Origin of the sequence: Roseococcus suduntuyensis (genome assembly GCF_014196305.1) — a bacterium.
GTDB lineage: Bacteria > Pseudomonadota > Alphaproteobacteria > Acetobacterales > Acetobacteraceae > Roseococcus > Roseococcus suduntuyensis.
Genome location: NZ_JACIDJ010000005.1, coordinates 52,920 through 163,846, shown reverse-complemented (window position 1 = coordinate 163,846; position 110,927 = coordinate 52,920). Strand labels below are relative to the sequence as shown.

General features: G+C 70.8%; 108 protein-coding genes (2 of these 108 cut by a window edge). 48 read left to right on the top strand and 60 right to left on the bottom strand.

The genetic code is table 11. The features are described from left to right. The 7 genes in view from GGQ83_RS14535 to GGQ83_RS14505 are tightly spaced (at most 56 nt apart) and all read right to left on the bottom strand, a layout consistent with a single transcriptional unit that may run on beyond the window. Window positions 1-1,252, bottom strand: partial view of a peptidylprolyl isomerase gene (locus GGQ83_RS14535; protein ID WP_184385255.1) — the 5' portion only. It extends 98 nt beyond the left edge of the window; only the first 1,252 of its 1,350 coding nucleotides appear in the window; it begins with the start codon at window positions 1,250-1,252; its stop codon lies off the left edge, out of view. 56 nt (window positions 1,253-1,308) lie between these two features. Continuing rightward, on the bottom strand, window positions 1,309-3,711 hold the full coding sequence (locus GGQ83_RS14530; protein ID WP_242535113.1) for an LPS-assembly protein LptD: 2,403 nt from the start codon (window positions 3,709-3,711) through the stop codon (window positions 1,309-1,311). A gap of 1 nt (window position 3,712) precedes the next feature. Further along, a complete protein-coding gene (gene lptG / locus GGQ83_RS14525; RefSeq protein ID WP_184385253.1) occupies window positions 3,713-4,837 on the bottom strand; it encodes an LPS export ABC transporter permease LptG in 1,125 nt (374 codons plus the stop codon). Between the two features lie 13 nt (window positions 4,838-4,850). After that, a complete protein-coding gene (lptF, locus tag GGQ83_RS14520; RefSeq protein WP_184385251.1) occupies window positions 4,851-5,981 on the bottom strand; it encodes an LPS export ABC transporter permease LptF in 1,131 nt (376 codons plus the stop codon). Between the two features lie 33 nt (window positions 5,982-6,014). Further along, entirely contained in the window at window positions 6,015-7,448 is a 1,434-nt protein-coding gene (locus tag GGQ83_RS14515; protein WP_184385249.1) for an FAD-binding oxidoreductase, read from the bottom strand. 4 nt (window positions 7,449-7,452) lie between these two features. After that, entirely contained in the window at window positions 7,453-8,052 is a 600-nt protein-coding gene (locus tag GGQ83_RS14510; protein WP_184385247.1) for a cysteine dioxygenase family protein, read from the bottom strand. 5 nt (window positions 8,053-8,057) lie between these two features. After that, window positions 8,058-9,209, bottom strand: coding sequence for an amidohydrolase (locus GGQ83_RS14505; protein ID WP_184385245.1), 1,152 nt, complete (start codon window positions 9,207-9,209; stop codon window positions 8,058-8,060). Window positions 9,210-9,479: 270 nt separating this feature from the next. Between GGQ83_RS14505 and GGQ83_RS14500 the strand changes: the two genes are divergently transcribed. Next, window positions 9,480-10,355, top strand: coding sequence for a helix-turn-helix domain-containing protein (locus GGQ83_RS14500; RefSeq protein WP_184385243.1), 876 nt, complete (start codon window positions 9,480-9,482; stop codon window positions 10,353-10,355). Between the two features lie 112 nt (window positions 10,356-10,467). Here the strand turns inward: GGQ83_RS14500 and GGQ83_RS14495 are convergent, their stop codons facing one another. Then, window positions 10,468-11,352 carry a metal ABC transporter permease gene (locus GGQ83_RS14495; protein WP_184385241.1) on the bottom strand — a complete coding sequence of 295 codons (885 nt, stop codon included), beginning with the start codon at window positions 11,350-11,352 and terminating at the stop codon, window positions 10,468-10,470. 4 nt (window positions 11,353-11,356) lie between these two features. Continuing rightward, window positions 11,357-12,085: a metal ABC transporter ATP-binding protein gene (locus tag GGQ83_RS14490; RefSeq protein ID WP_184385239.1), complete on the bottom strand. Its 729-nt coding sequence runs from the start codon at window positions 12,083-12,085 to the stop codon at window positions 11,357-11,359. A 179-nt stretch (window positions 12,086-12,264) separates the two neighbouring features. Here GGQ83_RS14490 and GGQ83_RS14485 point away from each other — a divergent pair, with 179 nt between their 5' ends. After that, on the top strand, window positions 12,265-13,533 hold the full coding sequence (locus tag GGQ83_RS14485) for a DUF445 domain-containing protein (RefSeq protein ID WP_242535112.1): 1,269 nt from the start codon (window positions 12,265-12,267) through the stop codon (window positions 13,531-13,533). Window positions 13,534-13,559: 26 nt separating this feature from the next. Continuing rightward, window positions 13,560-13,979 carry a MaoC/PaaZ C-terminal domain-containing protein gene (locus tag GGQ83_RS14480; protein ID WP_184385236.1) on the top strand — a complete coding sequence of 140 codons (420 nt, stop codon included), beginning with the start codon at window positions 13,560-13,562 and terminating at the stop codon, window positions 13,977-13,979. A gap of 62 nt (window positions 13,980-14,041) precedes the next feature. Here the strand turns inward: GGQ83_RS14480 and fusA are convergent, their stop codons facing one another. The 8 genes from fusA to GGQ83_RS14440 form a co-directional block, all read right to left on the bottom strand. Further along, window positions 14,042-16,123: an elongation factor G gene (fusA, locus tag GGQ83_RS14475; protein WP_184385235.1), complete on the bottom strand. Its 2,082-nt coding sequence runs from the start codon at window positions 16,121-16,123 to the stop codon at window positions 14,042-14,044. A gap of 130 nt (window positions 16,124-16,253) precedes the next feature. Beyond that, on the bottom strand, window positions 16,254-17,408 hold the full coding sequence (locus GGQ83_RS14470; RefSeq protein WP_184385233.1) for an iron-containing alcohol dehydrogenase: 1,155 nt from the start codon (window positions 17,406-17,408) through the stop codon (window positions 16,254-16,256). A gap of 5 nt (window positions 17,409-17,413) precedes the next feature. Next, window positions 17,414-18,409, bottom strand: coding sequence for a Bug family tripartite tricarboxylate transporter substrate binding protein (locus tag GGQ83_RS14465; protein ID WP_184385231.1), 996 nt, complete (start codon window positions 18,407-18,409; stop codon window positions 17,414-17,416). A gap of 137 nt (window positions 18,410-18,546) precedes the next feature. Further along, window positions 18,547-19,749: a pyridoxal phosphate-dependent aminotransferase gene (locus tag GGQ83_RS14460; protein ID WP_184385229.1), complete on the bottom strand. Its 1,203-nt coding sequence runs from the start codon at window positions 19,747-19,749 to the stop codon at window positions 18,547-18,549. Window positions 19,750-19,829: 80 nt separating this feature from the next. After that, the gene (locus tag GGQ83_RS14455) at window positions 19,830-20,633 is read right to left on the bottom strand and encodes an ABC transporter permease (RefSeq protein WP_184385227.1); all 804 of its coding nucleotides are present in this window, start codon (window positions 20,631-20,633) and stop codon (window positions 19,830-19,832) included. Beyond that, window positions 20,630-21,463: an ABC transporter permease gene (locus GGQ83_RS14450; RefSeq protein ID WP_184385225.1), complete on the bottom strand. Its 834-nt coding sequence runs from the start codon at window positions 21,461-21,463 to the stop codon at window positions 20,630-20,632. Before GGQ83_RS14450 ends, GGQ83_RS14455 begins: the two co-directional genes overlap by 4 nt. After that, on the bottom strand, window positions 21,460-22,437 hold the full coding sequence (locus GGQ83_RS14445) for an ABC transporter ATP-binding protein (RefSeq protein ID WP_311728269.1): 978 nt from the start codon (window positions 22,435-22,437) through the stop codon (window positions 21,460-21,462). Before GGQ83_RS14445 ends, GGQ83_RS14450 begins: the two co-directional genes overlap by 4 nt. A 22-nt stretch (window positions 22,438-22,459) precedes the next feature. Next, window positions 22,460-23,563 (bottom strand): extracellular solute-binding protein, encoded by a 1,104-nt coding sequence (locus tag GGQ83_RS14440; protein ID WP_184385223.1) that lies wholly within the window; start codon window positions 23,561-23,563, stop codon window positions 22,460-22,462. Window positions 23,564-23,763: 200 nt separating this feature from the next. On the opposite strand from GGQ83_RS14440, the gene GGQ83_RS14435 reads away from it, so the two are divergent. The 10 genes from GGQ83_RS14435 (at window position 23,764) to GGQ83_RS20325 (ending at window position 32,560) form a co-directional block, all read left to right on the top strand. Next, a complete protein-coding gene (locus GGQ83_RS14435; protein ID WP_184385221.1) occupies window positions 23,764-24,420 on the top strand; it encodes a hypothetical protein in 657 nt (218 codons plus the stop codon). Between the two features lie 49 nt (window positions 24,421-24,469). Then, a complete protein-coding gene (locus GGQ83_RS14430; RefSeq protein WP_184385219.1) occupies window positions 24,470-26,866 on the top strand; it encodes a glycosyl hydrolase family 28-related protein in 2,397 nt (798 codons plus the stop codon). Between the two features lie 33 nt (window positions 26,867-26,899). Next, window positions 26,900-27,214 (top strand): hypothetical protein, encoded by a 315-nt coding sequence (locus tag GGQ83_RS14425; RefSeq protein ID WP_184385217.1) that lies wholly within the window; start codon window positions 26,900-26,902, stop codon window positions 27,212-27,214. 52 nt (window positions 27,215-27,266) lie between these two features. Beyond that, the gene (locus GGQ83_RS14420) at window positions 27,267-27,641 is read left to right on the top strand and encodes a phage tail fiber protein (protein ID WP_184385215.1); all 375 of its coding nucleotides are present in this window, start codon (window positions 27,267-27,269) and stop codon (window positions 27,639-27,641) included. A 149-nt stretch (window positions 27,642-27,790) separates the two neighbouring features. Continuing rightward, window positions 27,791-28,537 carry a Crp/Fnr family transcriptional regulator gene (locus GGQ83_RS14415; protein WP_184385214.1) on the top strand — a complete coding sequence of 249 codons (747 nt, stop codon included), beginning with the start codon at window positions 27,791-27,793 and terminating at the stop codon, window positions 28,535-28,537. Window positions 28,538-28,750: 213 nt separating this feature from the next. Continuing rightward, window positions 28,751-29,779, top strand: a complete 1,029-nt coding sequence (gene trpD / locus GGQ83_RS14410) for an anthranilate phosphoribosyltransferase (protein ID WP_184385212.1) — start codon at window positions 28,751-28,753, stop codon at window positions 29,777-29,779. A gap of 5 nt (window positions 29,780-29,784) precedes the next feature. Further along, the gene (trpC, locus tag GGQ83_RS14405; protein ID WP_184385210.1) at window positions 29,785-30,591 is read left to right on the top strand and encodes an indole-3-glycerol phosphate synthase TrpC; all 807 of its coding nucleotides are present in this window, start codon (window positions 29,785-29,787) and stop codon (window positions 30,589-30,591) included. Window positions 30,592-30,600: 9 nt separating this feature from the next. Continuing rightward, window positions 30,601-31,080 carry a cyclic pyranopterin monophosphate synthase MoaC gene (gene moaC, locus GGQ83_RS14400; RefSeq protein ID WP_184385208.1) on the top strand — a complete coding sequence of 160 codons (480 nt, stop codon included), beginning with the start codon at window positions 30,601-30,603 and terminating at the stop codon, window positions 31,078-31,080. Next, the gene (locus tag GGQ83_RS14395; RefSeq protein ID WP_184385206.1) at window positions 31,077-32,285 is read left to right on the top strand and encodes a molybdopterin molybdotransferase MoeA; all 1,209 of its coding nucleotides are present in this window, start codon (window positions 31,077-31,079) and stop codon (window positions 32,283-32,285) included. Before moaC ends, GGQ83_RS14395 begins: the two co-directional genes overlap by 4 nt. After that, window positions 32,282-32,560, top strand: a complete 279-nt coding sequence (locus GGQ83_RS20325) for a hypothetical protein (RefSeq protein ID WP_184385204.1) — start codon at window positions 32,282-32,284, stop codon at window positions 32,558-32,560. The genes GGQ83_RS14395 and GGQ83_RS20325 overlap by 4 nt, the downstream gene beginning before the upstream one ends. Here the strand turns inward: GGQ83_RS20325 and GGQ83_RS14385 are convergent. After that, window positions 32,538-33,248: an alpha/beta fold hydrolase gene (locus GGQ83_RS14385; protein WP_184385202.1), complete on the bottom strand. Its 711-nt coding sequence runs from the start codon at window positions 33,246-33,248 to the stop codon at window positions 32,538-32,540. The genes GGQ83_RS20325 and GGQ83_RS14385 overlap by 23 nt on opposite strands. Before the next feature lie 514 nt (window positions 33,249-33,762). On the opposite strand from GGQ83_RS14385, the gene GGQ83_RS14380 reads away from it, so the two are divergent. Beyond that, window positions 33,763-35,430 carry a DEAD/DEAH box helicase gene (locus tag GGQ83_RS14380; protein ID WP_242535123.1) on the top strand — a complete coding sequence of 556 codons (1,668 nt, stop codon included), beginning with the start codon at window positions 33,763-33,765 and terminating at the stop codon, window positions 35,428-35,430. An 18-nt stretch (window positions 35,431-35,448) separates the two neighbouring features. On the opposite strand, the gene GGQ83_RS14375 is transcribed toward GGQ83_RS14380, so the two are convergent. Further along, entirely contained in the window at window positions 35,449-36,432 is a 984-nt protein-coding gene (locus tag GGQ83_RS14375) for a serine hydrolase (RefSeq protein ID WP_184385198.1), read from the bottom strand. A 167-nt stretch (window positions 36,433-36,599) separates the two neighbouring features. Here GGQ83_RS14375 and GGQ83_RS14370 point away from each other — a divergent pair, with 167 nt between their 5' ends. The 3 genes from GGQ83_RS14370 (at window position 36,600) to GGQ83_RS14360 (ending at window position 40,261) form a co-directional block, all read left to right on the top strand. Beyond that, a complete protein-coding gene (locus tag GGQ83_RS14370) occupies window positions 36,600-37,802 on the top strand; it encodes an acyl-CoA dehydrogenase (protein ID WP_184385196.1) in 1,203 nt (400 codons plus the stop codon). A gap of 224 nt (window positions 37,803-38,026) precedes the next feature. Beyond that, the gene (locus GGQ83_RS14365; RefSeq protein WP_311728261.1) at window positions 38,027-39,280 is read left to right on the top strand and encodes a class I SAM-dependent RNA methyltransferase; all 1,254 of its coding nucleotides are present in this window, start codon (window positions 38,027-38,029) and stop codon (window positions 39,278-39,280) included. 36 nt (window positions 39,281-39,316) lie between these two features. Then, window positions 39,317-40,261, top strand: a complete 945-nt coding sequence (locus GGQ83_RS14360) for an N-carbamoyl-D-amino-acid hydrolase (RefSeq protein ID WP_184385194.1) — start codon at window positions 39,317-39,319, stop codon at window positions 40,259-40,261. A 33-nt stretch (window positions 40,262-40,294) separates the two neighbouring features. On the opposite strand, the gene rodA is transcribed toward GGQ83_RS14360, so the two are convergent. The 6 genes from rodA to GGQ83_RS14330 all read right to left on the bottom strand — a co-directional run bounded on the left by rodA (window position 40,295) and on the right by GGQ83_RS14330 (window position 47,708). Then, on the bottom strand, window positions 40,295-41,446 hold the full coding sequence (gene rodA, locus GGQ83_RS14355) for a rod shape-determining protein RodA (protein WP_184385191.1): 1,152 nt from the start codon (window positions 41,444-41,446) through the stop codon (window positions 40,295-40,297). After that, window positions 41,443-43,362 (bottom strand): penicillin-binding protein 2, encoded by a 1,920-nt coding sequence (mrdA, locus tag GGQ83_RS14350; protein ID WP_242535111.1) that lies wholly within the window; start codon window positions 43,360-43,362, stop codon window positions 41,443-41,445. Before mrdA ends, rodA begins: the two co-directional genes overlap by 4 nt. Next, window positions 43,359-43,862, bottom strand: coding sequence for a rod shape-determining protein MreD (locus tag GGQ83_RS14345; RefSeq protein WP_242535110.1), 504 nt, complete (start codon window positions 43,860-43,862; stop codon window positions 43,359-43,361). Before GGQ83_RS14345 ends, mrdA begins: the two co-directional genes overlap by 4 nt. Before the next feature lie 44 nt (window positions 43,863-43,906). Then, window positions 43,907-44,770: a rod shape-determining protein MreC gene (gene mreC, locus GGQ83_RS14340; RefSeq protein WP_184385187.1), complete on the bottom strand. Its 864-nt coding sequence runs from the start codon at window positions 44,768-44,770 to the stop codon at window positions 43,907-43,909. A 31-nt stretch (window positions 44,771-44,801) separates the two neighbouring features. After that, on the bottom strand, window positions 44,802-45,845 hold the full coding sequence (locus tag GGQ83_RS14335; protein ID WP_184385185.1) for a rod shape-determining protein: 1,044 nt from the start codon (window positions 45,843-45,845) through the stop codon (window positions 44,802-44,804). 282 nt (window positions 45,846-46,127) lie between these two features. After that, entirely contained in the window at window positions 46,128-47,708 is a 1,581-nt protein-coding gene (locus GGQ83_RS14330) for a 2-isopropylmalate synthase (RefSeq protein WP_184385183.1), read from the bottom strand. A gap of 394 nt (window positions 47,709-48,102) precedes the next feature. Between GGQ83_RS14330 and GGQ83_RS20425 the strand changes: the two genes are divergently transcribed. Together GGQ83_RS20425 and GGQ83_RS20420 are read left to right on the top strand one after the other, a co-directional pair. After that, the gene (locus GGQ83_RS20425) at window positions 48,103-48,669 is read left to right on the top strand and encodes a Bug family tripartite tricarboxylate transporter substrate binding protein (RefSeq protein ID WP_184385181.1); all 567 of its coding nucleotides are present in this window, start codon (window positions 48,103-48,105) and stop codon (window positions 48,667-48,669) included. 9 nt (window positions 48,670-48,678) lie between these two features. Continuing rightward, on the top strand, window positions 48,679-48,894 hold the full coding sequence (locus GGQ83_RS20420) for a tripartite tricarboxylate transporter substrate-binding protein (RefSeq protein ID WP_184385179.1): 216 nt from the start codon (window positions 48,679-48,681) through the stop codon (window positions 48,892-48,894). Window positions 48,895-48,904: 10 nt separating this feature from the next. On the opposite strand, the gene puuE is transcribed toward GGQ83_RS20420, so the two are convergent. After that, window positions 48,905-49,822: an allantoinase PuuE gene (gene puuE / locus GGQ83_RS14315; protein WP_184385177.1), complete on the bottom strand. Its 918-nt coding sequence runs from the start codon at window positions 49,820-49,822 to the stop codon at window positions 48,905-48,907. Window positions 49,823-49,931: 109 nt separating this feature from the next. On the opposite strand from puuE, the gene GGQ83_RS14310 reads away from it, so the two are divergent. Further along, complete coding sequence (locus GGQ83_RS14310) at window positions 49,932-50,447, top strand: OmpA family protein (protein WP_184385175.1); 516 nt, start codon at window positions 49,932-49,934, stop codon at window positions 50,445-50,447. 24 nt (window positions 50,448-50,471) lie between these two features. On the opposite strand, the gene GGQ83_RS14305 is transcribed toward GGQ83_RS14310, so the two are convergent. From GGQ83_RS14305 to GGQ83_RS14275, 7 genes are all read right to left on the bottom strand, one after another. Further along, on the bottom strand, window positions 50,472-51,404 hold the full coding sequence (locus tag GGQ83_RS14305) for a 2-hydroxyacid dehydrogenase (RefSeq protein WP_184385173.1): 933 nt from the start codon (window positions 51,402-51,404) through the stop codon (window positions 50,472-50,474). After that, window positions 51,405-51,854 (bottom strand): hypothetical protein, encoded by a 450-nt coding sequence (locus GGQ83_RS14300; protein ID WP_184385171.1) that lies wholly within the window; start codon window positions 51,852-51,854, stop codon window positions 51,405-51,407. Next, entirely contained in the window at window positions 51,841-53,457 is a 1,617-nt protein-coding gene (locus GGQ83_RS14295; RefSeq protein WP_311728255.1) for an ABC transporter ATP-binding protein, read from the bottom strand. The genes GGQ83_RS14300 and GGQ83_RS14295 overlap by 14 nt, the downstream gene beginning before the upstream one ends. A 168-nt stretch (window positions 53,458-53,625) precedes the next feature. Continuing rightward, the gene (locus tag GGQ83_RS14290; protein WP_184385167.1) at window positions 53,626-54,660 is read right to left on the bottom strand and encodes an ABC transporter permease; all 1,035 of its coding nucleotides are present in this window, start codon (window positions 54,658-54,660) and stop codon (window positions 53,626-53,628) included. Beyond that, the gene (locus GGQ83_RS14285; RefSeq protein WP_184385165.1) at window positions 54,657-55,388 is read right to left on the bottom strand and encodes a DUF3891 family protein; all 732 of its coding nucleotides are present in this window, start codon (window positions 55,386-55,388) and stop codon (window positions 54,657-54,659) included. Before GGQ83_RS14285 ends, GGQ83_RS14290 begins: the two co-directional genes overlap by 4 nt. Before the next feature lie 3 nt (window positions 55,389-55,391). Beyond that, window positions 55,392-56,510: a microcin C ABC transporter permease YejB gene (locus GGQ83_RS14280; protein ID WP_184385163.1), complete on the bottom strand. Its 1,119-nt coding sequence runs from the start codon at window positions 56,508-56,510 to the stop codon at window positions 55,392-55,394. Window position 56,511: 1 nt separating this feature from the next. Beyond that, the gene (locus GGQ83_RS14275; RefSeq protein ID WP_184385161.1) at window positions 56,512-58,338 is read right to left on the bottom strand and encodes an extracellular solute-binding protein; all 1,827 of its coding nucleotides are present in this window, start codon (window positions 58,336-58,338) and stop codon (window positions 56,512-56,514) included. A 90-nt stretch (window positions 58,339-58,428) separates the two neighbouring features. Between GGQ83_RS14275 and pdxA the strand changes: the two genes are divergently transcribed. From pdxA to GGQ83_RS14260, 3 genes are all read left to right on the top strand, one after another. After that, window positions 58,429-59,400: a 4-hydroxythreonine-4-phosphate dehydrogenase PdxA gene (gene pdxA, locus GGQ83_RS14270; protein WP_184385159.1), complete on the top strand. Its 972-nt coding sequence runs from the start codon at window positions 58,429-58,431 to the stop codon at window positions 59,398-59,400. Then, entirely contained in the window at window positions 59,397-60,134 is a 738-nt protein-coding gene (locus GGQ83_RS14265) for a pyridoxine 5'-phosphate synthase (RefSeq protein ID WP_184385157.1), read from the top strand. The genes pdxA and GGQ83_RS14265 overlap by 4 nt, the downstream gene beginning before the upstream one ends. A 245-nt stretch (window positions 60,135-60,379) precedes the next feature. Continuing rightward, window positions 60,380-60,526, top strand: coding sequence for a hypothetical protein (locus tag GGQ83_RS14260; protein WP_184385155.1), 147 nt, complete (start codon window positions 60,380-60,382; stop codon window positions 60,524-60,526). Window positions 60,527-60,588: 62 nt separating this feature from the next. Here the strand turns inward: GGQ83_RS14260 and GGQ83_RS14255 are convergent, their stop codons facing one another. After that, on the bottom strand, window positions 60,589-60,930 hold the full coding sequence (locus GGQ83_RS14255; protein ID WP_184385153.1) for a hypothetical protein: 342 nt from the start codon (window positions 60,928-60,930) through the stop codon (window positions 60,589-60,591). 761 nt (window positions 60,931-61,691) lie between these two features. On the opposite strand from GGQ83_RS14255, the gene sdhC reads away from it, so the two are divergent. The 6 genes from sdhC to GGQ83_RS14225 all read left to right on the top strand — a co-directional run bounded on the left by sdhC (window position 61,692) and on the right by GGQ83_RS14225 (window position 66,959). Beyond that, a complete protein-coding gene (sdhC, locus tag GGQ83_RS14250) occupies window positions 61,692-62,129 on the top strand; it encodes a succinate dehydrogenase, cytochrome b556 subunit (protein ID WP_184385151.1) in 438 nt (145 codons plus the stop codon). A gap of 20 nt (window positions 62,130-62,149) precedes the next feature. Beyond that, window positions 62,150-62,539: a succinate dehydrogenase, hydrophobic membrane anchor protein gene (sdhD, locus tag GGQ83_RS14245; RefSeq protein ID WP_311728249.1), complete on the top strand. Its 390-nt coding sequence runs from the start codon at window positions 62,150-62,152 to the stop codon at window positions 62,537-62,539. Between the two features lie 99 nt (window positions 62,540-62,638). Continuing rightward, complete coding sequence (gene sdhA / locus GGQ83_RS14240) at window positions 62,639-64,450, top strand: succinate dehydrogenase flavoprotein subunit (protein ID WP_184385147.1); 1,812 nt, start codon at window positions 62,639-62,641, stop codon at window positions 64,448-64,450. A 12-nt stretch (window positions 64,451-64,462) separates the two neighbouring features. After that, window positions 64,463-65,245 (top strand): succinate dehydrogenase iron-sulfur subunit, encoded by a 783-nt coding sequence (locus GGQ83_RS14235; protein ID WP_184385145.1) that lies wholly within the window; start codon window positions 64,463-64,465, stop codon window positions 65,243-65,245. 45 nt (window positions 65,246-65,290) lie between these two features. Next, entirely contained in the window at window positions 65,291-65,707 is a 417-nt protein-coding gene (locus tag GGQ83_RS14230; protein ID WP_184385143.1) for a DUF1489 family protein, read from the top strand. 88 nt (window positions 65,708-65,795) lie between these two features. After that, window positions 65,796-66,959: a cation:proton antiporter gene (locus GGQ83_RS14225; protein ID WP_184385141.1), complete on the top strand. Its 1,164-nt coding sequence runs from the start codon at window positions 65,796-65,798 to the stop codon at window positions 66,957-66,959. Window positions 66,960-66,990: 31 nt separating this feature from the next. Here GGQ83_RS14225 and GGQ83_RS14220 read toward each other — a convergent pair whose 3' ends face one another. The 4 genes from GGQ83_RS14220 to GGQ83_RS14205 form a co-directional block, all read right to left on the bottom strand. Beyond that, window positions 66,991-67,998, bottom strand: a complete 1,008-nt coding sequence (locus GGQ83_RS14220) for an aspartate-semialdehyde dehydrogenase (RefSeq protein WP_184385138.1) — start codon at window positions 67,996-67,998, stop codon at window positions 66,991-66,993. An 85-nt stretch (window positions 67,999-68,083) separates the two neighbouring features. Next, entirely contained in the window at window positions 68,084-68,311 is a 228-nt protein-coding gene (locus tag GGQ83_RS14215; protein ID WP_184385136.1) for a hypothetical protein, read from the bottom strand. Window positions 68,312-68,313: 2 nt separating this feature from the next. Then, a complete protein-coding gene (odhB, locus tag GGQ83_RS14210) occupies window positions 68,314-69,567 on the bottom strand; it encodes a 2-oxoglutarate dehydrogenase complex dihydrolipoyllysine-residue succinyltransferase (protein WP_184385135.1) in 1,254 nt (417 codons plus the stop codon). A gap of 89 nt (window positions 69,568-69,656) precedes the next feature. Next, window positions 69,657-72,533 carry a 2-oxoglutarate dehydrogenase E1 component gene (locus tag GGQ83_RS14205; protein ID WP_184385133.1) on the bottom strand — a complete coding sequence of 959 codons (2,877 nt, stop codon included), beginning with the start codon at window positions 72,531-72,533 and terminating at the stop codon, window positions 69,657-69,659. Window positions 72,534-72,714: 181 nt separating this feature from the next. Between GGQ83_RS14205 and GGQ83_RS14200 the strand changes: the two genes are divergently transcribed. Both GGQ83_RS14200 and GGQ83_RS14195 read left to right on the top strand, forming a co-directional pair. Next, window positions 72,715-72,918: a hypothetical protein gene (locus tag GGQ83_RS14200; RefSeq protein ID WP_184385131.1), complete on the top strand. Its 204-nt coding sequence runs from the start codon at window positions 72,715-72,717 to the stop codon at window positions 72,916-72,918. Next, window positions 72,915-73,199 carry a type II toxin-antitoxin system RelE/ParE family toxin gene (locus tag GGQ83_RS14195; RefSeq protein ID WP_184385129.1) on the top strand — a complete coding sequence of 95 codons (285 nt, stop codon included), beginning with the start codon at window positions 72,915-72,917 and terminating at the stop codon, window positions 73,197-73,199. The genes GGQ83_RS14200 and GGQ83_RS14195 overlap by 4 nt, the downstream gene beginning before the upstream one ends. Before the next feature lie 4 nt (window positions 73,200-73,203). Here the strand turns inward: GGQ83_RS14195 and GGQ83_RS14190 are convergent, their stop codons facing one another. From GGQ83_RS14190 to zapE, 7 genes are all read right to left on the bottom strand, one after another. Continuing rightward, entirely contained in the window at window positions 73,204-73,932 is a 729-nt protein-coding gene (locus tag GGQ83_RS14190; protein ID WP_184385127.1) for a hypothetical protein, read from the bottom strand. A gap of 92 nt (window positions 73,933-74,024) precedes the next feature. Next, window positions 74,025-74,921 carry a succinate--CoA ligase subunit alpha gene (gene sucD / locus GGQ83_RS14185; RefSeq protein WP_184385125.1) on the bottom strand — a complete coding sequence of 299 codons (897 nt, stop codon included), beginning with the start codon at window positions 74,919-74,921 and terminating at the stop codon, window positions 74,025-74,027. Between the two features lie 3 nt (window positions 74,922-74,924). After that, entirely contained in the window at window positions 74,925-76,118 is a 1,194-nt protein-coding gene (gene sucC, locus GGQ83_RS14180; protein WP_184385122.1) for an ADP-forming succinate--CoA ligase subunit beta, read from the bottom strand. Window positions 76,119-76,134: 16 nt separating this feature from the next. Then, window positions 76,135-76,872: a metallophosphoesterase family protein gene (locus GGQ83_RS14175; protein ID WP_184385120.1), complete on the bottom strand. Its 738-nt coding sequence runs from the start codon at window positions 76,870-76,872 to the stop codon at window positions 76,135-76,137. A 9-nt stretch (window positions 76,873-76,881) separates the two neighbouring features. Beyond that, on the bottom strand, window positions 76,882-77,835 hold the full coding sequence (gene mdh, locus GGQ83_RS14170) for a malate dehydrogenase (protein WP_184385118.1): 954 nt from the start codon (window positions 77,833-77,835) through the stop codon (window positions 76,882-76,884). Window positions 77,836-77,926: 91 nt separating this feature from the next. After that, complete coding sequence (locus GGQ83_RS14165; protein WP_184385116.1) at window positions 77,927-78,454, bottom strand: hypothetical protein; 528 nt, start codon at window positions 78,452-78,454, stop codon at window positions 77,927-77,929. Window positions 78,455-78,537: 83 nt separating this feature from the next. Further along, a complete protein-coding gene (gene zapE, locus GGQ83_RS14160; protein WP_184385114.1) occupies window positions 78,538-79,707 on the bottom strand; it encodes a cell division protein ZapE in 1,170 nt (389 codons plus the stop codon). Window positions 79,708-79,884: 177 nt separating this feature from the next. Between zapE and GGQ83_RS14155 the strand changes: the two genes are divergently transcribed. From GGQ83_RS14155 to GGQ83_RS14135, 5 genes are all read left to right on the top strand, one after another. Then, the gene (locus GGQ83_RS14155; protein WP_184385112.1) at window positions 79,885-80,916 is read left to right on the top strand and encodes an aspartate-semialdehyde dehydrogenase; all 1,032 of its coding nucleotides are present in this window, start codon (window positions 79,885-79,887) and stop codon (window positions 80,914-80,916) included. A gap of 79 nt (window positions 80,917-80,995) precedes the next feature. Further along, complete coding sequence (locus tag GGQ83_RS14150; RefSeq protein ID WP_184385110.1) at window positions 80,996-82,360, top strand: hypothetical protein; 1,365 nt, start codon at window positions 80,996-80,998, stop codon at window positions 82,358-82,360. Then, window positions 82,357-82,959, top strand: coding sequence for a hypothetical protein (locus GGQ83_RS14145; protein WP_184385108.1), 603 nt, complete (start codon window positions 82,357-82,359; stop codon window positions 82,957-82,959). Before GGQ83_RS14150 ends, GGQ83_RS14145 begins: the two co-directional genes overlap by 4 nt. Further along, entirely contained in the window at window positions 82,956-83,912 is a 957-nt protein-coding gene (locus GGQ83_RS14140; protein WP_184385106.1) for a peptidoglycan-binding protein, read from the top strand. The genes GGQ83_RS14145 and GGQ83_RS14140 overlap by 4 nt, the downstream gene beginning before the upstream one ends. A 248-nt stretch (window positions 83,913-84,160) precedes the next feature. Continuing rightward, window positions 84,161-85,096, top strand: coding sequence for a LysR family transcriptional regulator (locus tag GGQ83_RS14135; RefSeq protein WP_184385105.1), 936 nt, complete (start codon window positions 84,161-84,163; stop codon window positions 85,094-85,096). A 214-nt stretch (window positions 85,097-85,310) separates the two neighbouring features. Here GGQ83_RS14135 and GGQ83_RS14130 read toward each other — a convergent pair whose 3' ends face one another. The 7 genes from GGQ83_RS14130 to GGQ83_RS20320 all read right to left on the bottom strand — a co-directional run bounded on the left by GGQ83_RS14130 (window position 85,311) and on the right by GGQ83_RS20320 (window position 92,873). Next, complete coding sequence (locus tag GGQ83_RS14130) at window positions 85,311-85,649, bottom strand: hypothetical protein (RefSeq protein ID WP_184385103.1); 339 nt, start codon at window positions 85,647-85,649, stop codon at window positions 85,311-85,313. Between the two features lie 141 nt (window positions 85,650-85,790). Beyond that, window positions 85,791-86,309: an NADH-quinone oxidoreductase subunit B family protein gene (locus tag GGQ83_RS14125; RefSeq protein ID WP_184385101.1), complete on the bottom strand. Its 519-nt coding sequence runs from the start codon at window positions 86,307-86,309 to the stop codon at window positions 85,791-85,793. Next, on the bottom strand, window positions 86,309-87,802 hold the full coding sequence (locus GGQ83_RS14120; RefSeq protein WP_184385099.1) for a hydrogenase large subunit: 1,494 nt from the start codon (window positions 87,800-87,802) through the stop codon (window positions 86,309-86,311). Before GGQ83_RS14120 ends, GGQ83_RS14125 begins: the two co-directional genes overlap by 1 nt. After that, window positions 87,799-89,226 (bottom strand): hydrogenase 4 subunit F, encoded by a 1,428-nt coding sequence (locus GGQ83_RS14115; RefSeq protein ID WP_184385098.1) that lies wholly within the window; start codon window positions 89,224-89,226, stop codon window positions 87,799-87,801. Before GGQ83_RS14115 ends, GGQ83_RS14120 begins: the two co-directional genes overlap by 4 nt. Then, on the bottom strand, window positions 89,223-89,894 hold the full coding sequence (locus tag GGQ83_RS14110) for a hydrogenase-4 component E (RefSeq protein WP_184385096.1): 672 nt from the start codon (window positions 89,892-89,894) through the stop codon (window positions 89,223-89,225). The genes GGQ83_RS14115 and GGQ83_RS14110 overlap by 4 nt, the downstream gene beginning before the upstream one ends. Before the next feature lie 22 nt (window positions 89,895-89,916). After that, window positions 89,917-90,879 carry a respiratory chain complex I subunit 1 family protein gene (locus GGQ83_RS14105; protein ID WP_311728235.1) on the bottom strand — a complete coding sequence of 321 codons (963 nt, stop codon included), beginning with the start codon at window positions 90,877-90,879 and terminating at the stop codon, window positions 89,917-89,919. After that, window positions 90,876-92,873, bottom strand: coding sequence for a proton-conducting transporter transmembrane domain-containing protein (locus GGQ83_RS20320; RefSeq protein WP_184385094.1), 1,998 nt, complete (start codon window positions 92,871-92,873; stop codon window positions 90,876-90,878). Before GGQ83_RS20320 ends, GGQ83_RS14105 begins: the two co-directional genes overlap by 4 nt. Before the next feature lie 134 nt (window positions 92,874-93,007). Here GGQ83_RS20320 and GGQ83_RS14095 point away from each other — a divergent pair, with 134 nt between their 5' ends. Both GGQ83_RS14095 and GGQ83_RS14090 read left to right on the top strand, forming a co-directional pair. Continuing rightward, entirely contained in the window at window positions 93,008-93,556 is a 549-nt protein-coding gene (locus GGQ83_RS14095) for a TRAP transporter small permease subunit (protein ID WP_184385092.1), read from the top strand. A 13-nt stretch (window positions 93,557-93,569) separates the two neighbouring features. Then, a complete protein-coding gene (locus tag GGQ83_RS14090; protein ID WP_184385090.1) occupies window positions 93,570-94,982 on the top strand; it encodes a TRAP transporter large permease in 1,413 nt (470 codons plus the stop codon). Window positions 94,983-95,208: 226 nt separating this feature from the next. Here the strand turns inward: GGQ83_RS14090 and GGQ83_RS14085 are convergent, their stop codons facing one another. Beyond that, the gene (locus GGQ83_RS14085; RefSeq protein WP_184385088.1) at window positions 95,209-96,039 is read right to left on the bottom strand and encodes an aldo/keto reductase; all 831 of its coding nucleotides are present in this window, start codon (window positions 96,037-96,039) and stop codon (window positions 95,209-95,211) included. A 35-nt stretch (window positions 96,040-96,074) separates the two neighbouring features. Here GGQ83_RS14085 and GGQ83_RS14080 point away from each other — a divergent pair, with 35 nt between their 5' ends. The 4 genes from GGQ83_RS14080 to GGQ83_RS14065 all read left to right on the top strand — a co-directional run bounded on the left by GGQ83_RS14080 (window position 96,075) and on the right by GGQ83_RS14065 (window position 98,775). Then, a complete protein-coding gene (locus GGQ83_RS14080) occupies window positions 96,075-96,686 on the top strand; it encodes a hypothetical protein (RefSeq protein WP_184385086.1) in 612 nt (203 codons plus the stop codon). Then, window positions 96,683-97,207 (top strand): sigma-70 family RNA polymerase sigma factor, encoded by a 525-nt coding sequence (locus GGQ83_RS14075; RefSeq protein ID WP_311728231.1) that lies wholly within the window; start codon window positions 96,683-96,685, stop codon window positions 97,205-97,207. The genes GGQ83_RS14080 and GGQ83_RS14075 overlap by 4 nt, the downstream gene beginning before the upstream one ends. Then, the gene (locus tag GGQ83_RS14070) at window positions 97,204-97,881 is read left to right on the top strand and encodes an anti-sigma factor (protein WP_184385084.1); all 678 of its coding nucleotides are present in this window, start codon (window positions 97,204-97,206) and stop codon (window positions 97,879-97,881) included. Before GGQ83_RS14075 ends, GGQ83_RS14070 begins: the two co-directional genes overlap by 4 nt. 99 nt (window positions 97,882-97,980) lie before the next feature. Continuing rightward, window positions 97,981-98,775: a DUF4394 domain-containing protein gene (locus GGQ83_RS14065; RefSeq protein WP_184385082.1), complete on the top strand. Its 795-nt coding sequence runs from the start codon at window positions 97,981-97,983 to the stop codon at window positions 98,773-98,775. Window positions 98,776-99,080: 305 nt separating this feature from the next. Here the strand turns inward: GGQ83_RS14065 and GGQ83_RS14060 are convergent, their stop codons facing one another. The 4 genes from GGQ83_RS14060 to GGQ83_RS14045 form a co-directional block, all read right to left on the bottom strand. Further along, window positions 99,081-100,010: a BKACE family enzyme gene (locus tag GGQ83_RS14060; protein WP_184385080.1), complete on the bottom strand. Its 930-nt coding sequence runs from the start codon at window positions 100,008-100,010 to the stop codon at window positions 99,081-99,083. Between the two features lie 63 nt (window positions 100,011-100,073). Continuing rightward, window positions 100,074-101,384, bottom strand: a complete 1,311-nt coding sequence (locus tag GGQ83_RS14055) for an ABC transporter permease (protein WP_242535109.1) — start codon at window positions 101,382-101,384, stop codon at window positions 100,074-100,076. Then, entirely contained in the window at window positions 101,381-102,106 is a 726-nt protein-coding gene (locus tag GGQ83_RS14050) for an ABC transporter ATP-binding protein (RefSeq protein ID WP_207018181.1), read from the bottom strand. The genes GGQ83_RS14055 and GGQ83_RS14050 overlap by 4 nt, the downstream gene beginning before the upstream one ends. After that, entirely contained in the window at window positions 102,103-103,695 is a 1,593-nt protein-coding gene (locus GGQ83_RS14045) for an efflux RND transporter periplasmic adaptor subunit (RefSeq protein ID WP_184385077.1), read from the bottom strand. The genes GGQ83_RS14050 and GGQ83_RS14045 overlap by 4 nt, the downstream gene beginning before the upstream one ends. Window positions 103,696-103,758: 63 nt before the next feature. On the opposite strand from GGQ83_RS14045, the gene GGQ83_RS14040 reads away from it, so the two are divergent. The 5 genes from GGQ83_RS14040 (at window position 103,759) to GGQ83_RS14020 (ending at window position 107,342) form a co-directional block, all read left to right on the top strand. Beyond that, window positions 103,759-104,691, top strand: coding sequence for a 2-dehydropantoate 2-reductase (locus GGQ83_RS14040; RefSeq protein WP_184385075.1), 933 nt, complete (start codon window positions 103,759-103,761; stop codon window positions 104,689-104,691). A gap of 102 nt (window positions 104,692-104,793) precedes the next feature. Next, the gene (locus GGQ83_RS14035) at window positions 104,794-105,258 is read left to right on the top strand and encodes a MarR family winged helix-turn-helix transcriptional regulator (protein WP_184385073.1); all 465 of its coding nucleotides are present in this window, start codon (window positions 104,794-104,796) and stop codon (window positions 105,256-105,258) included. A 133-nt stretch (window positions 105,259-105,391) separates the two neighbouring features. After that, entirely contained in the window at window positions 105,392-106,339 is a 948-nt protein-coding gene (gene hslO, locus GGQ83_RS14030) for an Hsp33 family molecular chaperone HslO (RefSeq protein WP_184385539.1), read from the top strand. Next, window positions 106,336-106,953 carry a hypothetical protein gene (locus tag GGQ83_RS14025; protein WP_184385071.1) on the top strand — a complete coding sequence of 206 codons (618 nt, stop codon included), beginning with the start codon at window positions 106,336-106,338 and terminating at the stop codon, window positions 106,951-106,953. The genes hslO and GGQ83_RS14025 overlap by 4 nt, the downstream gene beginning before the upstream one ends. Beyond that, the gene (locus tag GGQ83_RS14020; protein WP_184385069.1) at window positions 106,950-107,342 is read left to right on the top strand and encodes a RidA family protein; all 393 of its coding nucleotides are present in this window, start codon (window positions 106,950-106,952) and stop codon (window positions 107,340-107,342) included. The genes GGQ83_RS14025 and GGQ83_RS14020 overlap by 4 nt, the downstream gene beginning before the upstream one ends. Here GGQ83_RS14020 and GGQ83_RS14015 read toward each other — a convergent pair. From GGQ83_RS14015 to GGQ83_RS14005, 3 genes are all read right to left on the bottom strand, one after another. Continuing rightward, entirely contained in the window at window positions 107,329-108,552 is a 1,224-nt protein-coding gene (locus GGQ83_RS14015) for an MFS transporter (RefSeq protein ID WP_184385067.1), read from the bottom strand. The two genes, GGQ83_RS14020 and GGQ83_RS14015, sit on opposite strands and share 14 nt — an antisense overlap. A 150-nt stretch (window positions 108,553-108,702) precedes the next feature. After that, window positions 108,703-110,211 (bottom strand): tripartite tricarboxylate transporter permease, encoded by a 1,509-nt coding sequence (locus GGQ83_RS14010; RefSeq protein WP_184385065.1) that lies wholly within the window; start codon window positions 110,209-110,211, stop codon window positions 108,703-108,705. After that, complete coding sequence (locus GGQ83_RS14005; protein ID WP_311728219.1) at window positions 110,211-110,621, bottom strand: tripartite tricarboxylate transporter TctB family protein; 411 nt, start codon at window positions 110,619-110,621, stop codon at window positions 110,211-110,213. The genes GGQ83_RS14010 and GGQ83_RS14005 overlap by 1 nt, the downstream gene beginning before the upstream one ends. A gap of 301 nt (window positions 110,622-110,922) precedes the next feature. On the opposite strand from GGQ83_RS14005, the gene GGQ83_RS14000 reads away from it, so the two are divergent. Beyond that, window positions 110,923-110,927, top strand: the 5' end (the start) of a protein-coding gene (locus tag GGQ83_RS14000; RefSeq protein ID WP_184385061.1) for an NADH:flavin oxidoreductase/NADH oxidase. It continues 1,108 nt past the right edge of the window; 5 of the gene's 1,113 nt are visible here — the first part of the coding sequence; the start codon lies at window positions 110,923-110,925; its stop codon lies off the right edge, out of view.

Sequence of the window (110,927 nt, the reverse complement as noted above, 5' to 3'; positions counted from 1 at the left end):
TCTCGGGGGTGAACTGCTCCTCCTCCTGGCGCTCGCGGCCGCAGACCATCAGCAGCAGGATGCCATCGGGGGCGATCAGGGGCTCGCTGAAACGGCCGATGGGCAGGGAGGCCAGCACCTGGCGCAGCGGGGGCGGGTTCACGCCTTCGAGGCGAATGGCGCCCGGGTCCAGCGGACGGTCGCTGGTGCGGGGCAGCGCCTCGGCCGCCGCGCAGCCGCGCGTGGCACCCTGGAGGCGCTGCGCACGGTCGAGGGTGGCCCGCTGCTGGTCGGTGGGGTTGTTCGGGTCCAGCCGCTCGGCGAAGGGCAGGAAGATCTGCCGCAGCGACACCATGGTGGAGACCTGGGCCGCCTGCCCCGCCTCGCGCCGGGCGCGCAGCGTCACGATCTGGAAGCCGCCGGCCACGCGCACCGGGTTGCTGATGGCGCCGGGCGGCATCTGGGTGACGATCTCAGCCACCTCCGGGTCCAGCCGCTCGGGCACCACCCAGCCCAGGTCACCGCCCTGCAGCGCCGACTGCGCCTGGCTGAACTGCGTGGCGACCACCGGGAAGGGCGAGCCGCGGCGGAGCTGGTTGATGATCTCCTGCACGAAGCGCTGGGTCTCGGCCTCCACATCCGGGTTCTCGACCGGGATGAAGATCTCGGCGACCAGGAATTCGGGCACGCCCGTGCGGGCGCGGCGGGCGGCGATGAGCTCCGCCACCTCGGCGTCGGAGACCTGGGCCTGGTCGCCCAGCCCCTGGCGCAGCAGGCGCCCCCAGCCGATCTGCACGCGGATCTGGTCGTAGAGAACGCGCGGCTGCACGCCCATGCGCTGCAACTGCGCCACCAGCGCTCCCGCCGGCAGGTTGTTGCGGCGCTCGATGTCGGTGATGGATTCCAGGATGTCCTGGTCGCTCACCGGGATGCCGCGGCGCTGCACCTCCTGCATCCGCAGGCGCTCATCGATCAGCAGGCGGAGCATCTGCGGCTCCAGCCGGGTGATGGCCTCCTGCCCGCCGGCCATGCCGATGTTGAGCGCGAAGAGGCGCGCGCGGGAGGCGACCTCCATCTGCGTCACCACATCGCCGTTCACCACGGCCAGGATGCGGTTCATGTTGCCGGGCGCCGCCTGGGCGGCGGGCGCGCGCTGGGCGGCGGTGGGGCTGGCCACCACCCCCAGGGCGAGGGCGGCACCCAGGCCGAGGGCGGCCATCCGGGCGGGGCCCCAGCGGAGGAAGTTGGGGCGGGGTGTCGGTGTGCGGCGCATGTCGGCTGCCGTCATAGAGCGGTTTCGCCCCCGGTGGAAAGCACCGCCCGCCCCGGTCACAGCGCGCGCAGGCTGAAGTCACCCACGGTCTTGAAGGCGATGCGGAACAACAGCGTGGTGTTGCCGCGATACGGGTCGTTGGTGATCGGGTTGAAGCCCAGGCGGCGCTGGAATTGCGCCTGGATGATGCAGCACTCATCCTCATAGCCCGCGGTGCCCAGCAGCCAGGCAGGGCGCTCGGTCCGCAGGTCAAGCTGCATGGACCCGTTGGCGCGCCAGACGCCGCCCGCCCGGGTGCGGTATTCCGCGCCGAGCCCAAAGCCCACCTCGCGCCGCCCGGGGTCGTTCGCGAAGAAGGCCTGGGGCGGCTGGTCGAAGTAGCTGGTCGTCAGGACCACATTGTCCAGCACCCCGATGCGGCCGAGCGACGTGGCCAGCACCGCGTCGCTGGCCCGATTGCGGCCGCTGCGGCCATCGAGCCGCGTGCGGCCCATCACCTCGAACCAGGGCACGGGCGCGAAGGCGGCGCGGCCCACCCAATCGGATTCGCGGCGCTCCAGCCCCGAATTGGCGGGGAAGATGTTGCTGTCGTGGAAGCGGAAGGAACGGCCGGCGAGGCCCTCAACCCGGCCGCCATTGGGGAAGAGCCAGGAGGCGCGCAGCGCCGCGTCCACGCGCGTGCCTCCCTCCTGCCGGTCCCGCCCGGTGAAGCGGTTGAGCTGGAAGAGGTTCGCGTCGGTGAACTCGAAATCCACGCTGTCCTCATTGGGAAAGCGCGTCTGGCGGCCGGTGGCGGGGCCGGTGACGACCTGGACCCGCGGCTCCAGCAATTGCTGGCCCCAGATGCCCACGGGCCGCACCAGCGGCATCCGCCAGTCGAGGGCCAGGCGGAGATTGGCGTCGCCGCGCGTGCCATTGGCGTCGGGCAGCAGCCCCGGCGCGTTCTGCTGGCCATCGGCATGATAGGCGCGCAGGTCGGTCTGGGCGCGGATGGTCCAGATATCGCCCTGGGGCCCGAGCATCGGCCGTTCCCAGGCCAGGCGGCTGGCCAGGCGCTGGGTGGCGCTGCCCACCGGCCGCGTGAGCGAAAGCGCGCCCATGTCGAGCGTGAGGTGCCCGCCCAGCACCGTCTGGCGCGGGGCGTATTCATAGAAGGCGTTGGGCGCCACCACCGGCAGCAGGCGCGTATCCTCGAGCGTCCGCAGTCCCTGGTAGGCGCGGGCGTCGATGCGCGCATAATGCTCGGTGCGCCAGAAGCCCTCGGCATAGACCTGGCTGACCAGCACCCGCTGCACGCCGAGGCGGTAGGTGCGCAGATAGCCCTCGCTGCTGGCGCGGTTGATGTCGAAGCCCACGCGCCAGTTCTCGGTCACATGGAACCGGCCCCGGGCCGCGACATGGCCCGCCACCTGCTCATCCTGCGTCTGGCCGAACTCGCTGAGGCGCCGCAGCGTGTCGCGCCGCAGATAGCCGATGGAGCCCTGAAGGTTCACCTCGCCATTGTTGAAGCGGCGGCGATACAGCAGGTCGAGGTTGGGCAGCACCTCGCTGCCCTGCGTCAGGGTGGCCGTGAGGTCCTGCTGCCCGTCAATCGCCCAGAAATACGGCAGGGCCGCGAAGGCGCCGAGGAAGCGGGTGTAGCCGAAGGAGGGGAACAGGAACCCGGAGGAACGGGGCGTCTGCGGGTCCGGATGCGAGAAGAAGGGCGTGTAGAGCACCGGCACGCCCCCCACCTCGACCACCGCGTCGCGGTAGGAGATGCGCTCGCTCCGGCGGTCCTGCGTGGCGACGCGGGCGCGCAGCTGCCAGAGCGGCGGGCGCGTGGGGTCCGTCTCGCAGAGGTTGCAGGCGGAATAGACCACGCGTGCGAGGTCCGTGACCTCCCCGCCGCTGCGCCGGGCGCCCGTGGCGGCCATACGGGCGTTCTGCACCAGCCGCGCGCGGATTTCGCGCAGCACGCCGTCGCGGAACTGGTCGGCCAGCTCGGCTTCCTCGGCGTAGAAGACCTGCCCATCGGCCTCCAGAAGCTGGACATTGCCGCGCAGGATGGTCACGCCCGTGTTGCGGTCGTGGATGAAGGTGTCGGCGCGGACGAAACGCTCGCCCTGCCAGGCCTCGACGCGGCCGCGGGCGGTCACGACGCCGGTCTGCTGGTTGAACTCCACCTCGTCGGCGGTGAAGACCACCGGCGCGTCCTGGTCCACCCGCAGGCCGGGAATGCCCGGCGTGCCAGTGGCGGAGGCAGTGGGGGAGGCGGTGGGCGTGCCAAGGGGCGAGGCGGTGGGCGGTGGCGCGCTTTGCTGCGCCTGGCCCGTGGTGGCCAGCATGGCGAAGAGCGCGAGCGCCAGCGTGCCCCCGGCGCGGCGCAGCGCCTGGCGCCAGGCGCCCTGGGCCCGTCGCCGGTCGCGGCGCGAGGCAAAGCGCGGCAGATGGCTGCTCACCCGCGGTGGTTGTGCCATGTCAGCCTTCCTCCAGGTGCAGAAGCAGCGCCAGCGCCAACAGAAGGCCGGTCGCGGTGGGGGCCCAGGCGGCGAGCCAGACGGGAAGCGATCCCGCCTCGCCGAATTCCCCGGTCACACGGTCGAGGACATAGAGGGCGAAGCCCGCCGCGACGCCGGTCGCGATCGCGGCCGCCGCCCCCCCCTGGCGCGAATGCCGCATGGAGAAGCCGGCCGCCAGAAGCGCCATCGCCACCGCCAGGAAAGGCGTGCTCAGCAGCGAATGGAGTTGCAGCCGGTGCCGCAGCGCCGAGAAGCCGGACTGTTCCAGCAACTCGATGAAGCCCGGCAGCGCCCAGAAGGAAAGCGTGTCGGGCGAGGCCACGCTGTCCTCGATGCGGTCCGGCGTCAGGATGGTGGGCAGGGTGATGCTCGGGTGCTGGCTGGGCAGGGGCCGTCCCATCTGGAACTGCGTGACCTCCTCCAACTGCCAGTTTCCGCCCATCAGGCGCGCCCTCGGCGCCTCCAGGCGCTGCAAGGGCTGGTCCTGGCGGGAGAGCCGCCAGACCGTCACCTCGGTCATGACGAAATCGGCTCGGTCGGTGCCGAGCAGCCGAGCGGGACGGCCGGTCAGGATGGCGACCCCCCCGGGCTCGATCCCCGCATCGGACTGGCGCAGCCACAGCCGCCCGCCGGCCAGCGCCGTCACCCCGCCGCCCGCCCTCAGGAAGGAGGCATCCAGCCGCTCCGCCCGCGCCAGCATGGCCGAGGAGAGTGGCGAGATGGCGGTGATGGCCGTGATGCCGGTCAGCAGCGCGACGGCGGTGGGCCCGGCCAGGAAGGCGAAGGCAGAGATGCCCGCGGCCCGCGCCACGATCAGCTCCGAACCCCGGGCCAGACGCCAGAAGGCCAGCATGCCCCCCAGCAGGATGGCAAAAGGCAGAAGCTGCATCGCGATGAAGGGCATGCGAAGGGCGGCGATGGTGGCGACGATGCCGAAATGGGCCTCGGGCCGCCCGGCCGCCCGGCGCAGCAGTTCCACGAAGTCGAACAACGAGACCAGCAAGGTCAGCGCCACCAGCAGGATCAGCGCCGCGGCGAGGAAGCGTCGCGCGATATAGAAGGTAAAGGTGTAGGCCGGCGTCATGCCCCGCCCCCGCTCAGCGCGCCCATGACCGCAACCTCCCGCCCAGGCCGGGCATGCCCGCGATGATCCACGCCGAGACCAGCCCGGGCAGGATGGCATGCAGCCAAACCAGCGGCAGCAGCGAATTCTGCCGCGCGGCCGCGCTGCCCAGCGTGAGGCCCACCGCCAGCAGCGCCACCATGACCCCGCAGCCGATAAAGAGCCGGAACCCGCCACCGAAGCGCCGGAACTCCCCCGTCAGCGCCACGGCCAGCGCCAGCAGCGCGAGGCCGATGGCCGTCAGCGGATTGGCCAGGCGCTGGTGCGCCTCCGCCCGGTAGCGGCGGCGGTCACGCTCGGAGACGTCGTCATCGGGGTCCAGCAGCTCCATCAGGCTGCGTTCATGGGCGTTGCGGAAGCGGTCACCCTCCACCCGGCTGGTGCGGGCGAGGTCGAGGCTGTTCTCCGCGAAGGAAAGGGTCGTCAGGCGCGGGCGGGTGACGCCATCGGCGCCCCGCACCTGCTCCACCTGCTGCCGCTGCCCATTGATGAGGGTGACGCGCGGCCCCTGGGGGGTAGAGGTCAGCCGACCCGTCTCCGCGATGATGGTGACAGGCACCCCCTGCTCGCGCGTGTCATGCACCAGGATGCCGTAGAGGTTGTTGGCCCCGTCTCGGGCGCGGGCATAGACCATCAGGTCGCCGCCCAGCTGACTGAACACGCCATCCTGCAGCAGCAGACCGGCCATCTGGTTGCGGATCTCGAACTGCCATTCCCGGAAGGCCTGCTGCGCCAGCGGCGTGAGCCAGAGGTTCAGCAGATAGCACAGCAGCATGGCCCCCGTGGCCACCGCCATGGCGGGACGGGAGAGCTGCCAGTTGGACAGACCGGCGGCGCGCATCACCACCAGCTCGCGGTCACCCGCCAGGCGCACATAGGTGAACAGCACCACCACGAAGGTCGTGATGGGCAGGATCAGCCCGAAGAAGCCCGGCAGCAGCAGGCCCGTCAGTTCCAGGAAGACCCAGAAGGACAGGCCGCGGTCCAGCACCAGCTCGATGAACCGCAATGACTGCGTGAGCCACACCAGCGCGGCGAGGCCCACGGTCACGGCGAACAGGGTCAGCGCCAGCTGGCGGACGATGTAGCGGTCAATGCGCCTCATGCCCGGATGGTCTACCAGCGGAAGGCGCCGCGGTCATCCGCCGGGAAGGACCTTCCCCGGATTCATGATGCCCCGCGGGTCCAGCGCCGCCTTGATGGCGCGCATGGCGGCGAGTTCGGCGCCGCCGCGCCATTCCTCCATCATGTCGGTCTTGAGGCGGCCCACCCCGTGCTCGGCGCTGAAACTGCCGCCCAGGTCGCGCACGATGGCGTTCACGCAGTCCATGATGTCGTGCGAGCGGGCCAGGAAGGCGGAAGGCTCCATGCCCTCGGGCTGGACGAGGTTCATGTGGATGTTGCCATCGCCCAGATGGCCGAAGGGGACAGGGCGGCTGCCCGGGATCATCTCCCGCAGCGCCTCGGAACAGCGGCGGATCATCTCCGGCACATGCGAGACGGGCACGGAGACATCATTCTTCACATTCGCGCCGGTGCGCTTCTGGGCTTCCGGGTGTTCCTCGCGCAGGCGCCAGAGGGAAGCCCGCTGGGCCTCGGATTCGGCGAGGATGGCGTCCTCGATCTCGCCCTCGATGAGCGCCGCCTCCAGCACCGTCTCGGCCAGGGTGCGCAGGCCCGCCCCTTCCCGACTCGCGGTCAGGTCCACCAGCACATAGTGGTTCACGGGGTTGGAGAGCGGCAGCGCGGTGCCCTCGATGGTGGCGAACACCATCCCCATGCCCGTGCCGGACATGTATTCGAAGGCCCGCACCGCGCCCTCATCGGCCGCGCGGAAGCGGCGGAACAGGGACAGGGCCGCATCCTCGCTCGGCACGGCGCAGAGGGCGGTGACGGTCTCGCGCGGCGCCGGGAACAGCCGCAGCACGGCCGCCGTGATGATGCCCAGCGTGCCCTCCGCGCCCACGAAGAGGTGGCGCAGCGCGTAGCCGGTGTTGTCCTTCCTGAGGCGCCGCAGGCCGTGGATGATGCCCCCATCGGGCAGCACCACCTCCAGCCCCAGCATCAACTCCCGCGCATTGCCATAGCGCACCGTGGTGTTGCCGCCGGCATTGGTGGAGAGCAGCCCGCCGATCATGGCCGAGCCCTCGGCACCCAGGCTGAGTGGGAAAAGGCAGCCATGCTCCGCCGCCACCTCCTGCGCGCGGGTCAGGACGAGGCCGGCCTCGACCGTCATGGTCATGTCGAGCGCGTCCACTTCGCGCACCCGGTTCATCCGGGCGAGACTCAGGATCACCTGGCCGGGCCGGGATTCCGGGGTGGCGCCGCCCACCATGGAGGTGTTGCCCCCCTGCGGAATGATGGCGATGCCATGCTTGGCGCAGAGCGCGACACAGGCCGAGACCTCCTCCGTGCTGGCCGGGCGCAGCAGGGCCATGGCCTCGCCGGTGTAGAGGCCGCGCCAGTCGGAGAGGTAAGGTGCGAGGTCCTCGGGCGCCGTCAGCAGCCCGGCAGGGCCCAGGATGGCGCGCAGCGCGTCGAGCGGGGACAGGGCGTGCAGGTCGTCGGGCATGGTGTCAGCTCATCACGGCCGGCTCGGCCGAACGGTCCCACAGGTTCGGCACCACCGTGTTGGTGTAGCCCGAGATGAAGGGCTTGGCCTCACTGGTCTCGGGGTCGAAGGTGTGGCGGGAGATGGCGCCGATGTTGCCGCCATAGACATGGATGGAGATCGAGGCGCTGTCGGTCAGCGCGTTCGTGACCCAGTGCGCGTCATCCTCCCCGCTGCCAACGCCAACCACTTCGCCGGGGGAAAGGTGGTCCACCTGCCCCGCGCGCATGGGCTGCCCCGGCACCGGATGCATGGTGGTGCTGACCTCGGCCCCCCACAGCATGCCGACCAGCCCCCAGACCTTGTGGTTGTGAACGGGCGTGCGCTGGCCGATGCCCCACACGAAGCTGACCACCGAGAAGCGCTCGAGCGGATCGCAATGCAGCAGGTACTGGCGGTAGGTGGGGCCGGGCTTGGCCAAATCCTCCGGCAGCCAGTCGTCATGGGCGATCAGGGATTTGAGCAGGGCGCCGCCCTCCTCAAGCCACTCGGCCTCGGAGGGAGAGCGGTCCGCCAGCCGGGTCATGGACTGGACGAAATTCCGCAGGCGATGGATGCCGGGCATGGGCGTCAGCCCTCCGTGAGCGCGCGCTTCGCCACGGTCGCCAAGTAGTTGGCGACGGTGGGGATGATGGCGTCGTTGAAGTCATAGGCGGGGTGGTGCAGCTCGCGGCCATTGTCGGCCGGGCCATTGCCGATCCAGACGAAGGCGCCGGGCACCTCCTTCAGGAACCAGGCGAAATCCTCGCCGGTCATGGCGGGCGCCATATCGCGGCGAATGGCGGTGACGCTGGCGGCGGCGGCCGCGGCCGTCTCGGCCTCGGCCGGGTGGTTGATGGTGACGGGCACGCCGCGGCGGAACATCACCTCGCAGGACAGGCCATAGGTGGCGGCGATGCCCTGGCCGATCTCGCGCATGCGGGCCTCGATCAGGTCGCCCACCGCCTCGTCCAGCCAGCGGGCGGTGCCGCGGATCAGGGCGCGGGCGGGCACCTGGTTGGTGGCGGTGCCGCCCTCGGCCACGGTGATGCTCACCACGCCCGACTTCACCGGGTCCACCGCGCGCGAGACGATGGATTGCAGAGCCACGATGGCGTGGCCCATGCCCAGCACCGGGTCGCGCGTCATGTGCGGCAGGGCGGCGTGGCCGGCATGGCCGTCGAAGACCAGCTCGAAGCGCGCACCGGCCGCCATGACGGGGCCGGGATGGATGGCGACGGTGCCCGCCTCCAGCCCCGGCCAATTGTGCCAGCCGAAGATGCGTTCCATCGGGAAGCGCTGGAACAGCCCGTCCTGGATCATGGAGCGCGCGCCCCCGCCCCCTTCCTCGGCCGGCTGGAAGACGAGGCGGATGGTGCCGCTCCAGCCCGTGTCCTGGTGCAGCAGGGCCGCTGTGGCCAGCAGCGAGGCGGTGTGGCCATCATGCCCGCAGGCGTGCATCACGCCGGGCTTGCGGCTGCGCCAGGGCAGTGTCTCGTCGAGTTCCTGGATGGGCAGGGCGTCCATGTCGGCGCGCAGCCCGACCGAGCGGTTGCCGCCGGCCCGGCGCAGGGTGGCGACCACGCCATGCCCGCCCACGCCCGTCTCGATCTCCGTGACACCTATGGCGCGGAGCTGTTCGACGACGAAGGCGGCGGCCTCGCCCTCGTCGAGCGTCAAGCCGGGGTTGGCGTGGAGATGCCGCCGCCAGGCCGTGGCGGCTTCGTGCAGCGAAGCGTTCATGGGAGAAAGCTTAGAGCAGATCGCCGGCGGCTGAAATCTGCCCAGGCGGCAAAGCGGGGCCGCCGCGCCACATACCATTTTTGAGGCATTCTTGCTGAAACGGCATTTTCTCTCGCCAACTTCGATGCTATCTTAAAAGGAATACCGACCCTGGGTTGAAAAATGGTGCGCCGCAGCGCCCATGGATGTCCGGATCGGGAGTATCGGCACGGTCTCGCCCCTCCGGATGGGCGCGCCCCCGGACGGCATCAGGACGAGGCACAGGCGGGAATGAAGTTCGCGGATATCGGACAGCAATTGCGGGCCTATCGCATGGAATCCGGCATGCGCGCCGAGGAGATCGCAGCGCGCCTCGGTGTCTCCCGCGCCGCGCTCTACCGCTATGAGAAGGGCGAGGTCATCAAGCTGGAGACCATCCGCCGGCTGGCGGAGTTGCTGAAGGTCTCGCCGCTGTCGCTGCTGGGCATCGGTATCGAGTATTTCGCCCGCCCCGGCGCCTTCCAGGAACGTCTGCGTGGCCTGGAGGAACAGGCCGACCAGATGCTGCTGGTGGGCGAGGCCTACAGCCTGCCCATCACGGGCGAGGCCTTCGACGGCGCGCTGGCCGAGGCCTGGACCCAGGCCATCCCCGCCGGCGCCGATCGCCTGGTGCAGATCGCGGCGGTGGAGCAGTCGCTCGCCACGCTGGCCGCCCGCAAGCGGGCCTATGCCCAGAAGCGGCCCAACCTGACGGCGGTGCTGAGCGAGTCGGCACTGTTGCGCTTCCTGGAGGAGGGTGTGGCCCCCGGCCTGCATGTGCCCGAGGCCACCCGCACCCGCTGCCGCGAGGCCGCCCGTCATGAGGCCGAGAACCTCGCCCGCCTAATGGAGAACGTGCCCATCGGCCTGCAGATCGGCCTCGCCACCGGTACCCCGCCCAGCGGGTCCTTCCTGGTGCTGCGCGGCCGGGACCGCGCGCATGTCGTCACCGCCCCCATCGCGGCCGACACCCCGCCCGCCGCCATCGCGGGCGTGGCCGGCATCACCGCGGCGGAAGAGGGCGTGGCCGTCCACCAGCGGGTGGCGGAGGCCATGTGGCGCGACGCCATGAAGGGCGCCGCGGCCGCCGAGCGCGTGCGGGAATTGCTGGCGCGCAGCCGGGGGTAGGCTTTCTTCGTCTAGAGCATGCTGCGTTCACATGCGTTCACGCCGCCTGCTCCAGTCATCGTTGAGAGCGGGATTCAGCGTTTTCGGTGATTCCACCTCCACGCATCCCGCTCTAGCCCTCGAGATGCCGGCGCGGCCACCACCGCGCCGCCAGCCCCTCGACCGGGCCGAACACCAGCGACAGTGCCCAGAGGGCGGCCGCCGCCAGCACGATGGCCGGCCCGCTGGGCACATCGGCATGGAAGGAGAGCAGCAGCCCGGACAGGGTCGCCGCCAGCGCCACCCCGACCGAGACCAGCACCATGGTCCCCACGCCCCGCGCCCAATGCCGGGCGGCGATGGCCGGCAGCATCATCAGCCCCACCGCCATCAGCGTGCCCACCGCCTGGAAGGCCGCCACCAGGCTGACCACCACCAGCGCCATCAGCCCCAGATGCCAGGCGCTGCCGCGCACACCGACGGCGCGCGCGAAGGAGGGGTCGAAGCATTCCAGCACCAGCGGCCGCCAGGCCACGGCCAGGAACAGGAGAGTGGCGCTGGCCGCGCCGCCCATCATCAGCAGCGCCAGGTCATCCACGCCCAGCACCGAGCCGAAGAGAATATGCGTGAGTTCCACCGAGGAGCCACGCCAGGAGATCATCACCACCCCCACCGCCAGGGCTGCGAGGTAGAGGGCCGCCAACGCCGCATCCTCACGCCCGCCCGTGGCGCGGGAAATGGCCCCCGCCCCGATGGCGATGCCCAGGCCCGCCACCAGCCCACCCAGCGCCATGGCCGGCACCGAGAGCCCCGCCAGCAGGAACCCCAGCGCGACGCCGGGCAGGATGCCATGGGCCAGCACATCGCCCGTCAGGCTCATGCGACGCAGCATGAGGAAGACGCCGAGCGGGGGTGCGGAAAGCGAGAGCGCCACGCAGCCTACCAGGGCTCGGCGCAAGAAACCGAATTCGACGAAGGGACCGACGAGGCCCTCCCAAATGGGGCCCTCCCAGATCATGGGCTCAGGCGGCGCGGGCGCAGGGAGCGGCGTCGTCCGCCCAGGCTTCGGCCATCATCCGCGCGCGCAGGCGGTTCTGGGCGGAGAGAACTTCCTCGGTCGGGCCGCAGGCCACCACCTCCCGCGCCAGGAGCAGGGTGGTGGGGAATTCGCGGCGGACGAGGTCGAGGTCATGCAGCACGGCCAGGATACTGCGGCCCTCCCCATGCCAGCGGCGCACCACCTCCAGCAGGTCGGCCGCGGTGCGGGCGTCCAGCGCGTTGAAAGGCTCGTCCAGCAGGATGACGGGCGCGTCCTGCAGCAGCAGCCGCGCGAAGAGCACGCGCTGGAACTGCCCGGCCGAGAGGCTGCCCACCGGCCGCTTCTCAAAGCCCGACAGCCCGACAGCGGCCAGCGCATCGGCCACGCGGCCAGGGTTGGCGATGGGGCGGAAGGCCCCGGCCTCGCTCCACAAACCCAGCAGCACAGCATCGCGGCAGGAAAGCGGGAAGCTGCGGTCCAGCGCCGAGGCCTGGGGCAGCAGGGCCACCTGGCCCGCGCCCTCGATCCCGCCCTCGGACGGCGCATGCAGCCCGGCCACGGCGTGCAGCAGCGAGGATTTGCCGGCCCCATTGGGGCCCACCAGTGCCATCTTCTGCCCCGGCGCGAGGCGGAAGCTGACATGATGCACCGCCGGGTGGCGGCCATGCGCCACCGTCAGGTTCCGGACGGCCAGTTCCTGAACGGCCCTCATGGCCGCATCGCCCAGAAGATCGCGCCCCACAACAGGGCCAGCAGCGCGCCCACCCAAATCAGACGGGGGGCGATGCCGGTGGCGAGGTCAAGCGGGTTGGGCGGGAAGCGCATCACGTTATCTCATAACAGCGTGGGGCCCCGTCGCCAATGCGCCCCGCGCCGGACTATCCTGCGTCCATGGCATCCCCTGACGACGAGCTGCGCCGCGCCCTTGCCCGGCATCGGGCTTTCGCGACCCTCCTGCTGGTCCTGATGGCCGTGCTGATGGTGCTGGCCTACCAGTTCCCGGCCGGCTTCTGGCCGGATTTGCTGGCGGCCTCGGCCAAGGCGGGCGTGGTGGGGGGGCTGGCCGACTGGTTCGCCGTCACCGCCCTGTTCCGCCGGCCCATGGGTCTGCCCATCCCGCACACCGCCATCATCCCCCGCCAGAAGGACCGGCTGGGCCGGTCGCTCGGCAACTTCGTGGCCAACAACGTCTTCACCGAGGCGGAGGTGAAGCGGCTGATCGCGCGTCTGGATGTTGCGGGCATCATCGGCACCTTCCTGGCCAATCCCGCCCACACCCGCCCCGCCGCCCAGGCCCTGGCCGACGCCCTGCCCCGGCTGCTGGACACGCTGGAGGATGGGCGCGCGCGGCGGCTGCTCATGCGGCTGGTGCCGCGCGTGGCGGGTGGGCCCGGGGGTGCCGCGCTGGTCGCCCGCGCGCTGCGGGCGCTGATCGCGGGCGGACAGCACCAGGCGGTGTTCGACCTGGCGCTCGGCCAGATGAAGGTGCTGCTGGAGGCCAAGCATGACGACCTGCGCGAGGCCATCAAGCGCCGCGTGCGCGACCAGGGCGGCGCCGTGGTGGGCTGGGCCGCCGGCGCCTATGTGGCCGACCGCGTGCTGGCCGCCGTGAACGCCGAACTCCAGCGCATCGAGCCCGGCGATTCCGACCTGCGCGCCGCCTTCGAGGCCTGGCTGGAGACCGAGATCACCCGGCTGGAGACCGAGCCCGAGCGCGCGGCCGCCCTAGGCGCCGCCATCCGCCGCGGCCTCGCGCACCCCACCGTCACGGAATGGCTCGCCGATGTCTGGCGGCGCCTGCGCGAGGCGCTGGTGGCCGATGCCCACAACCCCAACGGCCGCACGGTGGCGTTGATCGAGGCCTCCTTCGCCAATGCCGGCAATTTCCTGGCCGAGGACCCGGTGGCGCGCGCCCGCCTCAACGCCGCCATCGAGACCACCTTCGCGAGCCTGGTGCCGACCGCCCAGGACCGGCTCTCCGCCTTCATCGCCCAGGTCGTGGCCGGCTGGGACAGCCGCGAGGTCAGCGACAAGATCGAACTGCGCGTGGGCAAGGACCTGCAATACATTCGCATCAACGGCACGCTGGTGGGCTTCCTGGTGGGGGCCGTCCTCTATCTGCTGATCCACTGGCTGAACGAAGGGAGGGTCGCGCATTGAACACGCCGCTGGACTCATTCGATGAATTGTTACCCGGGCAGCGCTTCGACTATGGCAGCTTCCGGCTGAGCGAGGCCGAAATCATCACCTATGCGCGCGACTTCGACCCCCAGCCCTTCCACACCGACCCCGAGGCGGCGCGCGCCGCACCCCTGTTCGGCGGGCTGGTGGCGTCCGGCCTGCACACCATGGGCATGTGCTTCGGCATGATCATGCGCAGCGGGATCTGGACGCGAATCAGCCTGGGCGGGTCAGGCATTGATACCAAATGGCCCGCGCCGCTCCGCCCCGATGAGGAAGTGGCGGTGGCGTCCGTGGTGGAGAGCGTGAAGGCATCCCGCTCGCGCCCCGAGATGGGCGTGGCCATGGTCCGGCACCTTGGCACCCGCGTGGCGGATGGCGTGGTGGTCATCGACATGCTGGGGACGCATTTCCTGAAACGCTGACAAGCGAAAAGGGCCGGAGGTTTCCCCCCGGCCCTTTCCCCTTCCGGCGCTGCCCGCTGGTGTCAGCCGGCGGCCTTCATGATCTCGTCCGCCACGTTGCGCGGCACGGGGTCGTAGTGGTGGAACTGCATGGAGAAGGACGCACGGCCCTTCGTCATGCCGCGCAGGTTGGAGATGTAGCCGAACATCTCCTTCAGCGGCACATGCGCCCGCACGATGACCGAGGTGCCGGCCATGTCCTGCGACTGGATCACGCCGCGGCGGCGGTTCAGGTCGCCCACCACGTCGCCCACATGGTCCTGCGGGGTGGTGACCTCCACGTCCATGATCGGCTCCAGGATCACCGGGCCGGCCTTCTTCATGCCTTCGCGGAAGCAGGCCTTGGCGGCGATTTCGAACGCGAGCGCCGAAGAGTCGACGTCGTGGTACTTGCCGTCCGTCAGGGTGAACTTGAAGTCCACCGTCGGGAAGCCGGCCAGCACGCCCGTGTCGGCCTGGACCTTGATGCCCTTGTCCACCGCCGGGATGTATTCCTTCGGCACCGAACCGCCGACCACGGCGTTGACGAACTCGATGCCCTCGTTCCGCTCCTTCGGCTCGAAGGTGATCTTCACCTCGGCGTACTGGCCCGAACCACCCGACTGCTTCTTGTGGGTGTAGACCTCGGTGTGCGGCTTGGTGATGGTCTCGCGATAGGCCACCTGCGGCGCGCCGATGTCGCACTCCACGCCGTATTCGCGGCGCAGGCGGTCCACGATGATCTCGAGGTGCAGCTCGCCCATGCCCGACAGGATGGTCTGGCCGGTTTCCTGGTCGGTCTTGAGGCGCAGGCTGGGGTCCTCGCCCGCCAGCTTCTGCAGGCCGAGCGTCATCTTCTCGACCGCTTCCTTGGTCTTGGGCTCGACCGAGATGTCGATCACGGGCACGGGGAAGGCCATGCGCTCCAGCACCACCGGGTCCTCGGCGGAGGCCAGGGTGTCACCGGTGCCGGTGTCCTTCAGGCCCACGAAGGCCGCGATGTCGCCCGCGATGACTTCCTTGATTTCCTCGCGCTTGTCGGCGTGCATCTGGAACATGCGGCCGATGCGCTCGCGGTGGCCCTTGGTCGTGTTCATGACCATGTCGCCCTGCCGCAGCACGCCCGAATAGACGCGCACGAAGGTCAGGTTGCCGTACTTGTCGTTGATGATCTTGAAGGCGAGGCCGGCGAAGGGGCCGTCTTCCTTCACCGGGATGATGCGGCGCTCGGCCGTCTCGTCCTGGCCTTCCTCGGGGGCGACCTTGATGCCCTCGACGTCCACCGGGCTCGGCAGGTAGTCGATCACGGCGTCGAGCAGGGGCTGCACGCCCTTGTTCTTGAAGGCGGAGCCGCACAGCACGGGGCGGAATTCGCCGCTCACGGTGCCCTTCTTGATGCAGCGCTTCAGCGTCTCGACCGAGACATCGCCCTTGTCGAAATACTCTTCCATCGCCGTCTCGTCGATGCCGACGGCGGTGTCGAGCAGGAGCTGGCGGTACTCGGCCACCTTGTCGGCCATGTCGGCGGGGATCGGCGCCTCGTGGTACTTGGCGCCGAGCTCGTCGCCTTCCCACACCAGGGCCTTCATCTCGACCAGGTCCACCACGCCCTTCAGCGTGTCCTCGATCCCGATGGGCAGCTGCAGGGCGATCCAGTTGATGCCGAGCTTCTCGGTCAGCGTCGCCGCGGCCTTGTAGAAATCGGCGCCGGTGCGGTCGAGCTTGTTGATGAAGATGATGCGCGGCACGTTGTAGCGGTCCGCCAGGCGCCAGTTCGTCTCGGACTGCGGCTGCACCCCGGCCACGCCCTCGATGATGAAGATGGCGCCGTCGAGCACGCGCAGCGACCGGTTCACCTCGATGTTGAAGTCGATGTGGCCCGGGGTGTCGATGATGTTGATGCGGTTGTCGTTCCACATCGCCGTCACGGCCGCCGAAGTGATCGTGATGCCGCGCTCACGCTCCTGCGCCATGTAGTCGGTGGTCGTGTTGCCGTCATGGACCTCGCCGATCTTGTGGCTCTTTCCCGTGTAGTACAGGATGCGCTCGGTCGTGGTCGTCTTGCCGGCGTCAATATGCGCCGTGATCCCGATGTTCCGGATCTTTTCGAGAGCGGTGTGTGCCACTGCGGGCCTCCATGCGGCAAAAGCAGGACAACGCCCATCGAGGGGCGCCGCCTGCTCTTCTGAATCGTGGGCAGAGATCTATACGGAGCGGGACATGCACCTTCCCGCCCTTTTTTGCAACCCTCGGCGGCTACAGGGCAAGGCGCAGGATCGCCGCGACATCCTCGGGCCCGCCCACCGTCCGGGGGTTGGTTGCGATGGGCGGGTCGCCCAGCCAGCGCCCGGCCAGGTCCGGGATGTCATCGGCCGTGATGCCCACCTCGCCCAGCGTCACGGGCAGGCCAAGCCCCTTGATGAAGCCGCGCAGCGCCGCATGGCAGGGCCCGCCGCCGAACAACCCCGCCAATTCCTCCTGGCGCACACCGTTCACCGCCTCGTTCCACTGCATCACGGCGGGCAGCATCAGGCAGGAGGTGACGCCATGCGGCACGCCGCGCGCCCCGCCCAGGATGTAGCCGATGCCATGGCTCGCCCCCACCGGCACCCCGGCCCAGCCGCCCATCACCGACATCCAGGCCGCCTGCTGGCAGAGGGCGCGGGCCGCGCGGTCGTTCGGGTCCCGCGCCACGGCGGGCAGGCCCTCGGCCAGCATGCGCAGCGCCTGCCAGGAGACGGCGTCCGAGAAGGGTTGGGGGGCGGCCGAACACCAGCGCTCCGCCCCATGGTCCACCGCGCGGATGCCTGAGGAGAGGAACAGCTCCGCCGGCGTCTCCATCACCGCCTCGGGGTCCAGGATGACGCTGCGCGGCACCATCCAGGCTTCCAGCAGCCGGTATTTGCGGCCGGCCGCCGTGTCGGTCACACCCGCATGGGGCGCGAATTCCGCGGCCGAGAGGGTGGTGGGCACGGCCACGATGCGGGGTCTCGGGGGCGCCCCCTCCCATGCGCCGGGATGCGCGGCGCGGCCGGCCGCCGCCCCCGTCACATCGGCCACGGCACGGAAGCCCCGCCACACGCCCTGGCAGGCCACCTTGCTGCCATCCACCACCGAACCACCGCCCACCGCCACCACCAGGTCGGCGTCGGTCTCGACCAGCAGGGCGGTCAGCGACAGCACGTCCTCGATGGGGCTGTGGGCGCGCATCCGGGCGAAGGTCCCGGCCAGCGCCGGGCCGATGGCGCGGCGGGCCTCGGCCACGATGCGGCTGTCCGCCAGCGAACGGGTGGTGACCAGCACGACGCGGCGCGCGTCCGTGATCTCGGGCGGAAGCGCCTCGGAGAGCGGCGCGCCGTGGCGCACCCGTTCCTGCGCGGGCCAGCGATGGATGCCGGGGGTGATGGCCATGGCGCTCAATCCACCCGCGCGCCGGCGGCGCGGACCACCTCGGCCCAGAAGGGGATTTCCTCGGCGATGAAGGCGTCGAAGGCGGCGGGCGATTCTGAGGCCAGGCCCTGCAGCCCCTCCCGCGCCAGGCGCTCCCGCACGCCCGGGTCGGCGGTGATGCGGCGCGCCGCCTCGAAGACGCGCTGGCGAATGGGCTCGGGCAGGCCGGCCGGCGCCCAGAGCCCCCACCAGCCGCCGATGTTCAACCCGGGCAGCCCGGCCGTGCCGGTGCCGGGGATGCCCTCGATGACCGGCGAGGCCTCGCGCGTGGTCAGCGAAAGCGCCCGCAGCTGGCCACCCCGCACCGGCGGCAGCGCCACGGGCGGCGTGCCGATCAGCAGCTCCACATCGCCCGAGAGCACGGCCTGGAGCGAGGGGGCGCCGCCGCGGAAGGGCACATGTGTCAGGTTGATGTTGGCGGCCTTCGCCAGCATGACGCCCGCCAGGTGCGAGGGCGTGCCATTGCCGGGTGTCGCGTAGTTCCACCGCCCCGGCTCCGCCCGCACCCGCTCGATCAATTGCGCCAGCGTCGTGATGCCAAGCTGCGGCCGCACGGCAAGGATGGTGGGCAGGTCGGTCAGCCGCGTGATGGCGGTGAAGTCGCGCACCGGGTGGAACGGGATGCGGGCATAGAGGGCCGGGTTCACCGCATGGCTGAAATTGCCGCCGAGCAGCAGGGTGTGGCCATCAGGCTCGGCCCGCGCCACGGCCTCGGAGGCGATGTTGGAACCGGCACCAGGGCGGTTGTCCACCACCACGGCCTGGCCCAGCGCCTCGCGCAGCGGCTCGCTGAGGGTGCGGGCGATGAAGTCGCCAGAGCCGCCGGGCGGGAAGCCGACCACGAGGCGGACGGGCCGCGTGGGCGACCAGGACTGGGCGCGGGCAAGGCCCGGGGCGGCAAGATTGGGGGCGGCGAGCAGCGCGGCACCGGCGGCGCCGAGGGCGCGGCGGGGGATGGGCATGGACGTTCCTCCGAGGGGCTTCTTGGCCGGGGAACACGCCCCGGCCTGGGAAGCTTCGGCCAGGGGCCCTGCCCGCGCAACCCGCGCGGAGAATGGGATGCGGCGGCATGACCCGCCGCATCCAGGTCAGCGCTGCTTTACTTCAGCCCCTTGCAGAAGCGCTGGATGCGCGTGCAGGCCTCGACCAGCGTCGCGTCATCGGTCGCGTAGCTGATGCGGAAATGGCCGGGGAACATGAAGGCCGAACCGTGGACGGCGGCAACACCCTCTTCCTCCAGCAGCGCCTCCACGAAATCGGCGTCGGTCTCGAGCTTGCGCCCGCCGGCCGAGGTCTTGCCCAGGCAGCCATGGACCGAGGGGAAGACGTAGAAGGCGCCCTCGGGCTTGGCACAGCGCAGGCCCGGCGCCTGGTTCAGCATGTCCACCACCAGGTTGCGGCGGCGCTGGAACACCTCGCCCATGCTGGCCACGCTGTCCTGCGGGCCGTCCAGCGCCTCGATGGCCGCGGCCTGGCTGACGCTGCTGGTGTTCGACGTGCTCTGCCCCTGCAGCTTGTCCATGGCCTTGATGAGGGCGACCGGCGCGCCTGCGAAGCCGATGCGCCAGCCCGTCATGGCATAGCCCTTGGAGCAGCCATTCATGGTGATGGTGCGGTCGCGCAGGCGGGGTTCCACCTCCACGATGGTGGCGGGCTTGAAGCCGTCGAAGGCCAGCTTCTCGTAGATGTCGTCGGTGAAAATCCACACATCCGGGTGGCGCAGCAGCACGTCGGTCAGCTTCTTCAGCTCCTCCGCGCTATAGGCCGCACCTGTCGGGTTGCAGGGGTTGTTGATGATCAGCCACTTGGTCTTGGGCGTGATGGCGGCTTCCAGCTGCTCGGCCGACATCTTGAAGCCGGAATTCTGCCCGCAGGGGACGAAGACGGGCGTGCCCTCGGCGAGTGCGACGATGTCCGGATAGCTCACCCAGCAGGGGGTGGGGATGATGGCCTCGTCCCCCGGGTTGATGGTGGCCAGCAGGGCGTTGAAGATCACCTGCTTGCCGCCGGTGGTGACGATGATCTCCTCCGGAGCATACTCGATGCCGCTGTCGCGCTTGAACTTGCGCGCGACCGCCTGCCGCAGCTGCATGGTGCCGGCCACATCGGTGTACTTCGTCTCGCCCCGCTGGATGGCGGCGATGGCCGCGTCCTTGATGTTCTGGGGGGTGTCGAAATCGGGCTCGCCCACCGAGAGGCTGATCACATCCTTGCCGGCGGCCTTCAGCGCGCGCGCCTTGCCGGTGATGGTGATGGTCTGGGAGGGCGAGATGCGGTCGAGCCGATCGGCGGTGAGGTTCATGTCCGTCCAAGTCCTGGCGTGGGGCTGATTCACGGTTTTGGCGTGCCCGCCAAAGCCGATCAGGCTCCAGGACGCGGACCCTATTCCCGTGACGAAGGGGTTTCAACCCGCGCCCGCCACCTGGCTGCCAAGGCATAGACCAGCAGCAGCGCCCCCGCCGCGCCCAGCAGCAGCGTGGCCAGCGCATTGGCCTCGGGCGTCAGGCCCAGGCGCAACGCGGAGAAGAGATGGACCGGCAGGGTGGTGGCGCCGGGGCCGGAGACGAAGCTCGCCAGCACCACATCATCCAGCGAGAGGGTGAAGGCCAGCCCCCAGCCCGCCAGCAGCGAGGGCATGATCAGCGGCAGGGTGATGGTGCGAAACACGGTGAACGGCCCCGCGCCCAGATCCGCCGCCGCCTCCTCCAGCCGCGGGTCGAGCGCCGCCAGCCGCGCCTGCACCAGCACCGCCACGAAGGCCATGCCCAACGCCGAATGCGCGAGCCAGACGGTCATGGCCCCGCGCTGCGCCGGCCAGCCCGTCAGCCCCTGCAGGCCCACGATGAGCATCAGGAAGGAAAGACCCATCACCACCTCGGGCAGCACCAGCGGCGCACCGGCCAGGGCGCCGAACAGCGGGCGCCCGCGAAACGGCCCATGCCGCGCCAGCACCCAGCCGAGCACCAGGCCCAGCAATGTGGCCAGCGTCGCCGCCGCGGCCGCGATCCGGAGCGACAGCCAGGCGGCCTCCAGCAGCCGCTCATTGCCGGCCAGGGCCCGGAACCAGCGGAGGGACAAACCGCCCCAGATGTAGGGCGTGCGACCATCCGAAAAGGCATAGGCCACCATCAGCGCGATGGGCGCCCAGAGGAAGAACAGGCCGAGACAGAGGGCCGCGCGCTTCATCGCGCCGCCAGCCGCTGGAAGGCGGCCACGGGCAGCAGCAGCAGGGCCAGCAGCGCGGTGGCCAAGGCGGCCGCCGCTGGCCAGTCCAGCGTCTGGAAAAACTCCTGCCAGATGGCGCGCCCCACCAGCAGCGCCTCCGGCCCGCCCAGCAGTTCGGGGATCACCACCTCGCCCACGGCCGGGATGAAGACCAGCAGAAAGGCCGCGGCCAGGGCGGGCGCGGCGAGCGGCAGGGTGATGGTGAACAACACCCGCCAGCGCCCGGCGCCGAGGTCGGCGGCCGCCTCCTCCAGCGTCAGGTCGCGCCGCGCGAGGCTGGCATAGAGGGGCAGCACGGCGAAGGGCAGGTAGGCATGGACCATGCCCAGGATCATGGCGCCCTCGGTGTGGAGGAGGCGCAGCGGCGCCTCGATCAGGCCGAGCTTCATCAGCATGGTGTTCACCCAGCCGGAATCCCGCAGCAGCCCCACCCAGGCCGAGACCCGCAGCAGGAAGCCCGTCCAGAAGGGCAGCAGCACGAGCGCGAGCCAGGTGAATTGCCGCGCGGGCGGGGCGGCGGCGATGCCCATGGCCATGCCGAAGCCCAGCACCAGGCAGAGCGTCGCCGTGATGAAGGCGAGCCGCAACGATTGCCACAGCGCATCGCGGTAGTAGGGGTCGCTGAGAACAAGGCCCCATGCCTCCAGGCTGCCCTGCCAGCCCGAGGCACTCCAGGGCGGAATGACGGGCGGCACGCCGGAGGTGGCGGTGCCGAAGCCCATGCCCAGCACGATCAGCAAGGGCGCGGCCACCAGCACCCCCAGCGCCAGCCAGCCCGCCGCGCGCGTCATGCCGAGAGCGGCGCCAGGGCGGACGCCTCCCATGCCAGTGCCACGCGCTGGCCCGGTTCGGGCGTGGCCTGGCCGGCAACCAGCACCACGCGCAGTGACAGCCCGCCCGGCGCGCGCGCCAGGACCAGCGTGTCGGCGCCGCGGAAGGCGACCTCCTCCACCATGGCCTCGGTGCCGTTGCGGGTGGGGACGGTGGGCCGCAGGGCGATGCGCTCGGGCCGCAGCGCATAGGCGGGCGCGGGTGTGGCGGCGTCGAGCGGCACGGGGCCATCCGCCTCCAGGATGTTCGCGGCGCCCAGGAAGCGCGCCACCGCCCGCGTGGCCGGGCGTTCATACAGCGCGCGCGGCGTGTCGAACTGGGCGATGCGCCCGGTATCGAGCAGCGCCACGCGGTCGGCCAGGGCCAGGGCCTCCGCCTGGTCATGCGTCACCATCACGAAGCTGGCGCCGGTGCGGCGTTGCAGGGCGCGCAGTTCGAGCCCGGTGCGCTCGCGCAGGCCGGCGTCCAGCGCGGCCAGGGGTTCGTCCAGCAGCACCAAGGCGGGGCGGCGGGCCAGGGCGCGGGCCAGGGCCACGCGCTGCTGCTGCCCGCCCGAAAGCTGGGAGGGCCGACGCCGCTCCAGCCCCTCCAGCCGCAGGAGCCCGACCAGCTCGGCCACGCGCGCGGCGATGTCGCGCCCGCCCATGCCCGCGCGGCGCAGCCCGTAGGCGATGTTCGCCGCCACATCCATGTGCGGAAACAGCGCGTAGGACTGGAACATCATCGCCACATCGCGCGCCTGGGGCGGCAGGGCGGTGATGTCCTTGCCCTCCAGAAGGATGCGCCCGGCATCGGGCCGGTCGAAGCCCGCCACCAGCCGCAGCAGCGTGGACTTGCCCGAGCCCGAGCCGCCCAGCAGCGCCACGAATTCCCCCGCCCCCACCTCGAGGCTGAGCGCATCCAGCGCCACCGCCGCGCCGAAGCGGCGGGTCACGTCCTCCAGGCGCAGCAGGGCGTCAGCGCCCGGCGCGGAAGCGAGCCCAGACGCGGGCGCGGGCGCGTTCGCCCGCCGCGGCGGGGGTGCCGGCCACGAAGCTGTCGGCCAGCGTGGCGGTGTCGGGATAGACGGAGCTGTCCTCGCGGATCTCGGCCGCCAGCAGGGGCAGGCTGCCTGGCACCGCGTTGGGATAGCCCACCTGGGTGGTGATGGCGGCCATCACGTCGGGCTGCAGCACGAAGTTGATGAAGGCGTGGGCGGCCTCGGGGTTTGGCGCGTCGGCCGGGATCGCCATCACGTCGAACCAGAGCTGGGCGCCCTCGCGCGGGGCGACATAGGTGATGGTGTGCCCGCGGTTGGCCTCCGCCGCGCGGCCCGCGGCCTGGATCACATCGCCCGAGAAGGCGAAGGCCAGGCAGATCTCGCCCGCCGCCAGCGCCTCCAGCAGCGCGGGCGGCGAGGGGATGGAGCGCAGGTAGGGGCGGATGGCGAGAAGCGCGCGCTGCGCGGCCTCCAGCTCGGCCGGCGCCACGCTGTCGGGGCTGAAGCCCAGGTGCCGCAGCACGCTGGGCAGCACGTCGCCCGCACTGTCCATCACCGCGATGCCGCAGGGGGCGATGCGGCGCGCATGCCGCGGGTCGAGCAGCAGGGCAAGGCTGTCCAGCGGCGCGTCGGGGGCCAGTGCGCGGATGCGCTCGGCATTCATGCCCAGCCCGATGCTGCCCCAGAGGTAGATCAGCCCGTGCCGGTTGCCCGGGTCCACATTGGCCACGCGCGCCATCAGCGCGGGGTCGAGGTTCGCCGCGTTGGGGATGCGCGCCATGTCGAGCGGCCGCAGCGCGCCCGCACGCAGCAGGCGGGCAAAAGTGGGCTCGGCGGTGGGGACGATGACGTCATAGCCCGAGCGGCCCGCGGACAACTTTCCTTCCAACGCTTCCAGCGTGTCAAAGACATCGTAGCGCACGCGAATGCCGGTCTCGGCGGTGAAACGCTCGATCACGGCGGGGTCGATGTAGTCGGTCCAGTTGTAGACGTTCACCACCTGTTGCTGGGCGGGGGCCTGCGCGCCGGGAAGCGCGGCTATGGCCAGGGCGGCGACGGCGGCAAGGAGGATGCGGCGCATGGACCATGTCTCCGGCAGGGGCGCCCTCGCTCATGCAACAAGGGATGGGCGGCGTCCATACCTGAATATATTCCTTGACTGCGACAGGAATTCATTCTATTTCGGCCAGGCCAAGGGGCGAATTGCGCCCGCATGGCATCCCCCATTCCCCGCCCGACGCCCCAGCACCGCGCCCCCCGCGCGGGAGGAGATGCACGTCCATGCCCTTCGCGCCCACCGCCCTCACCCCCGTCTTCCAGTCGCAGAGCTTCAGCCTGTGGCACTACCGCAGCACCGACACGCGCGACCAGATCACGACCGTGGGCTACTTCGCCCCCGCCCGCACGCAGCTTCGCGTGGGCGACGTCATCATCGCCCAGGCCTCGGACGCGCTCTCCATCCTGCCGGTCCGCAGCAACGCCGTCATCGGGACGGGCGTGAACCTCGACGGCGCGGTGGCGCCGATCGCCCTGACGCGCACCGTCGCCAAGTCCTTCCAGTTCGTGCAGCAGGCGAGCGCGGTGGTCACCACCATCATCCTGGCACCCCTGCTGGCGGGGCTGATCGCGGGCACCTCCATCCCGGTCTCGGCGCAGGTGGTGGGGCCCATCAGCCAGGTGGTCGTCTCGATCCGTGACGCGCAGGGGCAGCTTGTCCCCCCCGCGCAACTGGTGGACGTGTCGCAGGGCTTCGCCACCACCACCCTGCCCACGCCGCCCGTCGGCACCGGCTACCGGCTTCGTGTCGAGGACGCCGGCGACAGCGGCGTGGCCGCCATCTCCTCCAGCTTCAACATCCTGCCCGACCTGCGGCTGATCCTCACCGAGGGCGGCGTGAAGCTGCTGCAGGAGGACAGGTCGGCCATCGCCCAGGGCTGAGCCACCGCCGCCGCCCTTCCCCCAAGCGCCCCAGCCCGGACGGAGCCCCATGCCCGACCTCAAGATCAGTGAGCTGCCCGCAGCCACGACCCTCACCGACGCGGATATCACCGCGCTCGTCCAGCCCAGTCCCAACACCACCCGCCGCGCCAGCATGGGCCAGCTTCGCCGCCAGCTGCTGACCGACCGCGGCGTGGACGTGCGCGACTTCGGCGCGGTGGGCAACGGCGTCGCCAACGACGCCCCCGCCATCCAGGCCGCCATCAACGCGCTCGGCAGCGCGGGCGGCGTGGTGAACCTCGGTGCGCGCACCTATCGCCTCGCCTCGGCGATCGTCGTGAACGCCGGCGCCATTCGCCTGGTGGGACAGGGCTTCAACGAGGGCGGCAGCCCGGGCGCGGGCACCTGGCTCACGGTGGACCAGACGAACTTCACGCCCTTCACCTTCAGCGCGACGGCCGCGCGTGGCTCGGCCGTCGTGAACCTCGCCGTGCGCCAGACGCACGGCGCGACGCAGGACGCCTCCTGGGCCCCCACCGCCTATGACTGGTTCTTCCGCGTCGAGAACTGCCTGGGCGGCGTGGACTTCGACAACATCCTGCTCTCGGGCATCAACCGCGGCATCTTCATCCGCAATTCCGGACGCGCCGACCTGCGGCGCGTCCGGGGCCAGGTCTTCACCGCCGGCATCGAGATCGACGAATCCTTCGACACCGCGCGGTTGATGAACATCCACTTCTGGCCCTTCTGGTCGGCGAACGTCAACGTCGTGCGCTGGCAGCAGAACAATGGCGATGCGATGATCTTCCGCCGCGTGGACGGCATCTTCATCGACCAGTCCTTCGTCCTCGGCTACCGGACGATGTTCCGCTTCTCCAGCTCGGCCGCGGGCTTCACGCAGAAATTCTCGATCGGCCAGGCCTATGCGGACTTCGTGCGCCACGGCGTGCTGGTCGAGGCCGCGGGCACCGACGGGCAGATCGACAGCATGACCGTGCAGTGCGAGCTCTTCAACGCGAGCGGCGCGCCGCTGCCCGGCTCGGTCGGCATCATGCTCAATGCCAATTCGAGCCGCATCCAGATCGCCAACCTGCGCGTGGACGACGCGGAGGACAACGCGATCCGCCTGGAGCAGCACTCCAACCGCCTCGACATCGGCGCGCTGCGCGTCGTGAACTTCAACCTGCGCGCCAATGGCGCCTCGGCCATCCACCTGGTGAACGCCGCGACCGGCGTGCCCAACCGCGTGAATCTCGGCAGCAATCCGCTGCTCCAGACGGCGGTCATGGGCCCCTTGTTCAACGCCGGAAGCAATGGCTCGGTCGGTGTGCTCGGGCCCGCGGGCGAAACCGCGAGACCGGGCATCGCAGTGGGCGAGGCAGGCACGGGTCTCTCGATGCCCACACCAGGCGTGGTCGCGGTGAGCACGGCGGGCGTCGAGGTGCTCAGAGCGGACGGGACATCGGTCAGCCTTGGCGCCGCCCCCGGAAGCCATGGCCTGGAGGTCCTGACGCCCAGCGGCAGCATCAACCGCATGCAGGCGCAGGGCGGGCCGACCGGAACGCCGGGGCGCGTCGGATGGATCGCGTCCGGCGCGGACGCGAACATCGATGTCGTCGTGGGCCAGGCCAAGGGCAGTGGCGCCCTGTTGGCGCAGTTTCCGGACGGGACCAACACGGGCGGCAATGCGCGGGGTGCACAAGCCGTGGACCTGCAGGTTTCCCGGGCGGCCAACACGCAGGTGGCATCCGGAGACAACAGCACGATCAGTGGCGGCGCCAGATGCACCGCATCGGGCACCAATTCGGTGGTGGCCGGCGGTGTATCCAATTCCGCCACGGGGCCTCATTCGACCGTTTCGGGAGGCAGCGCCAACCTTGCTTCCGGGGGGGGCGCATGGGTGCCGGGCGGCGAGCGCGCGAGCACGCGAAACGTTGCATGGCGAGGCGCCTGGGCGGCCGGGCGCTTCTCAACCGATGGCGATGCGCAAGCGGGCGAATTCGTCCTGCGCCAGCTCACCACCGATGCCACGCCGGCGCGTGCCACGTCCAGCGCTCTGGCCGCCACCGGGATCAATACGGTCAACCTGCCGAACAATGGCACCTATCGCATCAAGGCCCTGGTGGTCGCGCAGCAGACCGGGGGCAGCGCCGGCACTGTGGGCGACTGTGCCTCATGGGAGGTCAACCTCCTGATCAAGCGCGGCGCCAACGCGGCAGCCACGTCCTTCGTGGCTGGCCAAACCACGACGACCGCGCCCGCGCTGGCTTCCATCGTGGCGGGAACACCCTTCGCGCCCGGATTGCGCGACGCGGGGGCGGCCAACTGGCGGCTGACGGTGGCTGCCGACACCAGCTTCGGCGCCCCGGATTTCACCGTCACCGGCGAGGCGAACAAGACCATCCGCTGGGTGGCGCGGATCATGAGCGCCGAGGTCAGCGTCTGACACCACCCGTTCCCCCCCCCACAGGAGAATCTCATGGCCCTGCTTCAACCCATCGAACTGCCGCAGACCGGTGTCACGGCCTCATATTGGCGCATCACCCATATCCAGATGGACTGCGGCGCGCGCATCACGGAGGCGCAGCTGCACGGCTACCTGGACGAAGCCGCCCGCCGCGCCGGGCGCGCGCCGTTGCACCATATCCCCTTCCGCTTCGAGGCGGATGCCCTGCCCGACCACTTCACCATCGCGGTGGCGGATCTCTATCGCGCCATCCGCGAGGCGCCAGGCGAGCTGGACGCGACGGGCAAGCCGCTGCCGTCGCGCTTCCATGACGCGGCGGACGCCTGAGCGCCGCACTCCCCCCCACTTCTTCCAACCTCCCGCATGAGGATCTCCACATATGAGCTCGCTGACCGACCACGGCCGCAACATCCTCGCCCGTGCCCTCTGCGGCCGCCTGCCCGTCCTGCCCAACCAGGTGTTCCTGGCGCTGGGCAGCGGCGGCAGCGTGGCCGCCGGGCTGGCGGGTGAGCCGGTGGGCAATGGCTACGCCCGCCAGCGCGTCACCTTCACCGGTACCGGCAACCAGCAGAATGCCGAGCTGGTGCGCTTCACCTTCACCGGCGCGGCCGGCACCTTCACCCATGTGGGGCTGTTCGACGCCTCCTCGGGCGGCAATGCGCTGACCTGGTCGCCGCTTGCGCAGAACGTGACCGTGGGCGGGCCGGGTACGGTCACCATCAACCCGGGCGGCCTGACCATGACCGGCAGCTGAGCCCAGGCGTGGGGCGCCGCGCCGACCTTTCGGGGTGGGGCGGCGCCCCAGCCATGCCAATTCTTGTTGACAGCCCGCGCATTCACTCAGGTTGAAACTCAGGTAAGCTTTGACTTATGATAGGCTCCCGGTCAGGGAGGCCGTTTTTCGTGAATCCATTGGACTCAGCGCGCTGGTCGGGAAGCGAACCTCGCACCCAGGACCCCTGCCTCGGCTGCGCCAGCAAGCGCTTCGGCATCTGTCATCCGCTCGACACCTCGGCACTGGATGAGATCTCCCACGACAGCGACCGCCACTGCCTGCCAGCCAAGAGCGTGCTGTTCCGCGAGGGTGATGCCGCCACGCGCAGCTACAGCGTGCTGGAGGGCACCGTGAAGCTCAGCCGGCTGCTGCCGGACGGGCGCCAGCAGGTGGTGGGCTTCCGCTTCCGCGGCGACCTGGTGGGCTACACCGCGGGCCCCAACTACCCCTTCGACGCCGAGTTGCTGACCCCCGGCCAGTTCTGCCGCATCGAACGCGGGAAACTCGACACCCTGCTGCGCCGCTATCCGCTGATGGAACGCCGCGTGCTGGACATGTGCCTGGGCGAACTGGCGGCCACGCAGGAACACCTGGTCACCGTCGCCCGCCGCTCGGCGGAATCGCGCGTGGCGGCCTTCCTGCTCGGCCTGTCGGAAGCGCATCGCCGCCGCGGCCTCGCCCAGCCGGAATTGCCCATGCCCATGACCCGGGGCGACATCGGCGACTTCCTGGGCCTGACACTCGAAACTGTCAGCCGAACCTTTACGGCCTTCAAGCGCGCCGGCTGGATCGCCGAGCCGGGCGGGCAGAAGCTGCGCATCCTGGACATGGGCATGCTGCAATCGCTCGCCGCCGGAGAGATGGCGGACATCTAACACCGCCCCCTTGCCTTGACCCCCATCCCTTGACCCCCATCCCTTGACCCCCATCCCTTGACCCCCATCCCTTGACCCTCTGGCCCCGCCCGCGCGATGAACCGGGCGCGGGGGCACGCCAGCATGGCCGGCGGCCATGATGCGGCGAATGGGCGGAGGACAGGCTTTCATGCACGACCCATCGGCGGGCCAAGCTGCCAGGAACACGCGGCCATGAACGGGCTCAAGCCCGTGCTGGCGCGCCTGGCCGAAGGTGCGCGCCTCGCGGAATCCGAGGCCGAGGCCGCCTTCGGCGTCATCATGGCCGGCGAAGCGACACCCGCGCAGATCGCGGGCATGCTCATGGCCATGCGCGTGCGCGGCGAGACGGTGGCGGAGCTGACCGGCGCCGTGCGCGCCATGCGCGCCCACATGATCCCGGTCGAAGTCCCGCCCGATGCCATCGATGTGGTGGGCACGGGCGGCGATGCCTCGGGCAGCCTGAACATCTCCACCGCCAGCGCCATCGTCGTTGCCGGCTGCGGCGTGCCGGTGGCCAAGCATGGCAACCGGGCGCTCTCCTCGAAATCGGGCGCGGCCGATGCGCTGGCGGCGTTGGGCGTGAACCTGGACGTGCCCCTGCCCCGCCTGCCGCGCGTGCTGGCCGAGGCGGGCATCTGCTTCCTGCTGGCCCCCCGCCACCATGCGGCACTTCGCCATGCCGGCGGCGCGCGGGCGGAGCTGGGCACGCGGACCATCTTCAACCTGCTGGGGCCGCTGGCCAATCCGGGCCGGGTGAAGCGCCAGATGACGGGCGCCTTCAGCACCACCTGGCTGCGCCCCATGGCCGAGGCCCTGGCACGGCTCGGCACCGAGCGCGCCTGGGTGGTGCATGGCCAGGGCCTGGATGAGATCGCGCTTTCCGGCCCCACCCAGGTGGTCGAGCTGGACCACGGCCATTTCCGCGAGTTCAGCGTGAGCCCCGCCGATGCCGGCCTGGACGAAGCGCCCCCCGAGGCGCTCCGCGGCGGCGACCCGGCCGAAAACGCGGCGGCACTCCGCGCCGTGCTGGAAGGGGCGCCAGGCGCCTATCGCGACGTGGTGCGCCTCAATGCGGGGGCGGCCCTTGTCGTGGCGGGCCGGGCGGCCGATCTTCGGGAGGGCGCGGCAATGGCCGCCGCCTGCCTGGACGAAGGCCGCGCGCGTGCGACACTGGACCGCCTCATCCGCGCCACCGCCCCCACCGAACCCGAGTTGGCCTGAGCATCATGGACACGAACTCCACGCCTGACGTCCTCATCCGCATCCTGGCCGACAAGGCGGAGGAGGTGGCCGCCCGCATGGCCGACACCTCCATGGCCGAGATGGAGCGCGCCGCCCGCCACGCCGAGCCGCCGCGCGACTTCGTGGGCGCGCTGTGCGCCGCCGTGGCCGAGGGCCGCACGGGGCTGATCGCGGAAGTGAAGCGTGCCTCGCCCTCGGGCGGGCTGATCCGCGACCCCTTCGAGCCCGCCGAACTCGCCCAGGCCTATGCCGAGGCGGGTGCCTCCTGCCTGTCCGTACTGACCGACGGGCCGCATTTCCAGGGCAGCCCCGCCCATCTCAAGGCCGCCCGCGCCGCCTGCTCCCTGCCGGTGCTGCGGAAGGACTTCATGATCCATCCCTTCCAGGTGCATGAGGCGCGCGCCATGGGGGCGGATGCCATCCTGCTCATCATGGCCGCGCTGACCGACGAGATGGCGGTCGAGCTGGAAGCCCTCGCCCATTCGCTGGACATGGCCGTGCTGGTCGAGGTGCATGACGCGCCGGAACTGGAACGCGCGCTGGGCCTGCGCACACGGCTGATCGGCGTGAACAACCGCAACCTGCGGACCCTGGTGACCGACCTCGGCACCAGCGAGACGCTGATCCCCATGATCCCGCCCGACCGCATCCCCGTGGCGGAATCCGGCATCCGCACCGCCGCCGATGTGAAACGCATGGCCGCCGCCGGCGCCAACTGCATCCTGGTGGGCGAACACCTGATGCGCCAGCCCGACGTCACGGCCGCCACGCGCGCCCTGATCGGCCCCTGAGGAAGCGCGATGAGCGGCCTCACCCATTTCGACGCGGCGGGCCAGGCCGCCATGGTGGATGTCTCGGCCAAGGCCGAGACGGCCCGCGTGGCCCGTGCCCGCGCCCGGATCGTCATGCGGCCGGAGACGCTGGCGCTGATCCAGGAAGGCCGCGCCGGCAAGGGCGATGTGCTGGGCGTGGCGCGCGTGGCCGGCATCATGGCCGCCAAGCGCACCCATGAACTCATTCCGCTCTGCCACCCGCTGCTCATCAGCAAGGTGGCGGTGGAGTTCGACCTCCAGCCGCCCGACGCCATCGAGGTGGAGGCCATGGTCTCGCTGACCGGCCGCACCGGCGTCGAGATGGAGGCGCTGACGGCGGCCTCCATCGCCGCCCTCACCATCTACGACATGGTGAAGGCCGTGGACCGCGGCATGCGGATCGAGGCGCTGCGAGTCGTCCACAAGGAGGGGGGAAAGTCCGGTCTCTTCACCGAGGACAAGGCGTGATCCCCGTTGCCGAAGCCCGGGCGCGCATCCTGGCGGGTGTGACCCCCGTCGCGGCCGAGACGGTGGCGCTGACCGAGGCCTGGGGCCGCGTGCTGGCCGCGCCCGCCCTTTCCCGCGTGACCCAGCCCCCGGCCGATCTCTCCGCCATGGATGGCTATGCCGTGCGCGCCGCCGAGGCCAATGCCGGCCAGGCGCTGCGCGTGGTGGGCCAGGCCCCCGCCGGCCAACCCTACGGCGCCGTGCTGAACCCCGGCGAGGCCGTCCGCATCTTCACCGGCGCCTACATCCCCGAGGGCGCCGACGGCATCCTGTTGCAGGAGGATGCGCGCGCCGAGGCAGGCGAGGTCACCGCCACCGACCATGTCACCCCTGGCCGCTGGGTGCGCCGGCGTGGCCTGGATTTCACCGAGGGCGACACCCTACTGCCCGCCGGCCTGCGGCTGACGGCGCGCGATGTGGGCCTCGCCGCCGCCGGCAACCACGCCTTCCTGACGGTGCGCCGCCGCCCGCGCATCGGCATCCTCGCCACCGGCGACGAGATCATGCTGCCCGGCGAGCCGCCGCGCCCGGCCAGCATCTATTCCTCCAACAGCTTCGCCATCGCCGCCATGGTGCGCTCGGCGGGCGGCGAGCCCTCCATCCTGCCCGTCGCCCCCGATGACCGCGCGGCCATCGCGGCCCTGGTGGAGAGTGCGGCGGGCCTCGACGTGCTGGTGACCAGCGGCGGCGCCAGCGTGGGCGAGCACGACCTGGTGCGCGAGGTGCTGGAGGGCGCGGGCTTCTCGCTCGACTTCTGGCGGATCGCCATGCGGCCGGGCAAACCGCTTTTCCATGGGCGGCGCCCCGGCGGGCCGGCGGTGCTGGGGCTGCCCGGCAATCCCGTTTCGGCCTTTGTCTGCGGGGTGCTCTTCCTCCTGCCGCTGCTGGCGGCCTTGCAGGGGCGCGCGAGCTTCGCCCTGCCCGTGCAGCGCTACCGCCTGGGCGTGGACCTGCCCGCCAACGACCAGCGCGAGGACTACCTGCGCGCGGCGCTGCGCCCCGGCGCGGATGGCGCGCCCGAGGCCCACCCCGCCGCGCGCCAGGACAGTTCCATGCTGCGGGTGCTGGCCGACGCGCAGGCTCTCGTCATCCGCGCGCCCCACGCCCCCGCCCTGCCCCGCGGCGCCGAGGTGGAGGCGATCCCGCTCGACGCGCTCGGGCTGTGAGGCTCGCGCTGGCGCTGGCCCTGCTGCTGGCCGCCGCCCCCGCCGAGGCCCAGCGCCGCCAGCCGAGTGCCGCCGCCCTGGAAGCCGCCCGCGCCTTCCTCTGCCCCAATGGCGGAACGCCCCAGCGCGGCGGCCGCTGCCGCCCCGGCCAGGATGCGCGGGGTTGGGACCGCGGCCTGCCGGCCCCCAGCCGCGCCCAGCAACCCTGCCCGCCCGGCACGCGCCCGCAGACGGCGCGGGCCCAGACGGATGTCACCCGCTGCGTGCCGGAGTGAGCCAATCCCGCAGGGCCTGACCGGCGGCGTCGGGCACCTCCATGGTGGGCAGATGGCCGGAGCCCGCGAAGCGCACGAGTTTCGCCCCTGGGATCATCGCCGCCATCTCGTCATGCAGTTCGGGCGGTGTCAGCGCATCCTCCGCGCCGCAGGCAACCAGGGTGGGCACCCGGATGCCCGCCAAATCCGGCAGTGAATCCGGCCGGTGCATGATGGCGTTCTGCTGGCGCAGGAAGGCCTCGCTGCCCACGCGCTCGGCCATGTCCATCACCTCCTGCGCGAGCGGCGTGCCCTGGCGCGAGGGATGGATCAGCATCGGCAGCAGGCGCGGCGTCACCCCCTTGAACTGCCCCTGGCGACTGAGGCTGAGCAACCCGCGCCGCCGTTCCGTCTGTTCTGGCGTGTCGGCGCGGGCGGAGGTGTCCAGCAGCGCCAGGTGCGTCACGCGCGTCGGCGCCTGGCGCATGATCTCCAGCGCCACATAGCCCCCCATGGAGAGGCCAGCGACCGCGAAATGCGGCGCGTCGTTCACCAGCGCCAGCGCATCCCGCGCCATGCCGGCCAGGTTGTCGGAACGCGTGAGGTCCGCGATGCGCGGTTCCACCATGTCCGCGAGGGGGGGCAGCGCGTCGCGCCACAGCCGCGCATCACAGAGCAATCCGGGCAGGAGAAGCAGGGGAAGGGCCATGGAAGGGGCATAAATCCGTGGCCCCACGCACGCAATCCACGCGTTTGCGGTTGCGTTCCGCCCCATCCGGGCGCATATGCAGGGCGTTGCAGCAGAGGGCGGTACCCGCCCGGACCGCGGCGCGCGCCCGCCCCTTGGCCGGAAATCCCGACGCTCGGGGGTGCGCCGCGCGGTTTACGTGGCGCAGGATGCCAGAGACTTGAACGAACCGACCCCGCGCGCGGCCGACACGGCCGCCGAGACGGACCAGAACAACGCCCCGACGCAGGACGCCGTGACGCAGGACGCCGTGACGACGGTGGCGGCGCAAGTCGCCCCCAAGTCTGAAGCGTGGGCGCCTGAAGCGTCGGCGCCTGAAGCGTCGGCGCCCGAAGAGCACGCGCCCGTGGAGGTCGCGGCCGAAGCCGCCGCGCCTGATGGGGCACCGCCTGAGGGGGCACAGCCTGAGGCGGCACCGCCAGAGGCCGCACCGCCCGAGGCCACCCCCGCCGAGGTTGCAGCCGCGGAGCCGGCGATGGCCGAAGCCGCCCCGCTGCTGACCACCGCGGGCGAGCAGGCCGTGGCCGAGGAGGCCCCCGCCCCCGAGGAACCCGTCGCCCCGCGCACGACCTTCGCCGATATCGGCCTGTCGGAGGCCATCCTCCGCGCCGTCAGCGAATCCGGCTACATTCACCCCACGCCCATCCAGGAACAGGCCATCCCCATCGTCCTGATGGGCCGTGACGTGCTGGGCTGCGCCCAGACCGGCACCGGCAAGACGGCCAGCTTCACCCTGCCGATGATGGACATCCTTGCCGGCAGCCGCGCCAAGGCGCGCATGCCGCGCAGCCTGATCCTGGAGCCCACGCGCGAACTGGCGCTCCAGGTGGCCGAGCAATTCGTCAAATACGGCAAGTATCTGAACCTGAACCATGCGCTGCTCATCGGCGGCGAAAGCATGAACGACCAGCGCGACGTGCTCGACAAGGGCGTGGACGTGCTGATCGCCACACCGGGCCGCCTGCTGGACCTGTTCGACCGCGGCCGCATCCTGATGGCCGATTGCAAGCTGCTGGTCATTGATGAGGCCGACCGCATGCTGGACATGGGGTTCATCCCCGATGTCGAGCGCATCGTGCAGATCATCCCGCGCCTGCGGCAGACGCTGTTCTTCTCCGCGACCATGGCGCCCGAGATCCGGCGCCTCGCCGATGCCTTCCTGTCCAACCCCAAGGAGATCACGGTCAGCCGGCCCGCCACGGTCGCGACCACGATCACCACGGGCATCGTCTATGTGCAGCCGCGCGACAAGCGCGAGGCACTGCGCCGGCTGATCCGGCGCGAGCAGGTGCAGAACGCCCTGATCTTCTGCAATCGCAAGATCGAGGTGGACATCCTCTACAAGTCGCTGAAGCGGCACGGCTTCTCGGTCGGCGCCCTGCATGGCGACATGGACCAGTCGGCCCGCTTCGCCACGCTTTCCGCCTTCAAGGCCAACGAGATCCGCCTGCTGGTGTGCTCGGACGTGGCGGCGCGCGGGTTGGACATCGGCGGGCTGTCGCACGTCTTCAACTTCGACGTGCCCTTCCACTCCGAGGACTACGTCCACCGCATCGGCCGCACCGGACGCGCGGGGCGCGAGGGCCATGCCTACAGCATCGCCACCGCCGATGACGGCAAGCTCGTCACCGCCATCGAGAAGCTGACGGGCGCGCCCATCCCGCGCCTGGAGGTGGAGGGTCTCGACCCCGTCACCGATGAGGAACTGGCCGAGGCCGCGACGCGCAAGCGCGGCCGGCCGGGCTCCTCTTCCTCCTCCTCCCCGCGCTCCGACAGCCGTGGCGGCGACCGTGGCCGTGGGTCCCGCGACCGTGGCCCTCGGCGCGATTCCGCCCCCCGCCCCGCCCGCGAGGAAGCCCCTCGCGCCGAGCCCCCCCCGCGCGAGGAAGCCCCCCGTCCGCCCCGCCGCAGCGAAAGCGATCGTGGCCGGCGCGACGAAAGCTCCCGCCCGCCGCGCGATGAAGCGCCCCGGATGCGCGACGACCGGCCCCGCCGCGACGACCGCGGCGATCGTGGCCGCGACCGCGACGATATGGGCCCCGCCGTGCGTGGCTTCGGCGACAGCGTGCCGGCCTTCATGCTCATTCCCATCCCGCGCCCCAAGCGCGAGACGAATGAGCGCGACGCCGACGCCGCCGCCTGAGGCCCCCGGGCCGGCCGTTCAGCCGATCCTGGCGGCCACCGCCGCCAGCAGCGCACGCAGCCGCGTGACCACGGACTCCATGGTGCGCGGCACCGTCTCCGGCCCGCCCGGCCAGTTCAGCGCGAAGCCGAAGCTGGCCGCGATGTCGCGCACACGCATCTGCGCGCCCAACGCCAGGGCGTTCTCGTCATTCCAGACGATGCTGCCGCCCTTGCCATAGGCGGCCGTGTGCGGCGGCACCACCATCGGCAGGATGGTGGCCGTGGCCGAAATGCGCTGGAACTCCTTCAGGCTCTCCTCTCGCGCGAAGAGTCCGCCCGACAGCACGAAGCGATACCACGCGGCCAGCGCCTCGGGCGGGGCGATCATGCTTTCGTGTTCGTTCATCACCAGGCGCGGCGGCTGCGGCAAGGCACCCGCCATGGCGGCCTGCACGCCCGCCCAGCCCAGATCCTGGCCCGGCGCCGCGCCTGCGAGATAGGAGACCATGCGGCGCGTGGAGCCCGCCACCTGCACGCCGCGCAGCCCCGCGCGCGTGATCACGTCGCGCACCGCCGCCACGCCCACGCGCTTCATGGCCATGTCGGTCGCGGTGTTGTCGCTGTGGGCGATCATCGCCTCCAGCACGAAGCGCGCGGCCATGGTGCCGCGCAGCCCCTCCAGCACGCTGCTGCTGGGGGCGCGCACCTCATCTTCCACGGCCAGCGGCTCCTCGAGGCTCGCCTCGCCGCGCTCCACCGCCAGGAGGTAGGCCGCGAGGATGAAGCTCTTGGTCGCGCTGCCGACGAAGAGCGGCCGGGCCCCCTCATGCGCCAGGTGCCAGGCGCCGGTAGGGGCATCCACCGTCACCCGCACGCCGACCCGCCCGCCCAGCGGTGCCGCCAACCCGACCAGCGCCTCCATGGCCGCGCGCGATGCCGCATCCGTCTGCTGCGCCACGGCCGAAGCGGGGATGAGGGCGGGCGCGGCCAGCCAGGCCTGCCGGCGTGAAAGTTGCGGCATGGGGCGTTCCTCCTGCTTTGGCATCAGCTTGGCGGCAAAGCTTTCCCCGCGCCAAGCGCGGAATATGCCCGCCTGCGTCGCTTCACCCTGCACAAGCGCGGCCTGGCCGTGGTAAGCCCACGTCACCGCGCGGGCCATCCATCGCCCGGCCGCTGAAGGAAGAAGCCATGAACGTCGTCACCTCGCCCGGCAAGAGCAAGACCGCCCCCTTCACCTGGGAGGACGCTTTCCTGCTCGAAGAACAGCTGACGGAAGACGAGCGCATGATCCGCGATGCGGCGCGCGCCTTCTGCCAGGACCGCCTGATGCCCGGCGTGCTGATGGCCAACCGGCACGAGACCTTCGACCGCTCCATCATGAACGCCTTCGGCGAGCAGGGCTTCCTGGGCGCGACCCTGGAGGGCTATGGCTGCGCCGGCGTCTCCTACGTCGCCTATGGCCTGATGGCGCGTGAGGTCGAACGCGTGGACAGCGGCTATCGCTCCGCCTTCTCCGTGCAGTCCTCGCTCGTGATGTTCCCCATCCATGCCTATGGCAGCGAGGCGCAGAAGCAGAAGTTCCTGCCCAAGCTGCGCACCGGCGAATGGGTGGGCTGCTTCGGCCTGACCGAACCCGATGCGGGCTCCGACCCCAACTCCATGCGGACCCGTGCGAAGCGCGTGGATGGTGGCTGGCTGGTGTCCGGCTCCAAGACCTGGATCACGAACTCGCCCATCTCCGATGTCTGCCTGGTCTGGGCCAAGGATGACGAGGGCACGCTGGGCGGCTTCCTGCTGGAGCGCGGCATGAAGGGCCTGACCACGCCCAAGATCGAGGGCAAGTTCTCGCTGCGCCCCAGCATCACCGGCATGATCATGATGGACGAGGTCTTCGTCCCCGATGAGAACCGCCTGCCGGGTGCCCGTTCCTTCGCCGCGCCCTTCTCCTGCCTGAACCGCGCGCGCTACGGCATCGCCTGGGGCGTGCTGGGTGCCGCCGAATTCTGCATGCACGCCGCGCGCGACTACACGCTGAACCGCAAGATGTTCGGCCGCCCGCTGGCCCAGACCCAGCTGATCCAGAAGAAGCTGGCGGACATGGAGACCGAGATCACCCTCGGCCTGCAGGCCTGCCTGCGCGTCGGCCGCCTCTTCGACGAGGGCAAGGCCGCGCCGGAGATGATCTCCCTCATCAAGCGCAACAACTGCGGCAAGGCGCTCGACATCGCGCGCATGAGCCGCGACATGCACGGCGGCAACGGGATCGTGGACGAGTACCACGTCATCCGCCACGTCATGAACCTGGAGACGGTGAACACCTATGAGGGCACGCATGACGTGCATGCCCTCATCCTGGGGCGCGCCATCACCGGGCTGAACGCCTTCGGCTGATCCCCAACACGCCGCTGCGCGTCGTGCCGGGGGCCCCCCTCACCACCCCAACACGTCGCTGCGCGCCGTGCCGGGGGCCCCGGCTTGGCGCTTTGTCCTGGTAGCGGGGTTCCGCCTGGCGAGGCAAAGCCTCGCCAGGACACCGGGGGGCGGATGAGATCGCGGGCGTCCCTTGCGCCCGCCGCTTCGACCTGCCCTAAGGGCTGTTTCGCCCGGAGGGCGCCGTGACCGAGCTTTCCATCACCACCATGGGCGCCCAGGGCGACGGCATCGCGCCGCTGCCTGAGGGCGGCCATGCCTTCGTCCCGTACACCTTGCCCGGCGAGCGGGTGGAGGCCTATCTCGGCACGCCGCGCCAGGGTGCGGTGCCCGGCTCGGCCCTCTCCATCCTGTCCGCCAGCCCGGAGCGCGTTCCGGCACCCTGCGTGCATTTCGGCCGCTGCGGCAGCTGCGCCGTGCAACACTGGGCCGATGCACCCTATGCCGCCTGGAAGCGCGGGCGCCTGGTCGCCGCGCTGGAGTCCGCGGGCTTTGCGGCCCCCCTGGTGCATGACCTGGCGCGCACGCCCCCGGGCGCCCGCCGCCGCGCCGATCTGGGGCTGGAGCGGCTGGCCGATGGGCGCGTCACCATCGGCTTCCACACCCGCGGCAGCCACGAGCTGATCCCGCTGACCGAATGCCCGGTGCTGCAACCCGCCCTGGTGGCGCTGCTGCCACCTCTGGCGGAGACGCTGCGCAGCCTCTCCGCCCTGAAGCGGCTGGGGGCCGTGGTGGTGAACATGCTGGACAGCGGGCCGGACCTGCTGATGCGCACCGACGCGCCGCTGACCATGCCCGACCGGCAGCGCCTGGCCGCCTTCGCCGCCACCCACCGCATCCCGCGCATCGCCTGGTCCACCAAGGGCGCCAACGAGGTGGCGGCGCAGCACGAGCCGGTGCGGCACCACCTCTCGGGCCTGGCCATCACGCCCCCGGCCGGGGCCTTCCTTCAGGCCAGCCGCGAGGGCGAGGCCGCCATCATTGCCGCCGTCCTGGCCGGGCTGCCGGCCAAGCTGTCCAAGCGGGCGCGGCTGCTGGATCTCTACGCCGGCATCGGCACGCTCTCCCTGCCGCTGGCCGCGCATGGGGTGGTGCAGGCCTATGAGGGCGATGGCGCGGCGGTCACCGCACTCGCCGGCGCGCATCCGCGCGTGACAGCGACACGGCGCGACCTCGCCCGCCAGCCGCTGCTGCCGGCCGAGCTGAAATCCTACGCCGTGGTGGTGCTGGACCCGCCCTTCAACGGCGCGCCCGAGCAGGTGGCGCAGATCGCGCGCGGCACGGTGCCGCATGTGATCTATGTCTCCTGCAACCCGGCCGCCCTGGCGCGGGACGGCGCCACGCTGCGCGCGGCGGGCTTCGCGCTGCGGGAAGCGACGCCGGTGGACCAGTTCCTGTGGTCGCCGCATCTGGAAAGCGTTGCGGTGTTCGCGCGGTAGCTTGCCAGGGACCGCCCGCGGCGGGATGTTGCGCCCATGCCCCGTATCCTCACGCTCGCCGGCGCGCAGACCGGCCCCATCCAGCGCGCCGACAGCCGCCGTCACACGCTCGACCGCCTCATCGCCCTGCTGGAGGACGCCGCCCGCCAGGGCGCGCAAATGGTCGTCTTCCCGGAACTGGCGCTGACCACCTTCTTCCCGCGCTGGTTCATCCCGAACACGCAGGAGCTCGACACCTGGTTCGAGCGCGCCATGCCCAACCCCAACTGCCAGGCGCTGTTCGACCGCGCGCGGGAGCTGCGGGTGGGCTTCTACCTGGGTTACGCAGAGCTGACCGAGGACGGCCATCGCTTCAACACCGCCATCACCGTGGGCCCGGATGGCGAGATCCTGGGCAAGTACCGCAAGGTCCACCTGCCCGGCAGCGTGGAGCCCCGCGAGGGCAGCCGCTTCCAGCAACTGGAGAAGCGCTATTTCGAGTATGGCGACATGGGCTTCCCCGCCTTCCGCGGCCCCGCCGAATGGCACCGCCCCGTCATGGGCATGCTGATCTGCAATGACCGCCGCTGGCCGGAGGCCTGGCGCTGCTACGGCCTGCAGGGCGTGGAACTGATGGTGATGGGCTACAACTCCGCGGCCTATGACCCCAATGGCGGCAGCACCGAGAACGAGGACATCCGCACCTTCCACTCCACCCTGGCCGCGCAGTCCAACGCCTACATGAACGCGACCTGGGCGGTGAGCGTCGCCAAGGCCGGCAACGAGGATGGCTCGGGTCTCATCGGCGGGTCCGTCATCGTGAACCCGGACGGGGTGGTGGTGGCCCAGGCGAAGACGCTGGGCGACGAGGTGGTGGTGGCCGAATGCGACCTCGAGGCCTGCCTCCAGGGCAAGGAGAAGATGTTCAACTTCGCCGCCCATCGCCGCCCGGAGCACTACAAGCGCATCGTGGAGCAGGTTGGCGCCGAACCCCCGGCTTGATCCGCGCGAAACGGCCCTCGGCGCCGCCGGGGGTCAATCGCGCGCGACGCCGAACTCCAGGTCCCGGTGGACCCAGACACTGAGCAACAATCCGAAGCCCAGCATGGTGGTCAGCATGGCACTCCCGCCATGGCTGATCAGCGGCAGCGGCACGCCCCCCACGGGGATGCCGCCCGTCACCATGGCCACATTCACGAAGACATAAAGGAACCAGTTGGCGCCCAGTCCCAGCGCCAGCAGCCGGCCGAACTGGTGCTTGCAGCGCAGCGCCACCAGCACGCAGAAGGCCACCACCAGCAGCAGCAGGGCCAGCGTGACCAGCGCGCCAACCAGGCCGAATTCCTCGGCGATCATGGTGAAGATGAAGTCCGTTTCCTTCTCGGGCAGGAAGTTCAGGTGGCCCTGCGTGCCTTGGAGAAATCCTTTTCCCCAGATGCCGCCCGATCCCAGCGCGATCTTGGACTGGATGATGTTGTAGCCCGCCCCCAGCGGGTCGCTCTCCGGGTCGAGGAAGGTGGTGATGCGCGCCCGCTGGTAGTCGCGAAGGTTGGCGTAGAGGATGGGTGCCGCGGCCGCCATCAGCCCCAGCACGCCCGCGAATTTCCACCAGCGCACGCCCGCCGCCCAGAACATGACGCCGCCCAGCGCCAGCACGATCAATGACGTGCCGAGGTTGGGCTGCTTGAAGATCAGCCCCACCGGGACGAGCACAAGCAGCAGTGGCGGCAGCAGGAAGAAGGGGTTGCCCATGCGCTCCCAGCTCGCCCGGTGGAAATAGGCGGCCAGCATCAGCACCAGCATGATCTTCATCAGCTCGGAGGGCTGCAATTGCAGCGGGCCGATCGCGATCCAGCGCTGCGCCCCACCTCCCACCTGCCCATGCAGCGCCACCAGCACCAGCAGCCCCAGCGCCGCCGCATAGCCAAGCCAGGCCAGCCGCGCGAATAGCCGCACATCCACCAGCGCGAGGCACAGCACCATCACCAGGCAGAAGCCGAAGCGCAGCCCGTGGCGGTTGGCGTAGAGATCGGGGTCGCCCCCGCCCGCCGAATACAGCGCCACATACCCCACCCCCGCCACGGCGCAGAGCAGCAGGACGAACAGCCAGGGGATCCGCCACAGCTTCTGGAACACGCCCACGCCACGGTCGCGCGTGAGAAGCCGGCGCTCGAAGACCGCGCTCATGGCTCGCGCCTCTGCGCCACGCGGGGCGGGATGGGCTGGCGGAAGCGGTTGAAGGTCTCGACCAGGACATCGCGCGCCAAGGGGGCCGCGGTGCCGGAGCCGGAGGTGCCATGCTCCACCACCACGCTGACCGCATAGCGCGGGTTGTCATGCGGCGCGTAGCCGACGAAGAGCGCGTGCGGGCGCCATTCGCGCGGCACGTTCTGGACGTTGAAGCCGCGCTCCCGCTGCTCGCGCGTCACGCGGCGGACCTGGGTGGTGCCGGTCTTGCCCGACATCTGGCCAAAGCCCTGCATGTTGCGGGAGGCATAGGCGGTGCCGCCCTGCTCGTTCATCACAGACCACATGGCATCGCGCATCAGGCGCAGGTTGCGGTCCTGGATGCCGAGGCTGGGCCAATCCTCCGGCCGCCGTCCAGGGATGGGCCGGCCACCCACGGCGCGCGTCAGGTGCGGCTGGATGGCGCGCCCGGAGGCCAGCCGCGCGGTCATCACGGCCAGCGACAGCGGCGTGAGCTGATAGAAGCCCTGGCCGATACCGTGCACCACCGTGTCGCCCACCGACCAGGCGCGGCCGCGCGCCTCCTGCCAGGCGCGGCTGGGCATGAGGCCCGGGCGCGCGCCCGGCAGCTCGATGTCGAGGTCCACCCCCATGCCGAAGCGCCGGGCCATGGCCGTGATGCGGTCCATGCCGATGCGCCGCGCGATCTCGTAGTAATAGACGTCACAGGAGACCTTCAGCGAGGTCCGCAAATCCACGCCCCCGTGGCCATTGCGGTTCCAGCAATGGAAGCGCGTGTTGCCGAGGTCGAGATGGCCCGGGCAATGGATGCGCTCGCCCGGCGTCACCAGCCGCGCCTCCAGCGCCGCCAGGGCCACCATCATCTTGAAGGTGGAGCCGGGCGCGTAGAGCCCGTTCGTCGTCTTGTTGATGAGCGGCGTGGAGCGGCCCGAGGTCCATTGCCGCCACTGTGCGCCCGAGACGCCGGAGTTGAAGATGTTGGGGTCGAAGGAGGGCTGGCTCGCCATGGCCAGCACCTCGCCATTGGTGGCGTCCAGCACGACGACCGAGGTGCCCTCCTCGATCTTGCCGCGCACGGCCTTCTGGAGTTCCACATCAATGGTCAGCTCCACGTCGGAGCCGGGCACGCCCTCGCGCCGGTCCATCTCGCGGATGATGCGGCCGACGGCATTGACCTCAAGCTGCACGGCCCCCGCGCGGCCGCGCAGGGTGGTGTCGTGGAAACGCTCGACGCCCGCGCGGCCCACGCGGATGCCGGGCAGTTGCAGCAGCGGGTCGCCATCCAGGTCGGCCTCGCTGGGGGGGGCGACATAGCCCACCACATGGGCCAGGTGCTCGGCCTCGGGGTAGATACGGCTGGTGCCGACATCGATCACGATGCCGGGCAGGTCGGGCGCGTTCACCTCGATGCGCGCCATCTCCTCCCATTCCAGGAATTCGCGCACGGTGACGGGCACGAAGCGGCGGCGGCGGCGCACGTCGCGGGTGATGCGCGCGCGGTCGGCCTCGCTCAGCGGCACGATGCGGCTGAAGGTTTCCAGCGTGGCGGCGACATCGGTGGTGTGCTCGGCCACCAGAAGGGCACGCCAGTTCAGGCGGTTGCCCGCCACCACCTCGCCATTGCGGTCGAAGATGCGGCCGCGGGGCGGCGAGAGCAGCCGGGCGGAGCGTCGGTTCTCCTCGGCCAACGTGGCGAAGCGCTCGCCCTGGTCCACCTGCAGCGTGTGCAGCCGCCAGCCCAGGAAGCCGAAGGCGCCGAGCTGCACGCCCCCCAGCAGCAGGGCGCGGCGGGTGAAGACGGTGCGGCGCAGCTCCTCCTCGCGCTTCACGCCGCGCATGGAGAAATTGGCGATGCCGCCCTTCTCGCGCCGGCGCAGGATGCGGGGCCATTTCATCGCAGCGCGTCCTCCGCCCGCTGCATGGCCATGTGCATGCGCGACAGCACGAAGGCCAGCGCCGGGTAACCACCCGCCATGATGCCGAACAGCGCGAGCCCCGGCACGAAGGGCGGCCGCTGCCAGCCCAGCAACGCCTGGAACAGCCAGCCCAGCAGCATCGCGCCCGCCGCCACGGCGCAGAAGGCGAGCCAGCCCCAGAGGAAGGAGGCCCGCGCCAGCCATGTGCGCCCCCGCAACGCCACCCCATGCACCAGCAGCAGGATCAGCCCGCCGCTGCCCAACGGGGTGAAGCCCAGCAGGTCCTGCAACAGGCCCAGCGCGAAGACGATGGGCGGCGGCATGGCGCCGGGGCGGAACACCGTCCAGAAGAAGACGCTGGGCACCGCCACCGCCACCACCAGGCCCGGCACGCCCACCGGCACCGCCGCCATGACGAGCAGGAACACGGTGAAGGCCGCGGGAAACACCGCCCGCGCGCCGGAATCGAGCTGACGCATCAGCCCCATAGGTGGCGCGGGGCGCCCCTTCCTGGCCATGGGCCTCAGCGCCGACCGCGCGGCTCGGGCCGGGCCACCGCCTCGGGGGGGAGGATGCCGGCCAGGCCGAAGTCGAAGAGGCGCAGCACGTCCAGCCGTTCGAGCTGGGCGAAGAGTTCCACCTCCGCGGCCCCGCCCGCCGTGCGGCGGACCACGCCCACCGGCAGGCCGGCCGGGAAGGCGCCGGCCTCGGCCGAGGTCACCACCCGGTCGCCATCGCGGGGCTGCACGCCCTCGGGCCAATGCTGCAGGCGCGGACGGGCGGTGTTGCCGCCCACCATCATGGCGCGTGCGCGGGAGCCCTCGATGATGACCGGCACGCGGCTGTTGATGTCGGTGGCCAACAGCACCCGGGCCGATCGCGCGCCGACCTCCGTGACGCGCCCCACGAAGCCACGCTCGTCCAGCGCCACCTGGCCCTTGCGGATATCGTGCTGCGGGCCGGTGGCCAGCAGCACGGCGCGGGCATAGGTGCCGCCGCCATCGGCCACCACGCGGGCGGTGCGGAATTGCGGCGTGGGGTCCGGAATCCAGGAAAGCTGGCGGCGCAGCAGGGCGTTCTCGGCCTCCAGCGCCAGGGCCGCGGCCTGCCAGCGGCGCAGCCGGTCATTTTCCTCGGTGAGGCGGGCGTTCTCGCTGCGGAGATACCAGAGCGACTGGACCTCCTCGACGCCCTGGCGCACCGCCGTGACGGGCTCCTGCACGGCGGCCCAGATGGGGGTCAGCGCATCGGCCAGCACCATGCGGGCGCGCTCCACAAGCAGCGCGTCGGCGCGGCCCAGCAGCATGGTGCCGAAGGCGACGGCGATGAGAACCGGCAAGGAGAGCCGGGCCAGCGCCTGCCGCAAAGGGATGCTCAGACGGATCAAGTCCCCCCCGGGTTCCGCACATCACTCCACTTCAATACATCGAACTCAGCACCTGGCGAAGCCGCTTCAGCTCCTCCAGGGCGCGCCCCGTGCCCAGCGCGACGCAGGAGAGGGGCTCCTCTGCCACCACGACAGGCAGGCCTGTCGCATCGCGCAGCACTTCGTCCAGACGGTAGAGCAGCGCGCCGCCCCCGGTCAGGACGATGCCCTTGTCCACGATGTCGGCGGCGAGTTCGGGCGGCGTGTTCTCCAGCGCCACCTTCACCGCGTCCACGATCTGCGTCACCGGCTCGTTCAGCGCCAAGGCGATTTCGCGCTGGGTCACGACCACCTCGCGCGGGACGCCGTTCATCAGGTCGCGGCCCTTCACCTCGGTCATGGGGCCGTCCTCACCGTCCAGCGGGGGGGCGGCGGCGCCGATCTCCATCTTGATCCGCTCGGCCGAGCTTTCGCCCACCAGCAGGTTGAAGGTGCGGCGGATGTAGCTGATGACCGCCTCGTCCATCTTGTCGCCGCCCACGCGAACGCTGCGGGCATAGACGATGCCGCCCAGCGAGATGACCGCCACCTCCGTCGTGCCGCCGCCGATGTCCACGACCATGGAGCCCGAGGGCTCCGTCACCGGCAGGCCGGCGCCGATGGCGGCCGCCATGGGCTCCTCGATCAGCAGCACCTTGCGGGCGCCGGCGCTCTCGGCGCTTTCCTGGATGGCCCGGCGCTCCACCGCCGTGCTGCCGGAAGGCACGCAGACGATGATCATGGGCGAGGTGAAGCTGCGCCGGTTGTGCACCTTGCGGATGAAGTGCTTGATCATCTCCTCCGCCACCTCGAAATCGGCGATGACGCCGTCGCGCAAGGGGCGGATGGCCGCGATGTTGCCCGGGGTGCGGCCCAGCATCTGCTTGGCTTCCTCGCCCACCGCCAGCACCTGCTTGCGGCCGCGATGGTCGGAGATCGCCACCACCGAGGGTTCATTCAGCACGATGCCCCGCCCCTTCACATAGACCAGCGTATTGGCCGTGCCGAGGTCGATGGCCATGTCGGCGGAGAGGAAGCCGAACAGGCGTGCAAACATGGGGTGCGACCTTCCTGGGGGAAACCGGGGGGAGGCGCGATGCCTAGCGGCTTGGCCCCGGCAGGGCAAGACGGCCCCACGGGCAGGGTGCGCCTGCACCGTCAAGGCCGCGCCCGCAATCTCATCCGCCCCCCGGTGCCCTTGCGAGGCTTTGCCTCGCAAGGCGGAGCCAAGCTGGCAGGACGGGCGCCAAGCCGGGGCCCCCGGCACGACGCGAAGCGGCGTGCTGGGGAGTGTCGAGGCCCCCACGAAAGCGCCAAGGGCGATTTCGTGGGGCGCGCGCTATGCGCGCAACACTGCCGGCGGCTCCGTCCGCTCGCGCTTCACCAGCAGCTTGTTCAGCGCATGCACATAGGCGCGGGCGGAGGCCACGATGGTGCAGGTGTCCGCCCCCTGCCCGTCCACCAGCTTGCCCTTCTCCTCGAAGCGCACGGTGACGCGCGCCTGGGCGTCGGTGCCGCCGGTGACCGACTGCACGGCGTAGAGCTTCAGGTTGACCTCGTGCGGGTAGGCCTGGCGCAGCGCGTTGAAGGTGGCATCCACCGCGCCATCGCCGATGGCCATGCCATCCCGCCGCTCGCCATCCACCTCCAGAGTGATGGTGGCCATGGGCTTGGTGCCCATGCCGGTGGAGACGTTCAGCCCGGTCAGGCGGATGGTCTCGTTGGTGCGGCCCACCTCGTCATCCACCAGGGCGGCGATGTCCTCGTCGTAGACGACCTTCTTGCGGTCCGCCAAGTCCTTGAAGCGCTTGAAGGCGTCGTTCAGCTGGTTGTCGCCGATCTCATAGCCCAGGCTCTTCAGCCGGTCGCGGAAGGCGGCGCGGCCGGAATGCTTGCCGAGCACCAGGGAATTGGTGGTCCAGCCCACGGATTCGGGCGTCATGATCTCGTAGGTCGAGGCATCCTTCAGAACGCCATCCTGGTGGATGCCGCTCTCATGCGCGAAGGCGTTGCGGCCCACGATGGCCTTGTTGGGCTGCACGTCGAAGCCCGTGGTGGCCGCCAGCAGCTTGGACACCTTCAGCAGCTTGGTGGTGACGATGCTGTTGGTGGTGGGAATGGCGTCGTGGCGCGTCCGCAGCGCCATCACGGCCTCCTCCAGGGACGCATTGCCCGCCCGCTCGCCGATGCCGTTGATGGTGCATTCCACCTGCCGCGCGCCCGCGCGGATGGCGGCCAGGGTGTTGGCGACCGCCAGCCCCAGGTCATTGTGGTTGTGGGTGGAGAAGATGACCCCATCCGCGCCCGGCACCCGTTCGCGCAGCATGTTGAAGATGAAGGCCATGTCTTCCGGCACGGCGTAGCCCACCGTGTCGGGGATGTTGATGGTGGTCGCACCCGCCTTGATGGCGGCCTCCACGCAGCGGCACAGGAATTCATGCTCGGTGCGGGTGCCGTCCTCGGCGGACCATTCCACGTCATCCGTGTGCTGGCGGGCCAGGGACACGCTGGCCGTCACCAGTTCCAGCACCGCCTCGGGCTCCATCCGCAGCTTCACCCGCATATGCAGCGGCGAGGTGGAGACGAAGGTGTGGATGCGGCGGCGGGCGGCGGGCTTGATGGCCTCGGCCGCGCGCAGGATGTCGGCCGAGGAGGTGCGGGCCAGGCCGCAGACCACCGGTCCCTCCTTGGCGAAGCGCTTGGCGATGGCCTCCACGCTCTCGAAATCGCCCATGGAGGCGATGGGGAAGCCCGCCTCCATCACATCCACGCCGAGATCGGCCAGGGCCTCGGCCATACGCAGCTTCTCATCCAGGTTCATGGAAAAGCCGGGCGATTGCTCGCCATCGCGCAGGGTCGTGTCGAAGATGATGATGCGGTCTTCGGCCAGGGTGCCGAAGGAGGGGTGGTTGATGGCCATGTGACGTCTCGCTTCGTTTCGTTCCGACATGCGGCATCTTCGCCGCCGGGGCTACCCCCTGAGCGACACCGGCGCGCAGCCGGGCATCACGCTCAGGGGCGCGTAAGTCGAAGGAGAAGGAGCGAAAGGGCGCGCAATGAAGGGCCGACCTGAGGCCGACTGGTGGAGTTCGCGAAGGGCGTCGCAGCGCGCATGTATAAAGGCTAGCCCGGGCGGGCGCAGGAAATCAAGCGCTCCGCGCCGTCCTGCTTCCGCCCCCGCGACGCGCAGGATAGCCTTCCGGAAAATCCGGATAAAACACAGGCGTCGCACTTTTCTCGCGCTTGCCGCGCTGCTGCTGGCCGTGCCCGCGGCCGCGCAGGACTGGAACCCCGAACGGCCGGTGCGCATTATCATGCCTTTCCCGCCCGGGGGCGCCAATGCCAATATCGGCATGGACTTGGCGGCGCGCGCGGCGCCCGATGGCTATACCCTCGGCGCCTGCACGATCGGCAATTGCGCCATCAACGCCAGCATCTATGCCCGCATGCCCTATGACATCTCGTGCGACCTTGTGCCGGTCTTCTGGTCGGGCAGCGTGATGAACGTGCTAGTTGTGCGGCCCGACCACCCGGCGCAGGATTTTCCCCAGTTCCTGGCCTGGGCGCGGCACCAGGGCACGGCGGTGAACTTCTCCTCCTCCGGCTTCGGCAGCTCCAACCACCTGTTGCCGGAGCTGCTGAACTTCCGCCTCGGCCTGCAGCTGACCCATGTTCCCTTCCGCGGCGGCGCGCCAGGGATGCAGGCGGTGATGCAGGGCGCCACCCAGATGAAATTCGAGAATGTCCCCACCCTCATCGGCACGATCCGCGGCGGACAGCTGCGCCCCCTGGTGATCAACGGGCGCGAGCGCGACCCGCAGCTGCCCGACGTGCCCACGCTGGCGGAAGTCGGCGTGGCGGATGCGGTGGCCGAGCCCTGATTCGGCTATATGGCCCCGCGCGGCACGCCCGCGCATATCGTGGCGCGGCTGAACGCCTTGCTGAACGAGGCCAATGCCGACCCCGCCGTGCAGGAGCGGCTGCGCACCCTGGGCGCCCGCCCCGAGGGCGGCCCGCCCGAACGCCTCGCCGCCCATGTGCAGAGTGAGGTCGCCCGCTGGCGCACGGTGGTCGAGGCGAACCGGATCGAGCGCATCTCCGACTGAGGCGCCCGCCTCAGCCCGGCGGGTGCGTGGCCCACCAGTGGCGCGCGATGTCCTCGCGGCGCGCCACCCAGACATCGCCGCAGGCCACGACATGATCGAGGAAGCGGGCCAGCGCGGCCGCGCGGCCTGGCCGCCCCACCAGGCGGCAATGCAGCCCCACGCTCATCATCCGCCCGCCCTCGGCGCGCAGCATGTCGCAGGCATCGCGCAGGTGGCGCTCGAACCCGTCCGGGTCGCCGAAGCCCGGCGGCACGGCGAACTTCATGTCGTTGTTGTCGAGCGTGTAGGGCATGACGAGATGCGGCTTGTCCGCCACCTGCACATAATGCGGCAGGTCGTCGTCATAGGCGTCGCTGTCGTAGAGGAAGCCGCCATGCTCGGCCACGAGGCGGCGCGTGTTGGGGGACATGCGGCCCGTGTACCAGCCCACGGGGCGGCGGCCGGTCAGGCGCTCGATCGTCTCGACGCAGCGGGCGATGTCGGCGCGCTCCTCGGCCTCCGGCATGCCGTGATAGTCGATCCAGCGATAGGCGTGGCTTGCCACCTCATGGCCCTGCTCGGCGAAGGCGCGGGCGGCCGTCGGGTTGAGTTCCAGGGCGCGGCCCACGCCATAGACCGTCAACTTCAGGCCGCGCGCCGCGAAAAGCCGCAGGATGCGCCAGACGCCGGCGCGCGCCCCATAGTCGAACTGGCTCTCCACGCCGCGGTTGCGGGCGCCCAGCGTGGGGGCGCCGCCGGGCACCTCATGCAGATAGGCCTCGCTGCCCGCATCGCCGTTCAGCACGGTGTTCTCGCCGCCCTCCTCGTAATTCAGCACGAAGGAGAGGGCGAGGCGGGCACCTCCTGGCCATTTCGGGTCGGGCGGGTTGGGGCCATAGCCCAGGAAGTCGCGCGGGGAGCCGGTGCCGTCGTCGAGGATCTGCGTCATGCCCACAAGGATTTCCGGCCGGACTGGGCGCGGTCAAGCGGAATGGGTGCCGTGACAGCGCGGCGCGATGCCGGCAAGACTGCGCGCCACCCTGTCCAGGAGAGATTCGATGGCCCATCTGAGGTTCGCCGGCACCGCCGCCCTGCTAGGCCTGCTGGCCGCCTGCGCCGAGCCGTCCAGCAACACGCGCTTCCCGGCACCCACCCTGTCGGGCCAGGCCGCGCCCACCGCGGCGGCCCCCACCGCGGCTAGCCCGGCCCCGGCGCCCGCCGCCACGCCCGCCCCCAACGCGCCACATGGCAGCGAGCGCGCCTTCGTGGTGTTCTTCGAGGAATGGTCCGCGGCGCTCTCGGAACCCGCCCAGGCGGGGCTGAACCGCGTGGCCCAGATGGCGCTGGCCGAACCGGGCGTGGGCGTGCTGGTGCTGGGCTATACCGGCCCGCGCGGCAGCGAGGAAGCCAATGCCCTGCTGGCCCGGCTGCGCGCCCGCCAGGTGGCGGATGCGCTGATCGAGAAGGGAATCGCGGCCTCGCGTATTCGCATCCTCTCGCGCGGGCCCATTCCGGGCTTCGAGAGCCTGGAAAGCCGGCGCGTGGAGGTGCGGATCGACGACGGGCGACGGTAAGCGGCCGCCCGGCCCCGTACGCGCTTAGTAACCCGCGGTAAAGTCCACCAGGTTGATCAGCGGGCGCCCCTCGCGCGCCCGCTGCAAATTCTCCACCACCTGCGGCGCGGCGCTCGACGGGATGGTGATGCTGGCGGCATGCGGCCAGACCAGCACCTTGGGGTGGGTCCAGAAGCGGTGATCGGCCGGCAGGGGCTCGGGCTCGAACACATCGAGCGCGGCGCCGGCGACATGGCCCGAATCCAGCGCCGCCAGAAGGTCCTCCGCGACCACATGCCCGCCGCGCGCGGCGTTGATGAGGAAGGCGCCCTTGGGCAGAAGGGCAAGGGTGCGCGCATTGATCACGCCACGTGTGTCGGGCGTCAGCGGCAGCAGGCAGACCAGGATGTCCGTCTTGGCCAGCATGGCGTCCAGCCCGTCGGCGCCATGGAAGGTCTCGATGCCGTCCAGGCTGCGCGGGCTGCGCGTCCAGCCCATCACCGGGAATTCCAGCGCGCGGAGGATCCGCGCCGTGGCCCCGCCCAGCTCGCCCAGTCCCAGGATGCCGACGCGGCGCTTGTGCGTGTCGGGCGCGGGCAGCTCGTTCCAGACGCGGGCGGCCTGCTGTTCGCGGTATTCCAGGTCCTGCCGGTGGAAGCGCAGCACGTTCAGCAGCACCCACTCGGCCATGCCCTGGGTCAGCCGCGCATCTTTCAGCCGCGCCACGGGAATGCCCGGCGGCGGCCCCGGCGGGCGCAGCAGGTGGTCCACGCCCGCACCCATCGAGACGATGAGCTTCAGGTTCGGATAGCGCCGCAGCTCCGCCATGTCGTGCTGCGTCCAGCAGACGGCGGCCTCGATTCCTGCCGGGTCGCCCACATCGGGAAAGAGGCGGATGTCGAGGCTGGGGTCCACGGCCAGCAGCGCGTCGCGCCAATCCTCCATGGTCGCGGCTTTGGTGGAGAGCAGGATGGCCATTCAGGACCCCTCATGGAAAGAGCGCACATAACCCCGCCAGTCGTCACGCTTGCGGGCAAGGCGCTCTGTGCCATCGGGCATGCGCGCGAACAAGGTGATGGTGCCGCGCGCCCATTGCGCGTCGAAGTTGCGTGGGTCCGCCAGGACATGTGCCGTGGTGCGGTCCATCACCGCGTCGCGGATCGCGGGCCGCACGCGGAACCACCACCAGGCGCAGCCCGCCAGCAGCAGCGCGCCGCCCAGCCAGCGATGGATCACCACCGCCGCCGCGAAGGAGGTGAGCAGGATGGCGGCGGCGGGCAGGATGTTCTCCGAATGCGAATAGACCGGGGTGCCGGGCGTGTTCATCTTGCGGATGAGCACGCCGAGCGTGACCTTCTTCTCATCCAGCAGGCGGCGGAGTTCCTGGAGTTCCCGCCCCTCCCACGGATGCGGGTCAGCCCCGGACATCGGCGGTGGCTTCGGCCCGAAGTTCGAAGGCGGCGGCCATCAAGGCCCGTGTGTAGGGCTGTTGCGGGTTCTGGGTCAGCGCCTCGGCCTCGCCCGTCTCCACGATCTTGCCGTTCCGCATGACGATGATCCGATGCGCCATGGCACGCACCACGCGCAGGTCGTGGCTGATGAACAGGTAGGCCAGGCGGTGCTTCGCCTGCAGCCCGCGCAGCAGCTCCACCACCTGCGCCTGCACGCTGACATCCAGCGCGGAGGTCGGCTCGTCCAGCACGAGCAGCCGTGGCTTCAGCACCAGCGCGCGCGCGATGGCGATGCGCTGGCGCTGGCCGCCGCTGAACTCGTGCGGGTAGCGTTCGGCGCTGGCGGGGTCGAGGCCCACCTCCTCCAGCGCGGCCGCCACGCGGGACGCACGTTCGGCGGCCGTCATGCCGGGTTCATGGACGGAAAGCCCCTCGCCCACGATCTCCGCGGCACTCATGCGCGGCGAGAGCGAGCCATAGGGGTCCTGGAAGACGATCTGCATGCGCGCGCGCAAGGGCCGCAACTCCCCGCGCGAGAGGTTCTGGATCTCGCGTCCCTGGAAGCGGATGACGCCCTCGCTGGCTTCGAGCCGCAGCAGCGCGAGGCCGAGCGTGGTCTTGCCCGAGCCGCTCTCGCCCACCAGGCCCAGCGTCTCCCCCTCGCGCACGGCCATGTCCACGCCGTCCACCGCCTTCACATGGGCCACGGTGCGGTGCAGGAAGCCGCGCCTGATGGGGAAGTGGACGCGCACATCCTCGCCGTGCAGGATTTCCGCGGCGCCCTCCGCCACGGGAGCAGGCCGGCCGCGCGGTTCGGTTGCCAGCAGCATCTGCGTGTAGGGGTGCTGCGGGTTGGCGAAGACCTCGGCCACAAGACCCTGCTCCACCACCCGGCCATCCTTCATCACCACCACGCGGTCGGCGTGGCGCTTCACGATGGTGAGGTCATGCGTGATGAGCAGCAGGGCCATCCGCATCTCGCGCTTCAGCTTGGCCAGCAGTTCCAGGATCTGCGCCTGGATCGTGACGTCGAGCGCGGTGGTGGGTTCGTCCGCGATCAGCAGCCGCGGGTCGTTGGCCAGCGCCGCCGCGATCATCACGCGCTGGCGCTGCCCGCCCGAGAGCTGGTGCGGATAGGCCGCGATGCGTTCCTCGGCCTGGGGGAGGCCCGCGCGCTGGAGCTTCGCGATGACCTCCGCGCGCAGGGCGTCGCCGCGCAGGGGGCGATGGAGCGTGATGGCCTCGCTCACCTGCCGGCCGATGCTGTGCAGCGGATTGAGCGAGGTCATCGGCTCCTGGAACACCATGCCGGCCACCCCGCCGCGCAGCCGCTGCATCTGGGCTTCCGTGGCGGCCGTCACGTCGGTGCCATCCAGCGTGATGCGGCCCTCGGGGTTGGAGCCGGTGGCCGCCAGCAGCCGCAGGATGGACAATGCCGTCACCGACTTGCCGCTGCCGGATTCGCCGACGATGGCGAGCGTCTCGCCCGCATGCAACGCGAAGGAGACACCCTCCACCACCCGCTTGCCGCGAAAGGCGACGGAGAGGTTCTCGACGGAGAGGAGAGGGGCTTCAGCCACCGGACACGCCTTCCAAGAATCCGGCCGCAAGACGGCCGGCGCCGCCCGACCGACCATGCGGCTGGCGCAACAGCCGCGTGGCGAAAGCCAAGCGCGCGGAGCGCGCGCCCGGCGCCGGGTCCCATCGCGGCACGCCGCGATGGGTGCCCGTCTGAAGGCGAACATAAATCATCTTCCGCCACCCGGCAGCTTGCGCGGATCGAAGGCGTCCCGCACCGCCTCGCCGATGAAGATCAGCAGCGTCAGCACGCCGCCCAGCACGAAGAAGCCCGTGAAGGCGAGCCATGGCGCCTGCAAATTGTTCTTCCCCTGTTGCAGCAATTCGCCCAGCGAGGGCGAGCCGGGCGGAAGGCCGAAGCCCAGGAAGTCGAGGCTCGCCAGCACGGTGACGCTGCCGGACAGGATGAAGGGCAGGAAGGTCAGCGTGGCCACCATCGCGTTGGGCAGGATGTGCTGGAACATGAGCCGCCCGTCCGAAACGCCCAAGGCCCGCGCCGCGCGCACATAGTCGAGGTTGCGCCCGCGCAGGAATTCCGCGCGCACCACGCCCACGAGCCCCATCCAGGAAAACACCAGCAGGAAGATCAGCAGCGACCAGAAGGAAGGTTCGATCACGCTGGCCAGGATGATGAGCAGGAAAAGCTGCGGCATGCCCGACCAGATCTCGATGAAGCGTTGGAACAGCAGATCCGTCCAGCCGCCGTAATAGCCCTGCACCGCCCCCGCCGCGATGCCGATGATGGAGGCCGCGATGGTCAGCGTGAAGCCGAACAGCACCGAGATGCGAAAGCCGTAGATCACCCGTGCCACCACATCCCGCGCCTGGTCGTCCGTGCCGAGCCAGTTGGAGGCGCTGGGCGGCGAGGGCGCAGGGGTGGGCAGGTTCCGCACCAGCGTCGCGTGGCTGTAGGGGATGGGCGGCCAGATCACCCAGCCGCCCCGCTCGCGGATGTCGTCGGTCAGCACCGGGTCCTGCCAGTCGGCCGCGGTGGGGAAGCCGTCGGGGATGATGTCGCTCTCCGCGTATTCCACCAGGACGGGGAAGAAGTTGTTGCCTTCCATCCGCACGAAGAGCGGCCGGTCATTGGCGATGACCTCGGCGAAGAGCGTCACGATGAAGAGGATGCCGAAGATCCACAGCGAGATCATGCCGCGCCGGTTCGCGCGGAAATTGGCCAGGCGGCGGCGGGTGATGGGCGTCATGCGGCGGGCGTGAGACGGAAGGAGAGTGCCACGCGCGGCGCCGAAGCCAGCCCCGCCTGCATGGCGGCCGCATTGGCGAAGCGGGCGGGCAGGCGGCGCGCCTCGGTGGTCAGCGTGATCTCGGCGGGCTTGAGCGGCCAAGGGTCGAGTGTGGCGGTGAAGGGGCCGGTGCGGGTCATCTGCACGCCCGCGCAATCGAAGCGGTCCTGCCCCCAGCAGAGGCCCAGCGCCACGGCATCGGCGAAGGCCACCTTCTGTTGCTGCGGCCGCACCTGTTCCTCGGTGACGCCCAGCTCCGCCATGATCTGCGCGGCCCAGGCGGGGGTGCGCGCCACATAGCCCTCCATGGCGGCGAGGCCGGCCGGCGTCGGCGCCATGCGGTTGTGCAGGATGTTCATGCCGTAGATGTGCCGCCCGTGCAGCAGCACCAGCAAGCCCACCCAGCCGCCCCAGTTGGCCAATGCGGCGCGCACGCCCGCCTCCCACATCGGCACATGCTCGTCGCCCGCGAGGGCGTTGAACTGGCGCGGCAGGCCGGTCGCCTCGTCGAATTCGGGCGCGGCCTCCCAGGGCATCCAGGGGCAGTCATGCTGGGCGGCGGCGAGGCACACCGCCTCGAAAGGCTCGGGCGGCTCGGCCAGGGCGCGGGCCAATTGGCCGGAGAGCAGCGCATGGGCCGGCTGCGGCGTGGCGATCACGCTGCCATCGGGCTGGGTCCAGAGGATCACGCGCTATCTCCTCGCCTCGAAGTCGATGCGCGGGTCCACCAGCGTGTAGGTGAAATCGCTCACGATCTGCAGGATCAGCCCCAGCAGGGTGAAGATGTAGAGGGTGCCGAACATCACCGGGTAGTCGCGCCGCAACGCCGCCTCGAAGCCCAGCAGGCCAAGCCCGTCCAGCGAGAAGATGATCTCGACCAGCAGCGCCCCCGTGAACAGGATGCCGATGAAGGCCGCCGGGAAGCCCGCGATGATGATGAGCATGGCGTTGCGGAACACGTGCCCGTAGAGCACGCGGCTTTCCTCCGCCCCCTTGGCGCGCGCGGTCAGCACATATTGCTTGTTGATCTCCTCCAGGAAGGAGTTCTTGGTCAGCATGGTCAGCCCCGCGAAGCCGCCGATCACCAGCGTCAGCGTGGGCAGGAAGATGTGCCAGGCATAGTCCAGCCCCCGCTGCCAGAAGGGCCAGTCGGCGGCACCCGGCGAGGCCAGGCCACGCAGCGGGAACCACTGGAAGAAGCTGCCGCCCGCGAAGAGCACCACCAGCATGACCGCGAACAGGAAGCCCGGGATGGCGTAGCCCACCAGCACCACGCCCGAGGTCCAGAGGTCGAAGCGCGTCCCGTCCCGCACCGCCTTTCGGATGCCGAGCGGGATAGACACCAGGTAGATGATCAGCGTGGACCATAGCCCGAGCGAGATGGAGACTGGCAGCTTCTCGATCACGAGGTCCCAGACCGAGCGGTCCTGGAACAGGGATCGCCCCAGGTCGAAGCGCAGATAGCCCCCCAGCATGGTGAGGAAGCGCTCATGCGCGGGCTTGTCGAAGCCGAAGGCGCGCTCGATCTCGGCCACCACCGCGGGGTCCAGCCCGCGCGCGCCGCGATAGGTGCCGACCGGCCCGCCCTCGCCACCACCGCCCGTGCCGAAGGCGCTGGGCTGGGCGGTGCGGACCTCGCCGCCGCCCTCGCCCGTCAGGCGGCCGAGCGTCTGCCCCTCGCCGCGCAGCTCCGCCAGCATCTGCTCCACGGGGCCGCCGGGGGCGAACTGCACCACGGCGAAGTTGATGAGGATGATGCCGAACAGCGTCGGCACCACCAGCAACAGGCGGCGAAGGAGATAGGCGCCCAACTCAGCCCCGCCGTGCGGCGGTCAGCGCGGCGTCGCGCGCCGGGTCAATCCACCAGCTGTCGAAGCCGAGCCCGTAGCGCGGGTTGCGCTCCGGCCGGCCGAAGCGGTCCCAGAAGGCCACCCAGAAGCGGCGGTTGTGCCATTGCGGGATGACGAAGTGGTGGTGCAGCAGCACGCGGTCGAGCGCCCGGGTGCGATGGATCAGCTCCTCGCGGTCGGGCGCGTTGATGAGCAGTTCCACCAGCTCATCCACCACGGGGTCGCAGATGCCGGCGACGTTCTGGCTGCCGTTCTCGCGCGCCTTCTCGCAGGTCCAGTAGTCGCGCTGTTCGTTGCCGGGGCTGAGGCTCTGGCCCATCACGTCCACCGTCATGTCGAAGTCGAAGGCGTCGGTGCGGACCTGGTATTGCGCGGGGTCCACGGTGCGGACCCGCGCCTCGATGCCCAGGCGCTGCAGCCATTGCACATAGGGCAGGGCCACGCGCTCGAAGGAAGCCCCGTTCAGCAGGATCTCGAAGCTGAAGCCCTGGCCCTGGGGATTCACCATGCGGCGGTTGCGCACCTCCCACCCGGCCTCGCGCATCAGGGTCAGCGCGCGGCGCAGCCCGTCGCGGTTGTTGCCGCTGCCATCGGTGACGGGCAGGCGATACTCTGTGGTGAAGACGCTCTCCGGCACGCGGCCGCGGTAGCGTTCCAGGATTTCCAGCTCCCGCCCCTCGGGCAGGCCGGAGGAGGCGAGTTCGGAATTGGAGAAGAAGCTGGTGGTCCGCGCGTAGAGCCCGTTGAAGATGTTCGCGTTCAGCCATTCATAGTCGAACACGGTCATCAGCGCCTCGCGCACCCGCGCGTCCTGGAAGAGCGGGCGGCGGAGGTTCATCACGAAGGCCTGCATGCCGGTGGGCAGCTCGTGCCGGATCTCGTCGCGGATCACGAGGCCGCGCCGCATGGCCGGGAAGTCGTAGCCCGTGGCCCAGTTGCGCGCGATGTTCTCGGTGCGGAAGTCGATCTGGCCCGCCTTGAAGGCCTCGAAGGCCACCGTGGCGTCGCGGAAGTATTCATAGCGCATCACGTCGAAATTCTCGGTGCCGCGCTTGGTGTTGAGGTTCGCGGACCACGCATCGGGCACGCGCGCATAGGTGATGCTGCGGCCTGAATCGAAGCTCTCCACACGATAGCTACCGGAGCCGAGCGGCGCCTCCTGCAAGGGCCGCGCGAAATCCCGCCCTTCCCAGAAATGCTTCGGCAGCACGTAGATCTGGCCGAGGATGAGGGCCAGTTCCCGGTTCTCGTTGCTGCGGAAGCGGAAGGTGACGCGGCGCGGGCTTTCGGCCACCGCCTCCGCCACATCGCCCCAATAGGAGCGGAAGAAGGGGCGGCCCTGGGCACGCAGCGTCTGGAAGCTGAACACCACGTCCTCGGCCGTGATGGGGCGGCCGTCATGCCAACGCGCGCCCTCGCGCAGCTCGAAGGAGACGCCCATGCGGTCGGCCGGGATTTCGATGGTCTCGGCCAGGTGGGCGTATTCCGTGCTGGCCTCGTCCGAGGAGGTGGCAAGCAGCTGGTCGTAGAGGTTGATCAGCCCCACCGCCGGCGTGCCGCGCAGGATGAAGGGGTTCAGGCTGTCGAAGCTGCCCAGCGCCGTCAGTGTCACCTGCCCGCCCTTGGGCGCGTCCGGGTTCACCCAGGGCCAATGCGGGAAATCCGCCGGCAAGGCGGGCTCTCCCAGGAGCGAGAGGGCATGGGTGCGGATGGGCCCCTGCTGGGCCATCGCCCGCCCGGAGAAGGCGACGAGGCCAAAGCCGGCGGCGAAGAGGTCACGGCGCTTCATGCCCACAGGATGGGGGCGCGGGCCGCGCAGAACAACCGCCTGTTCGCGCCCCGGATACCGGCGCCCTCCAATCTGCGGTAAACCGGCGCCATGCTGGCACTTACCATGGGCGAACCGGCCGGGATCGGCCCCGAGATCACCGCCCGCGCCTGGGCGGCGCTGCGGCAGGGTGGGCCGGAATTCCTCTTCCTGGGCGATGCCGACCTGATCCGGGGTGTACCGGTGGCGCGCGTGGACAGCCCCGAATCGGCGCGCGCGGCCTTTCCCCAGGCCCTGCCCGTGCTGCACCGCCCCCTGCCCGTCCCCGCCACGCCGGGCCACCCCCAGGCCGCGACCGCGCCGGCCGTGCTGGCCGCGATCGAGGAGGCGGTGGCGCTGGCCCGCGCGGGCCGGGTCGGCGGCGTGGTGACCAACCCCATCCAGAAATCCGTGCTGACGGCGGCCGGCTTCCCACATCCCGGCCACACCGAGTTCCTGGGCGAATTGGCCGGCACCGGCGTGCCCCCCGTCATGATGCTGGCCTGCCCACAGCTGCGCGTGGTGCCGGTAACGGTGCATGAGCCGCTGGCACGGGCCATCGCGCGCCTCACCCCCGAACTCATCGTGGAACATGCGCGGATCGCCCATGCCGGGCTGCGGAGGGATTTCGGGATCGCGTCCCCCCGCCTCGCCGTGGCGGGGCTCAACCCCCATGCGGGCGAGGCCGGCACGCTCGGCCATGAGGACCATGCCATCGTGGCGCCGGCCGTCGCCCTGCTCCGCGCCGAGGGCATCGAGGCCACCGGCCCCCACCCGCCCGACACCCTGTTCACCGCCAAGTCCCGCCCCAGCTATGACGCGGCGATCTGCCTCTACCACGACCAGGCGCTGATCCCGATCAAGACGCTGGACATGGATGGAGGGGTGAACGTGACGCTCGGGCTTTCCATCATCCGCACCAGCCCGGACCATGGCACCGCGCTCGACATCGCGGGGCGCGGGATCGCCAGCCCGGACAGCCTGATCGCCGCGCTGCGCCTCGCCGCGCAACTCGCACACCACCGCAGGACCCACGCCGCATGAGGCTTTCCGTCAACATTGACCATGTGGCCACGCTGCGGAATGCGCGGGGCGGACATCTCCCCTGCCCGGTCGCGGCCGCGCAGCTCTGCGTGGCGGCCGGCGCCGATGGCATCACCTTCCATATGCGCGAGGACCGGCGGCACATCCGCGACCAGGATGTGCGCCGCCTGCATGCCGAGGTCACCACGCGCCTGAACTTCGAAATGGCCGCCACGCCCGAGATGGTGGCGCTGGCCGAGGAACTGGCGGGCTCCGGCCAGGGCCTGGCCGCCTGCTGCTTCGTGCCGGAGAAGCGCGAGGAGCTGACCACCGAGGGCGGGCTCGACGTCACCCGCGCCGGCCCCTTCCTGGGCGAGGCCATTGCGCGCCTCGCCACCCGGGGGGTGGAGGTTTCGCTTTTCGTGGAACCTGATCCCGTGCAGATCGAGGCCGCGCGCGCCCTTGGGGCCCAGGCCGTCGAGCTGCACACCGGCACCTATGCCGATGCGGCGCCCGACGCCCGCCCGGCCCTGGCCGCCCGTCTGGCGGAGGGCGCGCGGGTGGCGGCCGGCCTCGGCCTGCATTGCCATGCGGGGCATGGGCTCTCCTTCGAGACCATCACGCCCATCGCCGCCATCCCCGAGATCAGCGAGGTCTCGATCGGGCATTTCCTCATCGGCGCCGCGGTGTTCGAGGGGCTGCCATCGGTCATCGCGCGCATGCGCGGGCTGATGCGGGCCGCAAGGGGCGTCTGAACCCGGCCACGCGCAAGCCGCCTCGCAAAATGCGAGGCCTCGCGCTTCGCAAGCGGGAGAGGCCAGGCGTGGCGCCGCGCCATGATCGTCTTCCCGCCACGGCCTCTGCCCCGGCAGGCTGCGTTTAAGCCCCTGTTAACATTCGGATGTCTTATTCCACAGGCTGGCCGGCTGCTGGAAAGCTTCTCCTGGCACAGGCCTTGCTGACCTCACGGGCAGATCGAACCGATCCGTGGAGACCGAAAATGGCTAATCCGAACAGCGACCTCGCCACCACCTATGTGCGCAAGAACCAGGAGGCGCCCGTGTCGCTCCGCAGCTATATCCTGCAGGGCGCGGTGTGGCTCACCGTCATGCTCGGCCTGTTCTTCACCGCCGGGCTGCGTTTCTGAAACGCCGCTGAACATTCCTGAGGCGCCACGGGCTCAAACCCCATGGCGCCTTGACCGGACCTTCAGGCCTTGCGGGTGAGGGTCGGAATTTCCTCGCGCAGGCGGAAGCGCAGCGCGGACCAGATGTGATCGAGGGCCACCTGCGTCACCGGCAGCAGCCCGGCCTGGGTCAGCGGTTCCCAGCCATGGTCGCGGTCAAGGTCGGAACGCACCGGCCCCGTCTTCTTGGGATAGGCGAACCACAGACGCCCGCCCACCCCATAGAGGTCCAGCGCCCGCGCCGCGACCCGCGCCAGGGTGGCGCGGTCGCTCGCGAAAGCGAGGATCAGTTCGGGCTCGGACGCATTGGTGGCCGGCAGGCCGTGCTTGAAGCCTGCGGGCGGGTCAATGACGGCGCAGACCATCCCGGGCTTGAATCCGAGCTTCCGAGGGATCGGAGCTTCTAGGGCAGTGTCAATCAACGTCACCCCGGCGGCCAGGCCACCGGCCCCAATAAAAAACGTCGCGCGGATGATGACCGGAACTCCGAACGACCCTGGACCCAGGGTGCGATGACGGAAGCACGCGGCCTCTCGACCTCCGAAGGCGCACGCGCCGCCGCGGAGGTCGCCGCCACTTCATGCCCGCGGGGCGGGTGGGTCGCGGGGAAGCCGGGGCCAGAGCCCTCTTTCCGCCGTTTCTCCTCCCGGAGCCTTCAAGGCCCACCGGCCACCAACGCGCCAAGCGCAAGTCAGGTGGACCGGCCAAACCGAAGGTCGTCGAACGCCGATGGCAAACAAGTGACAGCCCTGGGGACATACCCCCGTATGGGTGTCCGGATCAATTCTGGAACTGCACGCGTGCCACCCGCTGCACGCAGGTGACGGTTGCGCCACGCGACGGGGAGGGCCACGCGAAGGCGCCCGCCCCGGGGGCGATGCAACCATGTCCGATTCTGACGTTATACGGAATCGCCTGGGCGGCGGAAATCCAGGCTTCGCGCGGCGGCGCCAACCGTTGCTTCTTCGTATCTTTCGCTTTGACGGGGTTCGGTTGGATTGACGCCGCAACGCCTGGACGCCTACAAGACCGCCCGAGGACGCAAAGCTGGAGCGAAGGCGATGACGCCGCGCGATAACACAGGCCGCATCCCTGCGATGACGGTCCGCAACCGGGAATTGGCGGCATGAAGGACCCCCGCGAGGCCGGCATGGTCGGCCGGCGCACCGACGGCACGCTGATCCGCCGTCCATTGTCGCCGCATCTGCAAGTCTATGACATGATGCAGATGACGAGCGCGCTCTCCATCATGCACCGCGCCACGGGCGCCGCATGGTCGGTGGGGACCGTGCTGCTGGTCTGGTGGCTGGTGGCCGCCGCGGCCGGGCCCGAGGCCTTCTCCCGGGTGGAATGGTTTCTCTCCTCCATCCTCGGCATGCTGGTGCTGTTCGGCCTGACGGCCGCGGCCTGGTATCACACGCTGGCCGGCATCCGGCATCTGGCCTGGGATGCGGGGCATGGCTTCGAACTGGCGCAAGCCTATCGCAGCGGCCGCATGGTGCTGGTCGGCACCGCCGTTCTGACGGTGCTGACCTGGGTTCTCGTCTTCGTGTTTCGGGGTTGAAGATGGCCGTCAAGGATAGCGTGAGCCAAAGCGCCCTTCGCACCCCCCTCGGCCGCGTGCGCGGCCTGGGCTCGGCGCGTGGCGGCACCCATCACTGGTGGATGCAGCGCGTCACCTCCATCGCCCTGCTGCCGCTGACCCTCTGGTTCGTGTTCAGCGCGGTGGGGCTGGCCGGCGCGGGCTATGCCGAGACGCGGGCCTTCATCGGCGCGCCGCTCAATGCGGTGCTGCTGCTGGCATTGATCGGCCTGACCTTTCACCACATGGCCGCCGGCCTGCAGGTTGTGGTCGAGGACTACACGCGCGGCGAATTCGCGCGGATGGCCACGATCCTGGTCATCAAGGGCGTGTGCCTGCTGATGGCGCTGGCCTCGGCGCTGGCAGTGCTGCGGATCGCCCTCGGTTCGTAGCGATCGCGTAACGGGATTGGCGACCCCTTCCGGGCCGCCCAAAACAGGTTGGGGTGGTGGCGCGGCGTCTCGCGCCCCGCAAAGGATGGATCGGGAACGATGAACGCGATCAGCAAGCCGTCTTCAGGGGCCTATCGTGTGGTGGACCACACCTATGACGTGGTGGTGGTCGGCGCCGGTGGCGCGGGGCTGCGCGCCACCTTCGGCATGGGCGCCTCGGGCCTGAAAACCGCCTGCATCACCAAGGTCTTTCCCACGCGCAGCCACACCGTGGCGGCGCAGGGCGGCGTGGGTGCCGCGCTCGGCAACATGGGCGAGGATGACTGGCGCTGGCACATGTACGACACCGTGAAGGGGTCGGACTGGCTGGGTGACCAGGACGCCATCGAATACATGTGCCGTGAGGCCGTGCCCGCGATCATCGAGCTGGAGCACTATGGCGTGCCCTTCAGCCGCACCGAGGATGGCCGCATCTACCAGCGCCCCTTCGGCGGTCACATGAAGGAATATGGCAAGGAGCCGGCGATGCGCGCCTGCGCCGCGGCCGACCGCACGGGCCATGCCATCCTGCACACGCTCTACCAGCAGTCGCTCAAGCATGGCTGCGAGTTCTTCGTGGAGTACTTCGCGCTCGACCTCATCATGGATGACGAGGGCGTGTGCCGCGGCGTGATCGCGTGGAACCTGGAAGACGGCTCCATGCACCGCTTCCGGGCGCAGAAGGTGGTGCTGGCCACCGGCGGTTATGGCCGCGCCTGGTTCTCCGCCACCTCCGCCCACACCTGCACCGGCGATGGCGGCGGCATGGTGCTGCGCGCCGGCCTGCCCCTGCAGGACCAGGAATTCGTGCAGTTCCACCCCACCGGCATCTACGGCGCGGGCTGCCTCGTCACCGAGGGCGCGCGTGGCGAGGGCGGCTACCTCACCAACTCCGAGGGCGAGCGCTTCATGGAGCGTTATGCGCCCACGGCGAAGGACCTCGCCTCGCGCGACGTCGTCTCGCGCGCCATGTCGCTCGAAATCCGCGAGGGGCGCGGCTGTGGCCCGATGAAGGACCACATCATGCTCCACCTGGAGCATCTGGGCGCCGACATCCTGCATGAGCGCCTGCCGGGCATTTCCGAGACGGCGCGCATCTTCGCCGGCGTGGACGTGACGAAGGAGCCCATCCCGATGCTCCCGACTGTCCACTACAACATGGGCGGCATCCCCACGAACATCCACACCGAGGTGCTGCGCCCCACCCGCGACGACGAGGACGCCACCGTCCCCGGCCTGATGGCGGTGGGCGAGGCGGCCTGCGTCTCGGTCCATGGCGCGAACCGGCTGGGCACCAACTCCCTGCTCGACCTCGTGGTGTTCGGCCGCGCCGCCGCCCACCGCGCCGCCGAGACGGTGAAGCCCGGCACCAGCCAGCCGCCCCTGCCGCCCCGCGCGGGCGAGGGCAGCCTCGACCGCTTCGACCGCATCCGCCATGCCAAGGGCAACACCGGCACGGCGGAGCTGCGCCTTGAGATGCAGCGCACCATGCAGGCCCATGCCGCGGTCTTCCGCAACTCGGAGCTGCTGCGCGAGGGCGTGGACAAGATGAAGAAGGTCCATTCCGGCTTCGGCGACCTGCGGGTGTCCGACCGCAGCCTGGTGTGGAACACCGACCTGGTGGAGGCGCTGGAACTCGACAACCTGGTCGGCAACGCGATGACCACCATCGTCAGCGCCGAGGCCCGCAAGGAAAGCCGCGGCGCGCACGCCCAGGAGGATTTCCCGGACCGTGACGACGACAACTGGATGAAGCACACGCTCGCCTCGATGAACGAGAAGGGCGAGGTGAGCCTCGACTATCGCGGCGTGAAGATGCGCACCCTCACCAACGAGGTGCAGGTGTTCCCCCCCAAGGCCCGCGTCTACTAAGGACCCCAGATCATGGCCACCTTCACCCTGCCCAAGAACTCGACCATCCAGGGGGGCAAGACCTTCAAGGCCGAGCCGGGCGCGACCAACGTCAAGGCCTTCAAGATCTACCGCTGGGATCCGGATGACGGGGCCAACCCGCGCACCGACACCTTTGAGCTCGATCTCGACAAGTGCGGCCCGATGGTCCTGGACGCGCTCATCAAGATCAAGAACGAGGTGGACAGCACGCTGACCTTCCGGCGCTCCTGCCGGGAGGGCATCTGCGGCTCCTGCTCGATGAACATCGACGGGCTGAACACCCTGGCCTGCCTGAAGCCCATCGACGAGGTGAAGGGCGATGTCCGCATCAACCCCCTGCCCCATTTGCCGGTGGTCAAGGACCTGGTGCCGGACCTGACGCAGCTCTACGCGCAGTATCGCAGCGTCGAGCCCTGGCTGAAGTCGGCCACCCCGCCCCCGCCCGACGAGGAGCGCCGCCAGTCCAAGGAGGAGCGCGCCAAGATGGACGGGATGTGGGAGTGCATCCTGTGCTTCTGCTGCTCCACCGCCTGCCCCTCCTACTGGTGGAATGGCGACCGCTTCCTGGGCCCGGCCATCCTGCTGGCCGCCTATCGCTGGATCAGCGACAGCCGCGACGAAGCGACGGGCGAGCGCCTGGACAACCTGGAAGACCCGTTCCGCCTCTACCGCTGCCACACCATCATGAACTGCACCCGGACCTGCCCGAAGGGGCTGAACCCGGCCGAGGCGATCGGCAAGATCAAGCAGTTGATGGTGGAGCGCCAGGGCTGAGCTAAGGGCTTGCCCGACTCCGGTCGGGCGCCACATTCAGGAGGGATGGTGCACCTCCTGAAACTTTCGGTCGGCGTGCGGGACGTGGCGCATCTGCGCGCCATCCAAGCCCTGCGCGCCACCGCCGCCCCGCCGCTGCGCCACCAGACGCGCATGGCGCCCAAGCGCCGCGACGAGCTGCTCGACGGCGGCAGCATCTACTGGGTCATCGGTGGCTACATCCAGGTGCGGCAGCGCCTTCTCGACATCATCGAGGACCGGTGGGATGACGGCACCGCCTGCGCGGGGCTGGTGCTGCACCCGGAACTGATCCCCGTCGCCGCAAGGCCGATGAAGCCCTTCCAGGGCTGGCGCTACCTCGACGCCGAGGCCGCGCCCGCGGACATCACCGAGGCCGCTGCCATCTCCGACGACCTGCCGCCCGCCCTGAAGGCGGCCCTGCGCGAGGCCTGCCTGATCTGACGCGGCTGTAACCCCGCGCGCCGCTGGCGCGTTGCCTTCCCGCCAGTCCAGGAGGGGTGCATGCGCAGGTTCCAGTCAGGTCAGCGCCATGCTGGCTGAGCTTCCGATCGAGGATGTCATTCTCCAGTTCGCCGTGGTGATCACCGCGGCGCTGGTGGTGCAGTTGCTCTTCGAACGCACGCGCGTTCCGGGCCTGATCGGGTTGATCCTCCTGGGCATGGCCATCGGGCCGGGCGGGGCGGGCGTGCTGCCGGAAGGGCCGGTGGTGGAGCTGTTTGGCTCCATCGGCCTGCTTTACATCATGTTCCTGGCCGGGGTGGAGATCGACCTCGACCTGGTGCGGGAACGCAAGCGGGAGGCGCTGGGCTTCGGAACGCTGGCCTTCGTGCTCTCCTTCGCGCCCGCCTTCGGCGCGGGGCTGGTCTTCGGCCTGGGGCTGCCGGGCGCGCTGCTGCTGGGCGCGGCCCTCGCCTCCCATACCCTGGTCGCCTACCCGATGATCAGCCGGATGGGGCTGGCGGGCCGCCGCCCCATCGTGGCCGCAACCGGCGGCACCCTGCTGACCGACACGTTCTCCCTGCTCGTGCTGGTCGCCGTCATCCGCATCGCGGGGGGCGAGGGCGGCTGGAGCTGGCTGGTACCGGTCGCGGCGCTCGCCGCGCTGTCGGCTGCGGCCCTGCTGCTGATCCCGCGCCTGGCGCGGCTGATACTGGCGGCGGAGAAGCACACCGCGGCCGAGAAGGCGCTGTTCCTGCTGGCCGTCCTGCTGCTGCTGGCCGTGGCGGCGGAGGCGATCGGCACGGAGGACATCCTGGGCGCCTTCCTGGCCGGCCTCTGCCTGAACCGCGCCCTGCACCGGCGCGAGGAGCTGAAGGAAAACCTCGAATTCGTGGGCCGCATGCTCTTCGTCCCCTTCTTCTTCGTGGAGACGGGCATGCGGCTGCGGCTGGACGCGCTGGAGTCGGCCACGACCTGGCTCTTCGCGCTGGCGCTGGTCGCGGTGATCGTGGTGTCGAAATCCCTGGCGGCCGCGATCGCCGCGCGTCTCTTCGGCTATTCGCGGACCGAAGGACTGGCCATGGCGAGCCTCTCCTTCCCGCAGGCGGCGGCCACGCTCGCCGTGGTCGTGATCGGCATGGAGATGGACCTGATCGAGGCCGTCACCGCCGACGCCATCATCATCGTGATCTTCCTGACCTGCCTGCTCGGCCCGCTGCTGACACGCCATGCCGCCCGGAAGATGGCGGGGTGAGGGCCGTCATCCGGCCCCCACCCTCCTCCCATCACGCTGGCACGGGCAGCTTCATCTGCTCGGCGATCTGCACGGCATTGAGCGCCGCACCCTTCAGCAGCTGGTCGCCGCAGAGGAAGAGGTCCAGGCCGCAATTGCCGAACACGTCATTGGCGCGGATGCGGCCGGCCTCCACATCATCGGCGCCGGTGGCCGTCAGCGGCATGGGGTAGAGCTTGGCGCCCACATCATCCATCAGCCGCACGCCAGGCGCCTTGGCCAGCACCGCACGCGCGGCCTCGGGCGTCACGGGGCGCTCGGTCTCGATGGTCACGGCCTCGGCATGGACGCGCATGGTCGGGATGCGGACGGCGGTGCAGGAGATCAGCAGTTCCGGCATGCCCATGATCTTCCGGCTTTCCCAGGCCACCTTCATCTCCTCCCGCGTGTAGCCATTGGCCTGGAAGGTGTCGATGTGCGGGATGACGTTGAAGGCGAGGGGGTGGGCGAAGACCTCCGCCTGGGCGGGCTGGCCCTCCACCAGCACGCGGCGGGTCTCCCGCTCCAGCTCCACCATGCCCTCGGCCCCGGCGCCGGAGGCCGCCTGGTAGGTGGAGACGATGACCCGCTTCAGCCCGAAGGCCTGGCGCAGCGGCTCAAGCGCCACCACCAGGATGGCCGTGGTGCAGTTGGGGTTCGCGATGAGGCGATGCGCGCCGATGGCGTGGCCGTTCACCTCCGGCACCACCAGGGGCACATCGGCCTCCAGGCGCAGGGCGGAGGAATTGTCCACCACGGCCACACCCTCGGCCGCCAACGCCCGCGCATGCGCCTTGGCGAAATCGCCGGAGACGGCCAGCAGCGCGAGATCCAGCTTGCGGGCGCGCTCCATCGAGAATTCCTCGATAGTGACGTCGCCGAAGGGCGTTTTCTGCGTGGTGCCGGCGCTGCGTGCCGAGGCGAAGAGGCTGAGCTGCGTCACCGGAAAGCGGCGACGCGCCAGAACATCCACCAATTCCTTGCCGACGGCGCCGGTCGCGCCAATCACACCCACACGCATTGGTCAGGCTCCTTTCGAAGCCTGAGGGGTTACCGCGCGAAACCCGGCCCAACAAGGCCGGATTCGCGGCGGCAGACCCGCGCCGTCAGAATTCCCGGCGGGGTGGGCGGCGGTCCCGCGGCGGCGGGGCGGGGGCGGCGAGGTCCGCCTCCAGCTCCTTGATCTTGGCCTTCACGCTGTCCCGCAAGGCGGGGGTGGCGTGGGGCTTCATGCCGGCCAGCACCTCGCGCAACTCGCGGAGCTGCTTCTCCTTCTCGGGGCGTGAGCGGGAGATGGGCCGGTTGTCGCTGAGCTGGCCTTCGCGCGAACGCATGGTCAGACGCCCAGCATGAGGCGGCGCGGGTCCTCGATGGCTTCCTTGACGCGGACCAGGAAGCTCACCGCCTCCTTCCCGTCCACGATCCGGTGGTCATAGGACAGGGCCAGGTACATCATGGGCCGCACCTCCACCTTCCCGCCAACCGCCATCGGCCGGTCCTGGATCTTGTGCATGCCCAGGATGCCGGACTGCGGCGGGTTCAGGATGGGCGTGGACATGAGCGAGCCATAGATGCCGCCATTGGTGATGGTGAAGCTGCCGCCCGCCATCTCCTCCAGCTTGAGCTGGCCGTCGCGCACGCGCTTGCCGAAGTCGGCGATGGTCTTCTCGATCTTGGCGAAGTCCATCTCATCGGCATTGCGCAGCACGGGCACCACGAGGCCCGAGGGCCCGCCCACCGCGATGCCCATATGGACGAAGTTCTTGTAGATGACCTCGTCGCCCTCGATCTCGGCGTTGACGGCCGGGTATTCCTTCAGCGCGGCCACGCAGGCCTTCACGAAGAAGGACATGAAGCCGAGCTTCACGCCGTGGCGCTTCTCGAAATGGTCCTTGTATTCGGAGCGCAACGCCATGACCGCGCCCATGTCCACCTCGTTGAAGGTGGTCAGCATGGCGGCGGTGTTCTGCGCCTCCTTGAGGCGGCGGGCGATGGTGGCGCGCAGGCGCGTCATCTTCACCCGCTCCTCGCCGCCTTCCAGCTTGCGGGCCGGCTTCGCGGCGGCGGCGGCGGGCGCGCTGGCGCCGGCCGGGCGGTTCAGGAAGTCGAGCACATCGCCCTTGGCGATGCGGCCATCCTTGGCGGAACCCTGGCCGATCTGCGCCTGCGTCACGTTGCTCTCGGCCATCAGCTTGGCGGCCGCGGGAAGGGGCGCGTGGCCGCCCGGGGCGGTCCCGTGCGCCTCGGCCTGCTTCACCGAACCGCCGCCCGTGCCGACGGGCTTGGCGGCGGCGGTCGGCGCGGCGGCAGGGGCTGCGGCGGGCTTGGCCGCGGCACCGGCACTGGCACTGGCACCGACGGCGATGGAGCCCAGCACGGCGCCCGGCTCCACCTCGGCGCCCTCCTGGGCGGTGATGGCCTCCAGAACGCCGGCGGCGGGGGCGTTGACCTCCACCGTGACCTTGTCGGTCTCCAGCTCCACCAGCGGCTCATCCGCCGCCACGGCCTCTCCGGCCTGCTTCATCCAGCGCGCCACGGTGGCCGTGCTCACGCTTTCGCCCAGGGTGGGCACAACGATGTCCGTCGCCATTGGTCTCTGCCTTCTTTGCCCCTGATCTAGGGCATCGGGGGGCCGGGTGTCATCCGGCCCCTTGCTTCACTGTGTCGAAATCCGCGGTGTCAGACCGCCAATGCCGTGCGAACGAGCGTCTCCTGCTCGGCCGCATGCACCTTGGCCAGGCCCGTGGCGGGGCTCGCCGCTCCGGTCCGGCCCACGAAGCGGGGGCGCTTCGCGGCGATGTCGAGCCCGGCCAGCACGCCCTCGATCCGCCGGTCCACAAAGGACCAGGCGCCCATGTTCTCCGGCTCCTCCTGGCACCACACCACCTCGGCATTGCGATAGGCGCCGATGGCGGAGGCCAGGCTGCGCTCCGGGAAGGGGTAGACCTGTTCCAGCCGCACCAGGGCCACATCGTTGCGGCCCTGCTCGCGCCGGGCTTCCAGCAAATCGTAATAGACCTTGCCGGTGCAGAGCACGACGCGCTTCACCTTCTCCTCGGGCGCGATCGCCTCGGTCTCGGGGATGACGTAGCGGAAGGCGCTGCCAGGCCCGAACTCGGCCAGGCTGCTGACGGCCAGCTTGTGCCGCAGCAGCGACTTCGGCGTCATCACCACCAGCGGCTTGCGGTAGTTGGCCTTGAGTTGGCGACGCAGCGCATGGAAGTAGTTGGCGGGCGTGGTGAAGTTGCACACCCGCATGTTCCGCTCGGCGCAGAGCTGCAGGTAGCGTTCCAGGCGCGCGGAGGAGTGTTCCGGCCCCTGCCCCTCATAACCATGCGGCAGCAGCATCACGAGGCCCGACATCCGCAGCCACTTCGTCTCGCCCGAGGCGATGAACTGGTCGATGATGACCTGCGCGCCGTTCGCGAAGTCACCGAACTGCGCCTCCCACAGCACCAGGGTGCGCGGGTCCGCGAGTGAATAGCCGTAGTCGAAACCCAGCACGCCCGCTTCCGACAGCAGGGAGTTGAAGGCCTCGAACTTGGGCTGCCCCTCGCGGATGTTGTTCAGCGGCGCGTATTCCTGCTGGTTCGCCTGGTCCACCAGCACGCAATGGCGGTGGCTGAAGGTGCCGCGCTGCACATCCTCGCCCGAGAGGCGCACCCGGTGGCCTTCCAGCAGCAGGGTGCCGAAGGCCAGCGCCTCGCCGGTCGCCCAGTCAATGCCCTCGCCGCTTTCGATGGACTGCTTCTTGGCATCGAGCTGGCGGGCGATCTTGGGGTTGAGATTGAAATCCCCGGGCGCGCGGCACAGCGCGCCGCCCACCTCGCGCAGCGTGTCAAGGCCGACGGCCGTCTCGTGCAGCTGCTCCGTCTCGGCACCCGAAGCCACGGGCTTGAGGCCGGCCCAATGCCCCTCCAGCCAGTCCGCCTTGTTGGGCTTGAAGCTGGACGCGGCCTCGAAGGCCTTTTCCAGCTCGGCGTTGAAGGCGTCCTGGATGGACTTCGCCTCCTCGGCCGGGACGCTGCCCTCGGTCGCCAGACGCTCGGCATAGAGGGTCCGCGTCGTCTTCATCTCGCGGATGCGCTTGTACATCGTGGGCTGGGTGAAGGCGGGCTCGTCGCTCTCATTGTGCCCGTGGCGGCGGTAGCAGACGATGTCCAGCACGATGTCCGCCTGGAAGCGCATGCGGAACTCGGCGCACATCTGGGCGCACCAGACCACGGCCTCGGGGTCGTCGCCGTTCACGTGGAGGATGGGCGCCTGGATCGCCTTGGCCACGTCGGTGCAGTAGAGGCCCGAATAGGCATGGGCCGGCACGGTGGTGAAGCCGATCTGGTTGTTGGTCACGATATGGACCGTGCCACCGGTGCGGTAGCCGATGAGCTGGCTCATCGCCAGCGTCTCATACACCAGCCCCTGGCCCGCGAAGGCCGCGTCGCCATGCAGCAGGATGCCCATGACCGAGGTGCGGGTCTTCACATCGCCCGACATGTCCTGCCGCGCGCGGACCTTGCCGGCGACGACGGGGTTCACGGCTTCCAGATGCGAGGGGTTGGGCTGGAGCGAGAGGTGCACCATCCGCCCATTGATCTCGATGTCGGTCGAAGTGCCGAGGTGATACTTCACATCGCCCGAGCCCTGCACGTCATCGGGCTTGAAGCTGGAGCCCTTGAACTCGGCGAAGACCTGCGTGTAGGGCTTCTTCACCACGTTCACGAGCATGTTCAGCCGGCCGCGATGCGCCATGCCGATGGCGATCTCGTTGCAGCCCTGGCCCGCCGCGGTCTCGATCACGGCCTGCACGGCGGGGATGGTGCTCTCGCCCCCCTCCAGGCCGAAGCGCTTGGTGCCCACGTACTTCTTGGCGCAGAAGGCCTCGAAGCCCTCGGCCTCGGTCAGCTGGGTCAGGATCTTGCGCTTCGCGGCCGCGTCGAAGCTCTTCACCCAGGGCGCGCCCTCGACGCGCTGCTGGATCCAGGACTTCTGGTCCGGATCCTGGATGTGCATGAACTCGACGCCGATGGGGCCGCAATAGGTGGCCCGCACGCGCTCCATGATCTCGCGGATGGTGGCCGTCTCAAGACCCAGCACGCGGTCGATGAAGATGCGCCGGTCCATGTCGGCGTCGGTGAAGCCCCAGAAGGCGGGCGACAGCTCGGGGTGGGCCGGCGGCGTTTGCAGGCCCAGCGGGTCGAGCTTGGCTTCGAGATGCCCGCGCACCCGGTAGGAGCGGATCAGCATCAGCGCGCGGATGCTGTCCAGCACGGCGCGGCGCGTCTCCTCGGGGTCGGTCGCGCGCGCGGCGGGGGCGGCGCCCTTCTTCGCGGGCGGAGCCTCCTCGGCCGGAGCGAAGCCGCCGCGCGGCCGTGGCGCCCAGGACGCGCCCTGCGCATCGCCCAGCACCGCCCGCGCGTCATCATTCAGCGTGGCGAAAAGCTCGGCGAAGGAGGGGTCCACGCTGGCGGGGTTCTCGACCCAGCGGGCATAGAGATCAGCGAGGAAGGCGGCATTCGCCCCATTCATCGCGCTGGCGAGGATATCCACACCGGCCATTCTTGTTTCACGAACGCACCTTCCGGCGGTCCGCCCTTCCTGAATTTCTGCGGCTGCGCCGCCGGAAACTCATCCTGCGGCGCGTGGTGTTAACATACCGATGATGGCGCCATTGCGGCACCCCCCTTGGACAGGGCAGATGGCGGAAAACCGCCATGCTGCGCCGCAAAACACAGCAGGCGTGACGCCCTTTGCCCGCCCGCGCTATGCTCGGTTGATGGACGAGACGGATGACACGCTGGAACGCCGCCTGCTGGCCGTGGCGGTGGCACAGGCGGAAGCCACGCCCGCCAGCGCCGACACGCCGCAGGCCCTGGTGCGCGAACGCCTGATCCTCATCCGCGACAGGCTGCAGGCGCAACTTGGCCGGCCGGGGGCGCCATGAGCGGCGAGTTGCCCGTCCATTGGTCCCCCGCCGCCCTGCGCGACCTGGATGGGGTTCTGGCATACCTCACCGCCCAAAACCCGCTGGCCGCCGAGCGCCTGGTGGAGGAAATCCTGGACGCGAGCGACAGCCTCGCCACCCTCGCCCATCGCGGCAAGCCGGGCCGGGTGCCCGGCACCCGCGAGATGCTGACAGACCGGCCCTATGTGCTGGTCTATCGCGTGGAGGAGGGCCAGGGCGTGCGCGTGCTGCGCCTGTGGCACGCCGCCATCATCCGCTGAGAGCCTAATCCAGCGACTGCGTGGAATGGCCGCGCATGACCAAGGCCTGTGCCCCGGGCTCCGGCATCGCGGTGGTGAGGCTGGAATAGCCGTGCCGCAGCACCAGGCCGGTCGCGACATCCAGCGCGAAGCGCCCCGCGGCCGCGAGTTCCATGGGGCGGCCCGGCCGCAATTCGCCCGCGGCGCGCAGGGTGCAGGCGGCCTGCACCACCGGGCGGCCGGCGATGGTGCCGGTGCCCTCGGGCCGGCAGGCGAAGCCGCCCCCCTCCACCTGCAGCCCTTCCATCACGTCGCCGAGTGGAAGGTCCATCACAAAGCCCTCGCCCGGCATGACACGCAGCGCTTCCACCGCATGCGCGCGGACCATGGCGCGGAACAGGGCGCGTAGGCGGCCCACCATCTCGGGCGGCGGGGCGGGCAGGCCCTCGGGCACGGTGAAATCCGCGGGGCCGACCTGGCCCGCGGCATCGCGCGTCAGGGTGAAGGTGACGCCGATGCCATTCTGCAAGGGGCCGGTCGAGAGGGTGAGGTGCCAGACCCCACCCTGCTCGCGCGCCTCCGTCACCTGGAGGCAAGTGGGGTCGCTCGCGGGAAATTCGCGGCCATCGGGCGCCACCAGCATTCGGCGCACACACAGCCGGGTGAAGGGCCCCCAGCCCGCGCCCCCCACCGCCACAGGGGCGGTGAGCGGGGTGAGCGCGCCGTCCAGCGCGATGGCTGGCGCGCGCGCCATGAGTTCGGCGGGGCTGTCGGCCCACGCCGATGGGCCCGCCGCCAGAACCAGCGCCGCCAGCAGCGGCCACCAGCGCGGGCGGCGGAGCGGCCTCAGCGCCCCAGCGCCTTGACCATGGTGGAGCCGAGCGAGGCCGGGCTGTCGGCGATGTGGATGCCCACCGCCGCCATGGCCTCCATCTTCGCGGCGGCCGTGTCCTTGCCGCCCGAGATCACCGCACCCGCATGGCCCATGCGCCGGCCCGGAGGGGCCGTGGCGCCGGCGATGAAGCCCACCACCGGCTTGTTGGGCTTGCCGGGGCCGAAATTCTCGCGCGCCAGGAATTCGGCGGCCTGGATTTCGGACTGCCCGCCGATCTCGCCGATCATGATGATGGACTTGGTCTCGTCGTCCTTCAGGAACAGCTCCAGGACGTCAATGAAGTCCATGCCCTTCACCGGGTCGCCGCCGATGCCCACGCAGGAGGACTGGCCAAGGCCGGCCGCCGTGGTCTGCGCCACCGCCTCATAGGTCAGCGTGCCCGAGCGGGAGACGATGCCCACCGAGCCGCGCCGGTGGATGTGGCCCGGCATGATGCCGATCTTGCAGGCGTCGGGCGTGATGACGCCGGGGCAGTTCGGGCCCACCAGCAGCGACTTGCTGCTTTGCAGGGCGCGCTTCACCCGCACCATGTCCAGCACCGGGATGCCCTCGGTGATGCAGATCACGAGGGGAATCTCGGCGTCCAGCGCCTCCAGGATGCTGTCCGCCGCGAAGGGCGCGGGCACATAGATCACGCTGGCGGTGGCGCCGGTCGCTTCCTTGCACTCGGCGACCGTGTTGAACACCGGCAGGTTCAGCGTGGGGTGCATGGTGCCGCCCTTGCCGGGGGTCACGCCGCCCACATAGGTGCTGCCATAGGCGATGCCCTGGCTGGCGTGGAAGGTGCCCTGCGCGCCGGTGAAGCCCTGCGTCATCACGCGCGTGTTCTTGTCAACGAGAATGGCCATGGTTCAGGCGCCCTTCACGGCAGCGACGGCCTTCTGGGCGGCGTCGGCGAGGTTGTCGGCGGCGATGATCGCGAGCCCGCTCTCCGCCAGGATCTTCTTGCCCAGTTCGACGTTGGTGCCCTCCAGCCGCACCACCAGCGGCACCGAGAGCTTGAGGTTCTTCGACGCCTCCACGATGCCCGTCGCGATCATGTCGCACTTCGCGATGCCGCCGAAGATGTTGACCAGGATGGCCTTCACATTCGTGTCGGAGGTGATGATGCGGAAGGCCTGCGTCACGCGCGCGCTGTCGGCCGTGCCGCCCACGTCGAGGAAGTTCGCGGGGCTGGAGCCATAGAGCTTGATGATGTCCATCGTGGCCATCGCGAGGCCCGCGCCGTTCACCATGCAGCCGATCTCGCCATCGAGCGCCACGTAGTTCAGGTCGTTCTGGACCGCGTCGAGTTCCTTCGGGTCCATCTCCGTGTCGTCGCGCAGCGCCTCCAGGTCCTTGTGGCGGTACAGCGCGCTGTCGTCGAAGGACACCTTCGCGTCGAGCGCCACCACGTCGCCGGCCTTGGTCACCACCAGCGGGTTGATCTCGACGATGGCGCAATCGAGCTCGACGAAGGCCTTGTACATGGCCTCCACGAACTTCACGAAGCTGCCGACCTGCTTGCCCTCGAGGCCCAGGCCGAAGGCCAGCTTGCGGCCATGCCAGCCGGAGACGCCGGTCGCGGGGTCCACATCCACCTTCAGGATCTTCTCGGGGTTGTGGGCCGCCACTTCCTCGATCTCGATGCCGCCCTCGGTGCTCGCCATGATGACGATGCGCGAGCAGTCGCGGTCCACCAGCAGCGAGAGATACAGCTCCCGCGCGATGTCACAGCCGGCCTCGACATAGACGCGGCTGACCAGCTTGCCCTCGGGCCCGGTCTGCTTCGTCACCAGCGTGGAGCCGATCATGGCCGCCGCCGCCGCCTTCGCCTCGGCCACCGACTTGGCGAGGCGCACGCCGCCCTTGCCGTCGGGGTCGTTGGTGAAGCGGCCGGCGCCGCGGCCGCCCGCATGGATCTGGCTCTTCACCACATAGATGGGGCCGGGCAGCTTGCCGGCGGCGGCCTCGGCCTCCTCCGGCGTCCAGGCCACATGGCCGTCCAGCACGGCGACGCCGTAGCGGCGGAGCAGTTCCTTCGCCTGGTATTCGTGGATGTTCATCTGCTTTGTTCCAACCTCAGCTCAGATTGCCATGGGTGAGGGCCTGGGCCCAATCGTCGCGGCCATGGCGCGCGGCTTCCGCCGCCGCCGCGTGCCAATCATAGGGGATCGCGTGGAATTCCACCCGCCATTCGCCGCGCACCTGCTCCAGCAGGGCGAAGCGGGCATGCGGGCTGCCGGCCTCCATGCGGTGCGGATGGGGCTTGGTGTCCGTATAGCCCGGCAGGCCCACGCTGCCCGGGTTCACCACCAGCCGCCCATCGGGCAGGGCCAGCATGCGGGCGCGGTGGGTGTGGGCGGTCAGCACCAGCGTCTCGCCGGCCGGCGGGGGCAGCAGGGCGGCGACACCCGAGGGGGCACGCTCGCGCACGCCGGCTTCCGTGACCTCGTGCAGCACATAGGTCAGGTCGTCCTCGGGCAGGGCGTGCATGGCAAGGATGCCGCCATCGCGCCACACCATCGGTCGCGCCAGCAACGCCGCACGCTGGGCCGCTGTAAGTCGCGCATGGGCGAAGGCGTCTGTGGCGCCCATGCCTTGGGCGCTGTCCGCCGCCACCCAGCGGTCATGGTTGCCGCGCAGCGCCACGGCATCCAGGCCCGCCAGCATGTCAAAGCATTCGGCGGGCCAGAGCGGGCCGCTGACGGCGTCGCCCAGTTCGATCACCAGATCCGGCGCGGCCGCCGCGATCGCCTCCAGCACGGCCGCCAAGGCGAGGCGGTTTCCGTGCACATCCGCGATGACGGCGAGCCGCATCCGTCCTCCTCAGACGCCGAGCTTCTTGAAGTCCTCGATCAGCTTCTTCACCGCATCGCAGGACTTGTCGAAGGCGGCCTTCTCCTCGGGGGTGAACTGCACCTCCACGATCTTCTCGACGCCATTGCCGCCGATCACGACCGGCACGCCCACGTAGAAGTCGTTCTGGCCGTATTCGCCGTTCAGCATCACGGCGCAGGGCAGCACGCGCTTCTTGTCGAGCAGGTAGCTCTCGGCCATGGCAATAGCGGAAGCGGCGGGGGCGTAGAAGGCCGAGCCGCGTTCCAGCAGCTTCACGATCTCGCCGCCGCCATTGGCCGTGCGGGTGACGATCGCGTCGATCTTCTCCTGCGTGGTCCAGCCCATCTTCACGAGGTCCGGCACCGGGATGCCGGCCACGGTGGAGTAGCGCGTCAGCGGCACCATGGTGTCGCCATGACCACCCAGCACGAAGGCCGTCACGTCCTCGACCGAGACGTTGAACTCCTGCGCGAGGAACAGGCGGAAGCGGCTGCTGTCCAGCACGCCCGCCATGCCGACCACCTTCTCGGGCGGCAGGCCGGAGCGCTGCTGCAGCACCCACACCATCACGTCGAGCGGGTTGGTGATGCAGATGACGAAGGCGTTGGGGGCATATTGCTTGATGCCCTCGGCCACCTGGCCGATCACGCCCGCATTCTTCGTCAGCAGGTCATCGCGGGTCATGCCCGGCATGCGGGGGAAGCCCGCCGTCACGATGACCACGTCGGCGCCTTCGATGGCGCTGTAGTCGCCCGTGCCGACCATGTGGCTGTCGAAGCCGTCCACCGGGCCGGACTGCATGATGTCGAGCGCCTTGCCGGCGGCGACGCCGGGGAAGACGTCGAACATCACCACATCGCCAAGCTGCTTCAGCCCGATGAGATGGGCGAGCGTGCCGCCGATGTTGCCGGCGCCGATGAGGGCGATTTTCTTGCGGGCCATGGATTTCCCTTTGGCTTGCCTTCCAGAGGGATGCAGAGTTACTCCGCCGCCCGCCCTGCGGCAACCCGCGCCGCGGGCCGCCCGATATGTGTCAGAGCGGGACGCAGCGGGTGATGTCGCTATGGCCGATGGCGTTGGTGGCCATGGTGCCCTCGGGGCAGGCGCGCTGGTTCATCGCGGCCGGAGGAAGGTCACCGGCCCAGCGGAAGGAGGCATTGGCCGTCCGGGTGCAGACGCGGCGGCCATTGCGGGTGGTGCAGCGTTGGGCGGCCGTCTGCCGGCCGGAGGCGCCGGAGCGGGCCGCGTTGCGCGGCGCGCTGTAGGGAACGGCCGCGGCGGGGCGCGGCGCGGCGCGCTGGCCGGAGGCTGGGCGGGTCGCGGCGGGGCGGCTCGCCGTGCGGGTGGCCGTCCGTGCGGCGGGGCGGTTCGCGGCGGGGCGGGTCGCGGCTGGGCGGGTCGCGGCCGCTCGGCGGGCGCCGGTCGGGCGCGTGGCGGCGGGGCGTGTGGCGGCCGGGCGGGCGGCGGCACGGTTGGCGGCGGTGGCGGCGGGGCGCTGGTTTTGGGCCCCGGTGCGGGTCTGGCCCTGTGCCTCCGGCACCACAGGCGTGAAGGTCAGCATGAACGCGCCCACAAGGCCCACCATAAGAAGCCGCATAAATCCCCCGATCCCCGGAATTATCCCTTGGCGAAGGCGTAGGCCACTCAAGGCAGGTGTGGCAAGGCCAAATACTCGGGGCTCTGCATCTCCATCAGGCGCGACGCGGTGCGCTCGAACATTGCCGCATTTTCGCCTTTTTCATACAGATGGTCCGGCCCCGCCGCCGCCGAGGCCAAAAGCTTGCAGCGGTGTTCATACAGCGCGTCGATCAGCGTGATGAAACGCCGCGCCCGGTCGAAATTGTCGGGGCCGAGACGCGGCACCTCGTCCAGCACCAGGGTGTGGAAATGCCGCGCGAGGCAGAGGTAGTCCGCCGGCCCCAGCGGCTTGCCGCACAGCGCATCGAAATTCGAACGCGCGACACCTCCCGCGGCCTCCGGCACCTCCAGCGTGTGGCCCAGCACCGTCAGCGTCAGGGGCGCGCCCTGCGCCTGGCCCGTCAGGTCGCGGAAGGCCGTGTCCAGCGCGCGCTCGGCCCTCCCATCGGCCGGGTGGTGCCAGGAGGGCAGGCCCCGCATCCGTTCCCGGCGGTAATCCTGCAGGGATTCGAGCTCCAGCACCTCCACCCGCTGCTCGATCAGCGCGATGAAGGGCAGGAAGGCGTCACGGCCGGGCTTGCCCTTGAACAGGTCTTTCGGCGCGGTGTTGGAAGTGGCGACCACCACCACGCCGCGCGCGAACAGCGCCTCGAAGAGCCGGCCCAGGATCATGGCGTCGGTGACGTCATGCACCTGGAATTCGTCGAAGCAGAGCAGCGCCGCCTCGGCCGCGATGCTGTCGGCCAGCGGCGGGATGGGGTCGTTGCCATCGGGGTTGGCGCGTTTCCAGGCATGGATGCGCTGGTGCGCCTGCTGCATGAAGTCGTGGAAATGGATGCGTTGCTTGCGGCGAACCTCGGCCGTCTCGAAGAAGAGGTCCATCAGCATGGACTTCCCGCGCCCCACCTGGCCCACCAGGTAGAGCCCCTCCGGCGTGCCCGATGGCGCGGCGAGGTCGCCCGAGCCCTTTCGCGCGCCGAACAGCTTGCCCAGCAGGCCGCGGGGCGCGGGGCGCGGGGCGTTGGGCGCGGGGTCATAGCCGCGCATGCGCTGCCAGAGCCCTTGCAGCACCTCGGCCGCACGGGCCTGCGCCGGATCAGGGCGGAGCACGCCTTCGGCCACGCGGGCGCGATAGGCGGGCAAGGGACCTTCGTTCAACCTTGTGACACCATCCATTTGGCCCGTTCCTAGCGTCTGATCGGCTTCGGTGGAATCGCCGAAGCCGTGAATCAGCCGCGCAGCAAAGACAAAGCCTGAGCGACGACAGTTGCTCAGGCTGTAGCCCCGGATGCGCCATCGCTCAACGTGGCCCGGGCGTGTATGCAACTCGCGGCAGCAAGGAGGAGGCGCGACATGGCATTCCGGGTGGCGGTGGCCGGCACGAACACGCTGGCGGGGCGCGAGGCGCTCAAGGCCTTGGCCGAGCGCGATTTCCCCGTGGCCGAGATCACGGCGCTGGGCACCGGGCGCAGCGCGGGCCAGGAGATCAGCTTCGGCGAGCGCCAGGTGCTCAAGATGCGCGCGCTGGAGGCTTTCGACTTCGCGGGGCTGGACCTTGTGATCTTCGCGGTGGGCGAGGCCGATGCGCGCCTGCACATCCCCCGCGCGGTGGCCGCCGGCGCCTGGGTGGTGGACCTCAGCCCCGCCTTCCGCATGGAGCCCGGCGTGGCACTGGTGGTGCCGGAGGTGAACGGGGAGGCGCTGGCGCGCCAGCGGAAGAAGCGCATCATCGCCAGCCCTTCGCCCACGGCGGTGTTCGCCGCCCTCGTGGCCGCGCCGCTGCGGGCGCTGGCGCCCTTGCTGCGGGTGAATGTCGTGAGCCTCCAGCCCGCCTCGGGCATAGGCAAGGATGGCATGGACGAGCTGTTCGCCCAGACGCGGGCCAGCTTCGTGAACGACATCCCGGCGCCGCAGCATTTCCCCAAGCCCATCGCCTTCAACCTGGTGCCCCAGACCAGCGCCTTCGCCGAGGATGGCGCCACGCGCGACGAGGCGCTGCTGCCGCTGGAACTGCGCAAGCTGCTGGACCCGGACCTGAAGGCGATGGCGACCTGCCTGCGCGTGCCGGTCTTCGTGGGCGAGGCGCTGGCGCTGCAACTGGAATTCGCCGAAGCCGTGGGCATCGCCGAAGCCCGTGCGGCCCTGCGCCAGGCGCCCGGCCTCTCCTTCTTCGACACACGTGAGGAGGGTGGCTACCCCACCCCCATGGACGCGGCCGGTGAGGACGAGGTCAGCGTCTCGCGCCTGCGGCGGGATGGGTCGGTGGCGCATGGGCTGTCGCTCTGGGTGGTGGGGGACAACCTGCGGAAGGGCAGCGGCCTGAACGCCGTGCAGATCGCGGAGGAGATGGCGGAGCTGGGCCTGTTGGCGAAGGCCATCCGCTGACGACCGCGTTATAGGATAAATTTCCTTGATCTGAGGAAGAAATACTGGCACACCTGGGACCCAAGCAGGAGGTCCCCGCGTGCCCCCCTTCCTCGCCACCCCCCTCACCCTTCTCCTTGGCGCCCTCGCCCTCCTGCTGCCGCTGCTGCTGGCCCGTGCGGCCGGGCTGCGGCTGGAGGGCGCGCTGGCCGCGCCGGCCAACCTCGTCGCGCTGCTGGTCTTCGCGGTCGGCATCGGCTTCGCCGCCTTCCTCTGGTGGCTCGCCTCCCGCTCCTTCGCCCTGCTGCGCGACCCCGCGACCACGCCCGGGCAGATCGCCGCCCTGCGCGACCTGCCGATGGGCCTGCCGGAGGGCACGGTGCGGGCGCTGCTGGCGCTCATCGTCGGCATCATCGGCCTGCCGCTGCTGCTGTTCAGCCAGGCGCTGGCGCTGAATGACGCGGTGGCGGGCTATGTGAACGGCATCATCGCCGGCGTGTTCGGCTATTACTTCGGCGCCCGCTCCACCACGCCCGAAGCCCAGGTGACCCGCCGCCTCACCGAAGTATTGGCGTCGGAGCAGCGCCAGAACCAGGCCCTGCGCGACGCGCCCGACCCGGCGCGGGTCGAAGGCATGGCCGCCCAGCTCGAACGCCATCTGGGCGTGGCGCGGACCATCCTGACGCAGCTTGGCCCCGCACTCCCGCCCGGCATCCTCCCTCCCCAGGCCGCCACGCTGGTCGAGGCCGCCGAGCGCGCCCTGGGCGCCGCCCGGACGCTGGGCGGCAGCGCCACGGAGGCGCCGCTCCAGGCCGCGCTCGGCGCGCTGACCGGCGCCGGCGGGCCCTTCGCCGCCCTGCTGCGCGCCGCCGCCCCCGCCCTGCCGCTCGCCGCCGGCGGGCCGCTCGGAGCCGCGGCACTGGTGCTGGGCGTGGGCTGGAACCTGGGCGCCGGCGCCTGGCGCCGCTTCCGCGCCAGGCTGCTGGAAGCGCCGCTCGACCCCGCCCTGTTCGACGCCGGCACCATCACCCCCGCCTCGGCCGAGCTGCGCCTCGCCCAGGCGCCGATCTTCGCGCGCCTCTTTACGCCCAGGCTGGAGGAACCGGGCTTCCTCGCCACCCTGCTCGACCATTGCCTGCGCCCCGATGCGGCCGCCCTGCTCTGGGCCCGCCATCCGGGCTTCGCGAGCCCGGAGGAGGCCGCCCAGGGCCTGGCGGAATTCCGCGCCGCCCTGCTGGAGGAAGCGCTGGCGCGCGATGTCACGCCCGAGACCCTCGCCCGTGCCGCGTCGGGGCTGAGCGCGGCCACCCCCGCCCTGCGCGCCGCCCCCGACGCCACGCTGCTGACGCCCGTCGCGGCCCCGCCCGAGGCGCGCGCCGCGCTGGAAGGCCTCACCCTTCTGCTCGCCCAACTGCGCGAGACGGACACCGACCCCCTGCCCCTGCTCGCGGAGATCACCCCATGAGCCGACTTCTCCCCCTGCTCGCGCTGCTGGCCGGCTGCGCGCCGATCGCCGCGGTGGTGGACCCGCCGCTGGGCCAGCTCGCCCGCTGGGAGGGTGCGACTGACGCGGCCATCGCCGCCGAACCCGTCGCCTGCCCGCCCGGCCATGCCGCTTGCGCCCGGCTGCACGCCCGCCGCGCCGAGGCCTGCATGCGCCTCGCCATGGAAAGCCGCGCGCCCGGCGCCGCCTGCCCGGGTTCCGTCGCGCATCTGGACTGCGCGGCCCAGGGCTATGCCGCCGCGCGCGCGCTGGCGCCCCATCCGGCGCTGGCCCAGGGCGAGGCCCAGGCGCGCCTCTGCCACGTGGCCTTCCTGCCCCGCGCACAAGCCGCCGCCGAGGCCGCCCGCGCGCGCGATGCCGCCACCGCCGCCCCGCCCGAATCCCGCGGATTGCTGCGCGCCCGCGCCGCGCTGGTCTTGTCACATCCGGCGATAGGAATTTTGTCCGCGAACTGCGCCGTCGCCCGCGCAGGCCTCGCCGAGGCCCCGCCCGGAAGCCCGGAGGCACGCGACCTCGCCACCCGGATCACCACCCTGCCCGGCTGCGGAGATGCGCCATGAACGTCATGCTGATCCAGCCGCTCGTCTTCACCCTGCCCATGATGCGCGGCGAGGTGGTGCGCGAGGCGCAGCTCGCCCTGCTGCGAACCGGACTGAACCCGGGCGAGCCCGATGGCGTCTATGGCCCCATGACGGCCGAGGCGGTGCGCCGCTTCCAGCGCCGCGAGGGCCTGCCGGTGGATGGCGTGCTGACGGGTCCCGCCTGGGCGCGGCTGATGCAGGCGCCCGCCCTGCGGCGCGACCATGCCTGGCAGAACGCGCTGCGGCCCTTCCTGCCGGCGCTCACCACCTTTCACGGCCCACCGGTGGGCGCGGGGCAGCGGCGCTGGCGGCTGGTCCGCGGCGGTGTGCAGGTCGAGGGCGAGCCGAGCCCGCGCCGCAACGCCAACCCCCGCGCCGCCGCCACCGCCTGGGCGCGGCACCGGGCCGCGCTGGAGGCCGCGGCACGGCGCATCGGCACGCCGGTGGACCTGCTGCTGGCGACCGCGCTGGTCGAATCGGGCGGCAGGGCCGAGGCGGTGCGGGAGGAGCCGGGCTTCGTCTCGGACGCCGCCACGCCGCACCGCGTTTCGCCCGGCCTGATGCAGACGCTGATCTCGACGGCGCGCGAGGCCCTGGCCGACCCCACGCTGGACCGCGCGCGCCTGCTGGACCCCGCCACCTCCGCCCTGGCGGGTGCCGCCTATATCCAGCGCCAGGCCACGCGCGGGCGGCTTCCCACGGGCTACGACCCGCCGCTGGTCGCCATCGCCTACAATGCCGGCAGCCTGCGGCCGGCCTCCTCGGACCCGAACTGGGGCCTGGTGCAGACGCGCCGGGGCGATGGCTGGCACGCGGATGCCTTCTGCGCCTTCCTGGGCGACGCCCATGCGGCCTTCGCGGCCGGAGACGCGCCGGGGGCCGAGACACCCAGCCTCTGGGCGCTGCTGGAGGGCGAGGCCCGCGCCGCCTAGAGCATGCTGCGTTCACATGCGTTCACGCAGCCTGCTCTAACCTTTGTTGAGAGCGGGATTCAGCGTTCTCGGTGATTCCACCTCAACGCATCCCGCTCTATGGCCCGGGCCGGGTTGCCGTGGGGGCACCCCAGCCCCCCGGCCGTCGCGCGCCTGTCACATCTCGCGGTGGGGTTCACCAAACCTTACATGGAGGGCTGTGACACAGGCCGGCACCATTCGCCCTGGCCTCGAACCGATGGAACATCATGCTGGAATGGGATGACCTGCGGACCTTCCTTGCCGTGGCCCGCCACGGCAGCCTCTCCGCCGCCGCACGGGCGCTGAAGGTGACGCAGACAACCATGGGCCGGCGCCTCGAAGGCCTGCATGAGCGGTCGGGCGCGCGGCTGCTGCAACGCACGCCGCAGGGCTTCGTCCTGACCCAGGCCGGCGAGGAGGTGATGGGCGCGGTCGAGCGCATGGAGGAGGAGGCGCTGCGCGTGGAGCGGCGCATCACCGGACAGGACAACCGCCTCGAAGGGCTGGTGCGGGTGACGGCGGTGGAGGCGCTGGGCAGCCGCGTGCTCACGCCCATCCTCGCGCAGCTCCATGTCCGCTACCCCGAGATCCTGGTGGAGCTCAGCGCGCAGAGCCGGCCCGTCAGCCTGGCGCGGCGGGAGACCGACATCGCGGTGCGCATCGGCGCCTTCACCGAGCCCGATGTGGTGGCGCGCCGTGCCGGGGAGATCGAGCTGTGCGCCTATGCCGCCACCTCCTACCTGGAGGCGCGCGGCCTGCCCGATTTCGCCACCGGCGCGCCGGGGCACGCCCGCCTGGTCTTCGCCCCTCCTGAGGATGCCCGGTCCGACATGTCGCGGCCCGGGCAGGATTGGCTCGCGGGTCTGATGCACGCCGCGGCGGTGGGTTTCACCTCCAACTCGCACGAGGCGCTGTTGCAGGCGGCGCTGGGGGGCATGGGTGTCGCGGCCCTGCCGCGCGGCATGGGCGATGGCGCCATGGCGCGGAGCGAGGCGCAGGTGGGGCCAACCCTGGTGCGGCTGGAGACACCCTCCGCCGCGCCGCGGGTGGGCATCTGGATCGGCCTGCACGAGGACACCCGCCACACGCCGCGCATCCGCGTGGTGGCGGATGCGCTGCATGAGGGGTTGCAGGCGGTGGGGGCGCAGCTGGCGGGGGCTTAGAGCGGGATGCGTGGAGGTGGAAGCACCTAAAACGTAGAATCCCGCCCTCGACAAAGGCTGGAGCAGGCGGCGTGAACGCATGTGAACGCAGCATGCTTTCGCGCCTGTTCGGCTTGGGCGAAATCGCCGAAGTCGTGAAGCAGCCGCCGGGGCTGAGCCACAGCGTGATCAAGGAGGGTCGATCACGCTGTAGCCACACCGGCCGCCGGAAATCTCAATTCCGGTTCTGCAGGCCCGCCAGACGCGGGGACGGAGCGGCCTCGGGGGCGACGAAGGTGATCGTCCGCGTCTCGCCCTGGTCCACCATCACCGGCACGAGGCCATCGGTGCGCCGCTGCACCTGGGCGTCATCCGTGTAGCGGATGCTGGGCGAGGGGCCGCTGAAGGTCACGACGGTGCCACCGCCGCCCACGATGTTGCCCTGCACGCCGGGGCCGTATTCGATCGTCATGTCCTCGCCGCTGCCCACCTGGCGCGGATAGTCGGCGGCCTGGGCCAGGACGGGGGCGCCCAGCAGCAGGGCGGCGGCGATCAGGTTGCGGGGGGTGTTCATCTTCAAGTTCCTTCCGATCTGTGCGGCGGCGATGGCCTCCGCTGATGGAAGGAAGATGCGCCCGCCCCCCGTCCCGGCCCATTCCAAGGCTTCGTGCAGGGGGTATGCGGAAACGAGGGGGGGCGGAGCAGGCAAGAAGGTTCAGGCGTTCGCTTCGACCAGGGCGACCAGGCCTTCCAGCAGCTCGGTCGGGCTCGGAGGGCAGCCGGGGATGATGAGGTCGGGCATCAGCACCGCCTCGACGCCGCCCAGCACCGCATAGCTGCCCTTGAAGACACCGCCATCCACCGCGCAATCGCCGGCCGCCACGATCCACACCGGCTCCGGCGTGGCGGCGCGGGCGCGCAGCAGGGCCTCGGCCATGTTGCGCGTGAGCGGGCCGGTCACCAGCAGCACATCGGCATGGCGGGGCGAGGCCACGAAACGCAACCCGAAGCGCTCCAGGTCATGCGCCACGTTCTGGAGCGCGTTGATCTCCAGCTCGCAGCCATTGCAGCTGCCCGCATCCACCTGGCGGATGGCGAGCGAACGGCCGAGCCGCCGCATGGAGGCCGCCTCCATGCGCTCGCGCAGCGCGGCCACCACCTCGGGCAGCGGCACCACGGGCGCGTCGGTCACGGGCGGACGCAGCAGGTTCCGGGCAAGGCGGGGCCAGAGCATCAGAGATCCACCCCGCTGTAGCTCGCGTTGAAGCTTTTGTTGATGAGGGGGAAGTCGGCCACGATGTTGCCGATGACGGCCGCCTCCAGCAGCGGCCAGTGCAGCCAGGAGGGGTCGCGCAGGAAGGCCGCGCGGATCAGCCCGCCCTCATCCAGCGCGAGCCAGGCCAGGCATTCGCCGCGGAAGCCCTCGACCAGCGCCACCCCTTCGCGCGCCTCGCCATGGCCCAGCGAAACGGTCAGCGGGCCGGGCGGCAGGCCGGCCAGCAGGGTCCGCACGCGCGCGATGGCGGCCAGCGCCTCGGCATGGCGCTGGCGCCAGCGGGCATCCACGTCGGCGCCGGGCTGGGTGGGGCAGTCCGCCATCTCGCCCGTCAGCATCCGCGCGTCGAAGGCGCGGCCGGCGGCGCGGCCCACCACGCCCCCCGGCGCGAAAGCGGCGACCAGCGCGGGCGGGAGGAGGCCGGTCGCCAGCACGCGGTCCTGCAGGCTGGCATGGCCTTCATACATCCGCAGCAGGCGCGGCAGGCCGGCGGCGGCACCCGCCAGCGCGGCCTCGATGGCGGCCTGGCCCTCGGGCGAAAGGTCCATGGCCACACCGCCCGGCACCACGCGGTCCATCATCAGCCGGTGGCCGAAGGCCTGGTGCTGGGCGCGCAGCAGGGCCTCGCGCAGCAGCCCGGCCTCGGCGTGCAGCGGCGCGAAGGCGGCGTCATTGGCGATGAAGCCCATGTCGTTCAGGTGGTTGTGCAGCCGCTCCAGCTCCAGCATCACGGCGCGCAGAGCCGTGGCGCGGGGCGGGGCCTCGGCGCCCGAAGCGGCCTCGGCGGCACGGGCGAAAGCCAGCGAATGCGCCACGGTGCTGTCGCCCGAAAGGCGCGCCGCGAAGCGTGCCGCCACGCGCGGCGACTTGCCCTGCAGCAGCGACAGCGTGCCCTTGTGCGTCCAGCCCAGCCGCGCCTCCAGCCTCACGATGGTCTCGCCCTGGACATGGAAGCGGAAATGCCCGGGCTCGATGATCCCGGCATGGATGGGGCCGACCGGGATCTGGTGCACGCCCGCGCCCTCGGCGGGCAGGAATTCCATGGGGTCGGCGGCGGGGCTGTGGCTGAGCGGGCGGGGCGAGAGCGGCGCGCGCACCGGCCAGCGGCCATGGTCGAGCCAGGGGCGGGCGTCCACCGCGCCCTCGGCCGTGATGCCCCAGAGATCATGCAGGGCGCGTTCGAACAGCGCGGCCCCGGGCCGCACGGGCGAGAGCGCCGGCACGCGGCCGCCCTCCACCGCCGTGCTGGCCAGCCACAGGCGGGGGGCCGCGATGTCGAGGAAGGCGGCATGGACGAAGCCGGGCTCGCCCCACAGCGCCAGCAGGTCGAGGCTCGGGTCGCTTGCCAATGCCTCGCGCAGGCGCAGCCAGGCGGCGGCGTCCAGCACCGTGCGCGGCCAGGGCATGCAGGGGGCGATGACGCCCGATTCCAGCACCTTGGCCGCCCTCATCCCAGCACCTGTGCGGCGTCGCGCAGCAGGGCGCGCAGGGGGGCCGGCAGGGCGATGGCGAGGATCACGGCCAGCACCAGGTTGCACCAGATGGGCCCCAGCGTGGCCCAGCCCGCGGGGCCGGGCGCCACATCCGGCGTGGCTGGGCCCAGGCAAAGACGCTGCATGGCGTGCAGCAGGGCGAGTGCGGCCACCAGCAGCCCCGCCACATAGGGCAGCAGCAGCCAGGGCGCCTCACGGCCCAGGGCCGCCGCCAGCATCCATTCCGACGCGAAGAGGCTGGCCGGCGGCAGCCCCGCCAGCCCCGCCATCACCAGCACCAGCCCCCAGCCCAGTGCGGGGTGGCTGCGCGCCAGCCCGCCGATCTGGTCCATGCGCTGCCCGCCCTTGAGCCTTGCCGCACGCCCGATGGCGAAGAAGGCCGCCGATTTCAGCAGGGAATGGCCCCAGAGGTGCAGGATGCCCGCCATGTTCCCGGCCGGCCCGCCCACACCGAAGGCGATGGCCGCGATGCCCATATGCTCGATGCTGCTCCAGCCGAAGAGGCGCTTGGCGTCGCGCCGCCGCCAAAGCGTGACGCCCGCCAGCAGCAGCGAAGCCAGCCCCATGCCGATCAGGAAACCGCCCGGCGCCCAGGAGCCCGGGTGCGCCGCCACGATGGCCTCGCCGCGCAGGATGCCCAGCATGGCGCTGTTCAGCAGCAGCCCCGACAGCACGGCGGCGATGGGGGTGGGGCCCTCGGCATGGGCGTCGGGCAGCCAGGAATGCAGCGGCACCAACCCCGCCTTGGTGCCGAAGCCCACCAGCAGGAAGACGAAGGCGAGGTTGAGCAGACCGGGTTCGGCCAGCGGCGCGATTTCGCGCAGCGCCGTGGCCGAAAGCCGCAGGTCGCCATGGGGCAAATGCGGGGCGGCCGCCAGCGCCAGCACGATGATGCCGAACAAGGCGAGCGCGATGCCGAAACCGCAGAGGATGAAGAACTTCCACGCGGCCTCGATGGCGGCGGGCGTGCGGTGCAGCCCCACCATCAGCACACAGGCGAGCGTGCCCGCCTCGATCGCCACCCACATGATGCCGAGATTGTCGGACAGCAGCGCCAGGAAATGCGTGGCCATGAAGCCCTGGAAGGCCGCGTGGTAGAAGCGGGTGCGCGCGGTGTCGAAGCCCTCGTCCCGGATGTCCTGCCAGGAGAAGACGGCGGTGCCGAGCCCCACGATTCCCGCCAGCACCACCAGCGAGACCGAGAGCGCATCGGCCCGCAGCCAGCCCTCGCCCTGCGGCAGGGGCCCGGCCAGCAGCAGCAGCGCCAGCACCAGCGAACCGGCTGAGATGGCGATATTCAGCAGCGGCGCCACGCGCGGCAGCGCGGCCAGCAGCGCGGCCCCCAGCAGCGGCAACAGAATCAGGGCGGTGGCGAGGCTCATCGCCCTTCCCCCCGGTGGCGGTCCAGCACGCCCGGATCGAGGCTGGCGAAGCGTTCGCGCATCTGCCGCGCGAAAACACCCGCGATCAGCGCCACCACCAGCACCAGGCCGCCCGCCGAAAGCTCCACCACCAGCGGCATGCCGGCCACGCCCACCGCGGCCAGGATCAGCCCGTTCTCGATGGTCAGAAGCCCCGCCACATGGGCCAGGGCACTGCGCCGCGTCACCATCATCAGCGCCCCCAGCAGCAGGATGGACAGCGCCATGGAGAGGTCCACCCGCGCCAAGGCGCCTGCCCCCGTGGTGGCCGGCACGACGACCAACATGGCCAGCCCCACCAGCCCCACCCCCAGCACCAGCCCCGCGCCCATCCGGCCCGGCGCCTCGGTGCGGAGCGGCGGCGGCAGTTCGCCCGCCAGGCGGTGCAGCACCAGAGGGATGGCGATGCCCTTGGCCAGCAGCGCGATCAGCCCCGTCAGATAGAGTTGCGGCGCCGCCTGGACATGGCCCTGCCAAAAGGCCGCCAGCGCCAGCAACACACCCTGCGCGGCGAGTGCGGCAATCAGCGCGCCGATTCGCCGCTGGCCCAGCATGACGAAGCCGACCAGCAGCATGGCCCCGCCCAACAGATGCGCCACGTCATAGGCGATGTCCCCGGGGCCGGTCATGCGAGGCCCGTCGTGATAAGCATCACGCAAGTCCTGTCGTGATAAAGACAAGGGCCGCCGCCAGCAGCGCCAGCAGCAGCGCGGCCCCCAGGAATTCCGGTACGCGGAAGACGCGCATCTTGGCGATGGCCGTCTCGAAGACCGCCAGCGCCACGGCCAGCAGCGCCATCTTCGCGCCCCACAGCACCAGCCCCACCACCCAGCCAATCGGCCCCGCGCCGGCCGGCGCCGCGCCGAAGGGCAGGAAGATCGCCGCCAGCAGCGCGAGCCAGACCGTCAGCTTCAACGCCGCCTGCGCCTCCCACAGGGCGAGGTGCCGGCCCGAGGCCTCCAGCAGCATGGCCTCATGGACCATGGTCAGTTCCAGGTGGGTGGCCGGGTTGTCCACCGGCACACGGGCATTCTCGGCCAGCGCCACGGCCATCAGCGCCATCAACACGAACAGCAGGGAGACACGGATGCCCAGGCTGCCCTCGCGGAACAAGGCGGCGATGGCGTCGAGGTTGGAACTGCCCGCCAGCACCGCCAGCACCAGCACGGAGGCCAGCAGGGCGGGTTCGGCGAAGGCGGCGAAGGTCATCTCGCGCGCGGCACCCAGGCCCCCGAAGGCGGTTCCCGCGTCATGCCCAGCCAGCGCCAGCGCCATCCGCGCCAGCGCCAGCAGCCCCGCGATGAGGATGAGGTCCGCGACCGGCGCCAGCGCCATGCCCTGCGCGAAGCCCGGCACCAGCAGCGCGGCCAGCAGCGTCGCCGCCAGGGCCACATAGGGGGTGGCGCGGGTGACGACGCTCGATCCATCGGCCAGCACCGGGCGCTTGCGCAGCAGCTTCAACAGGTCGCGCAGGGGCTGGAGGGGGTGCGGTCCGCGCCGGCCCAGCAGCCGCGCCTTCACCCAGCGCACCCCGCCCACCACCAGCGGCGCCGCGGCAAGGATGAGGGCGGCGTGCAGGATCTGCGTCAGCAGCGCGAGGAAGGTGGCCATCATGCCACCGCTCCCCAGGCCAGCAGCGCCAGCAGCAGCACCAGTGTGCCCAGCGCCAGCGCCAGATAGGCCGAGAGCGGAAGCCCACGCAGCCGCTCCGCCTGGTGCCCGGCCAGGCGCCGCAGCCGGCCCAGCGGCCAGAGCAAGGCGACAAAGCCATGATCCCGCGCCTCGACGCGCAGCCGCGCTGGGACGGTGCTGCCGGGGGTGGCGGGGTGGTGCGTCTCGCGCTGCGCCAGCGCCAGCCTGCCCAAGGCGCGGCGGATGGGCTGGGCCGCACCGGCGGCGCTGGGCTGAGTCAGCGGGTCGCCGAAGGGCAGGTCGGCCGGCGGGGGCATGAAGCCGCAATCCCAGGCGGGGCCGCGCCGAGGTTCGGGCGCGCCCTTGCGGTGCAGCCCATACCACAGCGCCAGGGTCAGCCCCGCCAGCAGCGCCGTGACGGCCCAGGGGGCGTAGCGGGCGCCCGCCTCGCCCAGAATGAGGTCCAGCCCGGAGATGGGCGGGGCCGCGCCCTCGCCCAGCAACCCGGTCACGATGCCGCCCGCGAGGCCCAACGCCGGCGCGGCCAGCAACGCCAGCGCGGCACAGACCGCCCCCGCCACCACCAGCGCTGCGCGCATCAGCCCCGAGGCATCCAGCGCGCCCGCCGCGCGCGGGGTGCGCGGCCGGCCCAGGAAAACAAGCCCCACGAAGCGCAGCATGGCCGCCGCCGCCAGGGCCAGCGCCATCCCCGCCGTGACCAGCGCCGCCGCCGAGAGCAGTTGCACCGGCAATTCCGCCACCCGCCAGCTCTGGATCAGCGCCTGCAACACCAGCCATTCGCTGGCGAAGCCCGAGAAGGGCGGCAGCGCGGCGGCGGAGGCCGCGCCCAGCATGGCCAGCCCCGCCACCCAGGGCATGCGGTGGATCAGCCCGCCCAGCCGGTCGGGGTCGCGGCTGCCCGCCTGCTCGGCCACCGCGCCCGCCACGAGGAACAGCAGCCCCTTGAACCCCGCATGCACCAGCGTGTGCAGCAGCGCGGCGGACAGCGCCAGGGCGGCCAGCGGCGCCAGGTCCGCCCCCCGGAACACCAGGGCAAGCCCCAGCGCCAGCGTGATCAGCCCCACATTCTCCAGCGTGGAGCAGGCCAGGATGGCCTTGATGTCGGTCTCGACATTGGCGCGGATGGCGCCCCACAGCGCCGTGGCGGCCCCCAGCACCACCAATGGCGCGCCCCACCAGCCCGGCTGCGCCACGCCCGCCAGGTCGAACAGGGCGCGCACCAGCACATAGAGCGCGATCTTCACCATGGCGCCCGACATCAGCGCCGAGACGGGCGTGGCGGCGGCCGGGTGGGCCAGCGGCAGCCAGAGGTGGAAGGGCAGCAGCCCCGCCTTGGACCCCGCCCCCAGCAGGATCAGCACCAGGGCCAGCGTGCCGCGCCAGCCCTCGGGCGGGGCCGCGCGCATCTCGGAAAAGCCCATGCCGGGCGCCGAGAGCAAAGCGAAGCCCGCGATGAGGCAGAGGCCTGAGAAGGCCGCGAAGCCGAAATAGAGCCGCGCCGCGCGCCGTCCGCGCCCGGCCGGGTGCCGCGCCGCCACCAGGGCCCAGGAGGCGAGAGACATGACCTCGAAGCCCAGCAGCAGGGTGAAGGCGTCGGCCGCCAGCAGCACCAGCACCATGGCGGCGAGAAAGAGCGGGAAGGCCGCGGCCTCCGCCCGGCTGGACGGCCCCGTTGCGGCAGCGAAGAGGGCAGCGGGCAGCGCCACCACCGCCAGCACCAGCAGGAACCAGGCCGAGAGCGCATCCAGCGCCACGCGCGCCGGCCCCCAGGGCGGGCCGAGGGCGAGAACGGCCTCCTCGACCGGCCCCAGCGCCAGCGTGGCCACGGCCACGGCGCCCAGCACGGCCGCGACCGCCGCGGCACCCAGCGGCACCAACCGCCGTCCCAGCCCCGCGGCCCCCAGCCCCGCCAGCACCGCCAGCGCGAGCAAGCCGAGGCCGAGAAGCGTCAGCACGCCCCCGAAACCCCCGCCGATTGCCCGAGTCGCCCCATCATTCCTCCATTGTATCCACCACGGCGCCCAAGGCGAGGCTGGACAAGCCGCCTCTTTTGTTTAACGCGCTGCTGTCCGCGCGGAGGGATCAGGTCATGTGGGTGCTGCTCGGCTTCAGCCGGGGGGTGGATTGGGTGAATGAGCGCTGCGGCCGCCTGGCCGACTGGTGCATCCTGCTGGCCTGCGCCATCAGCGCCACCAACGCCGTGCTGCGCTATGGCTTCAACTTCTCCCACAATGGCTGGCTGGAGGTGCAATGGTATCTCTTCGCCGGCGTGGTGATGCTGGGCGCCAGCTACACCCTGCAGCGCAACCAGCATGTGCGGGTGGACATCCTGTACGCCATGCTGGGCGAGCGGGGGCGGCTGTGGGTGGATGTCTTCGGTCTGCTGTTCTTCATGCTGCCCGCCATCTTCCTGCTGGCCTGGATGACCTGGCCCTTCTTCCTGGACAGCTGGATGCGCCATGAGATCTCGCCCGCCCCGGGCGGGCTGGTGCGCTGGCCGGTCAAGCTGCTGATGCCGCTGGGCTTCGCCCTGCTGGCCCTGCAAGGCCTGTCGGAGCTGGTGAAGCGCGTGGCCCTGCTGCGCGGAGACATCCAGCCCGTCGAGGTCGCCACCGGCTACGAACGCCCCGAGCAGTGAGGCCCTGCCAGTCATGAGCGTCGAGATCATGCCGCCCCTGATGTTCGCGGGGCTGGTCGTCTTCCTGCTGATGGGCTTCCCCGTCGCGTTCAGCCTCTGCGCGGTGGGGCTGGGCTTCGGCCTGTTCTTCATCGAGCTGGGCTTCTTCACGCCCGCCTATCTGGGCAACCTGCCGCCGCGCGTCTTCGGCATCCTGTCGAACGACCTGCTGCTGGCCATTCCCTTCTTCACCCTGATGGGCGCCATCCTGGAACGCTGCGGCCTCGCCGAGGAATTGCTGGAAAGCACGGCGCAGCTCTTCGGCAAGATTCCGGGCGGGCTCGCCTTCGCCGTGGTGCTGGTGGGCGCGCTGCTGGGCGCGGTGACGGGCACGGTGGCGGCCAGCGTGCTGGCCATGGGCGTCATCGCGCTGCCCATCATGCTGCGCTACGGCTATGACCAGCGGCTGGCGACGGGCGTGGTCGCGGCCTCGGGGACCATCACGCAGCTCATCCCGCCCTCGCTCGTGCTGATCGTGCTGAGCGACCAGCTGGGCCGCTCGGTGGGCGACATGTATGCGGGCGCCATCGGGCCCGCCCTTTTGCAGATCCTGCTGTTCCTGGCCTTCGTGGCGGGCGTGGCGATCGTGGCCCCGCACCGCGTGCCGGCCCTGCCGCCCGAGGCGCTGATGGCGCGTGGCTGGCCGCTCTACCTGCGGGTGCTGCGCGGCATGGTGCCGCCGCTGCTGCTGCTGTTCCTGGTGCTGGGCACCATCCTGATGGGGCTGGCCACGCCCACGGAAGCGGGCGCCATGGGCACGGCAGGGGCGGTGGCACTCGCCATCCTGAACGGCCGCTTCAGCTGGAAGCTGCTGCGCGAGGCCATGGGCAACGCCATGCGCATCACGGCCATGGTCATCTACATCCTGATCGGCGCCACGGTGTTCAGCCTGGTGTTCCAGGGCGTGGACGGCTCGCATTGGGTGGAGGGGCTGCTGGCCAATTTGCCGGGCGGGCAGATCGGCTTCCTGCTCTTCGTCAACGCCTTCATCTTCGTGCTGGGCTTCTTCCTCGACTTCTTCGAAATCGCCTTCATCGTGGTGCCGCTGCTGGCGCCGGTGGCCACCAAGCTCGACATCGACCTGGTGTGGTTCGGGGTGCTGCTGTGCATCAACCTGCAAAGCAGCTTCATGACGCCGCCCTTCGGCTTCGCGCTGTTCTACATCCGCTCCATCGCGCCGAAATTCGTGTCGACCCAGGCGATCTACCGCGGCGCCATTCCCTGGATCTGCCTGCAATTGCTTCTGGTGGCCATCGTGATGATCTGGCCCGAGGCCGTCACCTTCCTGATCCAGGGCGGAACGGGGGTGGACCCGGCGAGCGTCACGATCGACGTGCCGCCGCCCGCCCCGCCCTCCGATGACGACGCGATGCCGATCTTCCGGTAGGGGCGGGGCCGGAGCCTTGCTAAGCGGCTGACTCACGCCTTTGGTGATCCCACCAAAGGCGATCAGGCGCTGCCGAGCGGCTGATTCACGCCTTTGGTGATCCCACCAAGGCGATCAGACGCTGCCGAGCGGCTGATTCACGCCTTTGGTGATCCCACCAAGGCGATCAGGCGCTGCCGAGCGTCTGATTCACGCCTTTGGTGATCCCACCAAAGGCGATCAGGCGCTACAGCATCGCCAGTTCCTGCTTGCGGCGCGGCGGCGGGAAGGCCGCGTCCAGCGCGGCCAGTTCCTCGGGGGAGAGCACCATCTCCCCCGCCGCAGCATTCTCCCGCACATGCGCGAGGCCGCTGGCCTTGGGGATGCTGACCACGCCCGGAAGCGACAGCGTCCAGGCCAGCGCCATCTGCCCCGGCGTGGCACCCCGCGCGGCGGCCAGCTTCACCAGCACGGGGTGGCGCAGCAGCGCACCCCCCTGCCCCACCGGCGAATAGGCCATCACCGGCATTTCCTGCGTGGCGCAGAAGGGCAGCAGGTCGAATTCCGGGCCGCGATGCTCCAGGTTCAGCAGCACCTGGTCGGTCGCGCAATCGGGCAGCGCGGCCTCCAGCTCCAGAAGGTCGTCCACGTCGAGGTTGGACACACCCCAGCGGGCGATCTTCCCCGCCTCCCGCGCGCGCTCCATCGCCTCCACCGTTTCGGCCAGAGGCACCGATCCACGCCAATGCAGCAGATAGAGGTCCAGCCGGTCCACCTTCAGGCGCTTCAGGCTGCGTTCCAGCGCCTGTGGCAGGCCTCGGCGCGAGGCATTGTGCGGATAGACCTTGGAGACGAGGAACACCTCCTCCCGCCGGCCGGCGATGGCCTCCGCCACGACCTTCTCGGCCCCGCCCTCCCCATACATCTCCGCCGTGTCGATCAGGGTGAGGCCGAGGTCGAGCCCCGCCCGCAGCGCCGCCACCTCCTCCTTGCGGCGCGTGCCGTCCTCGCCCATGCGCCAGGTGCCCTGGCCGAGGCGGGGGAACGCGGTTCCATCCCGCAGCCGCAATGGGGTCATGCCATCGCCCTCCTTGTCTGTGATACAATGCCACGATGCGCTTCCGGTTTCTTGCCCTGCTGCCCCTGCTCCTCGCCAGTCCCGCCGCCTGGGGCCAGCCCGCCGAGGAGGTGGGGCCATGGCGCCTCGCCTGCGTCACCGACCGGATGACGGACCGCACCACCTGCATCCTGCGCCATGCCGAGCCGGTGGAGCGTTCGGCGGTCGGCCCCGGCCTCACGCTGGAAATCATGGACCGGCAGGGCATGCTGGTGCCGGCCGTGACCGCGCGGGACCTCTCCTTCGACAGCGCCATGCGCGGCGTGCTGGCCTTCACCGGCACCGCGCAGCTGCGCTTCGACAGCCACACCATGCTGGAACTGCCCTGCGGGCTGGAGGGGCGGAACCTCATCTGCACCCCCCGCCGCGGCGAGGCCGAGCGCGCGGCGGCTGAGTTGCTGACCTCCCGCCGCGCCCTGGTGCGGATGTCGGGGCTGGGCAGCAACACCAGCGCGGGCACCGAGCCCGCCGAACTGCCGCTCTCCCGCACGCGCGAGGCGACCGAGGCGCTGCGCCGCCGCCAGCCCGCCGGCACCGCCCCCCCGCCCGAACCGCCCGGCTTCGACCTGCGCGACTGGCTGGGCCGCCTGCAGCGCCTCATTCCGTGAGCGAGTCTTTGCTGGCACGCGTGGCGCGCGGCGACCGCGCCGCGCTGCGCGCCCTCTACGAGGCCCATTCGGTGCGGCTGTTCGGCATCGCCATGGCCATCCTGCGCGACCGCGACGCGGCGGCCGATGCGCTGCATGACGCCTTCCTCAATATCGCCCGGCGCGCGGACCAGTTCGACCCGGCGCGCGGCGCGCCCGAGCATTGGCTGGGGGGCGTGGTGCGCCATGCGGCTCTCGACATCGCCCGCCGCCGCGGCCGCGAATTGCCGAGCGAGGACGCGCTGCTGGGCGACGCCCCCGTGCCGCCCGAACAATTCGAGACACTCGCCGCCTCGGCCGAGGGGGCGCGGCTGCGCGCCTGCCTCGACGGGCTGGAACCCAAGAACCGCGACGGCATCCTGCTGGCCTTCGTCCATGGCCTCTCCCACCCGCAGATCTCGGCGCGGCTGGGCACGCCGCTCGGCACCGTGAAGGCCTGGATCCGGCGCGGGCTGCTCGCCCTCAGGGAGTGCCTGGCATGACCCCGGAAGAGCGCGAGGCCCAGAATTACGACGAACTGGCGGGCGAATACGTCCTGGGCACGCTGGACGCGCGCGAGGCCGCGCGGGTGCGGGCGCTGATGGAGACCGACCGCGACCTGGCCGCCGCCGTCGCGGCCTGGGAAGCACGGCTCGCTCCCCTGCAAGCCCTGGCTCCGCCCGAGGCGCCGCCGCCCGGCCTCTGGACGCGCATCGCCGAAAGCCTGGACCCGACGCCCGCCGCGCGCCGCTGGCGCTTCCCCTGGCCGGCCTTCGGCATCGGCGCCAGCGCGGTCGCGGCCGGGCTGGCCGCCGTGCTGCTGCTGCGCCCCGCCCCCGAGCCCGCGCTGATGACGGTGCTGCTGACCAGCCAGGACCAACCGGCCTGGCTGGTGGAATCGGCGCGCGGCGAGCTGCGCCTGGCCGCGCTGAACCTGCCCCCCGTGGCGCCGGACCGGGTGATGGAACTCTGGGCCCTGCCGCAGGGGGCGACGGCGCCCACCTCGCTGGGCCTGGTGCCGGAGGGCGGGCGCATGGTGGTGACACCGCGCAGCATCCGCCCCGAGCCCGGCATGCTCATCGAGATCACGCTGGAACCGCCGGGGGGCTCGCCCATCGGGCGGCCCACTGGGCCCATCCTGTTCATCGGGCGGCTCCAGGCGGCGGCCGGAAGCTGAGCCGAAAAAAATCGCGCGGCGCTGCATCTGGCCGCGCGGCCGCTCCGTAACGCCGGCAGTGGGGCGCTTCCCGTCCCACCTGCAAGACGGAGCCTATGCATGACCTCCTCCCGCTTCCGCCTGTCCCTGCTGGCCGGTGTCGCGCTGTTCGGCGCGAACCTCGCCAGTGCCGCCAGCGCCCAGACCCTGGTCGCGCTGACCGCCGAGAACCAGCTGGTCCGCATCGACGCCGAGACCCGCCGCGCCAGCGCGCCCCTGCGCGTCACCGGCACGGACGGTGCGCTGGTCGGCATAGATCAGCGCCCCGCCAATGGCATGCTCTATGGGCTGACCGCGACGGGGCAGATCGTGACGCTGGACCCCGCCACGGGCCGGGCCACCCAGGTCGCGCGCCTGTCGGTCCCCTTCGAGAGCGGCGGGCGCGCGGTGGTGGACTTCAACCCGGTGCCGGACCGCCTGCGCGTGCTGGGCGTGAACGGCACCAGCCTGCGCATCAATGTCGAGACGGGGCAGACCATCGTGGACGGGTCGCTCAAATATGCGCGCCCCGACCTGGCCGGCACCATGCCGCGCGTGACGGCCGGCGCCTACACGAACAGCGTGGCCGGCGCGACCGCCACGGAACTGCTGACGCTGGACACGCTGCTGGGCCAGCTCAATCTGCAAAGCCCGCCCAATGACGGCGTGCAGGCCCCGCGCGCGGCACTGTCCACCAGCCTGCCGCCCAGCGCGGGCTTCGACATCCTGGCGGATGGCCAAGGCGGCAATCGCGGCATCCTGGTCGCGGAGGGCGCGCTGCACGAGCTGGACCTGACGACCGGCGCCGTCACGACGCTGGGGCCCATCGCGGGGCTCGGCGCCGCGACGCTGATCGATGTGGCCGCAATGCGCTGAGAGCATGATCCGCGAAGGCGGCACGCCGGAGCGGTGAATCATTCTCGGGGCAAAGCCTGAGCATGATCCGCGAAGGCGGCACGCCGGAGCAGTGAATCATTCTCTCGGGAAAGGGGCATGATCCGCGCGTGCGGATGATGCCCCCGGCCCCCAAGCGCGCCCCTGCGCCGCTCGTCCACTCCGCCTCCCTGGGGCGGGCGGTGCGGGGGAAAGCGCCACCGCACCCCGCGCTGCCGAGCGGCTGATTGGCCGCGCCGACGGGTCTGCCGTCGCGGATCAGATGCAAGGGGGCGGTGGTTTCCGCTTCAGAAGGCGACGCGGTCGCCGCCCTTCAGCTTCAGCATCTCCCGCGCTTCCTTGGGCGAGGCGATCTCCATGCCCACATCCTCCAGGATGCGGCGGATCTTCGCCACCTGCTCCGCGTTGGAGGTGGCCTGCTTGCCGGGGCCGATCCAGAGGCTGTCTTCCAGCCCCACGCGCACATTGCCGCCGAGAATCCCGGCCATGGTGGTGAAGCCCATCTGGTGCCGCCCCGCCGCCAGCACGGACCACACATACTGGTCGCCGAAGAGGCGGTCGGCCGTCTCGCGCATGAACATCAGGTTCCGGTGCTCGGCGCCGATGCCGCCCAGAATACCGAAGATGGTCTGCACGAAGAGCGGCCCCTCCACCACGCCGCGGTCCAGCATGTGCGCCAGGTTGTAGAGGTGGCCCACATCGTAGCACTCGAACTCGAAGCGCGTGCCGTGGCCCTTGCCCAGGCGTTCCACGATCTGCTCGATGTCCTGGAAGGTGTTGCGGAAGATGTAGTTGGTGGTGCCCTCCAGATAGGGCTTCTCCCACTCATGCTTGAAGGACTTCACCCGGGCGGCGCTGGGCGCGATGTTGAAGTTCATCGAGCCCATGTTGAGGCTGCACATCTCGGGGCTCGCGATCAGCGGTGCCGCCAGACGCTCGTCAATGGTCATGCCGAGACCGCCACCGGTCGTGATGTTGATCACGGCATCGCTGGACTGCTTGATCACCGGCAGGAACTGCATGAACAGCTTGGGATCGGGCGAGGGCCGGCCGTCATTCGGGTCGCGCGCGTGCAGATGGATGATGGAGGCGCCGGCCTCCGCCGCCGCGATGGATTGCTCCGCGATCTCGGCGGGCGTGATGGGCAGGTGCGGCGACATGGAGGGGGTGTGGATGGCCCCCGTGACGGCGCAGGTGATGATGACTTTCTTGGCCATGGCGGTTCCTCCGAGGTGGCACGCATGGTGCCGCGCCGGAGGCCGCCTGTCACTCCGAGCCCGCTACTCGGAACGCAGCGCCGCGATGGGGTCGAGCCGCGCCGCCCGCCGTGCCGGCCAATAGCCGAAGAACAGCCCCGTCAGCCCCGAGACGGCCACGGCCAGCGCCACCGCATCCCATTGCACCAGCACGGGCCACCCCGCGAGCCCGCCCAGCAGATGCGCCAGCGCGAAGCCCGCGGCCACGCCCGCCGCGCCGCCGATGAGTGCCAGCAGCACCGCCTCCAGCAGGAACTGCTTCAGGATGTCGGCGGGGCGGGCGCCCACGGCCAGGCGCAGCCCGATCTCCTTCGTGCGTTCGGTGACACTCACCAGCATGATGTTCATCACCCCGATACCGCCCACCAGCAGCGACACCGCCGCCACCGAGGCCAGCAGCATGGACAGCGTGCGCGCCGAGGCGTCGCGCGTCGCCGCGATCTCGCTGAGGTTCCTGATCTGCACCGTGTCGGGCTCGTTCGCCGCCACGCGGTGGCGCTGGCGGAACAGGGCGCGAAGCTCATCCTCGACCAGGGCCATGTCCTCGCCCTCATGCACCTTCACGCTGATGGTGCTGACGGCGCGGGCGAAGGCACGCGAGGACCCCATCACGCTGCGCCGCGCGGTCCAGTAGGGCATGACCACCGCGTCGTCCTGGTCCTGGCCCATGGGGTTCTGGCCCTTGCGGCCCAGCACGCCGATCACCTCGAAGGGTGTCGCGCCGATGCGGACCTCGCGGCCCACGGGATTTTCCTCGCCGAACAGCGCCTCGGCCACGGTGGCGCCCAACAGCACGACCTTGCGGCCGGCCATGTTCTCCTCGACCGTGAAGAAGCGGCCTTCCGCCAGGGTCCAGTCATGCGCCACGAACCAGTCCGGGTCCGTGGCCGTGACCGTCGTGGCCCAGTTCTGGTTGCCCGCCACCACCTGCTGCTGCTGGCGAATGGCGCCGGCGGCCACCTGCACGGCATAGATTTCGCGCGGAATGGCCTGGGCGTCGTCCCAGCTCATGTTCGCCCGCTGCCCGGCGCCGAGCGAGACGCCGCCCATCCGCACATTGCCGCCCCAGACCAGCAGCAGGTTCGCACCCAACGACTGGATCTGCGACAGCACCTGCTGGCGCGCGCCCGCCCCCACGGCCACCGTCACCATCACGGCGGCCACGCCGATGAAGATGCCGAGTGCCGTCAGCGCCGCGCGCAGCTTGTTCGCGTTCAGCGCGCCCAGCGCGGCCGACAGCGCCTCGGTGAAGGACAGCCCGCCCCGCCCGCGCGGCAGGGGTGCCAGCGCGCTGACCGCGGGCGGCGCCACGGGGGCCAGATGCGGCGCGTTCATGCCAATTCCCTCAGCAGCGCGGCCGCATCCACCGGCGTGTGGCGCCTGTCCTCGACCATCTTGCCATCCTTGAAGCGCAGGGTGCGCGCCGCATAGGCCGCCACGCTCGCATCATGCGTGACGCAGAGCACCGCCACCCCCGCCGCGTTCAGCGCCTGGAACAGCGCCATGATCTCGATGCCCGTGCGGCTGTCCAGCGCGCCCGTGGGCTCGTCCGCCAGCAGCAATTCCGGGCCGTTCACCAGGGCGCGCGCGATGGCCACGCGCTGTTGCTGCCCGCCCGAGAGCTGGTTGGGCCGGTGCCGCATCCGCCCCGCGAGGCCGACCCGCGCCAGCGCCTCGGCCGCGCGCGCCTCGCGCACCGCGCGCGACACACCGCGATACAGCATGGGCATCGCCACGTTCGCCAGGGCATCGAGGCGCGGCAGCAGATGGAAGGACTGGAACACGAAGCCGATGCGCTCGCCGCGCAGGGCGGCCAACGCCTCGGTGGAGAGATGCGCCACATCCTCGCCCGCCAGGCGATAGGTTCCGCGCGTGGGCGTGTCCAGGCAGCCGATCAGGTTCAGGAAGGTGGACTTGCCCGAGCCCGAGGGGCCCATCGCCGCCACGAACTCGCCGGGCTGGATGGTGACGTCCACGCCGTCCAGCGCCGCCACCACGCCCTCGCCCGAAGGGTAGTGGCGCGTAAGGTCATGCGTCTCGATCAGGGGCGCGTTCAAAACAGCCCCCTCCCGGTTGGCGCGCGCACAGCGCCGGCGCGCTCGGTGCCGACCACCACCTGCATGCCTTCCTCCAGCGCGCCGCCCACCACCTCCGTCATCTGGCCGTCGGTCAGGCCGGTGCGGAGGGAGATGGTGCGCGTGGTCCCGTTCGCCTCCAGCACATGCACGGTGCCGGCGGCGCCGCCGCGCTGGCCGCGCGCGGAAGCGAGGCGCGCGCGCTGGTCGGGCGTGAGGCTGGCCGTCATGGCCGCCTGCAGGCGCTGGCGGGCCGCCTGGGCGCCGCGGCGCCGCGCCTCGGCATCGGCGGGCAGCGCGTCCATGGCGGCGCGGAACTCGGACTGCGCGGCCTCGATGGCCTGGCGCTGGGCGGGCGTCAGGTCCTCCATCTCGCGCAGCGCGGCCTCCATGGGGTTGGCGGGCGCGGCGGTGGCGCCGGCGGCACCCGGCGGGCGCCAGCGCAGGGCGGCATTGGGCACGCGCAGCGCCTCGGGCCTTGCGTCGGTCACGATGCGCAGCGTGGCGGTCATGCCGGGCAGCATGCGGCCCTCGGGGTTCCCCGCCGTCACCACCACCGTGTAGGTGACCACGTTGTTCACCGTGGTGGGGCTGAGGCGGATGTCCTTCACCCGGCCGCGCAGATTCACCTGCGGGTGCGCGGCGACGGTGAAGGTCACGTTCTGGCCGGGCTGGATGCGGCCGATATCGGCCTCGTCCACCGTCGCCCAGACCTCCATCTCATCGAGGTTGGCCGCGATGGTGAAGAGCGTGGGCGCCTGCAGCGAGGCCGCCACCGTCTGCCCCAGATCCACGCTGCGCGAGACGATGATGCCGTCAATGGGGCTGCGGATCACGGCGAAGGAGAGGCTCACATCCACCTGCCGCAGTTGCGCGGTGCGCTGCGCCAGCGTGGCCTGCGCGGCGGTGATCTGGGCATGCGCGGTGCGGGCCGCGGCCGCGGCGGCGGCGAGCTGCGCCTCGGCCTGGGCGGCGTCGGCCTCGGCGGCGGCCACCTGGGCGCGCGCGCCGTCCACGGTGAAACCCGCGCGCGTGGCGTCACGCACCGCGCCCACGCCGCTGCGGCGCAGTTGCTCGGTGCGCTGGGCCTCGAACTCGGCATCCTGCGCCTGGGCCGCCACGCGGGTGATGTTGGCGCGGGCGGAGGCGAGCTGCGCGGCGGCGCGCAATGCCTCGGCATCGGCGCGTTGGGCGGAGGTTTCCGCGACGGCCACCGCCGCCTGGGCGGAGCTGAGTTCCGCCGCCGCCGCCGCGCGCGTGGCCTCCAGCTGCTGCGTGTCGAGCCGCGCGAGAAGCTGCCCCGCCGTCACGCGCTGGTTGAAGTCGCCCTCCACCTGGCGGACCTGGCCCGAGAGCTGGCTGCCCACGATGACCGAGACCACGGGGTTCACCGTGCCGGTGGCCGAGACGATGGCGGTGATGGGCCCGCGGTCCACCGGGGCGGCGCGCACGCGTGGCCCGGCGGATTCGCCCGTGCCCCAGCCGAGGGTGGCCAGCGCCTGGCCTCCATAGAGATAGCCACCCCCGATGAGGGCAGCGGCAAGGATCAGCAGGGGGAGGGCTTTGCGCATGGCTCCTGTAACATGGCATGCGGGTGTAACGCCGATGTTGCGACGGATCAGGGGGAAAAGACCATGCGGTTGCTCGTGCTCGGGGCCGGCGCGCTGGGGGGTTACTTCGGGGGCCGGCTGGCCGAGGCCGGCGGCGACGCCACCTTCCTGGTGCGCCCGCGCCGCGCGGCGCAACTGGCCGAAGACGGGCTGCGGATCGAAAGCCCCTTCGGCGAGGCCCGGCTACAGGTGAAGACCGTGACGGCCGAGGCGCTGGGGCCGGGCTGGGACGTGATCCTGCTGGCCTGCAAGGCCTATGACCTGGACGAGGCCATGGCCGCCATCCGCCCGGCGGTGGATGGGCGCACCGCCATCCTGCCCGTGCTCAATGGTTTGTCGCATGTGGAGACACTTGGTCACGCCTTCGGCGCGGAGCGGGTGCTGGGCGGCCTGTGCAAGATCCAGGCGACGCTCTCGCCCGAGGGGGTGGTGCGGCACCTGAACGACTGGCGCTGGCTGACCTTTGGCGAGCAGGACGGCACGATGTCGCCGCGCGTGGAGGCCATCGCCGCCGCCTTCGCCCCTGCCCGCGGCATGGTGGCCCAGGCCGTGCCCGATATCGGCCAGCGCATGTGGGAGAAGCTGGTGCACCTGGGCAGTGCCGCCATCGGCACCGTGCTGATGCGCGCCAATGTGGGCGAGGTGGTGCGCGCGGGCGGCGCGCCCTTCCTGGCCGAAGTGCTGGCGCGCAACGCCGCCATCGCCGCGCATCACGGCCACCCCATGCCGGAGAGCTTCATGGCCGAATACGGCCAGCTCTTCGCGGACCCCGCCAGCGCCTACGCCACCTCCCTGCTGCGCGACATCGAGGCGGGCCACCGCAGCGAGGGCGAACACATCCTGGGCTTCCTGCTGGAGGCCGCGCACCGCGCCGGGGTCGAGGCCCATTGGCACGCCGCGGCGGCGCTGCATGCCCGCGCCTATGAGCAGCGGCGGGCGGCCCAACGTCTGCCCTGAACGAACCTTCCCACAAGGTATGCGTAGTTCTCCCTAATTGCGTGCCCGTGAATATACTTGTCAGTGTGCGGCATGAACATTTTACGGAATCAGGACCACTCCATGGACGGGCGCACCAACTCGCGATTCGTTGACGACTACCTGCTGTACCTGCTGGCCCGTGCCTCGCACACTCTTTCGGCAGAGTTCCATGCCACGCTGCGCCGCGCCGGCGTCTCGGTGCCGGTGTGGCGGGTGCTGGCCACCCTCTCGGGCAGCACCCCCGAGACGGTGACGGGCCTGGCCGAGGCCTGCCTGCTGCAACAGCCCACCATGACCAAGCTGCTCGACCGGATGGTGCGCGATGGCCTCGTCCAGCGCCTGCCCGATGCGCGGGACCGCCGCGTGGTCCGCATCGAGGCCACGGAACGCGGCCAGGCCCTGGTGCAGGACCTTCTGGTGGCCGCCCGCCAGCACGAGGCACAGGTGCTGGCCCGCTTCCCCGACATGGACCCGGCCGCCTTCAAGCAGCTGCTGCGCGCCATGATGACGCGCCCCGGGCGGGGGCGCCGCGCCGTCGCGGCGTGACGCGGCGCCGGTGAAGATCCCCGATCCGCACCAGCTCGCCCCCTATGTCATCGCGGCGATGGTCCTGGCCGCGGTGGTGCAGATCATGCTCCTGGTGGTCGGGTAGGGTGCGCTGGGCGGCCGGGCACGCTATCTGAAGGGCGTGACCCAGCCCAAGCCCAACTTCCTCGACCATGACCGCCCCCCCGTGCCCGACCTCGTGGTGCCGCGCGGCGTCGTGCCCTTCCACCTGGCGCAGAAGCCCGTGCGCGGCCGCCTGCTGCGCCTGGGCCCGCTCGCCGAGGCGCTGCTCTCCCGCCACGACCACCCGGAGGCCGTGGCACGGCTGATGGGCGAGGCCATGGCGCTGACCGCGGGCCTGGCTTCCGCGCTGAAATACAAGGGCTCCTTCTCGATCCAGGCGAAGGGCGACGGCCCCATCCCCATGCTCGTGACCGACTGCACCGACATGGGCGGCTTGCGCGGCTATGCCCGCGTGGACGCGGAGAAGCTGGCCCGCTATGGCCGCAACCCCTCGGCCCGCGCGCTGCTGGGCAAGGGCTACCTGGCCTTCACCTGCGACCAGGGTCCGGACATGGAGCGCTACCAGGGCATCGTCGCCATCGAGGGCGCCACCCTGTCGGAGATGACGGCCAACTACTTCGCCACCTCCGAACAGCTGCGCAGCTTCGTGCGCCTCGCCTGCGCCCGCACCGAGGAGGGGTGGCGCGCGGCCGCCTTCATCATGGAGCGCGTGGCGGTGGAGGGCGGCATCGCCGACAGCGCGGGCGATGACGATGCCTGGGACACGGCGCTGGCCCTGGCCCACACCCTCACCGAGGCCGAGATGCTGGACGACGCCCTGCCGGCCGACCGCCTGCTGCACCGGCTGTTCCACCAGGAGGGGCTGATGCTCGACCAGCCCCGGGCGCTGGCCTATGGCTGCCGGTGCTCGCGCTCGCGCCTCGCGGGCGTGCTGGAGGGCTTTCCGGTCGAGGACCTCGACCACATGGCGGAGGACGGGACCATCACCATGACCTGCGAATTCTGCAACGTGGATTTCCGCTTCGCGCGGGAAAGCCTGCGGGGGGCGCAGGCATGATCGCCCGCCGCGCCCTGCTCGCCCTGCCCGCGGGCCTTGCCGCCTGCGCGGCCCCCGCCATCCCGCGGGTGGAAGGCCCGCCCATCGGCTACCGGCACCTGACGCCGCTGCGCCTGGATGTCGCCACCATCGCCATCGAGGAGGAACTGGCCTTCGCCGGCCCCAACGACCTGGGCCGCGAACTGCGCCCCAGCGCGGCCGAAGCGGTGCGGACCATGGGCCAGGACCGCCTCTTCGCCTTCGGCACCCAGAACAGCGCGCGCTTCGTCGTGACCCGCGCGCAGATCCTGCGCGAGCCGGGTCCGCCCGGGCAGGGCCTCTTCGCCCAGCCGCAGGACCGGCTGGACCTGCGCCTCACCTGCCGCCTGGAAATCCGCAACCCCACGGGGCTGCGCCTGGGCTTCGCGGAGGCCAGCGCCACCCGCATGCAGACGCTTGACAGCGACCCCATGGGCCGCATGGCCGTGGCGGAGACCATGCTCCGCCAGGCCATGTTCGACCTGAACACCGAGTTCGAGTTCCAGCTGCGCCGCGCCCTGCGCGCCTATCTGGTGGAGGGCGAGCGCGCCGCCCCGCCGCCGCCCGTCGCACGCGAGGAGCTTCCCCGGACATGAGCCTGACCTTCTCCAACTCCGACGGCGTGCGCGCCCCGGCCTCGCGCTATTCCCTGGCCTGCCTGGTGCAGGGGCCGGGACAGCGCCTCGTCATCTCGGGCCAGGTGGGCGTGGCGCCGGACGGCAGCGTGCCGGCCGATGGCCCCGCGCAAATCCGGCAGAGCCTCGCCAACCTCACCACCATCCTGGCCGCGCATGGCATGGGGCCGCGCGACATCGTGAAGGTGACGGTGTTCCTGACCGACCCCGCGCTGATCCAGCCCTGGCGCGAACTGCGCGACGCCGCGCTGGAAGGCCATGCGCCCACCTCCACCCTGCTGATCGTGGCCGGCCTCGCCGACCCGCGCTTCCTGGTGGAAGTGGAAGCCGAGGCCTTCACCCCCGGCTGACCCACCATTCGCGAAGCAGCAGCGCCAGCAACAGCACGAGACCCAGCGTGGCCATGCTGTAGAGCGCGGCGTGGGGGCCCAGCCGTTCCGCCAGCGCGCCCACCAGCAGCACGCCCGCGGGGCCCGCGCCGATGCAGGTCGTGACCAGCCCCAGCACGCGCGAGCGGATTTCGGGCGGCGCATGGGTCATGACCAGCGAGGTCTGCATGGCCGCGAAACGCGCCGTGCCCAGCCCGCCCAGCACCAGCAGCGCCCAGGCCAGGATGTAGTAGGGGCTGGACACCACCAGCAACAGGCAGGCGAAGAAGAGCAGGCTGCCCGCCACGAAGGGAAACAGCCCCGGCGGCGCGCGCCGGCGCAGCGCCATCCAGAGCCCGCCCAGCAGCGCGCCGAAGGGCTCGGCCGCGGCCAGCAACCCGATGGCCGCGCCTGACGCGCCGAAGGCCGCCGCCCCGAAGGCCGGCAGGATGCCCGCATAGCAGAAGGCGAAGACGTTCATGATGAGCGTCACCCCCAGCACCATGCGAAGCCGGGGTTCCGCCAGAGCGAATCGGGCCGCCTCCACGATGCCCGACAGCGCCGATTGCGGCGCGCGGACCACCATGCGCGGCGGCGTCACGCGCCAGGCGAGGAACAACGCCAGCAGGTGGAAGCCGCAGGCGATGGCGGCGGCAGGGGCAAGGCCGGTCAGCTGGAACAACGCGCCCCCCAGCAGCGGGCCGATGGCACGCGTGGTGCTGCCCGTCATGGTGTCCAGCGCCACGGCCTGCACCAGGTCCTCGGGCGGGGCGGCATCGGCGGCCATGCGGCGGCGCGTGGCCATCTCACCCGCCCATGCGAGGCCGGCCAGCAACCCCTGCGCCATCAGGTGCCAGGGCGCGATCCAGCCCAGCGCCGCCAGCAGCGCCACCAGCCCCGCGCCCACGGCCGAACTGGCCTGCAGCGCGATCAGCAGCCGCCGCCGGTCCAACCGCTCGGCCAGCGCGCCGGCCACGGCGCCCAGCAGCAGCATGGGCAAAGCGCGCATCATGGCGACGGCGGCCACCATGAAGGCGGAGCCCGTGGCCTCGTAGGTCCAGAGCGTGGCGGCCAGCAGCTCCAGCCAGCGCATGGTGTTGGCGATGCCGCCCAGCAGCCAGATGCGCCGGAAATCCGGCGTGGCGAAGAGGCGCCGGATGGCGCCGCGACCTTGGGTATCGGCCGCGCTCATGCGTCTCGTCGTCCGCTGGCAGCGCTGGCCATCATGTCCCTCCCGGTGGTCGAGGCTACAGCGCGGCGGTGGGCCGGCAACCGGGCGGGCATGAAAAAAGCCGGCCACCCGAGGGTGGCCGGCCTGGTCTTCCCCGCGAAGGGGGGTGGGTCAGTCGTCGATCTTCGGGTTGATCTTGCCCTTGATCGCCGCATAGATCGCCCAGAGCAGCAGGGCCGTCGTCACGAAGATGAAGGCCGCGCTGATCGGGCGCGTCACGAACACCGTGGCGTCCCCGCGCGAGAGCAGCATGGCCCGGCGCAGGTGCTCCTCCATCAGTGGGCCCAGGATGTAGCCCAGCAGCAGCGGCGCGGGTTCGAAGCGCAGCAGCATCAGGAAGTAGCCGAACACCCCGAAGATCAGCACCATGAAGATGTCGAAGGTGTTGTTGTTCACGCTGAACACGCCGATCGCGATGAACATCAGGATCGAGGGGAACAGGAAGCGGTAGGGGATCTGCAGCAGCTTCACCCACATGCCGATGAGCGGCAGGTTGAGGATGACCAGCAGCACGTTGCCGATCCAGAAGCTGGCAACGAGGCCCCAGAAGATTTCCGGATGCTCCGTGATCAGGCGGGGCCCAGGCTGGACGCCCGCGATGATCATGGCACCCAGCATCAGCGCCATCACCGCGTCACCCGGGATGCCCAGGGTGAGCGTGGGGATGAAGGCCGTCTGCGAGGCGGCGTTGTTCGCGGCCTCGGGCGAGACCACGCCCTCCACCGCGCCCTTGCCGAAGCGCTCGGGCGTCTTGGAGATCTTCTTCTCGACCGCATAGGCCATGAAGGCCGAGATGGTCGTGCCCGTGCCCGGCAGCGCGCCGAAGAAGGAGCCGACGCCCGTGCCGCGGAGCATGGGCCACCAGAAGCGGCTCCAGTCATCCTTGGTGGGGACCATGGAGCGGAAGGTGATCTTCTGGCGCTGGTCGGCCTTCTGGTCGCGGATCTTGTTCACGCTGGCGATCACCTCGCCCACGCCGAACAGACCCATCGCGATGGCGACCAGGTTGAAGCCGTCCGACAGTTCCGGGATGCCGAAGGTGTAGCGCTGCTGGCCCGTCTGCACGTCGGTGCCGACCATGCCCAGGCACAGACCCACCAGCACCATGGCGATGCCCTTCACGGGCGAGCCCTGGGAGAGGGTGGAGGCCGCGACCAGGCCCAGCAGCATCATGGCGAAGTATTCCGCCGGCCCGAAGGCCAGCGCCACCTCGGCCAGCGCGGGCGAGAACAGCGTCAGGATGATGATGCCGATGCTGCCGCCGATGAAGGAGGCGAGCGTGGTGACGAAGAGTGCCACACCCGCGCGCCCGTTGTTCGACATCGGGTAGCCGTCGAGGCAGGTGACCGCCGAGGAGGGGGTGCCCGGCAGGTTCATCAGGATCGAGGCCGTCGAGCCGCCATACTGCGTGCCGTAGTAGATGCCGGCCAGCATGATGAGCGCGGTGGTCGGCGGCACGTAGAAGGTCAACGGCAGCAGCATCGAGATCGTGGCCAGCGCGCCGATGCCCGGCAGCACGCCCACGAAGGTGCCCAGGAACACGCCGATGAAGCAGTACATCAGGTTCTGCAGCGAAAACGCCGTCTGGAACCCGAAGAGGAGATCGCCGAAAACTTCCATCAGATGTTCCACCGGAAGGCTTGGATGGGGATGCCAAGGCCCCAGATGAACACCGCGACCGCCGAGATGGCGAGGAACACGCTGAGGGCGAGGTTCTCGATCAGGTTGGCGCCAGGCTTGGCGAAGGCCGCGCAGAACACCAGGGCGAAGATGGCGGGCACCATGCCCAGCCGCTCAAGCACGAAGGCGAAGACGCCGATCGAGAGGCAGACCATGAGGAACGGCCGTCCCTCGAAGCCCAGCGGGTCACCTTCGCGGAAAAAGGCCGGCAGCGCGATCAGCACACCGAACACCGCGATCAGCCCGCCCAGCACCGCCGGGAAGAAACCCGGGCCCATGCGGCGCAGCGTGCCGATCGAATACGATTCCATTGCATGATTCATGAACCATAGGCCGACCGCGATCATCACGGCCCCTCCTATGATGTCCACATAATCCCTCTTGGTTTTCACCCGGAAGCACTCCCCATCATTATCGCAAGGCGCGCGACACTACGAAGGCGCCAAGCCTGGACGCAAGGGGCGCGCGCCCCAGGTGACTCATTTAATAAGCGTAACGCGGCATAGCTTTCTGAATATTGCGCGCGCGTAAGGCGGCCCGGCAAGGGCCACATTCGCAAAATGGAGTGAAACCAGGGGTTTGTGGGCGGCACGGCGGCGAAACCCCTACGGGGGGCTGCCAAGCCGGCGCTTTCCATGGATCATCCCGTCCATGAC

Coding starts and splice junctions, on each gene's coding strand:
- GGQ83_RS14255 (WP_184385153.1), bottom strand. CDS start 60,930: ATGGTCTGCGCCGTCATTGACCCGCCCGCAGGCTTCAAGCACGGCCTG.
- GGQ83_RS14195 (WP_184385129.1), top strand. CDS start 72,915: ATGAGCGGCGAGTTGCCCGTCCATTGGTCCCCCGCCGCCCTGCGCGAC.
- GGQ83_RS14045 (WP_184385077.1), bottom strand. CDS start 103,695: ATGCGCAAAGCCCTCCCCCTGCTGATCCTTGCCGCTGCCCTCATCGGG.
- GGQ83_RS14090 (WP_184385090.1), top strand. CDS start 93,570: ATGAGCGTCGAGATCATGCCGCCCCTGATGTTCGCGGGGCTGGTCGTC.
- GGQ83_RS14215 (WP_184385136.1), bottom strand. CDS start 68,311: ATGCGTTCGCGCGAAGGCCAGCTCAGCGACAACCGGCCCATCTCCCGC.
- GGQ83_RS14010 (WP_184385065.1), bottom strand. CDS start 110,211: ATGGAAGTTTTCGGCGATCTCCTCTTCGGGTTCCAGACGGCGTTTTCG.
- GGQ83_RS14015 (WP_184385067.1), bottom strand. CDS start 108,552: ATGAGCGCGGCCGATACCCAAGGTCGCGGCGCCATCCGGCGCCTCTTC.
- GGQ83_RS14065 (WP_184385082.1), top strand. CDS start 97,981: ATGACCTCCTCCCGCTTCCGCCTGTCCCTGCTGGCCGGTGTCGCGCTG.
- GGQ83_RS14290 (WP_184385167.1), bottom strand. CDS start 54,660: ATGACGCCCATCACCCGCCGCCGCCTGGCCAATTTCCGCGCGAACCGG.
- GGQ83_RS14495 (WP_184385241.1), bottom strand. CDS start 11,352: ATGATCTGGGAGGGCCCCATTTGGGAGGGCCTCGTCGGTCCCTTCGTC.
- sdhA (WP_184385147.1), top strand. CDS start 62,639: ATGAACGCGATCAGCAAGCCGTCTTCAGGGGCCTATCGTGTGGTGGAC.
- GGQ83_RS14375 (WP_184385198.1), bottom strand. CDS start 36,432: ATGCCGCAACTTTCACGCCGGCAGGCCTGGCTGGCCGCGCCCGCCCTC.
- GGQ83_RS14500 (WP_184385243.1), top strand. CDS start 9,480: ATGAAGTTCGCGGATATCGGACAGCAATTGCGGGCCTATCGCATGGAA.
- sdhC (WP_184385151.1), top strand. CDS start 61,692: ATGAAGGACCCCCGCGAGGCCGGCATGGTCGGCCGGCGCACCGACGGC.
- GGQ83_RS14465 (WP_184385231.1), bottom strand. CDS start 18,409: ATGCCCATCCCCCGCCGCGCCCTCGGCGCCGCCGGTGCCGCGCTGCTC.
- GGQ83_RS14235 (WP_184385145.1), top strand. CDS start 64,463: ATGGCCACCTTCACCCTGCCCAAGAACTCGACCATCCAGGGGGGCAAG.
- GGQ83_RS14420 (WP_184385215.1), top strand. CDS start 27,267: ATGAGCTCGCTGACCGACCACGGCCGCAACATCCTCGCCCGTGCCCTC.
- GGQ83_RS14115 (WP_184385098.1), bottom strand. CDS start 89,226: ATGAGCCTCGCCACCGCCCTGATTCTGTTGCCGCTGCTGGGGGCCGCG.
- GGQ83_RS14055 (WP_242535109.1), bottom strand. CDS start 101,384: ATGAACGCGCCGCATCTGGCCCCCGTGGCGCCGCCCGCGGTCAGCGCG.
- trpC (WP_184385210.1), top strand. CDS start 29,785: ATGGACACGAACTCCACGCCTGACGTCCTCATCCGCATCCTGGCCGAC.
- sucC (WP_184385122.1), bottom strand. CDS start 76,118: ATGAACATCCACGAATACCAGGCGAAGGAACTGCTCCGCCGCTACGGC.
- GGQ83_RS14175 (WP_184385120.1), bottom strand. CDS start 76,872: ATGCGGCTCGCCGTCATCGCGGATGTGCACGGAAACCGCCTCGCCTTG.
- GGQ83_RS14265 (WP_184385157.1), top strand. CDS start 59,397: ATGAGGCTTTCCGTCAACATTGACCATGTGGCCACGCTGCGGAATGCG.
- GGQ83_RS14305 (WP_184385173.1), bottom strand. CDS start 51,404: ATGGCCATCCTGCTCTCCACCAAAGCCGCGACCATGGAGGATTGGCGC.
- GGQ83_RS14130 (WP_184385103.1), bottom strand. CDS start 85,649: ATGAACACCCCCCGCAACCTGATCGCCGCCGCCCTGCTGCTGGGCGCC.
- GGQ83_RS14505 (WP_184385245.1), bottom strand. CDS start 9,209: ATGAACGCTTCGCTGCACGAAGCCGCCACGGCCTGGCGGCGGCATCTC.
- GGQ83_RS14440 (WP_184385223.1), bottom strand. CDS start 23,563: ATGCGCCGCATCCTCCTTGCCGCCGTCGCCGCCCTGGCCATAGCCGCG.
- GGQ83_RS14490 (WP_184385239.1), bottom strand. CDS start 12,085: ATGAGGGCCGTTCAGGAACTGGCCGTCCGGAACCTGACGGTGGCGCAT.
- GGQ83_RS20420 (WP_184385179.1), top strand. CDS start 48,679: ATGGCCCCGCGCGGCACGCCCGCGCATATCGTGGCGCGGCTGAACGCC.
- lptG (WP_184385253.1), bottom strand. CDS start 4,837: ATGACGCCGGCCTACACCTTTACCTTCTATATCGCGCGACGCTTCCTC.
- GGQ83_RS14260 (WP_184385155.1), top strand. CDS start 60,380: ATGGCTAATCCGAACAGCGACCTCGCCACCACCTATGTGCGCAAGAAC.
- GGQ83_RS14435 (WP_184385221.1), top strand. CDS start 23,764: ATGCCCTTCGCGCCCACCGCCCTCACCCCCGTCTTCCAGTCGCAGAGC.
- GGQ83_RS14120 (WP_184385099.1), bottom strand. CDS start 87,802: ATGAGGGCGGCCAAGGTGCTGGAATCGGGCGTCATCGCCCCCTGCATG.
- GGQ83_RS14310 (WP_184385175.1), top strand. CDS start 49,932: ATGGCCCATCTGAGGTTCGCCGGCACCGCCGCCCTGCTAGGCCTGCTG.
- GGQ83_RS14515 (WP_184385249.1), bottom strand. CDS start 7,448: ATGCCCGACGACCTGCACGCCCTGTCCCCGCTCGACGCGCTGCGCGCC.
- GGQ83_RS14510 (WP_184385247.1), bottom strand. CDS start 8,052: ATGCCCGGCATCCATCGCCTGCGGAATTTCGTCCAGTCCATGACCCGG.
- GGQ83_RS14060 (WP_184385080.1), bottom strand. CDS start 100,010: ATGGCCAAGAAAGTCATCATCACCTGCGCCGTCACGGGGGCCATCCAC.
- GGQ83_RS14360 (WP_184385194.1), top strand. CDS start 39,317: ATGCCCCGTATCCTCACGCTCGCCGGCGCGCAGACCGGCCCCATCCAG.
- moaC (WP_184385208.1), top strand. CDS start 30,601: ATGAGCGGCCTCACCCATTTCGACGCGGCGGGCCAGGCCGCCATGGTG.
- GGQ83_RS14040 (WP_184385075.1), top strand. CDS start 103,759: ATGCGGTTGCTCGTGCTCGGGGCCGGCGCGCTGGGGGGTTACTTCGGG.
- GGQ83_RS14135 (WP_184385105.1), top strand. CDS start 84,161: ATGCTGGAATGGGATGACCTGCGGACCTTCCTTGCCGTGGCCCGCCAC.
- GGQ83_RS14205 (WP_184385133.1), bottom strand. CDS start 72,533: ATGGCCGGTGTGGATATCCTCGCCAGCGCGATGAATGGGGCGAATGCC.
- rodA (WP_184385191.1), bottom strand. CDS start 41,446: ATGAGCGCGGTCTTCGAGCGCCGGCTTCTCACGCGCGACCGTGGCGTG.
- zapE (WP_184385114.1), bottom strand. CDS start 79,707: ATGGATGGTGTCACAAGGTTGAACGAAGGTCCCTTGCCCGCCTATCGC.
- GGQ83_RS14425 (WP_184385217.1), top strand. CDS start 26,900: ATGGCCCTGCTTCAACCCATCGAACTGCCGCAGACCGGTGTCACGGCC.
- GGQ83_RS14485 (WP_242535112.1), top strand. CDS start 12,265: ATGGCATCCCCTGACGACGAGCTGCGCCGCGCCCTTGCCCGGCATCGG.
- GGQ83_RS14070 (WP_184385084.1), top strand. CDS start 97,204: ATGACCCCGGAAGAGCGCGAGGCCCAGAATTACGACGAACTGGCGGGC.
- GGQ83_RS14025 (WP_184385071.1), top strand. CDS start 106,336: ATGATCGCCCGCCGCGCCCTGCTCGCCCTGCCCGCGGGCCTTGCCGCC.
- GGQ83_RS14165 (WP_184385116.1), bottom strand. CDS start 78,454: ATGCTGACCTTCACGCCTGTGGTGCCGGAGGCACAGGGCCAGACCCGC.
- GGQ83_RS14430 (WP_184385219.1), top strand. CDS start 24,470: ATGCCCGACCTCAAGATCAGTGAGCTGCCCGCAGCCACGACCCTCACC.
- GGQ83_RS14140 (WP_184385106.1), top strand. CDS start 82,956: ATGAACGTCATGCTGATCCAGCCGCTCGTCTTCACCCTGCCCATGATG.
- GGQ83_RS14085 (WP_184385088.1), bottom strand. CDS start 96,039: ATGACCCCATTGCGGCTGCGGGATGGAACCGCGTTCCCCCGCCTCGGC.
- GGQ83_RS14330 (WP_184385183.1), bottom strand. CDS start 47,708: ATGGCCATCAACCACCCCTCCTTCGGCACCCTGGCCGAAGACCGCATC.
- lptF (WP_184385251.1), bottom strand. CDS start 5,981: ATGAGGCGCATTGACCGCTACATCGTCCGCCAGCTGGCGCTGACCCTG.
- GGQ83_RS14125 (WP_184385101.1), bottom strand. CDS start 86,309: ATGCTCTGGCCCCGCCTTGCCCGGAACCTGCTGCGTCCGCCCGTGACC.
- GGQ83_RS14080 (WP_184385086.1), top strand. CDS start 96,075: ATGCGCTTCCGGTTTCTTGCCCTGCTGCCCCTGCTCCTCGCCAGTCCC.
- trpD (WP_184385212.1), top strand. CDS start 28,751: ATGAACGGGCTCAAGCCCGTGCTGGCGCGCCTGGCCGAAGGTGCGCGC.
- mrdA (WP_242535111.1), bottom strand. CDS start 43,362: ATGAAATGGCCCCGCATCCTGCGCCGGCGCGAGAAGGGCGGCATCGCC.
- GGQ83_RS14335 (WP_184385185.1), bottom strand. CDS start 45,845: ATGTTTGCACGCCTGTTCGGCTTCCTCTCCGCCGACATGGCCATCGAC.
- GGQ83_RS20425 (WP_184385181.1), top strand. CDS start 48,103: ATGCCTTTCCCGCCCGGGGGCGCCAATGCCAATATCGGCATGGACTTG.
- GGQ83_RS14460 (WP_184385229.1), bottom strand. CDS start 19,749: ATGAACCTCACCGCCGATCGGCTCGACCGCATCTCGCCCTCCCAGACC.
- GGQ83_RS14450 (WP_184385225.1), bottom strand. CDS start 21,463: ATGACGCGCGCGGCGGGCTGGCTGGCGCTGGGGGTGCTGGTGGCCGCG.
- GGQ83_RS14225 (WP_184385141.1), top strand. CDS start 65,796: ATGCTGGCTGAGCTTCCGATCGAGGATGTCATTCTCCAGTTCGCCGTG.
- GGQ83_RS14220 (WP_184385138.1), bottom strand. CDS start 67,998: ATGCGTGTGGGTGTGATTGGCGCGACCGGCGCCGTCGGCAAGGAATTG.
- GGQ83_RS14275 (WP_184385161.1), bottom strand. CDS start 58,338: ATGAAGCGCCGTGACCTCTTCGCCGCCGGCTTTGGCCTCGTCGCCTTC.
- GGQ83_RS14230 (WP_184385143.1), top strand. CDS start 65,291: ATGGTGCACCTCCTGAAACTTTCGGTCGGCGTGCGGGACGTGGCGCAT.
- GGQ83_RS14155 (WP_184385112.1), top strand. CDS start 79,885: ATGGCATTCCGGGTGGCGGTGGCCGGCACGAACACGCTGGCGGGGCGC.
- sucD (WP_184385125.1), bottom strand. CDS start 74,921: ATGGCCATTCTCGTTGACAAGAACACGCGCGTGATGACGCAGGGCTTC.
- GGQ83_RS14095 (WP_184385092.1), top strand. CDS start 93,008: ATGTGGGTGCTGCTCGGCTTCAGCCGGGGGGTGGATTGGGTGAATGAG.
- odhB (WP_184385135.1), bottom strand. CDS start 69,567: ATGGCGACGGACATCGTTGTGCCCACCCTGGGCGAAAGCGTGAGCACG.
- GGQ83_RS14145 (WP_184385108.1), top strand. CDS start 82,357: ATGAGCCGACTTCTCCCCCTGCTCGCGCTGCTGGCCGGCTGCGCGCCG.
- GGQ83_RS14300 (WP_184385171.1), bottom strand. CDS start 51,854: ATGTCCGGGGCTGACCCGCATCCGTGGGAGGGGCGGGAACTCCAGGAA.
- GGQ83_RS14470 (WP_184385233.1), bottom strand. CDS start 17,408: ATGGCCATCACCCCCGGCATCCATCGCTGGCCCGCGCAGGAACGGGTG.
- GGQ83_RS14380 (WP_242535123.1), top strand. CDS start 33,763: ATGGCCGAAGCCGCCCCGCTGCTGACCACCGCGGGCGAGCAGGCCGTG.
- GGQ83_RS14530 (WP_242535113.1), bottom strand. CDS start 3,711: ATGGCACAACCACCGCGGGTGAGCAGCCATCTGCCGCGCTTTGCCTCG.
- GGQ83_RS14020 (WP_184385069.1), top strand. CDS start 106,950: ATGAGCCTGACCTTCTCCAACTCCGACGGCGTGCGCGCCCCGGCCTCG.
- GGQ83_RS14190 (WP_184385127.1), bottom strand. CDS start 73,932: ATGGCGCGCGCGCCAGCCATCGCGCTGGACGGCGCGCTCACCCCGCTC.
- pdxA (WP_184385159.1), top strand. CDS start 58,429: ATGCTGGCACTTACCATGGGCGAACCGGCCGGGATCGGCCCCGAGATC.
- GGQ83_RS14345 (WP_242535110.1), bottom strand. CDS start 43,862: ATGCGTCAGCTCGATTCCGGCGCGCGGGCGGTGTTTCCCGCGGCCTTC.
- GGQ83_RS14035 (WP_184385073.1), top strand. CDS start 104,794: ATGGACGGGCGCACCAACTCGCGATTCGTTGACGACTACCTGCTGTAC.
- GGQ83_RS14385 (WP_184385202.1), bottom strand. CDS start 33,248: ATGGCCCTTCCCCTGCTTCTCCTGCCCGGATTGCTCTGTGATGCGCGG.
- mdh (WP_184385118.1), bottom strand. CDS start 77,835: ATGGCCCGCAAGAAAATCGCCCTCATCGGCGCCGGCAACATCGGCGGC.
- GGQ83_RS14105 (WP_311728235.1), bottom strand. CDS start 90,879: ATGATGGCCACCTTCCTCGCGCTGCTGACGCAGATCCTGCACGCCGCC.
- GGQ83_RS14455 (WP_184385227.1), bottom strand. CDS start 20,633: ATGAAGCGCGCGGCCCTCTGTCTCGGCCTGTTCTTCCTCTGGGCGCCC.
- GGQ83_RS14370 (WP_184385196.1), top strand. CDS start 36,600: ATGAACGTCGTCACCTCGCCCGGCAAGAGCAAGACCGCCCCCTTCACC.
- puuE (WP_184385177.1), bottom strand. CDS start 49,822: ATGACGCAGATCCTCGACGACGGCACCGGCTCCCCGCGCGACTTCCTG.
- GGQ83_RS14110 (WP_184385096.1), bottom strand. CDS start 89,894: ATGACCGGCCCCGGGGACATCGCCTATGACGTGGCGCATCTGTTGGGC.